Below are 115,343 nucleotides of genomic sequence, written 5' to 3' on the forward strand. Positions count from 1 at the left end.
CTATCAGGGTAATTAAATAACCAAGCAAATTGCAACCCTGTAACGTTGATGTTTAAGTCTGGATTTTGACCTTGTTCTTCTGGAGAAGCACCGACACCTAATGCTAATTGATTGTTGGTTGTGGGTGAGTCTGTTTCGTCGTTTAATGTGGCTGCGATCGCTGCTCCTGACATCTTGCTATGATGCGCCATAGTACCATGAGCCGCCATTGGATCTAAGCCACCCATTGAGTTATAAACTTCAAAACTGTAGACTCCAACGATGAGAATAATTACTGCTGGAATTGCTGTCCAGAGAATTTCTAAGGGTACATTACCATGAATTGGCGGCCCATCTGTCGGGTCGTTGGGACGTTTCCGAAATCTGAACAGGCTGTAAATTAAAACACATTGAACTATCAGAAATAAACCTGTAGCAATGGTCATCATCATATTAAATAAACCGTCTACCAAAGGTGCTTCTTCTGACACCGCTTCTGGCAGTAAGTTATGATTTTGACCATACCAAAGACTGACAAGGGTCAGTACAATTCCGGCAATGAGTGTAGTAATGTTACTTGGGATTTTCACGGCTAATTATAATTGCTTGCACTACTGCTTAGTTTGTTTGATTTGCTAGGAACCAAATTTGATTTGAGGTCGATCAAACAGTAAAACAGATCCGTCTTGATTGTAGACAAGCTATCACCTATTTCGCTATTTGGTCTTTTAACAAGATAATGCAAGATTCGATCGATGTGCAGAATCAAAAGGCAGATTTTTTTGGTAATTCTTCCCTAAGACTGATGCCATCATCCTGTTCCTAGAGTATCTAAAAAATTCATGAATTTTTTAGTTAATTTCAGCAACATATAGTATAGTTCTCCAAAAAATTCTCAAATAAATGCAGCTAGTTGAAAATCACGTTATTGATAAAAACCGCTGGCTATATAAACAACAAAATCATTGGTTCATTCTTTTTAAGAATCTTTTTTACTAAGCTAACTACCTAATTAGGAAACTAGAGAAATCTTTATAATCATATTATTTTTAGGTGAAGCTAACTTTTGTATGCCTGGTTACAAAGTAACTTAGCAACAGGTTGTAACTACTAGAAATATTTGTTCTCTGTTCAGGAGTTGCCTTTCCTCATAATGGAGCAACTTACCAAGGGTTGCCAATCAAAGTAAAACCTGACCAATAATAGGGGTGTGAGAAGTCAATTTTCCCTGATTGTCTCAGTTCGGGGGGTAAAGCAATTCCTGTAGGTCCTATACCTTCTAGTTCGTTATTATCTACTACTACTTCTCCTTTAATCATAGATACTTGAGCGCGTCTGAGTGCTTCGGCGCGAATGGGAGCAGTTTTTAATTGCTCATAAAATTCGGTCATTAATCCTAAAGTACCTTGATCGGATACATACCACAAACTTGCTAAAGCTGATTGAACTCCGGCTTGAATTGCTAATCCTGCAAAACCCAACTCTACCTGTTTGTCGCCTAAAGCTGTGCGACAAGCACTTAATACTAATAACTGGACAGGTGGATCGTTCCATTTAACGGTTCTTACTCGATCTAATCCTAATTTCTCATCCCAAAATTGAATGTAAGAATTGTTGGGATTTCCCGGTCTAAATTCGGCGTGGGTGGCGAGGTGAACGATTTCAAAATGACCAGTATTGCGTTGAGTGGTGAGATTATTTACGGTAAAAGCTTCGTTTAAAGAAATTTTTCCTGACCACAGTTGATTAGCAATTGTAGATAATTCGACTGGTACTGCTGGTAAGGGAGCTTGTTCTTTAAATGTTGAGGCTCCCATTGCTAATACTGTAGAGTTTTTCAAGTTATAAAATTGAGGGTTAGTTAAACTAAAACTAGGCATTAAGGAAACGCTATAACGTTCGACAATAAATCCTTTACCATCATGTAAAGCTGCTAATGGTAACGATCGCAAACCTGCATCGGGAATAAATATTAAGTTTTTAATTCCCCGTTCTTGCAATTTCCCTTCAATAGGAGCAATCAATAATTTGTAGAGTTCTTGTGCGGGAGCTAAGTAACTGGTGGTATCCAATTTTGAGCGATCGGTTACTTCCATTTGCAATTGTCTAGCCAAGGAAATTATTTGTTCTTTGGTAACATTAGCAATGGGAAAACGCACTGGTTCTCCTTCTGGTGTGATCAGGAATAACTCGACGCGATCGCTATCTTTTTCTTGACAATTTTCGGCTTGTAATTCACTATTTTGCACTCTAGTACCAGGATCGGGAGGACAGGTAACAAGTGCTTCTGCTCCCTGTTCTCCCCGTCCAAAAACTACATAAAAAATTGCCGATCTGATACCTGTTTCCTCTTGGTTCCGTCGCAGTTGAGCGCGAATTTCTTCCACAGTTTTAATGTTATTAGTAACTGTCAAACCTAAATAACTTGTAAATTCTTCGCTAAACTTTTCTTCTGTTACTCCTAATATAGGATCGATGGAAATAGGAGGAACTTGAGTGACGGGAATTGTAGGTAAATCAGAAATATTTTCTTGTTGTTGAATTACCTGTTTAATTTCAGTATCTATTCGATCGCCAGGATCGGCTTTAAAATTTTGAGTAATAATTTGAATGTTTCCTAAAGTATAGGAACCTGGAAAAGCTTGAGTAGGAGTAATAGTATCTGCTCCCGTTGTTAAAGCTCCCGCTGTTCCGTTTTTGCTAGCATTTCCCACGATAAAAGGTATTTTTAAAGAACCGCCTCCATGACGAATAATAATCGAACCATTTCCCGTTCCGCCAGCAGTAGAAATACTACTATTTACACCTTTGTTATCAATAAAAGTCGCGGTTGAACGGAATAAACTTTCTGTTGTAATGTCAACTTTACCACCAATTCCTTGACTTCCTCCTTGAGCGTTAATATACCCAACTTGGACATCATTTGGAGGGTCGATAAACACTGTTCCACCGTCACCAATGGTAGCACTAACATCGATGTTAGCTGTGGTAATGCGATCGCCAGATTTAACAGTTACCGTACCGCCTTTTTCTCCTCCTGTTGCAGTTAAATTCCCCGTAGTTACAACTTTTGGCGTACTCAGGGTTATAGTTCCCCCAATTCCTGTATTAGAATCATCTAAATTGCCAGTTTCAACAATACCATTTTGACTATTAGCTGAAATATTTCCGCCTTTTGCAGTTATATTGCTAGTGCGAATATCACCAGTTGTGCTTAATTCAACTCCGGCTCCACTGGTGGTAATATTTGCTTTTAAATTAACATTACCAGTTCCCGCATTTAACTGTAATTGTTGTGCTTGAATTGTCGAATTTGCTGTTAAATCTTTGGCGTTAGTAATTAAAATATTGCCAATTTCTTGACCATTACTACCAACAGCACCATTAAAGGTAACATTACCATTACCAGTTTCAGCAGACAAGGTTAAATTGTTAGCTTTCCCAACTTCGCTATCTACCGTATTACCAAAAGTAATATTGCCATTTCCCGTACTAAAAACAGCATTGTCTGTCAGAATTACTGGTGCATTAATAGACAATTCACTAACAGTATTGATCCCTTGAGAAACAAAGACATTGCTAGCACTACTAATATCTAATTTACTTAAAGGTGAGTTTTTGCCAACAACTGCATTAAAGCGAATGTTGCCGCTACCTGCGACTAAATTTAGCTGTTTAGCACCATCTAAGGAACCGTTAAAAGTAATATCACCTGCTCCCAAACCTGTATTAATGGTGATATCATTTCCTAACTGAATGGCTCTACCTAAAGTAATATTTTGGTTTTCTGCGGAAATATTAGCATTTAGATTTATTAGCGCACCATCTAAAGTAATTGACGCATTATCTTTAGCGCTGATTGCGCCATTAACGTTAATTGTGCCGCTTCCGGTGCGAATGGTGATTGGATCGTTAAATGTCACTTCTTTAACTGATACTAATCCTGTTCCATCTATACGTCCAATAACGATCGAACTAAAACCATTTTCTAAGTTAGCTAAAGTGCTAGCAGAGAGGTTAAACGCGCCAGGAATAGGATCTGCTATAGCAACCGTTTGATTAGCATCTGCTGGTTCTAAAATTAAATTACCACTACCAGTAGCTTTCCCTCCAAAAATTACTTCTCCTGCTCTTAAAGTGAGTGAGTTAGTACCAGAAAATAAGCCGGAATTGAATGCGATCGCACCTGTACCCGGATTAAATTTTGTCTCACCTATTAAAGTTACAAAACTATTAAACCTGATCTCATCATTAGTAGTATTAATACTTCCCGAAGTAAATACTTCCCCAATTCCTATTTGATTAAACGCACCATCTAAATTAATAACAAATTTCAGGTTTAAAGCGCCACTATTGTTAATAGTAAAACCACCATTATTAGTGGTAGTAATTGCACCATTTAAATTAAAAATATTACCATTTAAGTTAATACCTTGGGGGCTATTAGTATCTAAAACGCCTAAATTAGTCACTCCTGTTCCCGCTTTTTGGGTGATACTTGCTGCGGTTATTGATGTGCCATTAACATCAGTTGCACTTTCAATAATTAAATTCCCAATTCGCGTATTACTTCCCAGCGCACCGCCTAAATTAACTTTCCCTGTTCCGGCATTTAAAGTTAAATTTGCTCCCCCATCTACCGCACTATTAAAAGTAATATCTCCCATCCCTGCACCTGTATCTAAAGCAGTATCTCCCAGCAGAGTTACCGCACTTTTGAAACTGATTTCATCGTTGGTAGTCGTCAGTTTTCCTGCTAAAGAAACTGCACCTTCTCCTATTTGTTTAAATGCGCCGTCTAATTTAAAAATTGCCGCATCCAAAGTCAAAGGACTAGCATTACTAATCGTAAATCCCCCATTATTAGTAGTTGTGATACCCTTAAATACAAAACTATTCCCTGTGAGGTTTATTCCCGCTTCGCTATTTGTGTTTAAATCTCCTAATGTTGTCACCCCTGTTCCTGCTTTTTGGGTGATGCTTACTGCGGTTATTGATTTGGCATTAACATCAGTTGCACTTTCAATAATTAAATTCCCAATTCGCGTATTACTTCCCAGCGCACCGCCTAAATTAATCTTGCCTATTCCGGCATTTAGAGTTAAATTTTTTCCTCCATCTACGGTGTTGTTAAAAGTAATATCGCCAATCCCTGCACCTGTATCTAAAGCAGCATCTCCCAGCAGAGTTACCGCACTTTTGAAACTGATTTCATCGTTGGTAGTCGTCAGTTTTCCTGCTAAAGAAACTGCACCTTCTCCTATTTGTTTAAATGCGCCGTCTAATTTAAAAATTGCCGCATCCAAAGTCAAAGGACTGGCATTACTAATCGTAAATCCGCCATTGTTACTAGTTGTAACTGTACCATTGAATATAAAACTATTACCTGTGAGGTTGATTCCCGCTTCGCTATTTGTGTTTAAATCTCCTAATGTTGTCACCCCTGTTCCTGCTTTTTGGGTGATGCTTGCTGCGGTTATTGATTTGGCATTAACATCAGTTGCACTTGCAATAATTAAATTCCCAATTCGCGTATTACTTCCCAGCGCACCGCCTAAATTAACTTTCCCTGTTCCGGCATTTAAAGTTAAATTTGCTCCCCCATCTACCGCACTATTAAAAGTAATATCTCCCATCCCTGCACCTGTATCTAAAGCAGTATCTCCCAGCAGAGTTACCGCGCTTTTGAAACTGATTTCATCGTCGGTAGTCGTCAGTTTTCCTGCTAAAGAAACTGCACCTTCCCCTATTTGCTTAAATGCGCCATCTAATTTAAAAATTTCCGCATCCAAAGTCAAAGGACTAGCATTACTAATCGTAAATCCGCCATTGTTACTAGTTGTGACTTTACCATTGAATATAAAACTATTACCTGTGAGGTTGATTCCAGTTTCGCTATTGGTGTTTAAATTTGCTAAAGTTGTTACTCCAGTTCCCGCTTTTTGGGTGATGCTTGCTGCGGTTATTGATTTGGCAGTAACGTTTTTAGCACTATTAATAATGAAATCATTCAAAGGAATTGAACTTCCCACTGCACCATTTAAATTAATATCTCCCGTACCTGTTTCTAAAGTGAGTTTTTGATTACCATCAATTGTGCTGTCAACAGAAATATTACCACCAGCTTTTACATCTGTGCTGAGAGTGACATTTTTGCCTAATAAAACGCTGCCTTTAAGGTTAATATCCTGCTCAGTAGTGGTAATATCTGCGTTTAAATTAGTTTTTCCACTTAAAGTAATGGAAGCGTCATCTGTTCCCTTAATTGCACCATTGACGATAATTTGACCATTAGGAGATTGAATAGTTACTGGGTCGCTAAATGCGATCGCATTTGGTATACTAACTACACCACTACCCTGTTCAGCACCAATAATAATCGCAGCAAAACCTTCTGCAAAGACATTAAAATTAACTGTAGAAACATCTAAATTTTGGCTATCTGTGAAAGGTTGAAGCAGTAACTTACCCTTACCTTGAATAGAATTCGCTGCTCCCGTAAAACTAATTTTATCGCTAGTTAAACTAATATTTCCGGTATTTGATAAACCATTAGCATTAATTTTCCCAACCGTAACACCATTAGGTGCGCTTAAGCTAACATCGCCAGCAATACCACTTACAGAACTAGTGTCTAAATTTCCCGCCGAAGTGTCAATTAATCCAGCATTACTGGTGCCAAGAATATCGCCACCTTTACCAGCACCACCAGTTTTAGAAATAATATTTTTAGTAGTAATGTTACCATTAGCCTTGAGTGTAACTGCACCACCATTCCCTAAAGCAGAGTTAGAATTTAGAGAACCTTTGGTTGTAGTAATAGCACCATTACTGCTAGTAATACTAATAATTCCACTATCATTACTACTTTCTCGCGCACGGGAATTAATCGTCCCAGTGGTAATATCTCCTAAAGCTTTTAAAGTCACATTACCACCCTTACCATTGGCAGAGTCAGCATCCAAAATTCCCAAAGAAGTGTCAATTTTTCCTAATGAACTTATGAGGGTAATATCGCCGCCTTTGCCACTAACATCAGAATCAGCAGATAAAGTTTTAGTAGTAATGTTACCTTGTGCTTCAAAGCGAATTGCACCGCCATCACCAGCACTAGTAAAACCAGAACGTACATCGCCAGCAGTAGAATCAATTGCTCCTGTTTTACTAATTAAAGTAATGTCCCCTCCATTACCACCTGTGTTAGAAGTATATGACCAAACTTGAGAAACGGTGATATTACCATTAGCGTTGAGTGTAATTGGACTTCCATTTCCAGTAACAGATGTAGCATCTAAAGTGCCTAATTTAGTGTTAATTGCTCCATTAGTGCTAGTAATAGTAATTCCTTTCGGTGCGGTAATATTACCAGTATTAATATCTTGATTTCCTAGTAAAGTTACACTAGCATCATCTTTGCCAGCAATACTAAATCCTGTGGTTTTGATATTTCCTGCACCAACTGGAGATTGCAAAGTTACTGGATCATTAAAAGTTACATTCCCTTCAACATTAATAGCACCTGCGCTATTATTCCCTCCAATAATGATTTGCGAAAAACCATTTTGTATAGTGGCAAGTTCATTATCATTAAGATTCAATCTGGCATCTTCAATGGTGCCACCAACAGAAATACCTAGACTAGTAGTAAGCGGTTGTAATTGTAGGATATTCTTGCCAATTATTTGAGTAGTACCAATTAAATCAATTTCATCTGCGGTAAAAGTAACTTTACTAATATTTGTAGCGTTTGATTTAACAACACTGTCATTAATACTAATTCCGGCTGCATTATTAGTACCTGTACCCGTTAAGCTAATATCCCCAGTTTTAGTTACTTCTAATAAAGCTCCCTTATCAGTGCGAATTCCATTTTGTCCAGTTCCACTTCCACTTCCACCTTTACCAATGAAACTAATACCATTTGCTGAACGGATAATACTAGAATCAAAAATTCCTATTCCGTAATTGTCATCAGTTCCATTACCACCAATGCCATTAAAGGTTATCGTTCCTATTCCCTTTGTTTCTAATAACGTACCATTGCCATCAAATTGAACGCCTATATTTGAATTCCCAGTTCCATTACCACCTTTTCCAGAAACTTTAATATCACCATTGTTTGTGCTAATACTAGGACTTACACCACCATTTGGGCCAATTACTATTCCGGCATTGAAATTTATGCCACTTCCACCAGTACCATCTATAGTTATTCCGCCTGTCCCAGTTGCTTCTAATACTGCACCATTGAGATGTCGAACTCCAATGTTAGAATTACCTCTTCCATCGCCAGCAACACCTATCAGCTGAATATTTCCATCCTGTGAACTGACTTTAGAACCAACATCACTGATTATTATCCCACCATTGAAACCATCAGCATTTCCACCTTTGCCATTGATGGTAATATTTCCAGCTCCTATGGCTTTTACAACACCACTTTCAACAACTCGAACACCATTATTATCATTTCCTGTTCCATTTCCACCAGTACCTTTAATACTAATACTGCCATTATTGGCATTCACCAGAGAATTTACACCAGTTATATTTACTCCCGAATTGAAATCTTTTCCATTTCCACCAGTGCCATTGAGGTCAATTTTTCCAGTGCCAATGCTTTCTACCACGCCGCCGTTTTGAACATTAATACCACGATTTTCATTTCCGGTTCCATTTCCACCAGTGCCAGTAATAGTAAGATCACCATTATTGGCACTAACTTTAGAACCTGCACCAGTAATAAATACCCCAGTATTGTCATCTATTCCATTTCCACCCGTGCCATTGAGGTTAATTTTTCCAGTGCCAATGCTTTCTACCACGCCGCCGTTTTGAACATTAATACCAGAATTTTGATTTCCGGTTCCATTTCCACCAGTGCCAGTAATAGTAAGATCACCATTATTGGCACTAACTTTAGAACCTGCACCAGTAATAAATACCCCATTATTGTCATCTATTCCATTTCCACCCGTGCCATTGAGGTTAATTTTTCCAGTGCCAATGCTTTCTACCACACCGCCGTTTTGAAGCACAATACCATAATTTAGATTTCCGGTTCCATTTCCAGCTTTTCCAGTAATAGTAAGATCACCATTATTGGTACTAACTTTAGAACCTGCACCATTGATAATTACCCCAATATTTCCATCTATTCCATTTCCACCCGTGCCATTGAGGTTAATTTTTCCAGTGCCAGTACTTTCTACTACACCGCCCAAGTCAAGCACAATACCATAATTTAGATTTCCGGTTCCATTTCCACCACCAGTGCCAGTAATAGTAATATCACCATTGTTGGCACTAACTTTAGAACTTGCACCAGTAATAAATACCCCAGCATTGTCATTTATTCCATTTCCACCAGTACCATTGAGGGTAATTTGTCCAGCGCCAGTACTTTCTACTACAGCGCCGTCTTGAAGCACAATACCATAATTTTTATTTCCTTCTCCATTTCCACCAGTACCAGTACCAGTAATAGTAATAGCACCATTGTTGGCACTAATTTTAGAACCTGAACCGCTAATAAATACGCCTGAACTGGAATCTCTTCCATTTCCACCAGTGCCATTGAGAGTAATATTTCCGGCATCTTGAGTTTGCAGAGAACTGTTTAACAAAGAAATGCCATCATAACCAGTACCTTGTATGAGGTAACCAGTTCCTGTCAGCTGAATATTCCCACCTTGAGCATCAATAGTGCTGTTTTGCAGGCTAACGGCATCACTGAAAATGCCTGTGCCAGTTCCGGTGAAATTGCCTCCGCCTGTCTTAATTGTGGCATCTTTGATAACTAGCTCACCGCCAACGTTACCATCGACATTAGCACTAAGAGTTACTGCTCCTCCGTTAGTTGTAATATCCTTATTAACTCGAATATCGTTTTTAGCTTCGGCTGTAATTCCTACACCTTTGGCAGTAATATTAATGGGGGCATCAAAAGTAATGTCATTGGTGGCTTGCAGGGTGACATTAGTAGCGGCATCATTAATTAATGCTGCCTTAATAGTAGTTGGTTCTAGATCTGGGTCGCTAAAATTGTCTACTTGATTTAATTCACTAACAGTTCCCTTAGCCTCTTGAATTATTATATTATCTGGGTCAAGTAACAGCATTCCTGGATTGCCATTAGTTGCCAGGGTATTAACTTTTCCTTGAAAGTCTAAAAAGTCTTTTCCTGATACTTCTACAAAACCACCATTGCCGGAATTACTGCCACCTTTAGCGGTAATGCTGCCATAAAATCTGGTTGCTTTATCTGCCCAAACTATTACTTTTCCCCCATTTCCGCTAATCAAACTATCAGCAGAAATAGTTGCATCTTTACTGACGAAGGTGAGGGAAGCATTGGGCAATGTTCCTTTGCCTTGGTAATCTCCACCAATGCGGATATTGCCACCGCCATTAGTTCCCGATGCGTTAATGTTGGCATTAATTACGCCAACTTTGTTTGCCAAAATATTGATGTTACCGCCTGTTTGTCCGGCGACATTTATTTTACCGGATGCTATTGTTGTATTTCCGGTGGTGGGAATGCGAATTCCTGAGCCTGTTAATTCTACTGTACCATCTTGGTTAACAGTGACTCCGGTTGCGTTTTTGCCTGTGCCACCAGTTAACATTTGTGGTAGGCTGGCGATCGGTAACTTAAAATCATTAGGTTGAGTTAAATTATTCCCGATTGGTTGAACTTCTAAACTCAACAAAAATCCGGGTTGCGAAAGTCTGACTAAACTACTACCAGGAACGGCAGCAATGGTAATATTTCCTTGAGGTGCTGTTAAAGTTCCAGTGTTAATAACTGTTCCGGCTAATAAGTTTAAATCTTGACCTAATCCTACGGCTAAATCCCCGGAATTAATAATTGCTCCCGGTTGTTGCATGGTGAAAGCAAAGGCATTAGGATCGCCTACTAATGAGGCATAATTATTATTACCTGTAGCGTTAAACCAACTAGTACCGAAACCTATTCCATTAGCGGTAGTTGCGGTGAAAGCAGCGGGAACATTTAATCTAGCATTTTGCCCAAATACAATTCCTGAAGGATTCATTAAAAACAGGTTGGAATTTCCGCCTGTTACTTGAATTAAACCGTTTATATAAGAAATTTCTCCGCCGTTGATTCTAGCTAAAATATTCCTAATATTTGGTTGAGATAAAAAGTTGGCTATTTGTTGGTTGTTTAACCCAAATCTAGTAAAAGTATGGAATAAATTGGCACCATCGCTCGACCTTTGTCCGCCTGTAATGTCAAAGCGGTTTCCTTGGGGATTAACTATGGTATTTGTGCCGTCATTAGCGGGAACTATTGGTTGAGCAAATACGGGATTTACACCTAAAAAGGTCAGGGAAGACAGGAGAAATGAGGCGGCAAAAGTTTTTTCTATTTTCTTGCTAAAAGGAATGATGTTTGAGCGTTGATAAGTTAATTCTTCTTGGCGTTTTTGCGGTTTATTTATTAAAGTAAATAGGGGTTGAATTTGTCCATTTATTTGCTGGATTTGTAAATCTATGAAAAAGCGATCGCTCATTCCCCGCCTTTCTAGCGCTCTTCTCATGATTTTGTGCGAGTTATTAATTACTTCTAATTGCTTAGCAGAAGTAATACTTTCCTCATGATGACGATAATAATAAAGCGGTTTACTTAAATGCTTGACTTCCGCCACTTCTGATAATCTTACACACAAATCATAATCGGAAATATACTGAATTTCTTCGTCAATTCCTCCGGCTAATTCAAAAGCTGAACGGCGAATTAATCGAAAATGAAAAGTCATGAATTGCAGCAAAAGTTGCTCTTTTGAGTAAGGAACACTGCAACGCTTTCCATAACCGATAATTTCACCTGTTTTAGAAATATCTATATAATCTGTATAAACAAAACCTACTTCTGGATGAGCATCCAGTATTGCAGCTGTCTCTTCAATTGCTGTTGGTGCTAGCAAATCATCGCTATCTACCCACCCAAAATAAGTCCCGGTAATTTCTGCCATAGCTGCTTTTCTGGCGGGAGTTTCTCCGCGATGTTCGGCAGCTATTACTCTGATTCGGCGATCGTTTTTGGCATAATTTTGGGCAATTTCTACAGAATTATCCGTAGAACCATCGTCCCAAATTAATAACTCGAAGTCATGCTTAGTTTGTGCTAAAACACTTTCAATAGCAGCACTTAAATAATCTTCCCGGTTGTAGGTGATTATGACTAGAGAAATTGTGGCTGACATGGCAGTATTAATTATTCTGTAAATTTGTGAAAACTAATTACATTTAAGTTGCTCAAAACTTATGACGCAAGCAGTTATTTATTTCAAGAAGCAATGTATTTTCGCTGAATGATTTTTACTTACCAGCTTGGTAAAACGATTTTAACAACTAAACTAAAAAATTATTTTACCAGTTTACAGGAGTTAAGAAATTTTAACCTTTCTGGGGTGAAAGCTTTGCTAGAAGATACTCTACAGCGTTATGCACCAATTAAACATTTATTCCTGATTTTCCCCATTAACTTCTGTAGATTAAATATCTTGGTTGATAATCCTAAACTTCAGATCGATCGCATCACCAGTTAATCGCGATCGTTAAGTACTTTGTAGGGTGCGTCAGAACCTTAAAATTATTGTAACTCGCCTAAAATTATAATTTCTGACGCACCCTACAGAATATAACTAGGAACTTGCGTTACTTATCTTTTTTAACAGCAGAATTCTCTAAAAGTAAATTTTCTCGATCGTCATCAAAGGGATTATTAAAAAACGAGCCCGTTTGCGGTGGTAAATCAGGATCAAAAACAATTTCCGCGATACTTTTAATCACACCAGTGAGAGGAATTGCCAAAACTACTCCTAATAACCCACCAAATTTTGCTCCTAATAATAAAGCCATGAAAAGAATTACTGGCGAAAACCCAGTTAAACCTCCCATTAACCGAGGAGAAACTAAATTATCTTTAATTTGTTGAATTATAACTGAAGTTCCCAAAACTTGCAGTGCTAACCACCAATTAATAAACGCTACTATAATTACTACTGTACCAATTCCTAAAGTTGCACCTACAAAAGGAATCACTTCCATTAAGCCAATAAAAACGGCAAATAACAGAAAGAACGGTACTTTTAGTAACCAAAAAGCAAAAGTTAACATTACTGCCATAAATACGCCTAAAAGTAACTGACCTGAAATGAACTTTTGCAGATTTTTTTGTAGTGATTCAGTCAATACTTGGCTAACTATAGGTGATAAAAAGCTGGTGATTCCCCCCCAAACTCTTTCGCCATCAACTAGCATATAAAAGGAGATTACCACAATGAATATTAAGTCGAGAAACCAGTTAAATGTACCAACGACTAAACCTAAACCTTTACTGGCAATTACCTCAGCTTGAGCTTGGATTCTAGATAGTAATTGAGAAGCTAAAATTCGGACATCAAATGGCAAGTTATGATCGACACTCCAAACTTGAAAATTGTCGAGTTGCTGCCGTGCAGATTCTACCAAAGAAGGTAAATTCGTGACTAATTGTACTCCTTGGTTAAATACGGGTGGAACTACCGTAAGACCGATAAAAATAATGGCGACAATTGCGGTTAAATAAACTAAGGCTATGGCTAAAATTCTGGGTAAAAATCTTTGTAAAACTTTCACTGGGTAGTTAAACAAAAATGCAATCAGTGCAGCTGTAAGAAAAACACTGACTAATTCTCCGACATAACCAATTGTTACTAAAGTTGCCCAACTAGCTGCTAATACTAGCAGCCACGTTATCATAAACTTCTGTACAGGTGAGAGAATTGAATAGTCTTTGTTCATGGGTAGTTGTTTATTAAACTTTGGTAATTATATATTAACGATCGCGCTCGACAAACTGAATTACTCCCCATTGTCCATTAGTTAGCCATTGGGTATCCTGTTGCGGAAGTTGCTTCAATTGTTCGGTTGATAACCCTGTCGCTAATTCGGATTTTAAAGTGCGAAGTGCGACAAAAGGTGCAGGAAAGTAAGATGTAATACTTTGGTAAGGTGTGGTATATTCCCAGTGGCGATCGCCAACAGTCCGCCGATAATTAGCATCACCTTTAACTATAATTAAATTAGAATTGCTTAATTCCTGATCCAGTGATTCTGGCATTTCCCAAAAAGCTAATGGCGATGTCCAAAAGAAATTTTCTTGACATAGCAACCGCCCATTATCTAAATAATCTTTTAAGCGCCAACCTAATTCTTTAAGATTTAAGTCGGTTGCTTGAGTGAGAAATGCGATCGTATACAAAACATCTTTACTCATCGCATCGGAAACAAAAATCGGATGAGCTTTTAAATGTAAATACACTACCTCAGCAGCATGACTCGCTAACAGGTAATCTGCCAAACAAAGATCGCCAATTAACTCAAAACCTGCATTATCAACAATAAAATCAACTCTTAAATTCTGAAAATTAACAACTTTTTCCGCAATAATTGGTGTATCATCTACTAATATATAAGATTGTTCGCGAGTTGATTCAACGCGACTACTTCCACCTTCCATAATGGGCCATAAACTTAAATCTACTCGATTTCCCCACAAATCAGCAGATAAAAGTTGCCGGAAAGCACTTTTCTTAGTTTCGATATCTGTGGTGGAAGCGATCGCACTTTTCACAAATCCACTTAAAGCACCAATTGCATCGATCGTTGTTTCTAAACCCAAACGTTTTTGCTTCTCGTAAGGATCGACATTTTGCCAAGAACCTACCTGAAAATAAGTTGTTGCTTCTAAAATGCGTCGATAAAAATATGCCTCTACAAAATACCAAGGAACATCTAACCAATTACTGCCTTTGTATGGTTCAATATAACCCGTCCAAGCTGCCAAATCTGGAGCATCAGCATCTTGTAAATCCCGAATCTCACCATTAGGTATTTCTCCGATTAAAGCTGCTAAATTTTGCTCAATTGATGAAGGAAACTCATTTTCAGCAATTACTCGTTGGGCAATTTCTGGTAGCCGTACAGTAACCGTAAAATGAGCAAAAGAGCCAATTTCTGCACCCTTAATAGCAGTTGGGATTGGAAGAGAAGGTCTTAATTTCTGAATCTCATTCGATGCCATTGCAACCACACTCATCCGAATTTTGATTGTAGACTTTAGATTTTAGATTGATTCCCCAGATAAATCTACTTGCTCAAGCTTATGTCATCAATGGTAAGATAAAAGATCCTTGCTGCTAGAGGCTATTGCCAAAAGCGGCCTTGTTGTCCAAAAGGGGAGAACTATGAATAGCTACGAAACAATGTATATTTTGCGTCCTGATTTATTAGATGAGCAAGTAAATCAGGCGGTGGAAAAGTATCAGAATATGCTGCGAGATCAAGGTGCTCAAGATCTCACCGTTCAACTGCGTGGTAAACACCGTTTAGCCTACGAAATTAACAGACAACGCGATGGTATCTATGTGCAAATGAATTACCAAGCTAAAGGTAATGTCGTTGCTCCCCTAGAAAGAGCGATGCGCTTGAGTGAAGAAGTAATTCGTTACTTGACAATTAAGCTCGAAGAGGTTTCCACTAAAGCCAAAGCCGATGCGGAAGAAGAACCCGCAGAAGCTACTGCTTAAATTTTAATCTGTAGAGACGTTTCATGAAACGTCTCTACAGGTATGTTGTTGCGCTAAAGCGCTCTTATTTCAGGTATGTTGTTGCGCTAAAGCGCTCTTATTTCAGGTATGTTGTTGCGCTAAAGCGCTCTTATTTCTGCTCTCGATAAGAGCGCTTTAGCGCAACTACGTACCTGCAATTCAAGAATTTTAACTATAATCGGCTCAACTTATAATAAGCATGATAAAATGTCGCTTGCACGTACTATAACGGCAAGTTGGCAAAATCTTCGAGGAGTTGTGAGCCATTGTGAGCCAAATCGACACCCCCTTTCAATCCCTGCAATCAGAAGTTTCTCATCTCCGTGAGGAATTGCAGCTGCGAGATCAACTAGTTCAACAGTTGTCTCAAGAACTATTCCGGTTAGTCAAGGGAAATACGACTTTCCTACCCGCACCGGAATTGTCGCAACAGCATCAAGCTCAGATGCAGGCTATGCAAGAGCAACTGCAAGGGGTAGAACAACAAGTTAAGTTCTACCAAGAGCAGATTTCCGATCGCGATGCCGAAATCTATCACCTGCGTCAGTCTGTTCAAGAATTAACCGATCGTAGCCGAATGCTCGAACAAGTGGTACAAGAATTACCGCAAATTTATCGCCAGAAATTTACGGAACGCCTTGCACCCATTAAAGAAAAAGTGACAATGCTACAACGGGAAAATCGTCAGCTTCATGCAGAATTGCAAAGTCTAACTTATCGTTTGGCAATTAAAAGTCGGACTCCTAATGCAAGGCTTGATTTGCCTAGCTTTCCTAAAATGGGAGGTAGTAGAGTTAGTCTTCCTTTTAGTAATGCTTGAAGTTTGGCTCGTAGTTGATGGGGAGGTGAATGCTGCTGGCGAATTAGTGGCTGCATCTCCCGCAACTCAAAAAATGCTGGCGGCTTTGCAAAAAGCGATCGCACAATCCCCCACAACGATAAAAGTATTAGGAAAAAATCATCTAAATTCGCTAACCCTGCCAAAGGACGTGGTATTTTGTCCTTTAACTCTGGATCTCCCCAGTACTTTTAATTTTCCGCAACAAGCAATTTTTAAAGCTTGTCAAAATGTAGAGTTTTTCCGTTATTTAATTTCACAAAAATTTGGTTATAGTACAAGACCTGGTAACTTTTGGCTACCTGTAGTTTTAACACAGAAGGGGCCAATTTACGCAGAAGCGATCGGCACAGCCAGCGAAACTTCAGCAGCATTGTTAGAACAAGATTTATTACAACTTGAGTTAAATTACTATCAACCTGTGCATTTTTCTGATAAAATGCGCCAGCAAATTTATCAGATGGTATACAATGTACTGAAATTTCTCAACGCTTCACCAGCTACTTATTTAATTCAATTTGGATTTATCGACAAAGAAATTTGGTTCGATCGAGTTTTCCCCTTTCCCGCTGCACCTGCGATCGCCAGTATTAACACCCAAACCCCCGATCTATTCACCTGTCATTGGTACTGCTTAACCAATCAACCAATTATCGACCTCACCATCAAATCGAAAATCTAAAATCGATTGACACTGTTGTAGTAGCTAAGTCAAGATCAAGAGGAGTGTTAACCTTTGTTAAGGCTGTAGCAGATGTCATTAGAAGTAGTTTCCCTGGAGAATATCCAGGAACTTGCGGGTCAATACGGCTACTGGGCAGTATTTATCGGAATTTTATTAGAAAACTTGGGAATTCCGCTGCCTGGTGAAACGATTACCTTGGCGGGAGGGTTTTTAGCTGGTAGTGGTGAACTGAATTACTGGTTTGTTTTAGGTAGTGCGATCGCAGGCGCAGTTTTAGGCGGTAACTTTGGTTATTTGATAGGTAGATACGGCGGTTGGGCTTTGCTGTTAACCATTGGAAAAATTCTCCGCATTAAGGAAGAAAAACTGGTAGAACTCAAGCAGCAATTTAGCGAAAACGCAGGCAAAACCGTCTTTATTGGTAGATTCATTGCTTTATTGCGAATTTTCGCCAGCCCCTTAGCTGGAATAGTCGAAATGCCATATCTGAGATTTATGGCTTATAACATCGCTGGCGCAACAGTTTGGGGCGCAGTTATGGTAAGTCTGTCCTTTTTCGCCGGAAAAGTTGTACCCCTAGAACAACTAGTAGCTTGGGCAGCCCAATTTGCAGTCTTAGCATTATTAATAGTAGCTGCTTGGATTTTCGTTCCCTTCTGGTTGGAACTACGCCAAACCAAAGAATCATAAATCAATAACCGATAAAATACAGAGAGAGGAAAATATGCTTGCTCCTCTCTCTATTTTTTTGTTTTTTGCCCGTTTGTTCTCAGGACTTTAGTCCTTCTGTTTGACAACGACTAAAGTCGTCACAAGGAACTTAATATGAAACGTGCATCGATAAAAATCAATGGCTATCCCATAAAAAATTGATTTGTCTCTAGCTTAACAACATGAGACAATATGTGCAGGTAAGTAAAATTACCGGACTTTCAATAATTTTATAAAAACAACTTCGGTAAAACCAGCAAGACTGATAACTTGCTAGGCATTATTCGTGGGATTGCTGTTTATGCACATAAGCTAATTGGTAATCCCTACTAATGCTATTTTTATCGAATACCGAACTTTTAATAAGTAAAGTTGCCATCGTTTCTTAATAGGGAAACGATGAATTTTTGCTTCCTATAATAATGCGTAAAACCCGGAAATAAGTAATTTATATAAACTGGATAAAGTAATTTTGTATCAAAAAAATTATGGGGTTTCAATAAAAAAAAATAATTTTAGATTTATTTAACGTCGTGTTATACTAACTTCAACGCAAATTAAAAACCTAAAACAAAGGGGTTCACCGTAAAAACAAATAACGGATAAGTTAGGAAAAACGTCTAAAATATTTAGAGGCGATAAAATAAAATTTTTTCGTAACTTATATCAGCGGTATCTCTTTGTAAGAATCAACCCTGATCTTTAGCAAAAGAAGATATTATTTCTTCTGCTAGATTCTCACGACTTTAGACAAGTTTTTTGCCGATCGCTAAATAATTTTTTGCTGCTGGAGGATGTTATGGATCAGTTTTCTAGTCGAGTTTCTAGGCGTAAATTTTTACTAACTGCTGGTGCCACTGCTGCTAGTTCCCTTTTGCTTAAAGGTTGTTTAGGGAATCCTCCAGAACCTAATGCGAATAATGCAGCACCAACAAATGCAACTGGAAATACGGCAACAAATTCAACTGGAAATACAGCTGTTCCTGTAGCTAATACCAATCCCGGTGCCCCCGTAGAAACGACTACAGTTAAGCTGGGATACTTGCCAATTGTTGAATCTGCACCACTAATTATTGCTAAAGAAAAAGGGTTTTTTGCCCGTCATGGCTTGAGTAACGTAGAAGTATCTAAACAAGCCAACTGGGGTGCCGCTAGAGATAACGTAGAAATCGGATCTCAAGGCGGTGGGATTGATGGCGGACAGTGGCAAATGCCCATGCCTTATTTAATTAGCGAAGGTAAGATTACCAAAGGTAATGTCAAAATCCCAATGTACATTTTGTGTCAATTAAACACACAAGGAAATGGGATTGCGATCGCAGAACAACACAGAGGAAAAGGCGTTGACCTCAAGCTTTCTCAGGGCAAATCTTTAATGGGCGGCTTGAAATCTCAAGGTAAAACATTCACCGCTGCTTACACCTTTCCCCACGTAAACCAAGATTTTTGGATTCGCTACTGGCTGGCTGCTGGCGGTATTGATCCCGATGCAGACGTAAAACTATTAACAGTACCTGCCGCCCAAACAGTAGCAAACATGAAAACTGGCACAATGGATGCTTTTAGTACAGGCGATCCTTGGCCTTACAGAATTGTCGCTGATAAGATTGGTTTCTTAGCTGCTTTGACAGCGGAAATATGGAAAGGCCACCCCGAAGAATATTTAGCAATGAGAAAGGATTGGGTGGATAAACATCCTAATACTACCAAGGCAATCTTAAAAGCAGTTATGGAAGCCCAGCAATGGTGCGATGACTTTAATAACCGTCCAGAAATGGCGCGTATTCTGTCGGGACGGGAATACTTCAATGTTTCCGAACAAGTTCTTCTGGAACCATTCATGGGCAAATACACTCTTGGAGATGGTCGCACAATTGATGATAAATCAATGGCTTCTTTGTATTGGAAAGATGAGAAAGGTAACGTCTCTTATCCATACAAGAGTCATGACCTTTGGTTCTTAACAGAAAGTGTACGTTGGGGCTTTTTACCACCGGATACTTTAGATAATGCCAAAGCGATGATCGATAAAGTCAATCGTGAAGACCTTTGGAGAGAAGCAGCTAAGGAGTTGAACATTGCTGCTGCTGATATTCCCACCAGCACTTCTCGCGGTGTGGAAACATTTTTCGATGGTATTACCTTTGACCCAGAAAATCCCAAGGCTTACCTTCAAAGTCTGAAGATTAAAAAGGTCAGCATTTAGTTTTTGGTAATGGGTAATTGCGCCCATTACTACTTTTCCCACAAGTAACACTGGAAAGTTTTTCCACACAGTATAAGGAACCCTAGTACAATGACAACATTGCAAAGAAGAACCGTTCAAACGGCACAGAATCCCTGGATGGCGAAAATCGAAAAGATGTTGCCGGATATCATTCCGCCAGCGATCGCGCTCGCCATCCTGTTAGTAATTTGGCAACTCTTTTCTTTCCTTCCCGGTGTGACTCTTCCCGGCCCAATTAAAGTAGTTCAAGATACTTGGATCTTAATTTGGTGGCCGTTCTTCAGAAAAAGCGAAACAAACGTTGGGTTATTTTGGCAAATTTTAGCTAGTTTACAACGGGTAGCAATTGGTTACTTTTTCGCCGCAGTTGTGGGAATTGCTTTAGGCATTCTGGTTGGTACTAATCAAATGATGTCTAAAGCTTTAGACCCAATTTTCCAACTACTGCGTACAGTTCCACCTTTGGCTTGGGTACCTATTGCTTTGGCAGCATTACAAAAGAACGAACCCGCTGCATTGTTCGTAATTTTCATCACTGCGATTTGGCCGATTCTGATTAACACCGCAGTTGGTGTGCGCCAAATTCCCCAAGACTATAACAACGTTGCCAAAGTGTTGCAACTGAACAAGAAAAAGTACTTCTTCAAGATTTTGATTCCCTCTGCATTGCCTTACATCTTCACTGGGTTGAGAATTGCGATCGGTCTAGCTTGGTTAGCGATTATCGCGGCTGAAATCGTCATGTCTGGTGTTGCTGGTATCGGCTTCTTCATCTGGGATTCTTATCAAGCAAACAAAATCAGCGAAGTAATTTTGGCACTGGTTTATATCGGGATTGTTGGTTTACTACTAGACAAGTTAATGGCTTGGATTCAAACCAGAATTCTTCCCGAATAACAATTAGTTGAATGGTGCGTTACGCTACCGCTAACGCACCCTACTTACCAGTAACAACTAGCAAAATTTACCCAAATAACTACCATGTCTGTTTTCGTTGCTGTTGACAATATCGATAAGGTTTTTGACCTATCCAACGGCGGTCAATACCTAGCCCTGAAAGGTATAGACCTGCAAATTAAAAAAGGCGAATTCGTTTCTTTAATCGGACACTCCGGTTGCGGTAAATCTACCTTGTTAAACATGATTGCAGGTTTAGATTTACCCACTGAAGGAGTAGTAACTCTCGAAAGTAAAAGAATCACCAAACCAGGGCCCGATCGGATGGTGGTGTTTCAAAACTATTCGCTACTGCCTTGGTTAAATGTGCGAGAAAACATTGAATTGGCAGTAGATGAAGTAATGGCCGATCTGCCAAAAGGTGAGAGAAAATCGATCGTAGAAAAGCACATTGATATGGTAGGTTTGCGACCCCACGCAGACAAACAACCAGCGATGCTTTCTGGGGGACAAAAACAGCGGGTGGCGATCGCTCGCGCCCTAGCAATTCGTCCTAAACTATTATTATTAGATGAACCCTTTGGTGCCTTAGACGCATTAACCAGAGGCAACTTGCAAGAAAGATTGATGGAAATTTGCGACGAGTACAAAGTAACATCGGTGATGGTAACTCACGATGTTGACGAAGCTGTACTTTTGTCCGATCGCATTGTCATGTTAACCAATGGCCCTGGTTCCAAAATCGGGCAAATCTTAGATGTAGATATTCCCCGTCCCCGCAAACGGATGGAAGTAGTTAATCACCCGAATTATTACAGTTTACGGAGTGAAATGATCTACTTCCTGAACCGTCAAAAACAAGTGAAAAAGCGGCAAGCCAGCAAAGCCCAAATGCCTATTTCTCGCAACAATTTAGAAAAGGTAAATTTGGAAATTGGTTTTGTACCTTTAACAGCTTGTGCGCCATTAGCAGTAGCCAAAGAAAGAGGTTTCTTTGCTAAGTACGGTTTAGAAGACGTTAAGTTAATTCGGGAACCTAGCTGGCGTGGCATTGTAGATGATATGGTAGCCGGACAATTAGATGCTGCCCAAATGCCAGCGGGAATGCCTTTGTGGTTAACTTTAGGTGGTAATGGTGGGCAACCAGTGCCGATCGTTACTTCCCTAACAATGGCAAGAAATGGGAATGCAATTACCTTAGCCAAACGCTTTTACGAACAAGGAATTTACACCTTATCAGATCTGAAAAAATACCTGCAAAAATCCAAAGATCAACAGCACGTTTTTGGTATGGTGCATCCTTCGTCAATGCACAATTTGCTGTTGCGTTATTGGTTAGCAGCCGGAGGAATCGATCCTGATAAAGATGTGAGTTTAACTGTAATTCCTCCCGCCCAAATGGTATCCAATTTGCAATCAGGAAATATTGACGGATATTGTGTGGGTGAACCTTGGAATATTCGGGCGGCGGTAGAAGGAATTGGATTTTCGATCGCCACCGATTTAGAAATTTGGTTAGGACATCCTGGAAAAGTTTTGGGAGTTCGTGAAGATTGGGCGGCTGCATATCCTAGAACCCACATAGCATTAGTAACCGCACTTTTAGAAGCAGCACAATTCTGTTCTCAAGAACGTCACTTTGAAGAAGTGCGGCAAATTTTAACCAGACCTCAATACGTAGGAACCGACATTGAATATATTCAAATCGGCGATCCTAACGTGGCTGTTTGCAGTTTAGAACATCACCGAGAATACGCCCATCACCTATTTTTTGGCGAAGGCGTTAACCGTCCTAGCCGTACCGAACACCTATGGATGTTGACCCAAATGGCGCGTTGGGATAAAGTTCCATTCCCCAGAAATTGGTTAGAAATTATGGAACGTTTGTGTCGGGTTGATGTGTTTAGTATGGCAGCGCGGGAACTCGGTTTACTAGACTTTAGTTACTCTCGCGGAAAAATCGAATTATTTGATGGCATCACCTTCAATTCCGAAGATCCGCTGGCTTATCTTGCCCAGCAAAGAATCAAACGGGAATTCCGCATTGAAGAAGTTGTTTTGCCCGTTCCCGGTAAACTAAAAGTTGCTTAAAGACTGGGGGACTAGAGATTGGGGAGAAGGCAAAATATCTCTCCTTCTCTTCCTGGAGTGTCCTCTGTGGTTCAATAAAAAACCTCTTGCACAACTCAAATAACTTAGGAAAATGGCAACATTGAAAAACACCACAACTAAAGTCACGCAAACAGCCAAAAATTCTGTAGCTGGAAAATCAGCCAGAAAAGAGCAATTTTTAACTTTTGAAAGTGTCTCTAAAGCCTTCCCCACACCCAAGGGCCCTTATGTGGTCTTGGAAGATGTGAACCTGAACATCCAAGAGGGAGAATTTATCTGCGTCATCGGGCACTCAGGTTGCGGAAAATCCACATTATTAAACATGGTTTCCGGGTTTTCTCGACCCACGACTGGGGAAGTAAGATTACGATCGCAACAGATCACCAAACCAGGCCCAGACCGCATGGTAGTATTCCAAAACTATGCCTTGTTGCCTTGGTTAACTGCTTTTGAAAACATTTACTTAGCAGTTGATGCGGTTCACCCAGACAAACCTCAGTCCGAAAAAGAGGAAATAGTCAAATACAACTTAAATTTGGTCGGACTCACAGAAGCAGCTAACAAAAAACCGCAGCAACTTTCTGGGGGGATGAAACAGCGGATTTCGATCGCCCGTGCCCTATCCATTCGTCCACAAGTATTAATCCTAGACGAACCATTTGGGGCGTTAGACGCGATCACCAAAGAAGAGTTACAAGAAGAACTGCTGAAAATTTGGAACGATATGCGGATGACAGTGTTGATGATTACTCACGACATTGATGAAGCCTTATTTTTAGCCGATCGCTTGGTGATGATGACCAATGGCCCACGCGCCAATATCGGGGAAATCCTCAACATTCCTTTTTCCCGCCCGCGCGATCGTACCAGAATCATGGAAGACCCGGAATACTACAACCTCCGCAACTACGCCTTAGATTATCTGTTCCGACGTTTTGCCCACGATGATGAGTAATATCAGATTTCCTTATACCTGTGTGGTTTAAAACCTCCAGTGTATAACCGAGGTGGGCCTTCTCACCTCTTTCTTGTAAAAAGTAACGTTCAATGCTATACATATTTGCCTTTTTTTTTTAATATATAAATTCAAATCTATGATAACGATTCGTACTATCAATTAAATAAAATTAAAAAACTCTTAAATTCATAAGAAAATTTGATACATTGTTATCTAACAACTAGCTTGTTGCTCAACTGGCTAGGAATTGTTGGCACATTAATGGCTTCGGAAACACGCAAATATTAATCTGCCTGAAGGTGAAAACATGGATTGAGGTTACTCAAATCCATACCTTCGTTTACCCATAAATTTGCTGAATTGGAGGGGTAATCTTGATGTCTCAGTTCTTGCTACAAACTATTTGGATGGTGCCCTTATATCCCTTAGCTGGGATGATTTTAACAATTCCCTGGTCGCCGGGAATGATTCGCCGCACAGGGCCAAGACCATCCGGTTATCTTAACCTCATCACCACATTTTTGGCTTTTCTGCACGGATTATTTGCCCTACCAACTATTTGGAACCAAGCACCATATCAATTATTTATTCCCTGGCTGCAAGTAGCAAACTTAGACTTAACTTTGCCCTTGGAAATCTCCACCGTAACAGTAGGAGCTACAGTTGTAATCACGGGGTTAAACTTTCTAGCGCAAATTTTCGCTGTTGGTTATTTGGAGATGGACTGGGGGTGGGCGAGATTCTTTGCTTTAGTAGCATTTTTCGAGGCGGGAATGTGCAGTTTAGTATTGTGCAATTCCCTATTTTTCAGCTACGCCATCCTCGAACTTTTAACTCTTGGCACTTATTTACTCGTAGGATTTTGGTTTAACCAATCATTAGTAATCACAGGCGCAAGAGATGCGTTTTTAACCAAACGAGTAGGAGACTTATTCCTACTTATGGGAGTTTTAGCAATCTATCCCATTGCCCAAACTTGGAACTTTACCGATTTAGCAGAATGGGCATCAACCGCCCAAATTGACCCAAAACTCGCTGCATTATTGGGTTTAGCTTTAATTGCAGGGCCATTGGGCAAATGCGCTCAATTTCCTTTACACTTGTGGCTGGATGAAGCAATGGAAGGCCCACTACCAGCTACCATTTTGCGGAATTCCGTAGTTGTAGCCACTGGTGCTTGGGTATTAGTCAAACTTCAAGCTGTTTTAGCCCTCTCTCCAGTCACCGAGTCAGCAATGTTTATTGTCGGTGGCGCGACTGCCATTGGCGCTTCTTTAATATCTATTGCCCAAATAGATATTAAACGCGCTTTGTCTTACCTCGTCAGCGCCTACATGGGCATAGTTTTTATTGCTGTAGCCGCTGGAAAACCCCAAATTGCATTATTATTAACCTTCACTTATGCACTCGGCATGGCACTTTTGGTGATGGGTGTTGGTGGAGTAGTTTGGAACAATATCACTCAAGATTTGACAAAATACGGTGGTTTGTGGTCACGCCGACCAGTATCAGGATTTGCCTTTATTATTGGTGCAGTTGGGTTAATTGCCTTGCCACCATTAGGCGGTTTTTGGTCAATGCAACAATTAGTCGAACATCTGTGGGTATCATATCCATTTATGGCTGGATTAGTGTTAGCAGTTAACGCGATCGTTGCCTTTAGTTTGACTCGCACTTTCGGCTTAGTATTTGCTGGTGAAGTCAAACCAATGACTTACCGTTCTCCTGAAATTCATTGGCCGATGGCTTTGCCAATGGTAATTTTAAGTGGATTAAATCTTCACGTTCCACTGTTACTTTTGCAATGGCATCAGTTACCCAGTTTAGAAACTGGAAATCTAGCTGTGGCGTTAAGTTTGATTGTTTCGAGTATAGCTGGTTTCGCTTTGAGTGGCGTAATTTATCTCAACAACAGTTGGCAAAAACCAGTGCAGTTAAGTTGGCAACCTCTGCAAGATTTCTTTGCTTACGACCTGTACACTGCCAAACTTTATAAATTGACGATCGTCTTTGTAGTGGACTTAATTTCCCGTGTGATGTATGCGATCGATCGCTACTTAGTTGATGGATTAGTCAATCTCACCGGACTCGCCACAGTTTTTAGCGGACAAACACTCAAATACAACGTCTCTGGCAAAGGTCAGTTTTACCTCCTAAGCATCCTCTTGGGCGTTTCTTTACTAGTAATTTTGGTTAGCTGGCCTTTCTTATCCCAACTATTAATTGTCAGCAAATAGCGATCGGGATTTTATGGATTTACATTCTGGAACAGGATGAATCAATAAATCTGGTAAATCTGTAACTTCCGATCGAACTCTCTTCCTAACTCCAAACTCAAAACTTTCCCTGTCATCATGCTGAGTACTTTAATTTGGTTGCCTGTCATCGGTGCTGCTATTATCGGCGTTTTACCTCAAGAAAAGGCAGCACGTAACGCTCGAAATTTAGCGTTAATAGTAGCTAGCATCGTCTTCTTTTGGACTATTTTCATTTTGTCCAAATTCAGTATTAGTAATCCCGGTTTTCAATTAACCGAATATCTGCCTTGGATTGAAACTTTGGGGTTGTCCTATAATTTGGGTATCGATGGGATATCTTTACCTTTAATAGTTTTAAACGGTTTGCTGATTTGGATCGTTATTTTCAGCAGCGGTGAAAACATTGCCCGTCCCAAACTTTATTACTCTTTAATTCTGTTAGTAAGTGCTGGGTTGGCAGGTTCTTTCTTAGCACAGAATTTACTGCTGTTTGTGCTGTTCTACGAAGTTGAACTCATCCCTCTCTATTTGTTAATTGCGATTTGGGGTGGTTTAAAGCGGGAATATGCAGCGATTAAATTTTTGCTGTACACAGCAGTTTCAGGAATTCTGATTTTAGCTGCTTTTTTAGCTTTGGGTTGGTTAGCAGGAAGTACCATTAGAGGCAGTAGTCTCAACTTTGATTACGCCACAATTAAATCAACGATTTTGCCTTTGGGTTGGCAACTTCCTCTGTTAATTACTTTGTTAATCGGTTTTGGCATCAAAACTCCTTTAGTTCCTTTCCACACTTGGTTGCCTGATGCTTATGTAGAAGCTTCTCCACCAATAGCGATTCTTTTGGGTGGCGTTTTAGCGAAGTTGGGAACTTACGGTTTAGTGCGTTTTTGTTTGGGTTTATTCCCTGATGCTTGGGGAACAGTGGCTCCTAGTTTAGCAGTTTGGGCGACGGTAAGTGTGGTTTATGGGGCACTAACTGCGATCGCCCAAAAAGACATCAAAAGAATGGTAGCTTATAGCTCGATCGGACACATGGGTTATGTGCTCTTAGGACTCGCCCCAGCAACACCTATAGGAACTGTTGGCGCAGTTGCCCAAATGTTCAGTCACGGCGTTATTTTAGCTGCACTCTTCTACTTAGTTGGTGTAGTTGAAGCAAAAGTTGGAACTCGCGAACTCGATGTGCTCAACGGTTTAATGAACCCCATTCGCGGTTTACCTTTTACTAGTGCATTTCTAGTCGCAGCAGGAATGGCAAGTGCAGGAATTCCTGGTTTAGTGGGTTTCATTTCCGAATTCTTAGTTTTCCAAGGCGCTTATGCAACTTTTCCTATCCCAACTTTAATCTGTGTGGTAGGAACAATGTTGACTGGAGTTTACTTTGTAATTCTGTTGAACCGCACCTGTTTTGGCAAGTTGGATAATGCTACAGCTTATTATCCCAAAGTGTTATGGTCTGAACGAATTCCCGCTTTAATTTTAGTAGGTTTAACTTTCTTTTTAGGCGTGCAACCTACTTGGTTAATGCGTTGGACTGAACAAAGTAGTACCGCATTAGTAGCATCTGTGCAAGTTCATCCACAACAGCAAATAGCTAAAGTCATCGAACCTCTGGAAAAGTAAAGTTCGTTGTCAGCGCTGTCTTCGCTAAAGCGCTTACAACGAACCTAATTGAACCTCTGGAAAAGTAAAGTTCGTTGTCAGCACTTCAGTGCTCCAGCGAAGACAGCGCTTACAACGAACCTAGTTAATTAGAAGTAATTTAGCAGGAAAAAAAGATGGTACAAACTCCCATTAAACCTTCAACTAAACTGCCTCCTTCTCGACATAGATATGCTGATGTTGTACATCGTTTGGAAGCTGGCGGTGCAATGTTACCTGATTCGCCAGAAAATTTGATGCAAATTATCGGTATCTATAAAGCTTATGCTGTACCGATGGATTTTTATTGGCGAGATTTGCTTTATATTGGTGAGAAAGTTTTTGTCGATCCTCTGCCTGTTTTTAAGTACTTCTTGCCCCAAGAATATTTAGATTTGCATAATCATTATCAAGGTGATGATGCAGATTATCGGGTTTGGAGAAAGGGAGAAGCTACAGCACATCCTGAACTTTTAGAGTTTATGGATAAGGGAGAATTAAAGAAGAATTTTCCCCGAATTTTCCATCACCTGTGGCACGATCGCGTTAACATGGAATTCGCCGAAGAATGTATGCGTTCTATGCTTTGGCATCGTCTCGGTGGTGGGATGGATGTTTATTTGGATACCCCGGAATATAAGAAGGCAGCTGATGAGGCGATTAAGTCTTACTTTAAGGGTAATCCAGCAATGTTAACCCTGTATAAACTGTTCCCTGATTTGTTTTTGGAACAGTGTCGCCAAGCTTCTTATTATGCTAATCTGGGGTTATTCTGGGAAGTAATGGCTCCGGTGTTTTTTGAGATTAGCGATCGCTACGATGCAGGAGAAATTACCACCGTTCCCCAAGCAATGGATTTCCTGGTAAATTGTATCTTTATCGCTGCCGGAAGACCAATTTATCACCATGTAAAAATTCGCGATGAAGTGCATAAAATCATTCCCAAAGATTTGGGTTTAATGTGGTTATATGATGCTGCTTTACCTTACGTCGAAGCAGTTTTCTATCGCACTTCACCTTTCCGAGGCACCAAATCTTATAACGCCCAAGCAAAACAAATTCCCGAAAAGCAAGAAGATTTCCACTATGGAATTCTCTATGCTGATGTGTTTCCGGTAGGTACTGCGGGTATTCCTCCAACACAATTAATGCAGGATATGTTCCATTTCTTGCCACCATATCTGAAGGATTACTATCACAAACATTGCCGCAATGAAGATGATATGTTAATCCAATTGGGAATTAGTTTCCAACGTTCCATGTATGTGGTGACATCAGCAGTATTTAACGGTTTAAGAACTGCTTTGTTGTATCCATTAGACGATCCAAATCCGAAACATTTGATGGCAAATCGGAAGTTCTTTGAATCGCAACTCGATCGTTTCTTGCGCCCAGAAGCGAGAATCGGTAGCATTCAAAATCAAGAGTACAGATAACTTCTCCAAGTTCGTTGTAAACGCTAAAGCGTTCGAGCACTGAAGTGCTTACAACAAACCTTTTTTACCAGGTTCGTTGTAAACGCTAAAGCGTTCGAGCACTGAAGTGCTTACAACGAACCTTTTTTACCAGGTTCGTTGTAAACGCTAAAGCGTTCCAGCACTGAAGTGCTTACAACGAACCTTTTTTACCAGGTTCGTTGTAAACGCTTTAGCGTTTACAACGAACCTTTTTTACCAGGTTCGTTGTAAACGCTAAAGCGTTCCAGCACTGAAGTGCTTACAACGAACAGTACAATAGCTGTGAAAGTTGTTTTTACTCACAGCAAACAAACTGATGAACAAAATAATTTACCCAACTCTTGATTTATTTCTTTACCACCAAAGAGAAGGTTTAACAGAAAACGAAGCAGATATTAACACAAATCATGCTAATTTTTGGTCTAATTTACCCAAGAATTTAAAGGTTGAACTGAGTGAAGAAGCAAAGGCAGAAAATACAGATTATGTCAGATTGCTAGAATTTTCCGAAGTTGCCAAGAGACAAAAACAATTTTTCTTTACTGCTTCTTTGGGCGGATATGCGATCGAAGCTTCTTACTATCCAATTCGTTTAGATGATACTTATGCGCTATTATTTGATTGCTATATTAATGATAAAATCCAAGCTCAACCTATTACTTGTCTACAATATTTAAAAACTTTAGCTGATTATAAAACTGCTTCTTTAGGCACAACTTGGATAATTTCCGGTTACTTATCGCCATCTTCTAACCCTCAAGTTATCGCTCAAGAATTATACAAAGAATTTACTGGAAAAGAATGGCAAAACCCCCAAGAAGGTAAGTTTTTAGGTGCTAATGTTTTTGAAATTTGGCAACCTCCGCAAAAGTGGGAAGATATAGAAAAGGAAAATCATCATGTTTTGATTTTTCTCTATCCTAACTTGCAAACGATGGGGAAAACAGCTAGTTTTTATAAACTGTTGTTACAGCTTTTTTGTTACCGTAATAAAGTTATTTGGGCTTATTCAGAAAGCCGAAAATGTCACCAAGAATTGCAGAAATTGGTTACGGAAATTGCCAATACAAACCAGAAGATAGAAAATATTTCGGCATCAAGCGATTTACAGAAAATACTCCAATGTCAGCCAAAAATATATTTTAATTATTTAACTAAACTCAGTCAACTGGAAACATGGCAACAAATAATAAATAACAACTTAGCTTGTTACCAATTTTTCATAAACCAAATTAAAAAAGAATCTCAATCTATTACTGAAAGAGATGTCACGATCGGCAAAACCGATCTGGTAATTTTAGAAGATTTTATTAGAGTAGTAGAGCAAACCTATCAATTTAAAATAGCTAAAAATTACACCAATTATAGTTTAATAACTAAAGTTTTAGACAGCCAGGTTAACATAATTCAAGGCATGATAGATTTAGAGAGAAAACAGAGCGATCGCACTCTCACCAACACCATTATCATCGCCAGTACCGGATTAGCAGCAAGTAGCATTACCGCCTCTATTATCTCTCAAAAATTGCCATCTCCCACAGAAAAAAGTAAACCAATTTCTGTTGAACAAGCTTTTGGTTTAAGTGTTGGAATTGGGTTGGTTGGAGTAGCGATCGCTTATGTGATTCTCCGTCTATTCCGCAAAGTTTTGCTAAAGTAATAAAAACCATTAATTGTAGTCGGCAGCGTGGGGTAAATTGCCATAAATAAAAAACTTAAAAATTCGTAATGGACTTGCCACTGATATATCATCCTGATTACATTGCACCACTTCCAGAAGGACATCGTTTTCCCATGCCCAAATTTCGCCAACTTTACGAATTACTTTTAACAGATGGGACTGCTAAACCACAACAATTTCATACACCCAAACACCCTCCGTTAGAATGGATTGAATTAGTTCACACACCAGAATATGTGCAAGCTTACTGTGAAGGCACACTAGACAGCAAAGCCCAAAGGCGAATAGGATTACCTTGGAGTCCAGCCTTAGTTAATCGCACCTGCATTGCTGTAGGTGGCACCATATTGACAGCCCAATTAGCATTAACTCATGGTTTAGCCTGCAATACTGCGGGAGGAACACATCACGCCTTCCCCAATTATGGCTCTGGTTTTTGTATTTTTAACGATTTAGCCATAGCCGCCCGTGTTTTGCAAAACATGGGACTGATCCAAAAAGTTTTAATTGTAGACTTAGATGTACATCAAGGAGATGGTACCGCCTTAATTTTTCAGGAAGACAAAAGTGTTTTCACCTTTTCCATGCACTGTGAAGTGAATTTTCCCGGTACTAAGCAAAAAAGTGACCTTGATGTTCCCTTACCAGAGGGAATGGAAGATGACGCATATTTACAAACTCTTGCTAGTTACTTGCCCGATTTACTCAGCCAAGTGAAGCCAGATTTAGTACTATATGATGCAGGAGTCGATATTCATTTAGCCGATCGCTTAGGTAAATTAGCCCTCACAGATACGGGAATTTATCGTCGGGAAATGCAAGTTTTAACCACTTGTATCGCCAAAGGTTATCCCGTCGCTTGTGTCATCGGTGGCGGATATGCTGACGACCTCAAAAGTTTAGTTTATCGTCATTCTCTACTGCATCGTGCCGCCAGCGAAATCTACCATCAGTATCATCTTTAATGCCAGACTAATGACAGAGGAGCAATCCAGTTCCCTTGTCGCTAAACTTACGTTAGAGCAGGTGATTAGTGACCTGTAAAGGATAAACCGTGCTGCTATCCAAAGGTTTTGAAGTTGAAATGTACACTGGGACACCACAAGGAGATATTGTGGGTCTTTCCGATCGCATTGTGGCAGACTTAGACGGATTTGTAAAAGAACCGGACAGCCGCAACGTCGAATATACTACCGCGCCTTTATGGTGTTACGATCGCTTACTCTGTGCTTTAGTCCGTCCCAGACAGCGACTCAGAGCCTACCTGCAACGTTTAGGCGATTATACCTTAATTCCCGGCAGTACCTTATCCTTGGGCGGGAGCGATCGTTTTTGGCGTTCCGATCCGCGCAACCCCTACCATACTTACATAGAAAACACCTACGGCACCAAAGTCGTCACCGCCAGCATACACATTAATATTGGCATTCCTCAAACAGAATTACTCATGCGGGCAATTCGCCTCATCCGCATGGAAGCACCACTCTTTCTCGCCCTTAGCGCCTCATCCCCATTCCTCGAAGGTCAACCCACCGGATATCATTCTACCCGTTGGGGACTTTTCCCCAAAACACCCGCCCACGTTCCCATTTTTGCAAGTCACGCCCACTATATTCGTTGGACAGAAGAACAGTTAGCAGCAGGAACAATGCAAAACGTCCGTCACCTTTGGTCATCCATCCGTCCCAATGGTAACAACCGTCCGCACGACTTGAATCGTTTGGAATTGCGAATTTGTGATTTAGTAGTAGATCCCGTTGCCCTTTTAGCTATTACCGCCCTGTTAGAAGCCAGAATTTGGCAATTAATCCAAGATCCTACCCTCGATCCTTTGGAAAAAAGCCAACTTTCCCCCGAAGATTTAGTAACTCTCACCGATGCCAACGAAGCCGCTGCCGCTAAATCCAGTTTAGAAGCCCAACTCCGACATTGGTCAGATGGTCAACCAATTTTGGCACGAGATTGGATCGAACAACTTTACCAAGAAGTTTGGCCCTTCGCCAAACAGCGAGGCTTTAGCTGTTTCCTCTCCCCCTTGAAAAAAATCCTCCGCGAAGGTAACACCGCCCAAAAATGGTTAACTCAAATTGACCAAGGTTTAAATGCCCGCCAAGTGATTACCCAAGCTATCCAAACCACCCTAACTCAAGAACAAGAATTAGAAGACAAACTCTGCCAAGTCTTAGTCGCCTAGTCTCTTTGGGGAGATGGGGGGATGGGGGGATGGGGAGATGGGGGGATGGAAAGACTAAATTAAAACCCTCTGACTCAAAACTTTCCCTGTACCCAGTCCCTAGTCTCCAGTCCCAACTCAAAACTCAACACTCATAACTTAAAACTTTTCTCCCCCCATCCCCCCCACCTCCCCACCTCCCCACCTCCCCAAATCCCCCCCAAAACTATCAGAATATTTAATCAATCGCTCGACAATCTCTTTGATTAATAAAAACTATTAAATGAGACTAATTTGTTAGTAAAATTTAAAAAAGTAATGTTTACAGATTAGTGCGATCGCACAAGCATAAACTCCTCATGGTGAAATTGGTTTTGGTACACCCGCAAATTCCCCCCAATACAGGCAATATTGCCCGAACTTGTGCTGCTACAGCCACAGAACTGCATTTAGTCGGGCCTTTGGGGTTTGAAATTAGCGATCGTTACCTCAAAAGAGCAGGCTTAGATTACTGGCCCTTCGTAAAACTTCACTTTCACCAGTCCTGGGCAGAATTTTTTGACCGACATCAACAACTTGGTGGGCGATTAATCGGATTTACTACTTCAGGAAGATGCAGTTATCTGAAATTGCTGTATCAACCCGATGACTGGCTATTGTTCGGTAGCGAAACCACAGGACTACCACCAGACATCCTGGCAATCTGCACAGAAACAGTTTACATTCCCATGTCTGAACGCGGTGTCCGTAGCTTAAACCTCTCCGTAAGCGTAGCAGCTGGCTTATTTGAAGCTAGGCGACAACTTGGTTATCTAGACTAACTAAAACCACTGCTCACATCTGAGCTTACTAGCGCCGAATAAATATATACCTCAAGAAGCTGTTTGTCAATTAACTCTAAATAGGCATATATTCATCCCAATATCTCAGACGATCTCTTGGTGCGATCGAGCAAGCTGAAATATTCAAAGAGTTTAAAACTATATCCCGCTTATTGTTCAGGATAACAGATAAATTTTTAGCTATCAAATTAAATTCATTAGCTAGCATAAGAAATTTGTATTGATTCAGCCATTGCTAGTCAGAGATTAACCCATAGAGATTATTCATTGTTGCCAGATTACTGTACACAGAGGCGGAAGTTGTAGTAAATTTCTAGCTTAACTGTTCTAGTTTTAGGCAGCGATTTAGCCTAGCCTTGCTCAAATCAGCACAGAGTCTCAAACTCGAATGATGCAATTTAGGTGCTGAGTTTTGTTCTAAGGGTGCTATAAATCTATGAAGTACACAAAAAGCATCTACCGAAGAGCGATTTAGCCCTGGATAATTCCTGTAACTCTTTTTCAGGAAAGCTCGCCCAATAGCCTGTTAAAGCAATATCAATCATTCACCGAATCAGGGTTTATAATCAGCTAGTGCAAATTTATTAATTCTTGTAAACTTGTCTAAATTCAAAAACCAAGGTAGTCTTGCTTAAGCATCTTTACTGTCAGTGATCTGGATCAAAAGCAAATGTGATACCAATCACAGGTTTTGTAAAGTTGGACAAAGCATCCATCAGGGCAGTTAAACGCTAGTGAAAGTAGGAGGTCGTTTTTTGAAACGAGCATTGACGCAGAAGATTAATCCCATCCCTGCCTGTGCAGCAGATGACTGCTCAATGGTGGGATCTTTAAAGCCAATTCCACCAGAGGTAAACCGAAGAACCCGCACCTCTGCGGCTATGATTGGCTTAGCTATTTCAATGGGAGCGTCTAGTAGCGTCCTACTAACAGGTCAGGGAGACAGTGCAGTAGCCACTGAACCAGGAGCTAATTGGGCGGTATCAACTTTTACCACTGCTACGACCGAAACAATGGGTTCTCAAGAGGTTAAATCGGTCACAGTAGAAGCACCAGAGGCAAAACCGCTGGCAGAGCCAAACCAGGAATTACCAGCTAATGCTAGCTCATCCCTAAATCAGCACAGTGATGGAACCGAAAGCCAAAGTGCAACAATTGAGCAACCAGCAGAGGTTTCAGAAACACCTGACACCCAAACAGCTACAGCAAGTAGCGTCGATCAACTTTTAAAAGTCAAACAAGCGGTAGCACTCAATCGTTTGAAAGAGTCATCGAACCGCTTGAGAAATAGTCTGGCGGAGTGGAAGTCTGAGGAGTCTTCTGTTAATTTATCGGTGCGAGTGAGCGAACCTGCGGCACCAACTGTAGTTTCCAGGCAATTACAACCTATTCTAGAATCATCGCCAGAGGTAGAACCAGTTTCTCCCCAATGGCAAGCTCAGGTAGCAACAGTCAAGCCAGCAGTAGCAGTGCCACCCCAAACCAAGCGGGAGTTAGGGCAACAGCTACAGGTAGAAGAACCTACTGTTTCAGTAGTTTATCAAGTTAAACCAGGGGATACTATTGCAGCGATCGCAAGGAAATATGAAGTTTCCGTAGCCACCATAGCAAAAGCTAACCAACTGGATAACCCCCATCGCATCCGAGTTGCTCAGCAACTGAGGGTTCCCCAAAATACTTTTAGTGCCGTACCAATTAGCAACCAACAGTGGGATAGGAACTACTCAGAATTTCAGCCAGTTACACCCAAATTGGCAACTGAAACTCAATTAAATAACTCGGCACCAAACTTGCCAGTAGTTTCAGCCCTACTGCCTCAACAAACAGGTGAAAATGCACCAGCAGATGTGACAGCAGCCGCATTTCCACTCAGCCAACAAGGAACAGATGATATCCAAGGTTGGGATGTTTCCGCAAATGAGCCAGTAGTAGAAACTATTTCCGCTCCCCGAGCAGGAAACAAATTCCTTGCTGCTAGCAAGCCAACTGGTGCGACTAATCAAGACAATTTATCGGCTCAAACTCAAAATAATCAGTTTGTTCTAGCGGAAAATGTTACCAATCAAGAAGCTGACAATAGAACAAAACAGTATTCTAATCCCTATGTAGAGCGACTACGGGCGGAAATTCTCCAACTCCGGCAACATGGACGGCAGCAACCAGGTGCTAATCCGCCTGCAAATAATCCAGCTTGGAATGGCAGGACAGCAACACCACCAGCCACAAACACCAATAATTCAGCTGCTCAATTACGTGGCACAAACAACTACCCAGTAAATCCTGATTTCCGGCCTAATCAATATAACCAAGCTCTACAAGCCGAAATCCAAAGACGTGCTGAAGAAGCGCCTGCTAACTTACCTCGCACTTCTTACCAGATACCACCAACCCAATCCAGAAGACAACAAACGGTGGTCACAGCACCTTTAGGTGTAGACCAATATCAGCCTTATAACCAAGACTTACCAGGTCAGACTGTATCTCCCGATTTACCACCGCTAGAGAACCCCTATAATAACTATCCGGGTACTAACCAACAGATGACTGGATATATGTGGCCTGCAAGAGGAACACTCACCTCTGGTTATGGTTGGCGCTGGGGCAGAATGCACAGAGGGATTGATATTGCGGCTCCCACTGGTACACCGATTTTTGCTTCGGCTCCGGGAGTTGTGGTTTACGCTCGTTGGAATTCTGGTGGCTACGGCAATTTAGTACAGATTAGACACCCCGATGGTAGTCTGACTCGCTATGCTCACAACAGCCGCATTTTTGTACAGGAAGGGCAAATAGTTGAGCAAGGTCAATATATTGCTGCTATGGGTAGCACCGGACGTAGCACTGGCCCTCACAGCCACTTTGAAATCCATCCCGAAGGACGGGGAGCAGTCAACCCAATGGCTTTCTTACCTCGGAATTAACAGGGAACTCTCAATCAGGTAGTTTGGTCAATCAGTTTGTTACGCGATCGCCAACTACCTGATAAATTTAAAAAAACCTTGCAATTTCTGGAAAGAGTGTGTTATATTAATAAAGGTCGCAAAAACAAGGCTCAGTAGCTCAGTTGGTTAGAGCACGGGACTCATAAGCCTGGGGTCGTTGGTTCAAATCCGACCTGAGCCATTTCAAACGCTAAATAAATCAATAGTTTCAGCCAAACTACCTTCCTCTGCCTTTCACCTATCCCACCTATTTTGGCATGGTTTCACACCTGACCAACAACCCCGCTATTGACTTAGAAAACGGTCAAGTTAACTTAGATGTTTTAGCTAAACCATCACCAGTAATGGAGGTACTAAACATCAGACTATCAAGAGTTTCCCTTGGTACTGTACTTGCTGAGGTTGCTTCATCGGGCGATCGTTCTCCAGTTAACAACCCCGAAGTTAACCCTCAGTCTGCTAAGTCTTCCCAACCAGCAACAGCTAACCCTAGCGGCGGCGGTGCTACTATTTCTAGATAGTTTTCTTTATTGTGCTAGTTGACTACATTAGGTTAACTAGTATTACTTTTATCTAGTAGTCAGGAAATCTCAAATGATAAACACTGAAAAAAGATATCTTCAGAATCCGGCAATACGTCAATTATTAATAACAAAACAAGGAGAAAATAAGAATTTTGACCGTCAAGACCTGCGTGATGTTAACTTACAAGGAGCTAAACTAGCAGATGCTAGTTTCACTAATGCTGATCTCAGTAATGCAAACTTACAAGATGCGGATTTATCCAGAGCAAAACTAGTACAAACGCAGTTAGATAAAACTGATTTTACTGGCGCTACTCTTACTGGCGCATATATTGAAGATTGGGGAATTACGAGGGGAACTAAGTTCGACGGCGTAAGGTGTGAATACGTTTTTATGCGACTGCCTACTAAATATAATCCCGATCCATTTCGTAAACCTGATAATAATAAAGAAGTTTTTGCTGATGGGGAGTTTGGTGATTTTATTAAACCAATTGTTGATACTCTTGACCTCTACCACAACCAGGATGTTGACCCCCGTGCTATAGCAATTGCATTTAAGCAGTTAGCAGAAAATCATCCAGATGCAGAGTTAGAGATTGTGGCAATTGAAAAACGTGGCGCTGGTAATATCTCACTCCGGGCGGCAACTTCTCCAGGTGCAAACCGTTCGGAATTGAGTAGTGAATATTCTGCTAAATATAACGAAATTAAAGCATTAAATCAAGAATTAAAAGCTAGATTAGCTGAAAAAGATAGTCGAATTATCAGTTTACAAAATATGCTAGAAACTGCTTTACAGCGACCTAGCTTTTATGCAGAAAATTATCACAATCAAGGAGATACTATGTCAGATAATAGAGGCGATATTTACGCTCAAAGTGGTAACTTTGGCATCGGTCACATGAGTGGTGGCACAATCGAAGGAGGCGCTAAAGTTGCTGGTGTCATTAATGAAGCTGAACAACGAAACTTAGCCGAAACTGCGGCAGAGATACAGCAATTACTAGAACAGCTAGACAAATCTTACTCGACTGATACTACTGCTGGTAAAATGGCGATCACAACCGAAGCCATTAAGCAAATAGAAAGTAATCCAACCCTGTTGGCACGGATAATGAGTGCTTTAAAAGCAGGTGGTGTTGCTGCTTTAGATTCAGCACTTGACCATCCTGCTGCTAGTTTTGTGATAGCTGCTTTACAAGATTTACATGAAACGGGGAAGGCTGAACATTGATGTACTTTAGTATGCGATCGCTTTTTCAGGATTTAACAACTTTTCTGGAATAGATAATGGATGAAACGTAAGAGTTCCCACAGAGTTTTAACAATACTGGAACTACGAGATAGTTTAACTGGTATACATAACTAGTAAACCTGTGTTAAAATAAAGAGACAAGGCAAGGGATAAGATAAAAGACATTAACTATGGAAACCGAAGTTATTAACCAACGGGCAGAAGCGATCGATCGGACTGAGATAGAAGAAGATCAACACGCTGAGGCGATCGCTGCTTTAGTATTTCCCACTGAAATAGAACCACAGCTTAAACTGCAAAAATACAAATGCCCCGTATGCCGTCAGGCTATCCAGCAAGGTCAACGGCTAGAAACAGACACAACAGAAGAAGGGCATATCTTAGGCGTGTTACATGAAAGCTGCAAAGAAGCGGTTGACGTTTATCGGACGCTGGACAATAAAGCGGGTATCGCTAACTATCTGAAAAAGACAGAACCTACTGATAACTACCCCCCGGTTCAACTGGTAACTCTCAACGAATGGTTAGAGTCTGAAGGTTTAAACTTGGACAAGTCCGAAAAGCATCGGTTAGCGGCGGCGGTGTCCAAAAAGTATCAGGAAGAGACAGGTTTAAAACCTAGAACTGTTATTCGTACCATTGCATCTGGAAAGTTTGCTAACAAGGCAAAAGGCTATAGACCCGAACATTTAGACATCTTGAAAAAAGCTTATGCTGAAATAACCAGTTAACTAGTTTTTTGACAATAACTTATTAAAAAACCCTTGGATAGTTCCAGGGGTTTTATGTTGGGTATTTCTAGTTTGTAAACCAGTAGACTAGTTTGTATTATTGATAAGTCCAAGTATTAAAAACAATCTCAAACTCAAGCATTGACATATTATTACCCATGCGATCGGTTTCGGGAAAGTTAGCCCCCGCAAACTGGCACTCGTTCAGAATAAAAGTACCTGCTCCATCAATCGGTTTACCTTGTAAGTCAACTGTTACAGGTTGAATACTAACGTTAAAAGTTTCTCCCCCTTCTGCTACTTGCTTTCTATAAAACTCAATAAGAGCTTTATCTTTTGCCGGATCGAAAGGTTTAGATAAGGTCACATTTTCACGACTGGTAAAGCCTAAATGTTTGTAAGTAGTACCTGTAACCCCATCGTTATAGTCTACAGAGTCTCTACGTTCTCTGGGAGAGGTACATCTAGTAAAATAACCCTCTTGACCAGCCATTGTTACCAAATATTGCTTCTGGTAGGTCGGTTTTAAGTTGCTTGGCATTAATGTATAAACTTCTCTATTTACGTCATCACTAAGCTGTAGGTTTACTAAGAGTTTTACAGAGTAGTTTTAGGAAAGTTTTTTAAACTAGTGATACTTTACAGTAATGGATAAACCCAAATATTTAGCAGATGAAAAAGGGAATATTAATATAGTTTTGCCAGTATCCGGCGCTAACGTTAGCCTCAGACCTCCAAAAGGTAAAGACCTTGCTGCGATCGAAAAAGCATCAAAGACAGAAGACATAACCAATGTCGAGATCATGGCTTCTACCATTGCTCTTTTAGCCTCACCCAAGATGTCTAAAGATGAAGCTTTAGAGTTAGATGGAGAAGACTTAATAGAACTAGGGCAAGCGTTGAGCTTTTTTCGAGTTCTCGGTAGAAATAGCCAGTAAAACTAACGAAGTCTACTACACCTTAGAAGGTCGTAGGTTTACTCTATATGAACTGAAAAAATCCTTGATAGCGTCCTGTGGCGGTAAACTCACGTCAGCCTACCTCAAAATCTGGAAGCAACAGCTATGGCAGATCGTAGAAGTTATCGAGATAATAAATGAACTTCATGAGGAAGCTAACTCAACTGACGAAAATATAGAAGACTGGATAAAGTAACGTATACCGAACTTAATATACTGAGGCATCCCCTGATAAGCATTTTAACTTCTCAGGGTTATTTGTTAGGTTACTTTACAAAGCTGGTTAACTAGTATTATACAACAAATAGTTTACCAGTTAACTAGTTATGTTTACCATAAACCGTAATAGAATCGAAAACTCCGTCATCCTGTAGGAATTAAACACTATATGTAGTGTTTAATCTAAAAAACTAATCTATATATAGGTTTAGAAAATTTTAGTTAAGTTCTGTTACAATAGTTAAGTAATTAACTGTTTGCTGATGTAGTTTCAGGTTAAATGAAAATTTAAGTAATTTCTCTCATTTTAGATAAGTTAAACCTAATAAATAACATAAAGCTAAGAAAATGAATATCCCTAGCTCGGAGCGCGTTATATACGAAATTAATCCTCTAATTGAGGTTGCCTGCCAGTTAAGATTTCCAACTATCTTAAAGATAGGAGTTCAAGAACCAGCCGAATTTCAAGAAAAGATTAGGTTCAAATATCCTGTCTATGAAATAATTCAGAACCTACCCTTTTCTACTGAGCTTCAAAAAATTATCCAAAAATTTAATAATCCTGTGACTACAGATTTTATTTATCAGTTTACTTCAGAAGATCTAACCTGGAGAGTCCTTTTGTACAAAGATTTTATAGAACTGGCAACCCGGCAATATAAGAGATATGAAGAATTTAAGCAAAGATTACAAGATATATTAGAAGCTTTTGAGGATGTTTTTCAACCAGCCTTTTATTCACGAGTTAGCTTAAAATATCAAGATTTAATTATTCGTTCTCAGTTAGGGTTGGAGCAAGAAAGTTGGCAAGAGCTTATTAGGAGTGAAATTGCTCATGAGTTTCATATCAAAGAATTTTCTGGGTCTTTATCTAATTTTTTTAATGTTATTAAATTAGAGATTGATGGAGGTGAATTAATTTTTAAAAATGGTTTAGTTAATTTGGAAAATGAAGAAACAGATGAAGAGGAAGAAGGCTACTTATTGGAATCCGAATTTTTAACAGCAAACAATATACAAAGGGGAAGCGATGTTTGGAACTGCCTTGACAAATACAATCAATTATCTGGAAACCTTTTCCGTTGGAGTATTACCGAAAAACTTCACAAAGCCATGCGACCCCAACCCTTTTAAAATTAAATCAGAAAATGTTGTTAAACGTCATTACTCCAGCTATTCCTCAGTTTCAGGATCAACTTTTTCATCTCTAAATATTCAATTTACCAATTCTCGAATAGACGAAAAAAATCTGGTTTTTTTAAGCTATTGGATGCTGTTAAATACTCTGCCATCCGAAGTGATGGAAAGAGCATTAACACAATTAAATGATGTGATCCAAGATTACATAGACAAAGATTTGCAAAATCGAGTCTTTGTACCATCTAATGTATCTAATTATTCAGATGTTCCTAAAATTAATATTAACAAAGTTTTTTCGGTTCATAAAAGCTCTAAATCAGCTATTTTAAGAAAATTTGAGCAATTAACATCTAAATGGAAAGAAGAAACAGCTATATTTTCATCAATAAAGAAAAAAATAAATCATCCGGCTTATCAAGAAATTATTGCTATGGGAGAAGAAGTAATACCCCTGATTTTAGAAGAACTTAAAAGAGAACCGAGCCACTGGTTTTATGCTCTTAGCGTTATCACCAAGGTTGATCCAGTAAGTTCAGAAGATAGTTTTGAGCAAGCGGTTGAAGCGTGGTTGAATTGGGGTAAAAATCAAGGCTATATCAAGTAAAGCTCTCAATGGATTTAATAAAACTTGAACTTAAGTTTCCTAACTTAAGAAAAACCGGATACAAAAAAACCAGTGACCAAACTGCTCAATACAATTGTATTGCTTGGGTTGCTGGAGTTAAAGATCGTCCTTGGTGGCCTATCAATCAAAAACCCTATTATTGGCCTTTAGAACCGCGAATTGAATCCCTAGAATCATTCATAGAAGCTTTTAAAACTTTGGGATATGAAATCTGTGACAATGGCGATTTAGAAGTAGGCTATGAAAAAGTTGCAATCTACACAGATGAAGGGGAGCCAACCCACATGGCGCTACAATTAGATACAGGAGAATGGACAAGTAAATGTGGAGATTGGGAAGATATTACTCATACTTTAGAAGGATTGGAGGGCGATTTCTACGGTAAGGTTTCTATTTTCATGAGAAGGCTAAGACTAGAATCTAAGGGTATGTAAAAACCTTAGTATTTATACTCATAAAAAATATCTCTTAAGAATTTAGCAGGTTGACATATATAGTTAACTAGTAGTAGCATGAGAGCATAACCAAGGACACCAAGACATTAACTAAGGCTAGCTGATGGCTAACATTAATATAGTACCTGCTAAAGGTCAAGATCAACAGCAAGAAAGCTCTAATCAAAGGGTTATTATCGTTCAACAACCTACCCCCGAACCATCATCGGTTACAACTTGGGAGTATGTAGCAAAGATCGTTAATAGCGGTGCTTTTGCTGTTTTAGTTTCTTGGTGTGTAGTTGGTTTTCTTATTTGGAGAGGTGTTAAAGATGCGATCGCCAAACATTTAAGGTTAATGGAAACGTTAACTTTAACTACTAGAACGAACTCGCAAGTATTAGAAATTAATGCAGCATCATTAAGAAGGTTTTAGTCTTTCTAATGCCCGTCGTCTTACTTTTGGTGGTTTTTCTGGAAGGAGTAGCAAGAGTCGATCGACTTTTCCAGTCTGGTATCACCTCGTTTAAAGCTTCTTGCAAAATAGGTGTTTCTTCCTGAGTAAAACCATTAGCTTTCTTAAGCCATTTACCCCGGCTATCTGGACGGGTGATCACTCTGGGAGTGCTACCAGTTTTTTCTTTGTATAGTCTGGATAATAACAAAGCTAACTTGTGCTTTTCCGATCGTTCCAGTTCTAAACCCTTGCTTTCTAGCCATTCAGATAGAGTTATCATATCTTTTGCGGGTGTAATTTCTTCTACAGGGCTTAAGTCGTCTGCTAAGGCTAAGGCATATTGTGCGGGTTGAGCTAAAGCCGCAACTAAAAGCTTAAGTATTTGTTTTTTAGGTATTAAGTCCAAATAGTGAACCTCGTTACTGCTGTCCTTGGTTCGGCTTAACTGGTTTAAGACTACAAGCATTTAAAAATGTTCCCTCACTATGAAAGTTTTAATATATTTAGATATTACTCTACTTTTAGAAAACCTGTTATGTCAACCTGTACACCATACAAGGCATGAGTGAAAGGTGATGAGCCCGAAACTACATGAGAGCTTTCAAGCTAAAAGTCGAGTGAGACTATGACTGGTAACTGGTTAAGTTGAGTAACGTTGTACCTAACTCTATTCAGGAGGAAGTTCAACAAAGGCAAGCCAGAAGCGTTCAATTGACTGAACCACATCGACAAACTGTTCCAACTCAACAGGTTTGACCAGGTAACAATTGACACGGAGTTGATAGCTTTTCAAGATGTCAACTTCATCCGATGAAGTCGTTAGAACCACAACGGGGATAGTCATTAACTTCTCATCTGCTTTGATTTGGGCTAGTAGCTCTCGACCATTTTTCTTTGGCAAATTTAGATCTAGCAAGATGATGTCAGGACGGGGAGCGTTTGCATATTTTCCTGTTTTATAAAGAAAATCAGTTGCTTCTACTCCATCTCGAACGATATGCAATTCGTTCAAAAACTTACTTTCGCTTAACGTTTCCTGAATCAGAACTGCGTCGCTTCTAGAATCTTCTACTAGTAGAATTGTGAGTAATCTAGCGTGGATTGTCATCTTGACTCCTCTTAGAGATAGGGATGGTGAAAAAGAAGGTTGCACCCTCCCCCAGTTGAGACTCAACCCAAATTCGTCCTTCGTGCCGTTCAATTATCTTTTTACAAATTGCTAACCCCAAACCTGTGCCAGAATATTCATCACTGGTATGCAGACGTTGAAAGATAGTAAAAATGCGATCGCCATACTGGGGTGCAATCCCAATGCCATTATCCTGAATAGAAAACAGCCATTCTCCGACTGGTGTTGTCAAACCTGGAAAGCCGTCTTGATCGGAAGCTCTACTTGCTTCTACTGTAATAATTTTTGCCCTGATGTGAATCCTTGGCTCGGCTTCACTTCGGTACTTTAAGGAATTACCAATGAGATTTTGTAGTAGTTTTGCCATTTGGTTAGGGTCGGCTGTAATGGTTGGCAAAGAATCTGCGGTGATGATGGCTTTATTTTCGCCGATCGCCACCTGTAAATCTCTCTTCACCCGCTCCAATAGAGCATTAAAATCAACAGATTGCAGTTTCAATTCAGAACGACCTGCTCTGGAGTAAGCAAGCAAGTCTTTAATTAGTTGCTGCATCCGGGTTGCGCCATCCACAATAAACTCAATGTATGTATCGGCTTTGGCATCGAGTTGCCCTTGATACCGCTTTGCCAGCATTTGCGTAAAACTGGTAATTGCCCTTAACGGTTCCTGCAAGTCATGGGAAGCTACATAAGCAAACTGTTCTAGCTCCTGATTAGAGCGTTGTAACTCTTCTGCCAGTTTTCGCGCAGACTCTTCAGCCTGTTTTAGTTGGGTAACGTCTCGTCCGATCGTCATCACAGAAACGATGGAATTGTTGGCATCTCGTTCTGGAACGACTTTGACCTGGTAACTCCTGGGTTCATTCTGGATCATTATAGTGAATTCATCGCTCCGCATTTCGCCCGTGACAAACACACTCTCTAGGGAAGCTTCCCAGGAGCGAGTCAAATCTTCAGGGTGGCCCAATTCAGACGGCTTTTTACCCAAGTAAAACTCAGGGGGAAAGTTAGCGAGTCGGATTCTGGCTGGATTGATATAGAGATAGCGGTATTGGCGATCGTGCCGAGTAATCACATCAGGCGTATTCTCCACCAAAGTCCTGAATTCCCGCTCACTTTGTTGCAGCATTTCATTAGCTTCCCGCAGTTCCCTGGTACGCTCTTGTACTTGACGTTCTAACTCATCTCTTGCTGTCCGCAGTGCTTGAAGAGCTTGCTTGCGCTCGGTGATGTTCAGAAATGCGCCGATACTGCCTCTCGGCTGTCCGTATTCATCGAATAAGGGAGCAGCATATTCTAACAGCGTTACTATTGTGCCATTCTGCCAGACAACCTCGATTTCTAAATCTCGAACTTCTACTCCATGTTTTGCTGAGTATTGCAAAGGTAATTCTTCGGTTGCCATTTCCCGCCCATTCTGGTAAACCTTGAAGTTAGTAGGGCGTTCTTCTTCGGGCGCACTAAGAGACGCATTGATGGTGGGTGGGATACCCAACACCTCGGCAAAGGCTGGATTGACTCGAATGTGACGACATTCTCGATCTTCTGCAATGCCAATGCCGATCGGAATTACATCCAGCAGAGTTTGCAATTCAGTCACTTTCTGTTGGAGTTCCTGATTCAATTGCAGAATCGATGCCTCTGCCTGTTTGCGAACAGTGATATCTTCGGAAAATATAATAATGCCGCCAATCTCACCCGTTGCAGTATGCCAGGGACGAACTTCCCAGCGTGTCCATTGCTGCCTGCCATCTGCCCGTACAAATAAATCTTCATCACAGGTTTCGATCGCTCCAGCCAAACAGCGTTGATGAATCTGTCGCCAACGTTGTGGGATTTCGGGAAAGATTTCGTAGTGCGATCGACCAATTAGCAATTCCAACGAACCAAAATGATAGTCATCTGCCCAACGTTGGCTTGCGATCGCATAACGCATATCTCGATCGAACATAGCGATGCCAGCCGGGGCATATTGAGCAAATAAGCGCAGGAGAGATTCTCTTTCTTGCAGCGTGGCTTCAGTTTGTTTGCGATCGGTAATATCGGTGAAGACTCCAATGTAACCAACGGTTTCACCGTTAGCGTCCACTTCTGCGAGTGCCTGAATGTAGTACCAGATCGCGCTACCATTCAAATGGACAAGTCTGCCTTCATTTTGATAAAGTCCTCGTTGCTGAGAATTCTGGCTCCATTCCAGCCATGCGCCAACCAGACGATCGCGATCCTCCGGGTGCAAGGTTTCCACCCAACCCAAATCCATCGCTGATTCTACTGTCCTACCTGTCATCTGAGTCCAGTAGTTGTTGATATAAATACATTTATGATCGGCATCAAATCGAAAAATGACTACTGGCAAAGCATCTGCCAGCGTGGAAAACAGGCGTTCTCGTTCTCGTAATTCTGCTTCTGCGCGTTTGCGATCGGTAATCTCCTCACAAACAGTACTAATGCCGATGATGCGTTCGCTTCCCTTCCCGTCAGGCGTATCGCCATCCCTTAAAGGCAAAAAACTCTCTAACCAGGTTCTCTGTACCCCCGGTTGCGCCGGAGTTTCTCCAGTGATTTCCACATTTAGGAGAGGTTCTCCTGTTTCTAAGATTGGGCGTAACAGTCGTTCAGCAGTATCAGCCAAATCAGGTAGTAACTCCCGGATTGTCCGACCGATATGTGCCTCAACCGGAAGCCCATTCATGTCTGCCAATCGTTGATTAATTCGCACAAAGCGAAGTTCAGTATCCAAAACATTCAACCCAATCGGGGCAGAGTTGTAGATAGTTTCGATTTCCGCAAGTTGTCGCTGAATTTGGCTTTGCTGGTTCCGTAAGGCTACTTCTGCCTGTTTACGTTGAGAAATATCTCGTGCTGCCGAGACTCGCACGCTTCGCCCCTGATAAAGGCTCTGCTTACCAACCACCTCCAAGTCGATGAAAGTGCCATCCTTCTTGACACCAGTTACCTCATACGGTTGTTCGTATTGGCTTTCAATATGACGCAGAACTATTTCCAGAGATTCAGGGGTAAGAAAGTCAACGGCTGATTTACCAATCACTTCTTCTGGAGAATAGCCAAACATTCTGGCAAATCCTGGGTTTGCATTAATAATCTTGCCTTTTTCTTGAACGACAATACCTTCAAACATGGCATCTAACAGAGCGTGAAAACGCATCTCACTTTCCTGTAATGCCTGCTTTGCTTTTTGGCGTTCAGCTATTTCCCATTGAAGGGATTGATTAAGAGCGGTCAACTCTTCGATGGAAACTGCCAGAATTTTATTCAGCAGGTCTATCTGTTTTGAGAGTAAGGAGTTCTCGATATTTGCCATGATGCTATTTCTCGGAAGTGACAGGGGACTGGGGAGATGGGTTCGGTTAGAGGAGATGGGGGGATGGGGGGATGGGGAGATGGGTTCGGTTAGAGGAGATGGGGAGATGGGGAGGGCTAATTCATGTTCGGAGGAGAAAATAATTTGGTCGGGATTGAGATCTATTGAAGTCAGGCAACCAAAAGGAAGAATCATCAAGCATCTCTTTCCCCCCACCTCCTCTAACCGAACCCATCCCCCCATCTCCCTAGTCCCCAGTCCCCAGTCCCCTGCTCTTCTACGTTTTTTGACCAATCAGTTCTGCAATTGCACAAACCAAGGCATTTGGTTCGATCGGTTTAGCTAAATGCTGCTGATATCCTGATGCCAGAGCAGTTTGTCGATTTATTTCGCCTCCGTAGGCGGTGAGTGCGATCGCGGGTAGTGCTTCAGCAGATGCCAGCCGACGAACCTGCTGCAATAAACGATACCCATCCATATCCGGTAAGCCAATATCACTCACTAAAACATCAAAGGTAGTTTGGCGCAGGGTATTCAGGGCTACATTAGCAGAACCAACGGCAACCAGTTTTGCACCCGCTTCCTTTAATATCCAAGCTATCAGTTCTCGTGAATCATGCTCATCTTCAACCAGAAGTATCCTTGTTCCTTGTAAATCTGAGGTTTGGTTGCTAGTTGGTAAATGGGGGGTTACAGGTTGAGGTTCTAACAGTAACGGCAACCGAACGGTAAATGTAGCGCCTTGCCCCTCCCCAGGACTTTGGGCCGTAATGGTTCCACCATGAGCTTCCACCAGTTGTCGCACTAATGCCAGTCCCAATCCTAAACCACCAAATTGTCTGGTTGTAGAGCTATCCTCTTGACGAAATCGATCGAATACGAAAGGAAGAAAATCTGGCTTGATTCCTTTGCCAGTGTCCCTGACTGTAATTTGAGCATCATGATTGATTTGCTCTAGTTGAACCATAATCTTGCCGCCGTTAGGAGTAAATTTAACGGCATTTGTCAGTAAATTCCAGATCAGTTGTTGCAGCCGAACGATGTCACCTCTGACATAGCCCTGTTTTAGGTCAAATTTGGTTTCAATCTCCAGATTCTTAGCTTGGGCTGCCAGCCTCACTGTCTCGATCGCCGCTTGAATTGGTTCGCTCAACAACACTGGAGCCTGAGTTAGTGTGAGTTGCCCTCGAATCATTTGCGACACATCTAGCAGGTCTTCCACCAGTTGTGCTTGGCGTTGAGCATTCCGTTCGATCGTCTCTAAGGCAGTTTGAGTTTGCTCGACCGAAAATTGGCGAGTTCGGAGCAATTTCACCCATCCTAAAATCGGGTTAAGGGGAGTTCTCAGTTCATGGGACAGGGTTGCCAAAAACTCATCTTTCATCCGGTTGGCTGTTTGAGCTTGGGCAAAGGCGATTTCTGTTTCTCGTAGTTGAGTAATGTCACGAGCGATCGTTAACACTGTTTCGATCGAGCCATCTGCTCTAAACTCTGGAACTACATAAGTTTGGTAGGTTTTCCATTCTTCCTGATACTTCACTCGAAATTCATCAATTTCTATCTGTCCAGTTGTAAATACTCTCTCTAAAGCAGTTTCTAGAAACTGAATCATTTCTTGGGGATATCCCAGTTGAAATAATGTTTTCCCTGAGTAACTTGTGAGAATTTCCAGTTGGTTGGTACTAGCTGGATTAGTGTAGAGGCAGCAAAATTGGCGATCGTACCGAGCAATAATGTCAGGTGTATTTTCTACTAACGTCCTAAATTCTCTTTCCCGTTGTTGAAGAATCTCGTTGGTTGTAACTAATTCCTGGGTTTGGTCTTGAAGCTTTCTGAGAATTTGGGAGCGCTCGATCGCATATTCGATCGTTTTTACCAGCAATTCAGATGAAATCTGTCCTTTAACCAGATAGTCTTGCGCTCCCTGAGCAACTGCTTGTCGAGCCAAGTTTTTATCTTGCAGTCCAGTTAAAACTACGATGGGAATATGAGGAACGGCTCTATGAAGCTGAACAAGCGTGTCTAGCCCTTGAGAGTCGGGTAGGGATAAATCCAGAAGAACCACGTCAAACGTATTTTGCTGTAACTGTTCTAGGGCGACGTTAAGCCGTTTGCAATGGGATATCTGCCAAGCTTGTTCATCACTGTCTTGTAACAACTCCATCAATAGAACCATATCAGCAGGGTTGTCTTCCACAAGCAGAGCAGCAATCTCGTTACGAGCCATTAATTCCTCGATTACTTGCAGCCTTAGAGATAGTTAAATTCATACTAGCAACAGATGGCAAGCATTTAGGTGTGCAATACAACTAACTATAATTTTGAACCTACGTTGTTATAGTTAACTAAGTAGGTGCAAATAAATAAAGTAGATAATAGTTATATTCGGATGGGGCGGGCAGGATGCCCACCCCACAAGAAAGCTGTAACTCTTGTGGGGTGGGCATCCTGCCCGCCGAGAGTTTTCACGCACATTGAAAAAATTTTTTGAAAAATCTGTGATCCACATCACTTATATATTCGGAAAAGTTCCTCCAGTTTCATCTAACTTTTGGTCGAACAGAACCAATTTTCTCGAAATAGCTGTCTAAAGACTGATGAATAGGATTTCAATGTGCCTAAGCAAGATTCCACACCTTTAAAGTCATCTATATCTCAAATAGAAGCCACCTTACAAGCATAAGAATACTTATTCTCACACTGCTACTGTAGCAATTTCTTCGGGAGTGAGGTGAGAGTGTAATACTTGACCGTCGCGGAACCAAACTATGCGCTTGGTTTGTTTTGCTACGTCTGGTTCGTGAGTTACCATGACGACTGTAATCCCACTTTCATTTAATTCTGTAAAAATATCCATTACTTCTTGGGTAGTTTTAGAATCTAATGCGCCTGTGGGTTCGTCTGCTAATAATAATACTGGGCGGTTGACTATGGCGCGAGCGATCGCCACCCGCTGCTGCTGTCCCCCGGAAAGTTGATTAGGTCTATTATTCAGTCTTTTTGCTAATCCCACTTTCGTAAGTGCTTCTACCGCACGTTCTTTTCTTTCCCCTGCTGGAACACCTGCATAAACCATCGGTAACATGACATTTTCCATTGCAGTTAATTGGGGTAAAAGGTGGAATTGTTGAAACACAAACCCTAATTTTTGATTGCGAATTTTTGCTAATTCTGCATCAGGTAATTGGGAAACATCTACTCGATCTAAATAATAGCTGCCGGAAGAAGGGCGATCGAGACAACCGATAATATTCATTGCCGTCGATTTTCCCGATCCAGAAGCACCCATAATCGAGCAATATTCGCCTTCTTCAACTACTAAGTTAACTTTTCGTAGTGCTTGCACTTCTGTATCGCCACTACCGTAAACTTTGCTAATCTCTTCTAATCGAATAACTACTGGTTTAAGCATATTTTTGGGGATTGGGGATTAGGGACTGGGGACTGGGGACTGGGGGACAAAGGGACAAGGGGAAAAGGGCAATTAATAGAAGAGCAACTCTTCTTCCCAGTCCCCAACTTAAGCGCTTCTCAAAGCTACAATTGGATCGAGTTTGGCGGCGCGTTGTGCGGGAACGACACCGAAGAATAAACCGATACCGCCAGAAATTCCGACTGCTAGGACGATCGCCACTGGTGAAATTCCGGCTTTTAAAGGTGTTAAAGCGCCAACTAAAGTAACTCCACCAACACCAATTATAGTTCCGACAATTCCACCAGCAGCAGAGAGAATTATTGCTTCAATCATGAATTGAATTAGGATATCTTGCTGGGTGGCACCGATCGCTTTTCTTAACCCAATTTCTTGGGTTCTTTCTGTCACCGAAACTAGCATAATATTCATTACGCCAATTCCGCCGACGAACAGAGAAATTCCGGCGATCGCAGCTAACATTAAAGTTAAAGCGCCTGTAATTGTTCCCACAATTTGCAGCACATCTCTTTGAGTTCTGACTGTAAAATCATCTTCGGTGGTAATTTTATGGCGCAATCTTAACAAATTACTAATTTGAAATTGCGCCGCACCAATACTATTTGCATCCCGCGCCGAAACAGCAATAAAATCTACTTCCGTTCCGTAGGGAGAAGTTCTTCCTCTCAGGCGATTTGACATTGTAGTCAGAGGAATAAAAATTGTATCATCTTGGTTATTTCCTAAGAATGAACCTTTTTGTTCCATCACTCCAATTACTAAAAAGCTGAGATTTCTAATCCTAATTTTTTCACCAATCGGGTTTTGACTACCAAATAGTTTACCAACTACATCAGAACCGAGAATTGCAACTTGGTTGTTACTTTTCAAATCTTGCTCGCTAATAAACCTGCCTTTAGCTAAATCAAAACTGCGAACTGGTAAAAACTCTGGAGTAACACCAATAATTTGAGTGTTGGTATTCTTATTACTATAAACTACAGGTAGACGGCTTTGAATTTGTGGTGCTACGTCTGTAACAGAAGGTACTTGACTAGCGATCGCTTTCGCATCATCTAAGATCAAAGTTTTGGGAATATCCCGGTTTCTTTGAGCGTTTTGATTACCGGGAATAATAAACAAAACATTTGGGCCAAGGGATTCAAACTGTTCTGATGCTAACTTTTGAGCGCCTTGTCCAATTCCCACCATAGCAATTACTGAAGCATTACCAATGATAATGCCCAACATCGTTAAAGTGCTACGTAATTTATTTGCAACTAATGTAGTAGTTGCCATTTTCACGCTTTCTACAATGTCCATTTCACAAGTTAATTAAACAACGTGGTTCATAAAAATCTTTTTGCCGAATTATGTAGGGACACGGTGGACAATAAACGATCGTCTCTGCCAAAATTTTAATTATGCCGTGTCCCTACGGTTACGGTTTAATTTGTTTGCGGTCTTTGGGCAAATCAATATAAATTTGTTCGCCTTCTTTTAAACCTTCTAAAACTTGAGTTTTGTCTTGAATTGTGGAACCAATTGTTACCGGGCGAAAGACAGATTTGTGATTTTCACCTGGTAGTAAGACACCAGTTTTTCCATTTTCGGTAACGATCGCCACTGTAGGTACCATTAAAGCACCGCTAACTTGATTTCCCAGGAAAGTTAAATCCACATTCATTCCCGATCGCAACTCTTCTAAACCTGTAACTAATTCCACTCTCACTTGGAAAGAAGTAACATTTTGATCGACAATTGCTTCAGGAGCAATTAAGCGCACTTTTCCTTTAAAAACTCGCTCTGGATAAGCATCGGCGACAATTTCTACATCTTGTCCTTGTTTAATATTTCCGATATCTACTTCAGGAACTTTGGCGAGAATTTCTAAACCGCGTGCGATCGCAACTACCGAAGTTGAAGTTGCTGAAGCACTACTAGAAGCCGAAGTTGTTGGCGTAACAAAAGCCCCTACAGTAGCGTATCTTTGGGTAACAATTCCCTCAAAAGGAGCGCGGATAATCGTATCATTTAATTGCACTTGAATTTGTTGCACTCGCGCCTCAGCTTCTTTCACTCCTGCTGACGCTTGAGCAATATCTTCCGGGCGAGAACCTGCTATTAACAAATCTAAAGCTTTTTGTGCTTCTCTTACCGTCGCTTCTTTTTGAGCAATTACTTCTTGGCGAGTACCTTTTTGCAACATTTCCAAAGCTTCTTGTGCTTCTTGAACCGCTGCTTGACGTTGAGCAATTTCTGCTGGAGAAGTACCATTTTGTAATTGTACTAATCGCCGTTTTGCTTCTTCTAAATTCGCTGTGGCGCTACGATATTCGGAAATAACTTCTTGCAATCTATCCGCAGAAATTGCCCCTTGAGTTGCCAAACTTTGATTAGCTTTTAAACGTTGATTTGCTAAATCTAACCTAGCTTGGGCGGCTTGAACTTGGGCTTGAGTTTGGGCTATTTGTTGAGGATTACCAGTTTGCACCGCAGTTAATTGGGCTTTCGCTTGATCTAAGCGAAATCTCGCTTGGGCGATTTCTTCCGGGCGACTCCCGGCTCTGGCTTCTGCTAACTGGGCTTGGGCTTGTGATAATCTGGCTCTAGCTTGAGAAATCTCTTCCGGGCGATTTCCGGCGCGAATTTCTGCTAACTGAGCTTGGGCTTTTGCTAAGGCGGCTTTCGCTTGGGCTAGTTGCGCCTGAATGTCCGCGTTATCCATTCTGGCAATGATATCGCCTGCTTTTACTTTGTCGCCCTGTTCTACCATTAACTCAGCAATTCTTCCGGCAGTTTTCGGGCTGAGGTTAACGGTTTGGATTGGAACTACTGTACCGCTGGCAGTAATTCGTAGGGTGATTGTTTTGGCTTCCACTGGGACGGTTACTTGGGCTACATCGGTTTTCGGCGCTACCCTGTTCACCATGACATAAGTACCTGCTGAAGCACTTAATAGTCCAGCAGCAATTAATGCCGCAATCCAAGGGATTCGTTTGTCAGTTTTTTTGCCAATAATAGGAATTTGCATGATTTGAAATTATGTAATCGGGGAATTCTTCAGAAAATAAATATAAGCTCAGGGCGATCCCATAAGGCTTAAAAGTACCTTTTGTTAAAGGTTTTAGGCTTCATGTCGATCGTTAATTCTGGTCTTTTGTTAAGCATATCTGTATGTTTGAGTGAAAAATATACACTGGCGATCGGTTTACTTTACTATTCTTAATATTAACGAGTTTTGCCCGTCTAGCAGGATCGGTTTATGGGGTATTGCTTGGGCGATCGAATACAATTCCGGGTAGCGCATTGTTTGGCACCCTAGCAGTGTATATACATTAAAGACACCAGCAACTCAATTCAGGTTCAAATTTTATAACTCTGGTCAGACATTAAGAAAAGTTGGTTCCCTAGCCGAACTTGTCCGTAATAATGGAGTAAAGTATCGTTAAACTAAACTGACGACATCTTCTGACTTCGAGGCTGTACTGTGCCAACCAAACGCAAACCTTGGTTTCATCTTTTATTCATCTTCGGGATTTGGAGCGCGGCTGTACCAGCTTTTGGACAGGCGCTTGTTCCCCACGCGCTGCAACTGGACACCTCTGTGCTGGAGCAGCAAGGGTTGAGCTTAGCACAAGAAGCTACTCAGTTGGCTCAATTCCAACAATATGAATTAGCATTAACTCGCGCCCAACTAGCAACACAGCTTTCCCCCAAAAATTACCAAGCTTGGTTTCTGCTGGGTGGATTGTATGTGCAGAACAATCAGTTAGACAAAGCAATTGCGGCGCTCAAACAAGCTCAGTCTTTAAAGCCTGACGAAGCTGCCATTCTCTTTGCTATGGGTTCAGCATACTTTCAGCAGGAAAAATATGATGCGGCGATCGCGGCTTTAAAAGATGGCTTAAAAATTAAACCAAATTCTCCCGAAGCTTTATTTGATTTAGGAAATGCTTTTTACAAGTTAAGGCAATTTCCTCAAGCTTTGGACAGCTACCAAAAAGCTGTAAAAGCTGATGCTAAATTCTGGCCTGCAATTAACAACATTGGATTAGTTAAATATGAACAGGGTAATGTCGATGCCGCTATTGGGCAATGGCAAAGAGCTCTGACTATTGAAAAGGATGGTGTAGAACCTAAGCTAGCGATCGCAGTCGCCCTCTACAATAAAGGCGATCGGGAAAAAGCTTTAGCTTTAGGTGAAGCCGCTATTAAGAGTGACGATCGTTATGCCGATCTGGACTTTTTAAAGCAAAATCTTTGGGGCGATCGCTTAATTAGCGATACCCAAAAATTCCTTGCTACTCCTAGAATGCAAGCTACGATCGCTCAAGGTTCTGGGCCTCAATCCTCTGAACCTCAAAAAGCACCTCGCTAGAGGCAGCTTTGCAGGGTAGCTTCGCTGACGCTTTACGCTGGGACAAGAGGACTCTTGGGACAAGGGGACTCTTGGGACAAGGGGAATTTTACCTTCTGCCTGGGAGCCTTGAAGCCTTTCCCCTGCAAAAAAGCTTAACTTTACACTATAATTTGTTCGCTCGGTTTGAGTAAAGTTATTGCTGAATTGACATAAAAGTAGTACATAAGTACTATAAAACCTAAATTAGAATTACCCTCTTATGAATCAGACAGACAAAATAGTAATTAGTTGTTCGACATTTAAACTGGATAAATTGGAAACAGGAAAAAATAACTCAAATCCTCTCCCCTGCCCGCTGCTGGTTTGCTGCCCTAGAGAAGGAATGGTTCAGATAGGCTAGTGTAAGAGTGTCTGAGGTATTTATTAAGTTATGTTTTGAGAGTCTTTAGGCAGTAGAGCCATAATCTGATCTACGAATTCTTGATGATCGACCACTGGTTTAGAAATATAGCCATCGGCACCGCTTTGTTTGAGGAAGTTTTCCCGATCTCCCTCCATCGCGTGAACCGTTACCAAGATCACAGGCAATTTGGCAGTTTGAGGATCGGCCTTTAACATTTGGGTAATTTTAATCCCATCCACAGATTTACCTTGGTAACTGCTGTTCTGTAGAGAAACATCCATCAAAATTAAGTCAGCCTGACCAGTTTGGGCGATTTGCATTACTTCGTCTACATTTTCAGTCCCTTTAACTTCTAAACCACCCCGCTTAGTCAGAATCTTCGAGAAAACGCGGAGGTTAATTGGATCGTCTTCAACTATTAGAACAGTTTTCATTTTGGTTTCCTTTTCCCTAAATTCAGAATAAGACAGTATTGGCTATGCCGTTTGATACTACTGTGAAAATTGTTAATGGAGCACCCATCGATTATTTTTTCGTCATCATTAAGGAACATTGACTCATGGCAAAACAGTTAAACATACTCTCTTCAGGACAGATTATCACTACGGCTCTGCATACAGAGATGCAAAGGTCTTATCTTGAATATGCCATGAGTGTGATTGTCGGTCGAGCGCTACCAGATGTGCGAGATGGGTTAAAACCTGTACATCGACGCATCTTGTATGCGATGCACGAGTTGGGATTAACACCCGATCGACCTTACCGGAAATGTGCCCGTGTGGTAGGAGACGTTTTAGGTAAGTATCACCCTCACGGCGACCAAGCAGTTTATGATGCTTTGGTGCGAATGGTGCAGGATTTCTCCTGTCGTTATCCGTTGTTGGCAGGTCATGGAAATTTTGGTTCGGTAGATAATGACCCCCCAGCAGCGATGCGTTACACTGAAACACGCCTTGCACCAATTAGTCATGAGGCGATGTTGAGTGAAATTGGCGAAGCTACGGTTGATTTTATCCCTAATTTTGACAATTCCCAACAAGAACCTGTAGTTTTACCTGCTCAATTACCTATTCTATTACTTAACGGCTGCGCTGGGATTGCGGTGGGGATGGCGACTAATGTCCCACCACATAATTTAGGCGAGTTGGTAGATGGGTTAATTGCCTTAATTGATGATGCTAATCTCTCTGATGATAAGTTGCTGACGTTAATTCCGGGGCCTGATTTTCCCACTGGGGGCGAAATTGTGGGAATGGAGGGAACTCGCGAGGCTTATACTACTGGAAAGGGTACGATTACGGTGCGGGGAATTGCCAATATTGAGGAAATTCAAATTGGTAAAGGTCGTCAGCGCCAGAGGGGAACTACGCGCAGTGCGATCGTAGTGACTGAGTTACCTTTCCAAGTCAATAAGGCAGCTTGGATTGAAAAGATTGCTGAGTTAGTTAATCAGGGTAAAATTGAGGGGATTGCGGATATTCGGGATGAGAGCGATCGCGAAGGAATGCGCGTAGTAATCGAACTAAAACGCGATACTAACCCGCAAGAAGTTTTGGAACATTTATATAAACAAACGGCGCTGGCGACTAATTTTGGTGCCATTTTGTTAGCTTTGGTGGAAGGACAACCGAGACAGTTAACTTTGCGGGAAATTTTACAAGAGTTTCTCAGTTTCCGGGAACAAACTCTGACAAGACAATATAGGTATGAATTAGAACAAACGGAAAGACGTTTGCATTTAGTTGAAGGTTTAATTGCAGCTTTAGAAAATTTAGATGCGATTATTGAAATTCTGCGAAATGCGCCTGATGGATCGACGGCAAAAGTTACTTTTCAAAGTCGGTTTAATTTTAGCGATCGCCAATCTGATGCTATTTTAGCCATGCCTTTGCGTCGGTTAACTGGGTTAGAACGTCAACAATTACAACAGGAATTAAACGAACTTACGGAAAGGATTCAAAATTTACAGCGGTTGTTGAGCGATCGAAATGAATTACTCAAAGCTTTGAAAAAAGATTTGCGTTCTTTGAAAAAGAAATACTCCGATCCTCGACGCACTCGCATTTACAATCCCAAAGTCACTGCAACCGCAACCAAGAAAACTCCTGAAAAGGAAGATAAAACTCCTAGAGAACGCCGCCGAGATAAACCAAAAACCGAAGAGGCGGAAGGACAACTTTCTTTATTCACTCCCCTAACTTCTAGCACTCCTGAAGAAGCAAATTTAGAAATTACTTACAAAGGTTATATCAGGAGATTGTCCAAAAATGGCAGTAAAAATTTGAAATCTTCCGATGATGTAGTTGTAAAAACTTTCTCCACAACTACGGAAGCAGATTTAATTGTGGTTACAGGTAGCGGTAAAGCTTTCCCGGTGAAAGTTGGGGAAATCCCGCCGACTTCTGGACAAGCAAAAGGGACACCGTTAGTTAGTTTGTTACCGCAAGCGAAGGAAGTTCCCGAAACTTTGGCAGGATATTTTATTGCGCCTTCAGCAGAAGATTCGAGTAGTGTAGTTGTGGTGAGTCAGCAAGGAAGAATTAAGCGGTTAGTCAGTTCTGAATTTGCTAATTTAAGTCGTCGAGGTTTAACAGTTTTAAAACTGAAGGAAGATGACGCATTGTTGTTTGCTTTGCCGACAAATGAACGCGAAGAAATCGCTTTAGCAACCACTGGCGGACGCATTTTGCGCTTCTTACTCAACGAACAACAATTACCTGTAATGAGTCGCGGTGCTGGAGGTTTACAAGCATTAAGATTAGGTCGAAATGAAAAATTAATTAGTGCTGTTAGCCTCAATCAAGATGATAATTTGTTGCTAGTAACTCATTTAGGTTATGCCAAGCGATTACCAATTAGTGCGATTCGTTTAGCTAATTTAGGTGATATTGGTACGCAAGCTTTACAATATACTAGCAAATCAGATGCTTTAATTGGCATGATTGGAGTTATTCCCGAAACTAAAGCATTGCTGTTAACTGATACACAAAAAATGGTGAATTTAGCTGTGGAACGAATTCGTTTTTGGGGTAAGGATGGAACTGGCGATCGCATTAATAAACTCAAGGAAGAGGAGAAAGTTATAGATTTAGTAATAGTTGAGGGATGATGCGTATTCTGGCAATTGGTGATATTCATGGTTGTGCGATCGCCTTCGATCGTCTTCTTTCTTTAGTACAAATACAGCCAGAAGATCGAATCATTACTTTGGGTGATTATGTCGATCATGGCTTAGATTCAAAAGGAGTAATCGATCGATTAATTACTCTTTATGAAACGGGACAACTGGTAGCTTTACGCGGAAATCATGAGCAAATGATGCTTAATTCTCGTCACGATGGGAAAATATCGGGATGGTTGCAAATGGGTGGAAAGGCGACTCTATCTTCTTACTCAAGTTCTGAACAACTTAATTTGCTGGATATTCCTGATAGTCATTGGGATTTTTTAGCAAATAAATGTGTAAATTGGTATGAAACAGATAACCATTTATTCGTCCACGCTGATGCCGATCCGAATTTGCCATTAGCTGAACAACCTGAAATTATCCTATTTTGGGGATTAAGCGATCGTCCTTTGCCACACTTTTCTGGTAAAACTATTATTTACGGACACCAAAGTTTAGAAAGTGGTTTACCCTTGAATCTCGGTTATGCTATTTGCATTGATACTTTAGCTTATGAAACAGGTTGGTTAACTTGTTTAGATGTGGAAAGTGGTACAGTTTGGCAAGCAAATCAAATTGGTGAAACCCGCGAATTTTCAATTAATCAAATCACTTGAAAAGTAAGTTATAGGAATAAATTATGGCACAAGTTGTTTTAGAAAATGTCTATAAAAGCTTTTCCGAAACTAAAGGAATTACTGAATCGGAAGGGGAAAAAAAAGAAAATTCTCTCTCATCTACTCCCGTGTTACGCCGAATTAATTTGACGGTGGAAGACGGAGAGTTTATGGTATTGGTTGGCCCTTCTGGTTGTGGTAAAAGTACGTTATTGCGGCTAATTGCGGGATTGGAAGAATTAACCGGGGGGAATATTTGGGTGGGAGAAAGATTGGTGAACGATCTACCACCAAAAGAACGCGATATCGCAATGGTATTTCAAAATTACGCTCTCTATCCTCACATGACTGTTTATGATAATATCGCTTTTGGTTTGCGGCGAATGAACCGTAGCACAGGCATCTTGCCTGTAAATCCAGGGGAGAAATTTTCCCGATTTAAGGAAGATTTTTTAGTTAGAATAACTAAGTCTTTTCCGAAAGGTTTCCGTTACCTCTCAGCACGAGAGAAAGCTGTTCAGAAGCAAGTAAAAAATGTGGCGCAATTATTACAAATTGAGTCGCTTTTGTCGCGGTTGCCAAAACAACTTTCTGGGGGACAAAAACAACGGGTAGCATTGGGACGTGCGATCGCCAGAAATCCCCAAGTCTTTTTAATGGATGAACCTTTATCAAATTTAGATGCGAAATTAAGAGCGGAAACTCGCGCCCAAATTGTAAAATTACAAAGACAATTGGGAACTACTACTATTTATGTGACTCACGATCAAACTGAAGCGATGACTATGGGCGATCGCATTGCGGTAATGAATCAAGGTCAATTACAACAATTAGCGAAACCTTTAGAATTATACAACAGTCCCGCTAATATGTTTGTAGCGCAATTTATTGGTTCGCCACCAATGAATTTTATTCCCGTACAATTCCAAGCACCGCTGTTAATTATTCATCCCCAATTTCGTTTAACTTTACCCGAAGTTTGGGAATCTGCTTTGCGAAAGTACGATCGGCAATCCCTAATTTTAGGCATTCGTCCCGAACATTTTAGTTTAAGCGTTCCCGCACCAGAAAATTTACAAGTTGAAGTAGATTTAGTCGAAGCATTGGGAAATGAAACTTATTTATCAGTTCATTTGCTGGGTGTAACTAACCCAAATTTGACTTTACAAGTGCGAGTTCCACCGGAAAAACAAGTAAGTATAGGTGACAAAATATCGTTAGCGTTAGAAAGTAAAAAAATTCATTTATTTGACCCGGAGACAAACTTAGCAATATTTCCCATAAATTAATAAAATTTAAACTTTCTTGTGCAAAAGTAAAGAAATACTTTTATTGCATAACTTTTCTCAATGCTAATTGAAAATATTTCCTAAATATTGTAGTTTATAAATAGAAACAATAGAAATAAAGTAACTTAGACAATGACTTTATCAGAATTGAAACCGGGAAGTTTGGCGATCGTAGAAAGCGTACAACTTAGCCGTCACGGACAAGGATTAGCTAAACGCTTAGAAGCAATGGGAATTGTTCCTAATAGACCAATTAGAGTTTTACGGCAAGCTTGGTTCGGTGGTCCTTTGCATATTCGAGTCGGTTCTACCACCGAAATAGCTATTAGAAGAACCGAAGCCAAAATGGTATTAATTCAAACAATGGAAGATAAAAATTAAGCTGATAATTATTAAGTCGAGCTATCAATAAATTATTAAATTTATGCAGGGGAATTTATGAACTGTCATTCAGGTGCTACTGCTGTAAAAACCGCTAAAGCAGTAAAAAGAGTTGCGCTGATTGGAATGCCCAATACTGGAAAATCAACTTTATTTAATCGGTTGACAGGTGCAACAGCTTTTGTGGGAAATTGGCCTGGAGTGACGGTAGATTTATTACAAGCTAATGTCAATATTAATAACGAAACTGTAGAGTTTGTTGATTTACCAGGAATTTACGACCTCAACGGTTTTTCTGAGGATGAAAAAGTAGTTCAGCACTTTTTAGAAAACTTTGGCGTTGATTTAGTTATTGTCATTTTAAATGCTGCCCAAATTGACAGACAAATTCGTTTGGCTTTGCAAATAAAAGCTTTAGGGTTGCCAGCAATTATCATCCTGAATATGGCAGATGAAGCCAAGCATTATGGCGTAGAAATTCAGGTAAATGAGTTATCAAAACGCTTAGAATTACCAGTTTTTCTGATGAGTGCGAAATATGGCAGAGGATACGAAAGGGCGTATCGAGAAATTTGTCAACAATTAACAGAAAGCGTTACTACTAATAAAATTGATAATTTGAAAACTTGCTTATCTGAACAGGCGGATATTTCTGTTGAACAGATGGAAAATATTCTCACAGGTGCAGTACAAATGCCTTCGCAGATGGCGGTTAATATTACTCACCAGATCGATCGCATTTTGCTGCACCCAATCTTAGGTTTACCTTTGTTCTTCTTGGGAATGTTCGTGGTGTTTTGGGTAGTGTGGAATGTGGGATTACCTTCCCAAGACATCATGGATCAAATCACAGGTTGGTTACAAACTAATGCCATTGAACCATTAGTGAGTCCCTTACCTAAATTAGCACAAGATTTTATTATTAATGGACTTTGGGGCGGATTAGCAACTGTCGCTTCTTTTGTGCCATTACTTGTGTTGTTTTTCATGATTATGGCAGTTTTAGAAGATAGCGGTTATTTATCTCGTTCTGCCTATTTAATGGATGCTTTCATGGCAAAATTAGGGCTAGATGGGCGCAGTTTTGTCATGCAAATGATGGGATTTGGCTGCAATGTTCCAGCTTTAATGGGAACCAGAGTCATGCGTTCAAAAGCGCTACGACTATTAACAATGTTAGTAATTCCCTTTGCTTTGTGTGCCGCCAGATTGCAAGTTTTCGTATTTATTATTGCCATAGTTATTCCTAATGGTAACGGTGCTTTAGTATTATTTTCTTTGTATCTTCTGAGTTTTGTGGCTGCGATCGTCACCGCTGCACTTTTTCAAGGAGTATTCAAAAATGAAGAACCTTTTGTATTAGAATTACCTCCTTATCGAGTACCAACTTTAAAGCACGTCATTCTTAGAGGTTGGGGAGAAGTAAAACAGTTTGTAACTAGGGCTTCTAGTTTTATTACTTTAGGTTGTGTTGCTGTTTGGGTAGTGACAAATTTACCTCCAGGCGCAACAGGATTAAATACAATTGGTGGACAAATTGGGCAATTTTTGAGTCCACTTATGCACCCAATTGGCATCGATCCTTATTTAACTTTAGCTTTATTATTTGGCGTAATTGCTAAAGAAGTTGTGGTAGGTTCTTTAGCGGTAATTTACGGATTAGGTGCTGATGCAGTCACTAACCAAATTGCGGGAACAGTCACATTTATTCAAGCCTATAGCTTCTGTATTTTCTGTTTACTTTACACTCCTTGCTTAACCACAACAGTGACATTATTTAATGAAGCTAAATCCTGGAAATTTACTTTATTTGCTTTAGCTTATTCCTTTGGTTTAGCTTGGTTTGCTAGTTTTATATTTTATCAAAGTGCTTTAGCTTTAGGCTGGAGATAATCGGATTTGGATTTTCGGTTTTATGAAGAACCACAAAATCTATAGAGGAAATTATAAAACTCTCGAAATAGCGGGCATTTTCGTTGAACTTCATCACAATTAATTTCCCGTATTAGTTCAGGGGTATGTGTTCCTTTAGAAAAGCGTGGTTTGTTGCGATCGATCTCACTCAAAATGCTTGACTCAATTAACGCCTCTGATAGTTTTTCTTGACAACAATCTCTTTCCGAGTCATACTCACTAAATGATTCTGGCTGATCAAAAGGTATATTTTTTTGTGTACTCAGCCACCAACGCATACGTTCATGTCGTTTGTTACCTCGAAAATCGATATGTTTAGCAATTGAATTATCCCAATCTGCAATAATCCAAGCTTCCAGTTCCGGTGCAGCAAAACCAACAAATTTTTCTATGTCAGTACATCCTGGTATTGTTGCTATCTCTTCCAATATTTTTTGTTTTTGTATTTGGGAATCGCGGCAATCCAAATCATCAAAAACTAAAATTAGGTCGCATTTATTTGGTTCGTTTCTTAATGCAATAGGTAATTCCTCCTTTATTTGTTCTATCAAACTTTTGCCTGTTTTTCCATAGCTCGTTTTTTTATTGGATTTAGGGCCTGGTTTTTGACGAATTGGTGTTTTTATGTAAAATTCACACCCACGGAAATTATTCCTCAAAAATGGAATTAATCCTCTAACTTCAGCTTCACCGCCTCCAGCAAAAACCCATACTACCACGGCCATCCTCCCACAGTGGGATCGCCAACACGGTATAAATCACCTAATTGCCATCCCTGTTCGAGTTTTTCATTTAGCATTTCCCTAGAAAGATGTTTTATAGAAAAATGCGTTTGATCTTTTGAACAAAAACACATAACATTCTCTAACCGATCGGTAAAATGATCCAACAAATCAGGACTATGAGTAGTGATAATTATCTGAGTTCTTGTAGCAGCTTTTTTAATCCATTCAGCCAAAATTGGCATCCAAGAAACGTGCAATCCTAATTCAGGTTCATCTATCACTAATAATGAAGGCAGAAGCGGAGAATGTAATATAGTTGCCCAACACAACATTCTCACAGTTCCATCGGACATTTCATTAAGATAGAACGGTTCATTTATACCTTCAAAATACCATTCTACAGCGAGAGATAAGCGACCAGTACGCCCTGGCCTGACGCGACGAGTTTTTGGTAAAATTGACTTCATCGCTAAATTAAGGCTTTCCTCAAAGTCAATATTTTGGTTTAAGTTATCGATAACTAAAGCTAAGTTATATCCTGATGGTGATAAGTAAATATCACTTGGGCCTAGTTTAGGCTCTGCCGTTCTAATTTGATTTAAATCCATATTATTAGCATTGTAAAACTGCCATTTTGAAATAAATTCACTCAGTTGTCTTCTAATTCTGTAAAATGGCGTATTTTCAGGGGCTGATTGACTATTTTCAAGCAGTACCGGAATAGTGGATAGTCCCAACGAGTTCGTAGGTATATTATCTAGAGACTCGAAATGAGTTGCGATTTGACCAGGTTTATCGTAAACAGATACGACTCCTTGACCTAATTCTCTTTCATGCAATTTATAGTAATAAAAAGGTGGTCTAATTCTTCTTGTAGGAGAACCATTATATATAGAACTATCATATAAATCTTCCCCACTATATAAATATTCTTCAGAAATACTAGCTCTCCCTTTTTGTTGCTCGGTATAAAGTTTTAATTCAAGAATTACGCTATCTCGTTGAGGATTATTAGTTTGGGAAATTTGCGAAAAACAGTAATAAAATTCAACTAATGCTGGACTTGCGACATTGCTATCTAATATTCTATTTCCACCTATTTTAGAAACTGCATCTTCAAAACTACTAACACCCCTGTTTTCATCGGGAATAGTTGTCAAACAATCTTTTATAAATTTCAAACAGCTAATAAAATTGCTCTTACCAGACCCGTTTGAGCCTATAAAAATATTGAGATTGTTTAGATAAACCTCTTCATCCAAACAAAGATTTTTATAATTTTTTGCGGCAAGGAAGCGAAGCTGTGGTTGATTCATAATATTTTAATTAAATCTGTATTTTTAAATTTTACAACTGATCATCTTTCTTTGGTGCTATAAAATCTGACCGCAAAGCAAAAAGGTTGATAACGAGCATTTTAGCTACCATTATCAACCTTTTTTTTATTAGTTAAGTAATAGATAGTGGTAATTTCCCATTACCAACTACCTACTACCCACTACCACCTTACTTAGTTTCCGAAAATTCAGCGTCGATTACATCATCGCCACCGCCGGAAGTTCCGGTAGAACTATCGCCACCAGGAGCAGCACCAGTACCGTCGCCACTAGGAGCAGCACCACCAGCTTGCTGATAGATATTGCTACCGATGCTGTACAGAGTTTGTTGTACTTCTGGCATCAATTTCTTGATTTGTTCGTCGTCTTCTTTCGCAACTGCATCTTTCAAGTCTTTAATTAAACCTTCCAGTTTAGACTTGTCAGCAGCGGGTACTTTGTCACCCAATTCTCCAAGTTGTTTTTCAGCTTGGTATGCTAAAGAATCGGCTTGGTTTTTGCGATCGATCTTCTCACGACGTTCCTTATCAGCAGAAGCATTTTGTTCAGCTTGTTTCACCATCTTTTCTACTTCATCTTTCGGTAAAGTAGAAGCGCCAGTGATGCTGATCGATTGAGCTTTACCAGTACCTTTATCCTTCGCAGTTACGTTCAAGATACCGTTAGCATCGATGTCGAAAATAACTTCGATTTGGGGAACACCACGAGGCGCTGGCGGAATACCATCTAAGCGGAAAGTACCCAGACTCTTGTTGTCGTTGGACATTTCCCGTTCCCCTTGGAGAACGTGAATTTCTACGTTAGTTTGTCCATCAACCGCAGTGGAGAACACTTCCGACTTCTTGGTAGGAATAGTAGTGTTGCGAGTGATAATCTTGGTCATTACACCACCAAGAGTTTCCACACCCAGAGACAGCGGAGTTACGTCTAGCAACAAGATACCGGAAGCACCAGCATCGCCTGAAAGTACACCAGCTTGAATCGCTGCACCAACTGCTACTACTTCATCAGGGTTAACGCTTTGGTTAGGTTCTTTACCCAACAACCGTCTCACCACTTCTTGCACAGCGGGGATACGAGTAGAACCACCAACTAGCACTACTTCATCGATCGCAGATTTGTCAATCTTGGCATCGCGAATTGCAGTTTCTACTGGAATGCGGCTGCGATCGATCAAATCAGAGCAAAGTTCCTCAAATTTCGCCCGTGTTAACGTCATTTCTAAGTGTTTCGGGCCATCTTGAGTCGCAGTGATGAAAGGCAGGTTGATTTCCGCTTGAGTCACGCTGGACAATTCAATTTTCGCCTTTTCTGCTGCTTCTGTCAGACGTTGCAAAGCTTGCTTGTCTTTGCGAAGATCGATACCTTCATCTTTGCGGAATGCTTCCGCTAAATAATCAACGATTTTCTTGTCGAAGTCGTCGCCACCCAGGTGAGTATCACCAGAAGTCGCCAACACTTCAAACACACCATCGCCAATTTCTAGGATGGAAACGTCGAAAGTACCACCACCCAAGTCAAATACCAGAATGGTTTCGTTAGCTTTCTTATCCAAACCGTAAGCTAAGGATGCAGCGGTAGGTTCGTTGATGATCCGCAGAACTTCAATCCCTGCAATCTTACCAGCGTCTTTAGTCGCTTGACGTTGGGAGTCGTTAAAGTAAGCAGGTACGGTAATTACAGCTTGAGTAACTGTTTCACCCAGATATTTGCTAGCGTCATCTACCAGCTTGCGAAGAACTTGTGCGGAGATTTCTTCGGGTGCAAACTGTTTGCCTTGTGCAGGACAATCTAATTTAACGTTTCCGTTGCCATCGCGCAGGACTTTATAGGAAACTTCTGTAGCTTCGTGAGTAATTTCTTCAAATTTACGTCCAATAAAGCGCTTCACGGAATAGAACGTATTTTCTGGGTTCATTACCGCTTGGCGCTTGGCGATTTGTCCGACTAAGCGATCGCCATTTTTAGCATAAGCTACAACCGAAGGTGTAGTCCGAAAACCCTCTGCGTTGGCGATGACTGTGGGTTTACCACCTTCCATTACAGCCACACAGGAGTTAGTCGTACCTAAGTCAATTCCAACAACTTTTGCCATAAGAGTGTTCGGTTTCCAATCTAACTACAAAATTTACTAGGCTCGATTGATTAGTTAAATCGAGAGCAAGACAGCACTGCTAACTGCACCAACCGAGCCCTTTCACCAACTTTGTTCAACTTGTATATTGTTCTGCACAACACAGAACTCTTTTCTATACTCAGCGGCGATCGGGGTGATTATGAAGGCGAGGTTTCCGAACCTTTAAAGGACGGTTGCCTTTCGGGAGGTTTTTTCGTAGCTGCTTGGTGCTGCCACTAATCAATACTTTAAGCAATTCCACCCATTCCGCGATTGGTGCGAACCGTAATTAAATAGTTGTATTTGCCGTCTTTTTGCAGAAAGGCTCCAGGGCTCCAAGGCAGAAGGCTCCAAGGGAAGAAAGGCAGAATAATTATCTAAAATTTAGCGAATTTTACTAAAGTGGGTAAGAAAAAAGACATTCAGCAAGTGGAAGCAGTTGCCAGAGAGTTCAATATGAATGAATCAGAAAGAAGAGATTTTGGAGATTTTATCGAAGAAGAAAAAGCCGCAGGCAATGTAGGAACCAAAAATGAACGTGGTGATTTTACTTACCAAGAATTACAACAGAAAGCGCGTGAATTTTTAGGTATAATTTAGCTAGTTACAATTAGAATTATGACTCCTAATTTAGTTCGTGAAGTAACCAAATTAACAGATATAAGGGAAATAGCAGAGATTACAATGAAGGTTTTTTTGCAAATCTGCTGGAAAGCAACCCTAACTTATGGAGATGAATTAAGCCTTCATATTGGCGCGAAGATTCCTTACTCACAAAAATCGATGGCTGGTAAAGAAAAAGGTGAGTGGATAGTAGGTACGAGAGGAACTCCTTGGCAACTTAAATCAGAAGGGGAAACGATCGCTAATTCTGAAGAAGATGCGGAAAATATTAGAGAGAAAATTAGAGCGATCGAGAACAATCATATTAGTTGGTTTGTCCCTACTCCAGAGTTAGGTTTTAATATGGGTTTTTCTAATGGATATGAATTGATACTTATCCCAGAAATTGAAGATGATTCTGGTTTACCATATTGGGAAATGTTTACTCCCGAAGCTATGGTTCTCAAAGTTGGGCCAAATGCTATATGGTCTTATACTTCAGTTTTGCATACAAGTGTAAGTAGTTAAATCTGCTATTACAGTTCAACTTCCTCTGATTTGATTGCTCGAATATAATTATTCTTCAGTCTATCATGCGACCTAAACGCGATTTAGTTTGACTCTTCAAAAAGAGACGAAAAGTTACGACGACCACTCACAACTCGCAAAATCTCAATACCATCACTCAGGACTCTGTAAAAAACAATATAACCTTCAAGGGACAATCCGCGAAGGTCTGGACGAATTTGTGCGTAGCTTTTCCCGCTATTTGGGAAAGCAACAAGTTGTTGACACTTGCGGTTAAATTCCCGGAAAAATCGCTCCCCTGCTTCTAGATTGTTTTCCGCAAAATAGTCAGCGATCGCGCTAAGATCTTCGCTAGCGAGAATGTTGATAACGTAGCGGCTCATTTTTGTGTCTGACGTGCTTGTTGGAACCGTTCTAGAACTTGGCTGACAAAAGTTTCGCCGTCAATGGGTGGTGTTTGATCTGAAACTGAGATTGCGGCATCAATTTTTTCTCGCACATCTTCAGTCCAGGCGGTATCGGCGCGATCGTATTCATCCAACAATCGCAAGGCAATTTCTAGGATTTCTTGAGCCGATCGGTATTTCCCAGCTTGCAGCTTACTTTGAATAAAACGTTCTTGTTCAGCAGTGAGACTGATACTCATTTAAATACAAAAACTTTCTAGAAGTCGTCTCTATCATATCTCAAGAAGAAAGCAGGGCGTTAACATTCCCAAAATTCAGGCGTTGTAAAATGCTTTAAATCTGGCGGCATTTTCCTTATTTTGAGTAACTCAATATAATAAAATCATGGACTTATACAGCTAGTCTTACTACTTTAATAACTTTTTTCCAGATGTACAACAGGTGTTGGCATTTGCAGAACTTATCTTATCCTTTAGATAGCAGTAAGACCCTTTAATACCAGGCGCATCACTACGCTTGTCATATGTGTACGCAACACAACTTGTATTTTTTTCACATCTCTTTGAACATTCATCAGCATTTTCTACTGGGAAGTTAGCAAGATCACCACCATAAAAGTCTGTATCTTCCAACCTAGTCATTTCTACACGCTTAAATGAATTGGCAAAAGGGTTACGGTCTCCCATTGCTATTAGGAGAAGAGCAAGTCCCAATAAAATTGCTATCCCGCGCAAATATGGGTTTGAAATCTTTGTTGTTACCTCAGCACCAAGCATCTTAAAATTGCCCCCCACGATGCCAATAAAAATCAAAACTGCTCCAACAACTAATAAGGTCTGCTCCATAATATACCTCAATAAAAATTTGCACCCTTGTTAAGAGCACTTTATTTCATTATTTGGTAGGCGTTTGAGCCAATTAACTGCAAATTTTACATTGCTATTCAACAACTGAAAAGCCCAAAAAGTTGGAAAAAGTTGGATCTTTCTCAAAGTTTGAAATGCCAACCGGAAAAAAAAGTTGCAAAAAGTGGGAAAAAGTTGGTTATAGTAACCATAGTTACTCAATCTATCCACCTATGGACATTCCTCAATTATTGCAATTTGTTGATGAAGCTGTCTATGCCAAAACAAACAAACATTTAAATGACTTGCAACGGAGGATTATCACAGGGATACTAAATGGTCAAAAGTATGCTGATGTTTCTGAAACTTATGGTTATAGCGCCCAGCACGTTAAAAAATCCAGCCACGAACTTTTGCAAATGTTATCTGAGGTCTTAGGAGAAAAAGTTAATAAAAGTAATCTTGAATCTGTGTTAGAACGGCAAATAAATGTAAATATAACTTTTGGTAATAAAAACACTCGCAATAAAAACGCTGTAAATATAGGCTCCATCAAAAGTTGCCCTGTTCCCTCGATTCCCATTTCAGAAAAAAGTGATTGTGAAACTACTAATTTTCAGCAACAAACCCAGAATCAAACTAAGATTGAAACAATAGAGAAATTACGTAATTTTGGCTTAAGCGACGAGCAAATTGCAGAAGCGTTAGACATACCTTTGGATGTAGTTAATCAGATTGACTTGGATGAGTGAATCTGCCAATATTTCAACTAAATTACTTATTTTATTCATCTTCAACGACACGCTGTTCATACTCGGAAATAATGTTCGTAATTTCATCTGCTGCAATATCTACTTGTTCAGATTTGGTATAAATAGTCAGCAGAACTATACCTTTTGCTGTTTTGACATAATAAATCAGACGATAACCACCACTTTTACCCTTTTGAATGTCGCTATTTCTGACTCTCAGTTTAAAGACTTCATAACCAATCCCAGATATTTTATCTCCTGGCAATTCCCCCTGTTCAAGTTGTTCGATTACGGGTTGTATATCGTTACGAATACTGCGATATTTTTTGGCAAGGTTGCGTAAATTACGCTTGAATGTTGGTGCAAATTCAACTTGAATAAAAGGTAGATCAGACATCATCAATACCTTCCCAAAGTTGGGCGACTGGAATAGTTTGTCCGGTCATTGCTTCCTGCCAAGCTTGACGGAAATCTGCTAAAATTTCTTCTTTGGATCGATCGTCCTCATTTATTTCTTCTGCTTCAGGAATTAGGACAATTACTTCAACGCGACTATTTTTATCTGTGATAATAGGGCGATCTAAAGTAATTTGCCCCTCTTCATTGATAGTAGCCATAACTTTAATTGCTTTCATTGCTCCTCCAAATCAGTTTTCAGGTATGAATATGAATAATTTATTCATTATATTTTGGATCTGACACGCTGGCTGAAACCGTTCTAGAACTTGGCTGACAAAAGTTTCGCCTATAGCATCTACTATCTGGGCTTACCAAGTAACTCTTAATCTATTCTTAATTTGATTATGCTATCTAAATGCGATCGCATGGAAGCCCATCAATTGAAAAAAACTCCGCAATTAAGGGCTTTACGCTCTTGGTAGCTGACTGTAGGGTGCGTTAATGCAACATGACGCACCATTCCTGTTATAATCCGGTTTTGTGCAAAAGTAGAGCAAGAGATCGATCGCCAAAAGTAAACTTAACAAGCAAATCTTTCATTGCCTAGTTTGTCCCACTCTTGAACACACCAACCAAACTGATAATTAAGCTAGAAATAGTATATTTACTTAGCCATTAATTCCCCAAACTGACGGGAATTATAACAGAAACAACTAAAAAACTGCTGAATGTCAGTGATAAATTCATCGAATTTTATATAGAGTCGCTGCTTGTTCTGCTGGATTGTTAGCTGCTACAGTATCATTAACGTTAGCTAGCCAAGCTCAAGCAATTACCTTCTCTGGCAGTTCCTCTGGTGAATGGGGATTGCCTGCTAATCCTTCTGGAAGTACTGTTATTTCAAGTCAAAATGGTGGGACAAACAATCGTCTTTCTTGGGGGCGGATAGATTCATGTGGGGGGGGTTGTACACCATTCAATAATTACGTTCAATATGACAATGTAAGTTTTAACGCCGAAGTAGATACTCTGTTTAATATCGGCAATTTCAGTTACCGCAATGGCTCTACCTGGGATGCTTTCAATGGTGACTTTCCTCTAAACTTATCTCTATCTTTGACCAATCCTTTCAGCAGTAGCAGGGATTTTAACTTCTTGTTCAATATCTTTAACACGCCGAATGTTACTGGCAATGCGGTTCTGGATGGTGACAGGCTACGTTTTTCTACTGCTGGGCTCTCCAATGAAACTTTTAACTACGATGGTGTAGATTATACTCTGGAGTTAGTTGGTTTTTCTTCGGATGGTGGTCGGACGATCGTCAGTGAGTTTAACTCTCCAGAAGGTTCTATTGCTACAGCATCCTTGTACGGTAAAATTACAGCTTTTACGCCACCAACACAGCAAAGTGTTCCTGAGCCTGGAACTATAATTGCTCTGTCTGCGTTAGGTATTTACTCTGTTTTCCGTTATCGGACTCAGAAAGCTCATTAAGTTAGAGCTTGACTAATCATCAGTTTTCATCAATGTCAACTAAGATGCACCGTATCTTTCCTGGGAAAGTACGGCTATTTTTTTATTGCTATTGGTTTAAATTGGGATAATTACGTAGGACTTGCCAACTTCAAAGCTGACCAAATTAATTTTACAAATTGACTACATACTTTCCCGGAAAAATTTGGTTAAAATTCTCAGTATAATTTCAGATTAATTCCTATATAATCAGTGAATACTCTCAAAAATATTCCGGCTTTTAGCCCACAATAAATTCTCATTTAAAAAGGGGAATAATACCAATCATTTATTTAAAAATCAACTGTATAAATGTATATTTCATAGAAAAATTACAAGTGTTTATTGTGAGTGATAAAGCTGGAAACTCTTAATACAGAAGAGTTTTATGCGAATTATGATTCCTTTATAAACGTCAATACTTAATCTGCTGTATATTTTTTCAATAAAGATTAGCTGAAAAGGATGACACTGCTTGTAGGGGTATGGCAATCTGTTTTTAGTGATGAATTCAGATGAGTGCAACGCTACCACAATAAGAAAGTTTTAAAAATATTGATGGGTAGTTTCTACCAATACAAAAGTTATCACGCATCGGCCTTCTAGATTATCACCACTGTCAACCTTTACTCGTTTGGAGAAATTGAAAAAATGGCTATTTCAACTATGATGAAAAAGTTATCTATGGCTACCGCAGGTGCAGCAGTTGTTGCTTTGGGAGTAGTTGGTTCAGCTCAGGCTGCTACTTTTAGGGAATCTGGTGATGCAGGTCAGACTTTAGATACTGCCCAAAATGTTGGTGGAGGAATTACGCAGATTCTTGGTAATTATCAAAATAGTAACGCCGATCTTTTTAGCTTCTTGTGGAACGGTGGGGCATTTTCTGCTACAGCAAGTGCATCCTTTGACACTCAGCTATTTTTGTTTAATTCTGAAGGGCGAGGTGTAATTGCTAACGATGACGATATTTCTATTGGAGGTGGATCTCGGATTGCAACAACATTGTCACAAGGTCTATATTATCTAGGTATTTCAGGATATAATAACGACCCGGTTTCCAGAGGAGGAAGCATCTTCACAGATAATTGGTCTGGTGTGCAAACACCCACAGGATCAGGAGGTGCTTCTCCCCTGAGCGGCTGGACTGGTGGTGGAAGCAACGGCTCTTATCAGATAAATATTTCTGAGACGGCGAGTGTTCCTGAACCTGCTTCTACTTTAGGCTTGTTGGTGTTAGGTAGTCTAGGTGCAGGTTCGATGCTCAAGCGCAAACAGCAACAGAAAGCAACAGTAAAGGCATAATCCAATAACCTAAACCAATTCATCATCAGAAGGTTTAGGCTAACAGTTGCAACAAACCTGTCAAACTAATTAAAGTAGAATCCGTGTTTTCCCTGGAGAAAGCGCGGCTATTTTTTTATGGGGATGATTTGGTTGGGGTGTTTTTTGGGGCGATCCTCCTTCCCTGGATCTTCCCGATCGCGAACTTTGATGTGGTCAGTACGGAAATATACGGTGGCAAAATCTATGACTGCACTAAAACATTTATCAACAATTGTTGTAGGAACCGCAGTTTTTTTTGGTTCATCAAATATAGCTGAAGCAGGGTCGTTTTATGTTTCCACCAGTAGGGGACAAGTGGGAACTGTAGATCAATCTACGGGAGTGTTTACCCAGATTGGAAACGGCACAGGCCCCGCATTCACTGATATAGCTTTATCTAATGAAGGAAATCTTTTCGGTGTCACTGACAATAATTTATACAGTATCGAGAAAAATTCTGGGGTATCTTCTAACATCGGTTCCCTTGGGTTTTTTATGAATGGTTTAGGATTTAATACTAGTAACGAACTCTACGGGACTGGCGATTCAGGTTTCTATAAAATTAATCTGGCTACGGGTGCTGCATCTCTGGTGGCTAGTATCGCAGGTTTCAATAGCAGTGGTGATTTAGTTTACGATCGGCAAGCTAACAGATTTTTAGCTACATCAGGCGAACAGGGTAGCGATAGTTTATGGTCGATCGATCTCAACGGTGCTGCTACCAAGATTGGTAAGATTGGTTTCTTAGAAGTCTATGGCTTGGCTTTTGATGACGAAGGAAGTTTATTCGGCTATACATCTGACCGAAAACAAATAGCGATCGATTTAACCACAGGAACAGGTACTTTAAAACAAAACGTGACTGGACTAAACTCTCTGATCTGGGGTGCCGCTTCCCTACCATCATCGGGCCCAAAAACTTCGGTTCCAGAACCCAGTTCGGTGTTAAGTTTGCTAGGAATTGCTGGCTTGGTAGCGTCTCGCTGAAGCAGCGGCAAAAGGCAAAGCTAGGTTAATTCAACAGACACATCTAATATCTAAATCAGACAAATATCCATAAAGATGTCGTGTTTACCCAGAGGTAGACACGACTGATTTTTTTAGCCAGGATCGATCGCGTTCAGTGGTACGCTAAAGAATGGCATTGCTAAATGTTAAGACAATTCCCTTATTGAGATAGGCGCAAGCATGGTAGCCACCACAGAAAAGACAAATAGCGGGCGGATTACCCAAATTATTGGTCCCGTTGTAGACGTTGAGTTCCCCAGCGGTAAAATGCCGCAAATTTACAACGCCTTGAAAATCGAAGGCAAGAACGAAGCAGGACAAGATGTGTCCGTAACTTGCGAAGTACAACAGTTGTTGGGCGACAACCAAGTACGCGCTGTTTCCATGAGTACTACCGACGGTTTAATTCGTGGTATGGAAGCAGTAGATACTGGCGCTCCCATCAGTGTACCCGTTGGTGCTGGTACTCTGGGTCGCATTTTCAACGTATTGGGCGAACCTGTAGACAACTTAGGCCCTGTAAATACTACAGAAACTTCTCCTATTCACCGGGAAGCACCCAAGCTGGTTGACTTAGAAACCTCTCCTTCGGTTTTTGAAACTGGCATCAAAGTTGTAGACTTGTTAGCACCTTATCGTCGGGGTGGCAAAATTGGTCTGTTCGGTGGTGCAGGTGTAGGCAAAACCGTAATTATTCAAGAACTGATTAACAACATCGCTAAAGCTCATGGTGGTGTGTCAGTGTTTGGTGGTGTGGGCGAACGCACCCGTGAAGGTAACGACCTTTACAATGAATTCAAAGAATCTGGCGTTATTAACGAAAAAAATATCGGCGAGTCTAAGGTAGCGCTGGTATATGGTCAGATGAACGAGCCACCAGGAGCTAGAATGCGGGTGGGCTTGAGCGCTCTGACTATGGCAGAATACTTCCGGGATGTGAACAAGCAAGACGTGCTACTGTTCATTGATAATATCTTCCGGTTTGTGCAAGCTGGTTCGGAAGTGTCGGCACTTTTGGGACGGATGCCTTCTGCGGTAGGATATCAGCCAACTCTGGCAACGGAAATGGGTGAGTTGCAAGAACGCATCACTTCTACTAAGGAAGGTTCGATTACTTCGATTCAAGCGGTTTACGTACCAGCAGACGACTTAACCGATCCCGCACCTGCAACTACCTTTGCTCACTTGGACGCGACTACGGTATTATCTCGTGGTTTGGCATCTAAGGGGATTTATCCGGCTGTAGATCCGCTGGATTCTACTTCTACTATGTTGCAACCTAGTGTTGTCGGTCAAGAGCATTACACAACTGCTCGTGCCGTGCAATCAACTCTACAACGTTACAAGGAATTGCAAGATATTATTGCGATTCTAGGTTTGGATGAGTTGTCTGAAGATGACCGTTTGACTGTAGCACGGGCACGCAAGATTGAGCGTTTCTTGTCTCAACCCTTCTTTGTGGCAGAAGTGTTTACTGGTTCTCCTGGTAAGTATGTGAAGTTGGAAGATACCATTAAGGGTTTCCAACGCATTCTTTCTGGTGAGTTGGATGAGTTACCGGAGCAAGCTTTCTACATGGTTGGTACCATCGAAGAAGCGATCGCAAAAGGCGAAAAACTCAAAGCTAAGTAATTAGGATCTAGGGCAGGGAAAAATTATCTCTGCCCCGATCGGCAAAATCGAAATTCTAAAATCTAAAATCGCAAATCGAAATGACTTTAAAAGTTCGTGTGATTGCACCAGATAAAACTGTCTGGGATTCTGAAGCTGACGAAATTATTCTGCCGAGCACTACTGGACAAATCGGTATTTTAAGTGGTCACGCTCCACTTTTGACAGCTTTGGATACGGGAGTAATGCGTGTGCGCCCGGATAAAAACTGGGTGGCGATCGCTCTGATGGGCGGTTTTGCCGAAGTGGAAAATGATGAGGTGACGATTTTGGTTAATGGCGCAGAACGCAGCGATTCTATCGATCTAGAAAAAGCTCGGACTGCCTACAACCAAGCTCAAGAACGCTTTAATCAAGTACAAAATAGCGAAAATCGTCAGGAAAAAATTCAGGCTACCCAAGCTTTGAAAAAAGCTCGCGCTCGTTTTCAAGCTGCTGGTGGTATGGTTCAAGTTTAAACTTAAATCAAACCGGGTAGGGTGTGTCAGAGGATCGTAGCGATCGCCAAAGTCTGACGCACCCTATAAACTAACTATAAATAAAATCTCAATCTACCGCTTTAATCTTGATACTAAGATCGAGGAAAAATATCGCTTTTATCGGAAAAGTTTTGGTGATTTAGCTGAGTGGAATTCATTAGATGGTGGTCACAAAGAGGCTAAATTAATTGATATTGCCAATTCCAATAATCCAACTGCTAAAACCATTTTTCGTTTAATACAAAATTGTGTTGTTTATCAATGTCTGAGCTATGGAATAAGAATGTTATTGGAGGCAGACCTAGTAGATGATTCGTTTACATATTATTGCCGAAGGTCAAACAGAAGAAGAATTTGTTAACTCTATTTTGGCAGAACATTTAGCAAATTTTGATATAGTAACTGATGTTCATTGTATTAAGTTGGTGCAAATAAATAAAGTGATAATAGTTAGATGAGGATGGTGCGGGCAGGATGCCAGCACCACAAGAGTTATAGCTTTTTTGTGGGGCTGGCATCCTGCCTGCCTTACTTAAGTTTTGTTAGTACTTTTGCTAGTTCTTTATTTAAAATTTCATATCCTTTTTCATTTAAGTGTAAAGTGTCTTTGTAGTAATTATTTTTCTGGGTTTGATTTAAAAGCGAATAGCTATCAAAAATTATCACGTTCGGCGCTGGCAAAGAAGATATGTAAGAGTTTACCTCGACAACAGCCCGATCGATATCTGAAGACCAAAATGGTTTTCTCACCAGTGGTATTTCTCCTGACGGAATGATAGTTGTCAGGATAACTGTAGCACCTAAAGAACGCGATCGCTTGACAATCTCCTGAATGTTTGCTTTACAATTGGCAACTATGGTGGAATGGCGATCGGGAAACAACGGAATTGTTTTTAAATCGTTAATCCCAACTTGAACAAGTATAATTTGCGGACGCAAGGGTACAACTTGTTTTTCAAAACGTCCCAATACTTGAGTAGAAGTTTGACCGGAAATCCCCCCATTTATAGCGGAAAAACCCTTTATTTCTGTGGGTAATGTCCATTCTTGCGCTCGCGAATCACCAAAAAATATTACTTTTGTTTGAGAATCATTACTCGCATCAACTTCTCTAGAATTGCTTTTAATATATTCCAAACCTAGCGGATCTAAGGTAGTTTGATTTAGTAGTAAGTAATAATGTCTCGCTGCTATAAACAAAATTATATTGAGCGCCACTGATGCAATCAAAGCACTTACAGATAAGAGCAAGACTAAATGAAAAAATTTGGGGGATTTTTGCATAATCTATAGTAACTTCAAGGAAAATTAAGCTGGTGTTTTTCCAGTGTAGTATTCATTTCATTATAATGATAATACTTGCTCGTCTGGCGGACTTCTGGATCTCATCAAAGGAGAGAAATCGATGGAAAGTAAAGCACCACCAACCGCACCAGTACAACGGCGAACTCTGTTCAATATTTCTGATGAAATCAGTGAGTTAAGCAGTTTACTTGATGAGATAGAAGATGATGATGTGGAAAGCGAACAGTTAATTACTAGTTGGTTGGAAAATTTGGGGTCAGAACGCGATCGCAAATTAGACAACTACGCCGCTTTAATTGCGGAATTGGAAGCCAAAGCAGAAGTGAGGAAAAAAGAAGCCCAAAGATTAGCCAAATTAGCTGCTAGTGATGAAAAAAAAGCGGCTATGCTCAAAGAAAGACTTAAATGGTTTTTTGAAGTCAATAAATTAAAAACAGTGGAAACTGCGCGTTATAAATTATCTTTAACCAAAAGTGGTGGTAAACAACCTTTAATTTTAGATGATGCTATTTCTCCAACTGATTTACCGCAAAAATTTCAAAAAATCCACGTCGAAGCAGATAAAATGGCAATTAGAGCCGCTTTAGAAGCAGGAGAGGAATTAGATTTTGCTCATTTAGGCGATCGGAGTTCCAGTCTGAGAATCCGATAATCTACCCATACTTTTTCATATTTCCTTGTCTGTCAAAAAAACTGACTATCTTGCATATAACGCCTGGTTGGCTCAACTTCTCCTCCTTTCAAAGGAGTGGAAACTTTCAGCGGATCAGCTTGTACTGCTACTAATGCTTGACGCACAGCTGTAGTAATTTGCTCTTTCAGTTTAGTTTTCGCCCGTTCTTGTTGCCAATGCCAACCCTCTTCACTGGTAGCGTATAATGCAGGCAACCGATTTAGGGCATAAGCTACAACTTGTATTGGATCGATATATTTGAGCATCTTTGGTGGTAACTGTTGTAACTGATGCTCCACTTCCTGTACTACCATTGGTTCAATCGCATTACGATAAACCAAGCTCTTACTTGTGATTCTTTTCATCGGAAAACACTTAAATTAGGAAATGCTCAACAGAGTAACGTGAGAATTTTGATGTGCAATCAAACTTTACACAACTAACACCCTGACACCCCTAATCTAAAAATTCATCGGGGCTTTTAACTAAGTCAATCTATCAAAATTTCTTGGCTCGCATCTTAACCTATTTTTCCGACACCAGTCAATTCTCTATCAACAAATTTTTATATTAATTATTATCTAGACAGAGAGTAGTCATAATATCTTTAGATTGAAACAAACAGTTTTTCATGAAATGTTAAACAACTATTGTTGCAAAAATCGGTTGCCCATCTTCTACCGCAATAAGTATTTTTTTTCCCCAGTGCGATGATTACCTTCTAAATTATCCGAAGCAATATCCAAGTTGCCACGCCTTTTTAAGGGAGTTGTCACTTTCAAAGGATCTTTTTGCACAGCAGCAAAACCTTGACGTACTGCCATGATAATCTGGTTTTTCAGTTCAGTTCTTGCTTTAAGCTGCTGCCTACGCCATCCCTCCTCGCTAGTAGCATACAGTGAAGGCAGACGATTTAGTGCATAAGCAACCACTTGCGCTGGATTGATGTATTTGGCAAGATGGGGTGGCAGTTTCTCTATTTTTCGTTCCACCTCTTCTATTACTATTGCTTCCAAAACATTAATGTAAGTTAATGATTGATTCCGTGAGGTTGACGAGACTGTTTTCCTCCCGAACAGCTGTTCAGGCTTCTGAGATACCGATCTGTAATTGTCTGAGTTAAACGTCTTCATACAGTAACTATTCTCCAATTACTCAGCAGCAGTATTTTTACTTAAAGTGATACTTACGTATTACTTCTGATCTTAGCTTATTGATTTTATTTGTACCCGTACTTATGCCAACTAATTTTAATATAACTAGAGAATTTGCAGATTTCTCTTAATACGAAAAATCCTCTAGCCTTCAGGGAAAAGTCTGATTGGCTTTTCCGAAAACAGAAAATTAGATCGGTTTTTTTTCTGTTAGCACATCATTATTTTTAAAACTAAAATCCTACAACTAACATAGTTGCCTTGCTCAGTAACTCATCAATTTGAGATATGAGAACCGTTAGGGTGTGACGGGGGTCTTCTAGGGGAAGACAGATAAATGTTATTTTATAGCCAATTGGCAAGAGGTTAGAAGCTAATGGCGCAATTGGAAAACCAAAGGCAAACTCAGGGTGAAGACAACCCGCAAACCGCAGAAGAATTTCTGAGGGTGTTGACAGAGCAACTGCAAGACATTAAACAAAGTCTATTACAGGAGTTGCAGCAGGAAGTCCAGAAGCTACAAAGTGAGAGGTCTAGCTTAAATACTGAGATGGAGCAGATGCGATCGGACTATCAACAGCAGACCGCACAACAGCGAGTTTGGACGCAGCAGCTGGCTCAGATATTGGCTACTGGGCTGCAAGAAGAGTTAAGACAACAGCAACTTAATTTTTTAGCAGCTAATGCTTCCGGGTCAAGTGACAACCAAGACGAAAACTCTTACCAGCTACTTGCTGCCCTAAATTCTACGTTAAGTTCCACTTTAAGGGCTCTACAACAAGAGATCGACAGTTATCAAAGTAACTTCTCCCAACAGTTAGGTCGGATGCAAACCTTAGAACAGCAAGGGGAAGCTATTTTAGAGGCCCTAGTAACTCGCATTCGGCTGCAACTTCAGGAAACCTACCGACCAGAGAGAACTTCTTCTGTACCCAGAGTTACACCTGGTCGTCGTTCAACGGCTTTGCCCGGTCGTAGTAGTCAGCAACAGCAACCACCCGCAGTTGACCCAGCACCAACTGCCCCAGCTACTCCTACGACACCATCTCCCCAAGCGACAAATTTTAAATTAGGAGTGGTTTTAGTTTTAATTTCTTCTTTGATGTTTTCCTTACAAAACATCGTTGTCAGGGTGCTATTAAGGGAGCAAAATATCTTTGGCTTATTTAAAGTTGGTGGGTTTATTACTCCAAGCCCTGGTAACTCTTTATTCATTTTGTTGTTGCGAATGATCCTAGTCGCGCCCATCATGGCTTTTGTCGTCGCACCATTGTTTTATAACAATACATGGCGAGATATCAAACATCTGGGGCAGAAAAGTCAGTTTGGTAGACTCTTAAGCGTGATTGTGAGTGGTTTTTTTCTGTTCCTATCCCAATTTTTTATCTATATTGCTTTAGGAAATATCCCCACAGGAGTAGCAACAACAATTTTCTTTGTTTATCCGACAATTACCATTTTGCTGTCTTGGCTTATCTTCCGCGACAAACCAACATTTTTACTAGTTTTGGCAACAATTTCTATTTACATAGGAGGTTTCCTCACTATTCCTAGCTTCACCGCCGGGGCGAAAGGTAATGTTGGTTTGGGAGTAACAACAGCTATTTGTTCTGGTCTGGTTTTTGCCGTGTACATTGTGTTGATTAAAGTCAGTCGGATGCACCCAATTCCCTTTAGTGTGGTTAACTTTACCACAATTTTGTTTTTATCTGCGAGCGTCCTCCCATTTTTTGGATATCAAGTTAAGCCGACGATGTGGACTAGCTTATTAATTGGTACCTTAGTGTTAGCTACTACCACCCTTTCTGGTTATCTGTTCACCAACATGGGTGTCCCGTTGATCGGCCCTGCTTTAGCTTCCGTAGTTAGTGCTAGTGGCCCTGCTTTAACAACCATCTTAGCTTTCTTGATTATCCAAGAAAATTTGCAACTTTACCAAATTCTTGGTGTGATCTTAGTAACAGTTTGGGTAATTGGTATTAGTGCCCAAAATTTAAAGCCCAAAAATCCCCCAACTCAACCTGCTGCAAATAAGTAAACTTGCAAAAATTTGAACTTTTACTATTAAGGACTGAGTGTTAATTCACTCAGTCCTTAACTTTTCAAATGTCGAGCGAGTTAATCTTCCCTATACAGCAGGTGCAGGGATGTTAGGCACGAGCAATCAATTGAGCATTTCAATCGATAATTAAATTCCTGCGCCTAACGCACCCTACAGACTGAACGGAGAGGGAGGGATTCGAACCCTCGTTGAAGTTGCCCCCAAACAGCATTTCCAGTGCTGCGCCTTCAACCACTCGGCCACCTCTCCAAGGCTGTGCTTTGGTTTTTTTTCGCACCTAATTCACAAGCTTGTCTATCTTAGCATAAATTACAAAGAGAGTCTATCCCTCCGAGCGGTTTTTTTGTGAAGAGCAATTCTTCTCTGGCTCAATTTAAGATAGATTATGTCGCTCAAATGTTTGCAATGTCTCGCTTATATAAAATTCGGATTCACGATCGCCAACAGAACACCTATCATACCATCGAAGTTCCAGACGATCGCTACATCCTCCACAGCGCCGAAAACCAAGGTGTAGAATTACCATTCTCCTGTCGCAATGGCGCTTGTACCACTTGCGCGGTACGGGTGATTAAAGGCGACATCTATCAACCAGAAGCAATGGGACTATCCCTAGAATTACAGAAACAAGGTTACGCTCTCTTATGTGTGAGTTATGCTCGTTCTGACTTAGAAGTGGAAACACAAGATGAGGACGAAGTTTACGAACTCCAATTTGGTCGGTATTTTGGAAAAGGTAAAGTTAAAGTCGGTTTGCCTTTGGATGAAGACTAACACTGCCTATTTCTTTAGCCTGGTGACTGTTTGCTGTTTACTACTCTTGGGGGGTTGCCAGTCCAATAGTACTCCCCAAGGAGTAACATTGAAAGTAGAACGGATTGTCAGCGGACAAACCTTAGAAGTAATCGATCCGCAAAAACAAACTGATTCAGCTTTACGGGTGCAACTGATTGGCGTATCAGCACCAGACTTACGCCAAAGACCTTGGGGAGAAACCGCTAGAGATAGATTACAGGAAATGATTGGCGACAAACCTGTATTGCTGGAATCTGACTTGGAACCAAAAGACCAATTCGATCGACAATTAGCATATATCTGGCAAGATGGTAAGCTATTGAATGAAGAATTACTCAGAGAAGGTTGGGCTTTATTTCGACCCCGATCGCTTAACCGTAAGTACGATCAGCGCCTAGAACGCGCTCAAGAGTACGCTAGAGTCATGGGATTAGGCATTTGGAGTCCAGATCAAGCCTTGCGTCTACCTCCAGAACAATTTCGGCAACAGTACAGATAATTAACGACTCAAAATTCCCTTGATTTCCTGACGATCGGAAGCCGAACCTGCATTAATCAGCACAGGCAAAAGTTTTTGCTCAAAACTACTTGCCCATTAGCGGGTTGATAGGGGATACTTCTATCCAAGGTTGTATATTTTTCTTAATAATTATCGAGTCCTAACTTCACTTAAATTAAAGATGAGTTCTCCAACCCCAGAACAGCTACAAACCTTTCTCGATATTGCCACAGAAGCCGCTCTTGCTGCGGGTGCCCTCTTACAATCCTATTTTGGTAACTTAGAAACAGTAGAAGAAAAAGGTCGTCCGGGAGACTTATTAACAGCCGCAGATAAAGCAGCCGAAGCCGTAATTTTGGAAATTTTACATCGCCACTTTCCTGACCACGCAATTTTAGCAGAAGAATCAGGACAGTTAGGAGAACAAGAAAACAAGTATTTATGGGCGATCGATCCTTTGGATGGGACAACTAACTTTGCCCATCAATATCCCTTTTTCTCCTCATCAATTGGACTTTTAATTGCAGGAATTCCTCAAGTAGGCGCAATTTTTGATCCTTTTCATAATGAACTATTTCGTGCCGCCAAAGGTTTAGGAGCAACTCGCAACCGTCGTCCCATCAGAGTTTCACAAACATCAGAACTAAGTAAAAGTTTATTAGTAACAGGTTTTGCTTACGATCGCCAGCAGACAAATGACAACAATTACGCCGAATTTTGTCACCTGACCCATATTACCCAAGGCGTGCGCCGTAGTGGATCGGCTTCCCTAGATTTGGCTCATGTAGCTTGTGGACGCTTAGATGGATACTGGGAAAGAGGTCTTTCTCCTTGGGATATTACCGCTGGGATAGTACTAGTAGAAGAAGCCGGAGGCAAAGTAACTGCTTATGATGGCAGTCCTTTACAGATAAATTCAGGAAGAATTTTAGCAACAAACGGTTGTATTCACAACAGTCTAATCACCGAACTTATGCAAGTGCATCCCTTGTCAGATTGGGGAAAACACTTAACAACAAATGTTTAATTTACACCTAATAAAAATAACATCAGAGATATTACATCCTTTGATGTTACGAAGTACACTAGATGTATAGAACAAAATTCTGGAACAGTAAATTATGGCACTTAATATTGAACAAGGATTATTCAAGTTTGACTGCACAGACCATCACGCAGTTTTAGGCGTACCATTGGATGCTACAGCTAACGAAGTCAGAAAAAGATATCTAAAAATTTCCCGTCGCCTGCATCCAGACAGCTGCACAGCTGACAGCGAAGCCAGCAAACAACAAGCCAGTCAGTTCTTCGCTAAATTAGTCAGTCCAGCTTATCAACAACTGTTTAACGATCAAAGTCGTGCCGAACATAACGTACTGCTAACCCGGATGGGAAAACGCCTAGTCCAAGAAAGAGAAAAAATAGACCTGCAAAGTGAACTAGCCAAACAGCTATACAAATCCACTAACTTGGAACATGAGTATAAAAGTGCATTGAATAAACTAATTGAAAAACAATATGAATCAATAGACCAAATTCTGCAAAATACAGCCCAAATCAGTGAATTGAATTTAGTTTACTTAGTACGGAAGTCTAGCCAAGGTCAAAATGCCAGTAAGCCTGCGGAAGTTACTAAAGTAGCAACTCCTGCTGTCACCACACCAGCAAAAACTAACCCAGCCGCAGCCACACCAGGTAAAGTACCCCCAACCCCAGTAGCGGAAAAGAAACCTGCTAAAGTAGAACCTTCTCCTGCCGAAACCTACTGCCGTCGTGCTCAAGAGTATATCGAAAAGAACTATCCCGCCAAAGCGATCTTAGAATTGAGAGATGCGATGAAGATGGAGCCGAAAAGTAGTCGCGTTCATGCTTTAATGGCAATGGCTTACTTAAATCAAGAGCAGTTGAAAATGGCGAAAATTCATTTAGAAAGCGCCTTACAATTTAATCCCGAAGAGCCAACAGCAATAGAAGTGAAAAAACGCATCGATTTAATCGAGAAACGTACTGGTGTGCGTACAGCAGCAGCAACTAAAAAGCCTGAAACAAAGGCTAGCGGCGGTTTATTTGGTTTGTTTGGTGGGAAGAAGAAGTAATGGTACATCAACCACCTGCGGGGGCAAGGGATTTATTGCCCCTCGACGTTACTCAAAAACAATGGATTGAAAACCGCTTACAGCAGGTTTATCATCGTTGCGGGTATCATCGGATTATTACCTCCACAATAGAGCGGTTGGATACTTTAATGGCAGGTGGTGCCATCAACCGCTCCACAGTATTACAATTGCAAGCGGGAACCGAAGAAGAAAGTTTGGGACTGCGCCCGGAATTAACTGCTAGTATTGCCAGAACAGCAGTTACTCGCATGGCAGGAGTCAGTTATCCCCAGCGACTCTATTACAACGCTAATGTTTTTAGAAGGGCAGAGAAAGGTAGCTACAGCGGACAGCAAGAATTCTACCAAGCGGGAGTAGAATTAATTGGCGCAGGCGGGTTGCTGGCAGATGGGGAAATTTTACTGTTGCTGGCAGAATGTTTGTTTCAGTTAGGGTTGAGTGGTTGGCATTTGGTATTGGGTGAGGCAGGACTTACTCGTAGTTTGTTGGCACCTTTTCCGGGTAAGTTGCAGGAGAAAGTCAGACGAGCGATCGCACATCTCGATCGTGTAACCTTAGAAAATCTCCCCCTATCTGATGAGCTCAAAGAACACGCCCTGATGTTACTCGACTTACGGGGAAAACCAGCTGATGTCCTGCAAAAAGTCGCCAACTTAAAACTAGACCCTGCTGGAGAAGAAGCACTTAATAACCTTAAATCCCTAATAGACTTACTAGAACAAGGTTTGCCTAACTTAGCTGGACAAACAAACCTTACTTGCCAAGTCACACTCGACTTGAGCTTAATTCAAACATTCAACTATTACACAGGCATAGTATTTGAAGTCGTCGGCGAAACAGATACCGGAAAACATATTTTGGGACAAGGAGGACGTTACGATCGACTTTTAACCCTCTACCATCCCCAAGGAAACAGCGTTCCCGGTATTGGTTTTTCCTTAAATATTGAAGAGTTATACCAAGTTTTACTCCCCACCGGACAGTTACCCGCAGAAACACCCACTAGCGAATACTTAGTCGTTGCCCAAACACCCGCAGCTTTTGCCTCTGCTTTCGCTTACGCCCACAGTTTGCGCTCCTCAGCCGAATTAGTCAGAGTAGAATTAGACTTAGGAGGACGTGACGCAGAAGAAATTCGGGAATATGCCCGCCGTCGCTGCATCCCCAAAATTGCTTGGGTAAAAGAGTCCGGTTCCCCAACTCTAGAAACACTCTAACCCAAAAAGCATTACAATTCTTAATTGTTAGTTTAACCAAAAACTGCTAAACAAACTCGTCTGTCGAATTTACAAGAGAGAGAATGCCACACACAATTGTTACGAATACCTGCGAAGGCGTTGCTGACTGCGTAGACGCTTGTCCCGTAGCTTGCATCCATGAAGGCCCAGGCAAAAACGCCAAAGGCACAGATTGGTATTGGATAGACTTTACCACCTGCATTGATTGTGGTATCTGCCTGCAAGTATGCCCAGTAGAAGGTGCCATTGTTCCCGAAGAACGCCCAGAACTACAAAAAACACCGTAAGTTTGGGGACTCTTGACTCTTGACTAGGGATTAGGGACTGGGATTCCTTACAAATCCTGCATTTTCCGAATTAATTAGGTTTACCAATCAAAATAAGTACCTGAAAGCCAAAATCTCTAACAGGTCAATCCAAAATCTAAAATCTAAAATCTAAAATCGAATGAGTAACCCATTATTAGAAGTAGAAAATGTCTACGCAGGATATGTCAAAGACCTAGACATCCTGCAAGGAGTCAACTTTAAAATATACCCCGGCGAATTAGTCGCAGTCATCGGACCCAATGGTGCCGGAAAATCTACATTAGCCAAAACTATTTTTGGGTTACTCACTCCCCACCAAGGAAAAATTACCTTTAAAGGCGAAAACATTGGCGGGTTAAAATCAGATCAAATTGTGCAACGGGGAATGTGTTATGTACCCCAAATTGCTAATGTTTTCCCTACTTTAACAGTCGAAGAAAATTTGGAAATGGGGGCTTTTATTCGCAATGACTCCCTGCAACCATTAAAAGATAAAATTTACGCAACTTTCCCCGCTTTAGCTGACCGTCGCCGCCAACGGGCGGGAACTCTTTCCGGGGGACAAAGGCAAATGTTGGCAATGGGTAGGGCTTTAATGTTACAACCCAGTTTGCTGTTATTAGATGAACCTTCGGCGGCTTTGTCTCCCATTTTGGTTAATAATGTTTTTGAGCAAATTCGCCAAATTAATAGCGGCGGAACTGCGATCGTCCTCGTAGAACAAAACGCCCGCAAAGCTTTGGAAATGGCACATCGCGGTTATGTCTTGGAGGCAGGACGCGATCGCTTCACAGGCCCCGGCTCCGATCTCTTAAATGACCCCAAAGTAGGCGAACTTTATCTCGGTGTTAAAACTGTTCATTAAAGTTTTGTTAATTTTTTGTGACGACCCAATTTTGTTACTGGGGATACACCTTTGGTTTGCGCTAGGTGGTATATTTTAGAATAATGGGATGGTTGTAATTTTTTTATTTTGGCAAATCTCCGATTATATGAGAATCAAAACCTAATATAATAATATCAGGAAACAGCCCAAAAACAACATAAATTTTGCCAATTTAATGATTAAAATTCCTGCCGAACATCTACAAACGATTTGCACCCACGCCGAAAGAACTTATCCCGAAGAATGTTGCGGGATCGTATTAGGAAAAATAGGAGATGGAGAGAAAACAGTAGTGGAAGTTTGGGAGACACTAAACGCTTGGGAAGAAGAGAAATGGGCAGAGTTTCCGGCGAGTGGAGGAGTTAGGGGGAAAGAGAGGACATTTGCGATCGCACCACTAGACATCATCAAAGCACAAAAGGCAGCACGCGATCGACAATTGCAGATTGTAGGATTTTACCATTCGCACCCAGACCATCGGGCGATTCCTTCGGAAATGGATCGTGCGATCGCTTGGGCAGTGTACTCTTATATAATAGTCTCCGTGTCAAAAGGGAAAGCTCATGAAGTGAGAAGTTGGTGTTTAGACGAAGCGCATCAGTTTCAGGAAGAGGAACTTTTCACCAACGTTTAAGACAAAATGTAAAAACCACGAAGACACGGTAGCGCAGCGATTCGCGATAGCGAATTAGGACACGAAGGATACTTTTTTGATAAGATCTTAGATCTGCTTTTTGCTATAAAGATTGCCATGCTCAATCCTAATTTGGATCAAGTCCAATTATCCAAAGAAGAATACGAAAGATATTCCCGACACCTGATTTTACCGGAGGTAGGGCTAGAAGGGCAAAAACGCCTAAAAGCTGCCAGCGTCCTCTGCATCGGGACAGGTGGACTAGGTTCCCCATTACTGTTGTACCTAGCAGCAGCGGGAATTGGCAGACTGGGAATAGTTGACTTTGATATAGTCGATAGTTCCAACTTACAACGCCAAGTCATTCACGGCACCTCTTGGGTAGGAAAACCCAAAATTGAATCCGCCAAAAACCGGATTTTAGAAATTAACCCCAACTGTCAGGTTGATTTATACGAAACTCGCATTAGCGCCGAAAATGCCCTAGACATCGTTAAACCTTACGACATTGTGGTGGATGGAACAGATAACTTCCCCACCCGCTATTTAGTTAACGATGCTTGTGTATTGTTGGATAAACCAAACGTTTACGGTTCCATCTTCCGCTTTGAAGGACAAGCTACCGTATTTAACTATGAAGGTGGCCCAAACTACCGTGATTTGTACCCCGAACCCCCACCGCCAGGAATGGTTCCCTCCTGTGCAGAAGGCGGCGTTTTAGGGATTTTACCCGGAATTATTGGCGTAATTCAAGCCACAGAAACTATCAAAATTATCATCGGCAAAGGTACAACCTTAAATGGAAGATTGTTGCTGTTCAACGCATTGGAAATGAAATTCCGCGAGTTGAAACTGCGCCCAAATCCGATTCGTCCAGTAATTGAAAAACTGATAGACTACGAACAATTCTGCGGGATTACCCAAGCTAAAGCAGAGGAGGCGAAACAGCAGATGGAAATGTCAGAAATGACTGTCAAAGAATTAAAGCAACTGCTAGATAGTGGTGCTGATGACTTCGTTTTGATTGATGTTCGCAACCCCAATGAATACGATATCGCTAAAATTCCTGGTTCAGTTTTAGTGCCTTTGCCAGAAATTGAAAGTGGTCCCGGTGTGGAGAAAGTGAAAGAATTACTCAACGGTCATCGCTTAATAGCTCATTGTAAAATGGGTGGGCGATCGGCAAAAGCTTTGGGTATTTTGAAAGCAGCTGGAATCGAAGGCACTAACGTCAAAGGCGGCATCACCGCTTGGAGTCGCGAAGTCGATCGTTCCGTTCCTGAATATTAATAGGGGACTGGGGACTAGGAAAGATTTGAGTTGTAGGGGCGGGTTTAGTAAGTAACTTTTCTTTTTCACAGACAACCTTTCAACAAAACCCGCCCTTACAAAGTTTTTTTGCTTCCCTGTTTCCCCGCTTCCCTGCCCTCTACCTCTCAGAAAGAATTTAAAGTTTTATGACAAATTCCTTTCGGTGTTAACTTCTGCGGGAATAAGGGAATATTAGAAATAGGGAAGACAAGTGACAGTTCTTCTGCCCGGTCTTCCCCCAGGGATGAAATGATTTCGGGATAGCTGAGTATATTAAAGTCTATATTTCTTCATATTCTGCTGTAGGAATGCCTCTGTGCCTACAGCAGAATTATTGTTTTTAACCCACATCTTGCATCATTATCCAGGTAACAAATTTTATCGTTATTATACAGACACAACTTTTGCTAAAAATCCTTTATATCAAGGTTTTTCAGGCAAAAATTATAGATAATTTTTCTTAACTACTAAACTAATCTTTCTTTAGGTGCAAGTATTGTTATTGCTGTAGCTGCTAGACTGCCACCTTAGTTATAGATGAAGCAGTTGTTTAGTTATAATAAACCTCCTGTTCTGTCAAGGTCACTAAGGCTGGAAATTTTAGATAACATAGTATTAGTAACTTTACTAGTATCCGCCAAAAGAAGCAGATGCGTAAACATACCTATATCTTTGAGTGTAGCGATCGCCTGAATAAGTAAATACCATTAACTGTGGTGCAAAAAAACGCATTTTGTCATAAGTAAACATACATAAAAATGTATGGGGATCAATTTAAATCATATCATATTAAGAGATTTTACGTAAAGGATCAGAAAATTTTAAATTATCCTAAAGATAGATGGATTCCATAATTGGACTCTTTAAACTATAAAAGTAATCAAATTCTCAGGTGTTGATCGAGCGGTGAGCAAACAAGGAGAGGAAATTGTTCCTATTAAACAAATCTCCCTTTGAGATAGTTAAAGGTAATAAAAACCAGGTATAAAAATACACTTTTGTTAATAGGTAAAATAGTCCTTTCCTAGAACAGTCAACTAAGAATTTGCAGCAATTTTTAAAAAAGTTTATCTAGGCGGTGAGTTAAGTTATGAAGCGACCAATGAGCAACTAATTTAGCAAGAAGATCACAAAGAATGGTCGGTTTCATTTACTCAATTTCATTTCATCCAGTTTATTTATCCAGCGATTTAATTTACAAAATTTTTGAAGAGAGGCAAATACAATGAATAACCGCAGTAACTCTTGTCCATTTTGTGGCAGTTCACTGCTGCGTCACATTCGCCATCAAGGTATTTATTGGTTTTGCAGCAGTTGTCATCAAGAAGTGCCTTCTCTGACTTCAATGGTGATGTCCCGTCGTGATAAAGTAGGACAGCAGTCACGTCCGCTCACGGCAGTGGGTTCCTAAAGTTTTGCTAGGTGCGGTACTTTACGGTCAAGAAGATTTACGTTTGGAATCAGTAGCAGATCCGATCGCTGATTCTGAGGAGATAATTATTCAAGTGGGAGTAGCAACCACCTGCGGTACCGACTTGAAAGTATGGCGCAGGGGTGGTCATGCTAAAATGTTGCGACCACCGACGCTATTCGGTCATGAAGCAGCAGGTAGAATTGTGGCGATCGGCAAAGATGTCCAAGGTTGGCAAATAGGCGATCGCGTAGTCGCCAACAACTCCGCTCCCTGCATGAATTGTTTCTTTTGTCAACGTCAAGAATATTCCCTTTGCCCGAATTTAACTTGGAATAATGGCACATTTGCCGAATATTTAAAGATTCCAGCACAAATAGTTAAACATAATTTATTACCAATTCCAGATGATTTACCCGATGCGTTAGCATCAATGACCGAACCTCTAGCTTGTGTATTGCATGGAGTGGCAAGGTCGAATATTAAACAAGGCGATCGCGTGGTAGTAATTGGAGATGGTGCGATCGGTTTAATGTTCGTCAGCGTCATTAGTCATTGGTCATTTGTCATTGGTGATATATCATCAGTCGAAAAGAAAGTTGAAGTAATGCTTTTTGGTGGGAACGATCGCAGATTGGAAATAGGCAAAAAATTAGGGGCAACTCAAACATTTAATCATCATCACATAACTGATATTCCCACAGTAGTTAAAGAACTAACAGAAGGATGGGGTGCGGATGTGGTGATTGAAGCTACAGGAGTTCCGGCAGTTTGGGAAAGTGCGATCGCTTGCGCTCGTCCCGGTGCTACCGTTAACCTATTCGGAGGTTGTCCGCGAGATACTACCATCACCGTGAATACAGAACAACTGCATTACAGCGAATTAACTATAAAAGGCGTTTTTCACAACACACCCAAATATGTGAGGGAAGCACTTGCACTCTTAGCAAGTCGCACCATACCCTTTGAACTACTCATTAGCGAACATCGTCCCCTCAAAGATTTAGAACAGGTGTTTCAAGATATGAAAAATCGTAAATCAATTAAAGTAGCAATGTTGCCGAATATGGCATCCTAGAGGCAAATCAAAAATCTATTTTGTGCTGACTTATGAAAGCTAAGGGTTTGTTAATGTTAGGGTTGGGAATAGCGATCGCCCTTTTTTGCGATCGGGCAAACGCCTTACCAGGACAGACAACAGCAGAAGTTGCCGCTTGGATCAAAGGAAATCCCACCCTAAGTCCCTATAGCGGACAAACACTACTAGTACACAGAACCGATACACCCGCCCAAAGATTCACCTTTGAAGCTTCCGTATTAGCACCAGGTTTAGCAACACCACCAGGAGATCCCGGCATTGTTCGCACCGAAAGAATCAACCTGTTTGACATGATTAACGGTGTCACCCCCAACCGTCTCCAAGAATCACTACGCATCATCTACGGGTTAGAGATTTACCAAGATTTCCAACAAGCGCGAGTAATTTACTCTTACCCAAATCCCGCAATGGTACAACAAGCACGCACCTTAACTTTACCCTTACAAGAAGCACTCAAAGGCGAACTAAGATTAGGATCGCGTTTTGCCTACTGGGTAGAATTTCCCCAACCCCAAGACGGTAAACCAATCATGGGCAAAATCACCATCTTACTCAAGAGTGACTTAGACAAACTAGAAGCACAACTCCGCAACCGTTAAGGGGAGATGGGGAGATGGGGGGATGGGGGGATGGGGGGAAAATAATTTAACTAACTACCTCTTCAACTCTTCTTTCCCGTTCCCTGTTCCCTGTTCCCTGTTGCCTTCTGCCTTAACTTTGCCAAGTACCGGAAAAAATACTTCTGACAGCGGCATCAATCCGGTTTAAATCTTCATTGAGCAAAAAAGGCCACTCAACCCCGGCACGAAGTCCCTTTTCGTACAGGCGACGACTCTCAAAACTCAGCAAATGCAAGGCATTCACTAATTCTTTGTCCAAATTGGTCTCATCCTTTAAAGCATCGAAAACCATTTTCAACGCTAATAATATAGATGTCTGCTGTCCTGGTACTGGTGACTTCTCCTGACTCAAGCGCATCAGAAAGTCGTCAGGATTTCGCTGGGTTTCCAGGGCAGTTCCCTGATTAATGAGGAAATTTCGGGCTGTTTTGTAATCCATTTTCTCGCTATTCCTTTCTGCCCAAATTTTACCCCCTGAGTGAGAGGGTTTATACTCATTCACCTTTAAAAATGGTTATAAGTTGGTTGTGAACGCTTGAGCGTTCTAGCACTCAAGTGCTGACAACAAACAAAAGAAAAGTTGGTTGTGAACGCTTGAGCGTTCTAGCACTCAAGTGCTGACAACAAACAAAAGAAAAGTTGGTTGTGAACGCTTGAGCGTTCTAGCACTCAAGTGCTGACAACAAACAAAAGAAAAGTTGGTTGTGAACGCTTGAGCGTTCTAGCACTCAAGTGCTGACAACAAACAAAAGAAAAGTTGGTTGTGAACGCTTGAGCGTTCTAGCACTCAAGTGCTGACAACAAACAAAAGAAAAGTTGGTTGTGAACGCTTGAGCGTTCTAGCACTCAAGTGCTGACAACAAACAAAAGAAAAGTTGGTTGTGAACGCTTGAGCGTTCTAGCACTCAAGTGCTGACAACAAACAAAAGAAAAGTTGGTTGTGAACGCTTGAGCGTTCTAGCACTCAAGTGCTCACAACGAACCTAAAATAATTTGTTGATTGCGGAACATTTGCCAAAATCAGTAAGTCAAATAAAACAAATAGATGAGATGTAAATGAAATAGTTAATGGTGTATTTCTCATGAAATTTAAATTCTTGACGCAAATTTTTCTATCTACTCTCGCTTTATCTAGCACTTTTGCTATAACAAATCCGGTAAAAGCTCAACAAACAGTACCAGCAGAAAGATTGCCAGCAGAAAGATATCCCGAAGAAAGTGTCACGCCCGATCGACAAACTGATTTAACAACTACCTTTGAATGTGTTACTGAAGGTAGAAGTTATGCCACAGTTGCCCGCAGAGGAGAAAGAGTTACTTCACCAATCCTTCTTTGGAGAACTTTCGAGTTTGGTAGTCAATATACTCCCGAAAATCGTTGTCGCCTGGTGTCCGATCGCTTAACCAGAGCAGTTGGTGAAAATGGCGGAAGATTAACTAATTTAGAACTAACAACTGGTAGAGTGAATAATTTACCCGTCATTTGTTACACCAATGGTGGGCAATCTGCTTGTAATTCCAGAAATTTACTCCTAACTTTGGATAGTCGCAATGCCAGCAACCCTAATGCAGCTTTGGATAATTTACTAAACTTTGGTGTTAGCGGTTCTGGTGCGCCAGTGGTTTCTTTTGCTCCTTCTTCAGGAATTAATCGTCGTCCATCTTCAACTCCAAAACGAGTTAGTTTGGAAAGAATTGTTAATGAAGCTTTTGAGGACAAATATGGCGACGCTCAAACACCTGTTGTGCGCCCACAACCGCCCGTTTCTCGCCCTCGACCTGGAAATAATGGTATTTAGGAATTGGTAATAGGTTGTGAGATTTCTACCACCAACAAACCTGGGAGGTTTTACACTTCCCAGGTTGGTCATTTTTTGGTATCTTAAAAATGTTATTTAGGGAATTAAACGCTTGTGGTGTGGTTGTTATTCTGGCTGTTTTCTCATCAATCTTTAGCTGTCAACTTGGGTGCGATCGCTTTTCTACCAACACCGTTAGTATCAGGAAATCCAGCCTATCTGGAAAATAAAAGCCATACTAAGTTTTCCCAAAACTTAGCAGTAAATAATGTTTCTATACCGGAAGTTGCTAGGCAAGTAACTGTGAGAATTTTCTCTAATTCCAGTGCTGGTTCTGGGGTAATTATTAGCCGCAAAGGACAAGTTTACACAGTCCTTACTTGCGATCATGTACTAAATGAAAAATCTAGTAATAATTATACAATTTTAACTTCAGATGGGCGTACTTATCCGGCTCAAAAGTTAACTTACCCTGAGTTTGGAGATGATGATTTAGCGATAGTACAATTTACTAGCCCGCAAATTTACCAAGTAGCAGAAATGCGAAATTCTGATGCTTTAGTAATGGGAGAAGCGGTATATGCGGCGGGTTTTCCTAATTGGTATTGGATTAATCCGAAAGCAATAGAAAGCACCCGTGATTGGGGAACTAGGGCTTTTCGGTTAACTAAAGGAACTTTGGAAATGATTTCCGATCGCTCGCTCCCCAGAGGTTATCAATTAGGCTACACTAACGAAGTAGAAAATGGCATGAGTGGTGGGCCAGTTTTAGATCAAAATGGGCGATTAATTGGCATTAATGGCAGATTGAAATTTCCCCCCCAAGGGATTGCTGTTTACAGATTTGCCGATGGTACAATGCCATCAGCAGCAGTTTTTCAAAGAATGGAATCCTTGAGTTGGGCAATCCCAATTGGTACTTTCCAGCGATTATTCAGGTAAGATTTTAAGATAATGGCAAGTAGCGTATTTGTCCTGACCATTCACCGTCATAGCTACATTCTGCTAATAGTAAAATGTCAGCAATGACGCGATCGCTATTCACCTCAACGCTAACAGCAAAGATTCCCGGCATCGCTAATCCGGCAGCAACTCTTTGATTAGCAAATTCAGTAATGGTTGTGACATCATGAGTCAAGAGAATTCTTCCCTCTTGACTAGCCCACTCTAGCAGTTTATCATCGTCTTTTACCGAAAAATTAATATCTTTAATCCAGAGAATATCTAATTCTGGTTGACGATTTTGTAACTCTTTAATGATGTGGTAATTAAAATTTTCGTCAGCGACAAATCGCAGCATATTCGATCATGAACTCCGACGTGCTAAAAGGCGATCGCGCACACCCTGATCGGCAAAATTAGCTTCATTTAGTTCACGAATTTCCCTAGCTTGTTCTTGCCGTTCTTGTAGATAAGCATCAACATAAGGGCGATGTCGTAAATAAAACACTATTGTCGCATACACATCAACTAATTGCAAAGATGGATATTGCGATGCAATTTCTAAGGCAGTTTTTCCTTGATTAAAAGTAACGACAATTGTGTCAAGAGTTACTCGCGTTCCTTTAACTCGCACTACTCGATCGTCACCAATTTCCAGGGGAACAGGTTCATCGGGGAAGGAAATAGACATAGTATTTAACTTAGAGGGTTTAGTTTTTAGAGTATACTTGCACTTAAGGTTATGGCTGTGATTTGACTCACAAGTAAAAATTAATGTGAGATTAGCAAAATATTGAATTGACGATCGGATTTTACCTAGTGAATCAGACATTAATATAGCACAGGTTAGCAGTGAAATTTTGGCGGCCTATTTACCAAGGAAAGAAAAGTGTTGTTGTGGTTAACTAGATGAATTGAAAATTACCATAGTTAGGTAAGTTTTATTCACGGGTAAATAATAGTAAAAGTAGTTCCTTTTCCCGGAATTGAATTAGTAGTAATTAACCCTCCTAGTTTATTCAATTCTGTACGAATTATGTCCTTGTTGGTCAAATTTGAACGGACGATCTCTGACGATTTCCAGATATTTTCCTAACTTATGGGCGGTTTTTTCAATGCTTTTGATATTTAGCACTTCTGCCCCAACTTTAAGTGACGCGACAGCACGCAGTATTTGATTTAGCGATTCCGCGTCTTTCGCCACTTGCAAATTTAGCAAACCTTTTTCAATTACATAAAGGTGGTCTTTGGCATTTTCGATAAACTCTTTGATGAATTCTTGTCGATCGTCTAGCTGCATAGTAAATTTTAATGCTGCAAAACCTTAAGAGATGTACATAATTTTACACTATTGTTGAATAAACAAAATTACTGTTTGCATCAACCCGACAATAAAACCTAAAATTCCGCCTAAATTGACGATCGCTTGCAATTCACTCCTCACAATTCCCTGAATAGCTAACTCTAAATCTTTGGGAGAAGTTGCTTGCACTCGTTGAATAATTACTTGGTCAATATTTAGAATCGGAATAATTTGTTCCACAATATTTTCTAAATCTCGCTCTAAGTAACGTTCTAAAACTAAAGCTAATTCCTTACTTACAACTGTCAAAGAAGAGTTGACAACGGGGGAATTTCGCAATCGATTTAAGATAATATGAGTAGTGCCTTCCCAGTTGATCGAATCACTTAAACCTTCCATTAATTCTACACCACGTTCTTGCACGTAACTGCGAATACTTTCGCGCATAGTTTTACGTAGTTGGCGCACTGTGGAAATAGGGAGATTTTGCAAAGATATATTTTGTAACCATTCTTGCAAGCGTTGTCTAACTGCAAAAGATTGAGTTAATTCAGATAACCTCTGATTTGCTTCTTCTTTTTCATCCAGACAATAAGTTCGCAAACGACTTAAAGTGTTTTTTAACCCGAATAAATTGGCAACTACCCAATAAGTTCCACTAGTTTCGCCGCGAAACTTTTCATCTATTAGTTGGATGTTGCGATCGGTCAGAAAATCAATTATCGCCACCCGCAATACTTCGGGAGGCAAAACTACCTGTAAAAGCCAATCAGCTAATTGATTTGCTTGTTGTTCGCTGAGTCTGAATTCTAATAAAATTTGGTCAAATATTTGATTTAATTGGGGTTCTAAAAAATCTTCCCGACGCGCTAAAACTTTTAGTAATCTGGGTAAAGATTGACCTAGTAAATCTCGCAGGATTCCGGCAATTACTTTCACAGTTTTATCTTCTTTATCTGCTGATTGCAGTTGATCTAAGGCTAACCGCAACAACCAGAGAATTACCCCTTGAACTCGTTCCGTTTCTAACAGACGGCGCGCTAACTTTTGTAATTCTTCGGGGGTTAATAGTGACCCCATGATCGTATCAGAAACTCGCTTTGCCAAGCGTTCCTGATTGGCGGGAATTAAACCTGGTGTAAAAGGTAACTTTCTCTTACCTATATATTTAGCTCTATAGGGACGAAACAGCATTTTAATGGCTATATCGTTGGTGAAATAGCCAATGATTGCACCAAGTATGGGAGGACTAATATAAAGCCAGAAATTAGAGAGATTCAACTGGGTGGTAATTGGTAATTGGTAGTTGGTAATTGGGGAGTTGGTGCAAAGTATGAGTTTTGACTGACTAGCCAACACCCCATTACTTTTATTTTATTTTGTAATTCGTAAAACTCCCATGATCCCACCAGCTATCTGATAATGAGTAGCATTGGTAAATCCGGCTTGATGAGCTAGGTTTACTTGCTGCTGACCTTGGGGAAATTTGTCTAAACTGGGGCTAATATAGGCGTATTCTTCAGTTAAGCCGAAGTGTTCAGCAGCAGTAACTACCACATTTTTAAGATACCACTGCTGGAAGTTTTGCATTACGGGATTATAAGGACGATGAAAGTCGAGAATTGCGGCAGTGGCTCCGGGTTTGAAAACGCGGTATAATTCACGCAGACATTGGGGAATGTCGGTGACGTTACGCAAACCATATCCCATTGTGGCGCAGTCAAAATGATTGTCGGGAAAGGGAAGTTGCAGAACATCTGCTTCTACCCAGTCGATCGCCAATGGTGGATAATGATTTTGGGTGCGTTGTTTGGCGATCGCTAACAATCCCGCAGAAAAGTCTACCCCAAACACTTGACCAGTATTTCCCACCTGACGCGCTAAAATCTGACTGAGATCGCCACTACCACAACACAAGTCGATACAAGTGTCGCCAGTTTTAGCTTGACTCCATTTCACCGTCATCAGTTTCCAAACTCGATGTTGTCCCAGACTTAACCAATCGTTGAGATTGTCGTAAACTGGAGCAATATTGTTGAAGATGGTTTGAATTTCACTCTTTCGATCGGTCATCATTAGGCAGCTTTGGTACTGGTGAGAACTAGTGCAACTTGTTGAGCACAAAGATGAATTAGTTTAATTTCATCTTCTCGCAGTTGGCAAGGACTTTTCCATTGCAAGGATAAAACTGCCATGACACGATCTCGGTAAATAATCGGCACTATAATATGTGCTTGAATACCGGATGCGGCGTAATGACTGACTTCTGACAAGTTAGCATCGGCGGGGACGTTTACCGATCCTTGTAATTGTTTGTTAGCGATCGCATCTTTAACTAATGGATCTTCTGCTAACCAATTTTCGCTCGGACTATCGGCACTGTAAATACCTTGAGCCGAATTTAAAGAATTGTTTTCTACTAGTTGCAAAATACAACCATCTGCGGCAAAATTTTCCCCAAAGGCGATCGCGATCGGTTCTAAAGTTTCTTCCACTTTTGTCGCTGCTTGGGCTACTTGAACTATAGTGGAAAGCAAAGCCATTTGTGCATTAGCACGACGCAGTTCTTCTGTCCGTTGTTTGAGTAATTCGTAAGTCTCGGTAGCACGTTGCACTACACCTTTGAGTTCTAAAGGGTCCCAAGGCTTAGTAATATATTTATATACTTGTCCAGAATTGATTGCATCTACCAAGTCTTCTATATCAGTGAATCCGGTGAGGATAATTCTTACAGTATCAGGAAATTGAGGAACAGTTTTACTTAAGAATTCTGTCCCTTTCATTTCTGGCATTCTTTGATCGGAGATAATAACAGCGACTTCGCCTTCAGTTGCTAATACTTCCAATGCCTGAATCCCACTTTCTGCTTTCAGGACTTGAAAATCTCGTCGGAAGGTACGATAAAGTAAATCCAAATTATCTGGTTCATCGTCTACAACCAACATTTTGGCTTTTTTACGTCTTTCTGAACTCATAAGTTGACGAAGTATACTTTCTAATTCTGGAACGGCATTTTCCATAAGACTTGAATCTAATTTTGGCAGTTAATGTAAAATTCGCGATCGCATATCTCTGAATCGTAACAATTTTTGCAGTTAAACTAAGCGATCGTTCAAGGAAGTTCAGAATTTTTTAATTAACTGGCTCTGTTCTAAACTGGAATTTTAGCAAGTAGGGGCGAGTTTAGGAGATAATCTCATTACAGTAGAAGTATTAACCACAAAACCCGCCCCTACATTTACCATTTGTCATTATGACCGATCTCTCTTCAGATACTCCCAATCCTATCTCCCAACCAACTGATGTCGATGTCGATGGTTTGCTGCTGAGTCTCCGCCGCAAGCAAGGTTCTTGGGTAGAGTGGGGACAAGCTTGCCAAACTCTGCAAAAAGCAGGTTTAAGTTCCCAAAAAATCTTTGAGGAAACTGGTTTTGAACCGATTCACCAAAATCAGGTGATTGTAGCGGCTCAAGTATACCTTAGCATGGTGAATGCTGGTGTGTCGGAGCAGGTGCGATCGCATTACGAAAAAATCGGCAGCGACTCTTTGTACGAGTTTCGCATCCTCACCCAACCGGAAAGAGCAGCAGCAGCTACGTTTATGTTAACTCATGGGTTGAATTCTGAAGATGCCAAAGAAGTGGCAAAGGCGATGAAGGATTTTTCCCGCTTAAGAGTTCCGCCTACTGGGTTTAGCAATAATGCTGGTGATGCGGTAGCTTACCATTATTGGAGGTTAGCACGTCAACAGTCGGATTTACAAGAGCGATCGCGTTTGATTGCTAAAGGGTTAAGATTTGCTCAAACTGATAGTGCTAGGCAACAAGTAGAAAAGTTGCTAATTGATTTTAGCGTTACTCCCAAACGTCCGGCTCCGATTTTACCTTTTTACAGGTTGGAACTAGAAGAACAAATGCCTCGCTTGTTACCTATTGTCGGGAAAATGCCTGTGTCAGTGGCGGATTTAAAAGCGGTGCCTTTGGTTGAGGAAACAGGCCCTTTCCGCATGGTACAATTTTCCGGTCAAGGTGCTTGGGTAGCAGTTCCCGGTTGGCAAGTTTTGTTGAAGGCGGAAGATCCTGTGGCGCTTTTGTGCGATCGATCTTTGCTTCCTAATCAAGATCCTAATTTTAAGGAAGAGGTTTTGGTGGTGATCGATCGAAGTCAACGAGAATGGGACGATTCTAGTTATTTCGTCTTTGCACAAGGGGAAGATTTACAATTTCAATGGTTTGATGAGTCGCCAGAAGAAACTTTACTCGGTAAGCTGATTCTTATTTTGAATCCGAAGCGCATTTTAGATGAGGATTTGACTAAGGATGTTTGGCAAATTGATGAGTAGTTGTTTGTCATTGGTTATTTGTCATTTGTCTTTAGACTTCTGATAAATGTTCCTTTAGTACGCAGATGAATGCAGATGAACGCAGATGAACGCAGATGGTATATATAAGTTATCTGTTTTTGTCTGAGTTCTTTTTTTTTACCACAGATGAACACAGATGGTATATAGAGGTTATCGACTTTTGCCGTTAAAAGTTGATTTATACTCCCTCAGCATTTTCTAAGATTGTTCCTTCAATGTTCGCCCCTTCAAAAGTACTAATCCGAAGATCGGCGTTAGTAAAATCGGCACAATATAAGCAGACATACTCGAAGCTAACGCCATCACAATTAGCGCAACTAAAATTAGCAAAACTTAAATCAGAATGCGAGAAATCAACGTAACTTACATTAGCATCCCGAAAATTAGCATTTCTCAAAACAGCATATCTGATACAACTATACCCGCCAGGAGCGTTACCAAGTCCATTACTGCTATATTTCCCCGGATAGTTACTCATTTCAGGGGTTTGTTTGAATTTGGAAGAAAGACTTCTTTTGTAATTCCCGCTGAGATCGGCACCACTAAAGTTAACTTCACTGAGATCGGCGCGATCGAAATTAATTTCAGTTAAGATAGCACCACTGAGATCGACTCCATGAAGATCGACTCCAGCAAAATCTCTCTCCCCGTTAGCATATCGTTCTAACAATTCTTCAGCAGTCATTTTCCAAGACATAATTCAGCATTTATTAATTACACTTGTACTTTTGATATGGTACGCCGATTCGGTAATAAGTGGCTGCATCTTTGGTGCAGTTAGTTTGTGGGGAAATGGCTAATTTTTCTGGGTAGTTGTTTCTTTTTAATCCAGGTGCAACTACCCACAAGTTTAAAGGAAGTTTCGGCGCTTTGGGTAATTTAGCGAGACTTTCCCAAACACTCTGATAACCGGAAGTTGCTGATAAAAAGGCGAATTTCGGACAAGTTTCACCGTTATTTTGACAAAGTTTTGGCTGAAATTTGTCGATTCCTAATGCAAAACTTAGTCCTAATGCTATATCTTGTGTGTCTTTATATGCCATTACCACCATTAAAGGAATTGATGGTTCTTGCAGCATATTTTTTGCTACTCTTTGCGGATTATAAGGTTTTTCAAAGGCTAATCCGTTGACTACGAAAATACAACTAATTAATCCAGCTAATATTACGTAATTTATGGTCGATCGCCTTTTCTCCCCATCTCTCGCCACTAAACTAGCAGCTAATAATGCACAAAAACTCGGATAATAAACAAAATTATAACGCGGTACAACTGTAATATCTTTGCCTAAAATGTAAATAATAGCAAAGAATTCTAACAGCACAAAAATCGTAAAGCTTCCTAATGTTAAAGTCGCTAAATGTGTCTGCGGATTTCGCCAAAGTTGTTTGATTCCTTGAACTACTTGCCATCCGAACCAAATCCCAAAAATTAACATTAATATTCCCGCCGGAATAGCAACCCAAAGCGGTTGACTTTCTACTGGCAAAATTATTACCATTAATAGCCAACCTAGCAAAGTTTGAGCAAAAGGAATAATATGTTCTGGTTGGCGTATCCAGTCAGTTTCAGGACGGTTAGAATGTCCTAAAAATATGGGTAGCCAAGGTAAAAAGATAAGGAAAGGTAAAAGAGAAAAACTGGCAGAAATTAATAAATACTTGGCTTTTGCTTTAGTTTGAAAAACTAATACTATAAGTGTAGCAATTTCAGCAATAATGACTAAAATAAAAAAGTAGTGAACGTAAAGACCAATGCTATTAATTATTGCCCAACTTAGCCAAATTAATAACCGTCTTTGTTGTTTAAAAATATCTTGTTGAATTTGAATTAAGGTGATTAATGAAAGAGTAATTAAAAATAGTGGTAAAGTGTAATGTCTTGCTTCTTGGGAAAGGTAAACGGCGAAGGGAGAAACCGCCATTACAGCTGCACCAAATAAACCCGCAGTTTTGCTAAAGGCAATGCGATTGAGGTAATATATGGATACGATCGCACCAACCCCAAACAACGCCGGAAGCGATCGCAAAACCCAAACTAAACTATGTTTAACTGGACTATTTAAACCCGTCTCTACCCAAGCGTGCATTAAACAAAAAAACACAGGTGGATGAGTAGAATATTTAATGATATTTTGCGCTATTGCTGGACAATTAGTACCAGGATTTAATGTGAAAATTTCCCGAAAACTGGTTAAGGGTAACAAAACATCTAAAGGAATATTTTCGTAGGTTTTTCCCAGGCTAAATAAAGCGGTAATTACTTCATCTAGCCATAAGGATTTTAGTTCTAAATTCCAGAATCTTAAACTTGTTCCGGCGATGAGGGCGATCGCTAAACCCAGATAATGTCGAGAAAATTTCATTCCTTTACCTTGGCAAAATCGAAGGCGGTAAAGGTTTTCTCAGAAAAGTAGCAACTTCCTGCAATAACCACTCTTTTTCCAAAGGAGTTAAACCACTACCAAAACGATGAATCCGAACTCCTTCAATTAAAGCACAAGCTGTTGTTGTTTGCGGAGTTTTGTCTTTCCACTTCGCAATTAACTCATCTTCTGGACGAACAAAAGTATTTAGTTCTACCCTCTCAATATGCTTAGTTTTCCCTTGAATTTGATAGAACAAACCGAGAAAAGACCATTTTATTTTAAAGTTTTGGCGGTCAATTTCCAACTGTGTGCGCCCCAGTAATTTAAAAATAGTATCTTTCAGTTTGTTTAACCCAAACATCAACATAATAATCGAAAACAAGGGGAAAATCCAGAAGAATAAGCTAATAAAAGTGAAATGGTAGAAAGAAAACAGAAAATATGCTGCAATTAGCGACATCGAAGCCGTAATAAAATTATAAAAATCCCAGTATCCCCAACCTAGTCGCGGAATTTGCACAACTAACTTTCTTTCATTTTTAGTAAAGGTAATTCGACTACCAATGGGACGTTGACGTTTTGGTACGAGTACTCCTTGTCCTAGTAGTACACTTAAAGCTTCTTTAGCAGATAAAAATCGATCTTCTACTGCTGGTTCTAACAGTTTTTCTAACCAATCACCTAATTCTGTGGAAATTGTTGTTTGGGAACGAAAGTTAATTTTTAATTGCCGAGTCGGAAATTCTGAAGGCGATTTATGCGTCATTAAATATAACAAAGTTGCCCCTAAACCATACAAATCTGTAGCCGGATAACCTTGTCCGCGAAACTGTTCTGGTGCCATATAACCATAAGTGCCAACTACTGTACTTCCACCACTAAATGTGGTTTGGTAAGTGGTTTTTACTGCACCAAAATCTACTAAAAATATGCCTCCATCTTTACTCCGAATAATGTTTTGTGGTTTCAGATCGCGGTGAATAACTGGTGGTGTAAGTCCGTGTAAATAGGTGAGAATATCTAAAAGTTGGCTGGCTAATTGGCGAATTTCACTTTCTGTAGCGTGCCATCCGCTTTGAACTAAAGAATAAAGCGATCGCCCTTCTACCAATTCTTGCACTAAATAAAAGCTGTGATTGTTTGCCGTTTCTACCTGAAAATAATCTAAATATTTCGGTAAACAAGGATGGTTTAAATTGGACAAAACTCGCGCTTCTCTTTCAAAAAGTTCTACCGCTTTCCAGTCTCCTGCACGATTGAGAGATAGCGCTTTAATTGCTACCCTACTTTGGGTTGGCAAATCTTGGGCTTCGTAGGTTGTCCCCATTCCACCTTGTCCCAGGATATTCACAATCTGGTAACGTTGAGCGATAATTTCTTCTGGCTGGTGCAGCAGTTCCATAGATTTGTTTTGCTGAGGAGTTGTAAACGATTTTAATATCTCCGTCAATGGTAGAGTCACGTTATAAAATTTTACATTCATTAACCATTGACTTATAAAGAATTATGTGCTATTTGCTAGATGCAATGAAAAAACACAAAATTTTTCTGATAACATTCCCAATTTTAAGAAAGTTTCCTCAAAACTGCTAATGTAACTTCAACTGAGATCGAGTTCATTTCGTTTTGTGGTTAAAATTGATGAGTTAAAAAGAAGTAAAAAGTTACTTATTTGACGATAATTGAACTAAAATTTGGTGTAATAGTCTAATAGCAGAGAACGTCAACTATTAGCCGGAAAAGTTAGTCTTTAATATTAATTTTGCCTGAATGAACCCCAATATAGAACTAGCGCTACAAAAAATTAGAAATAGCCTGCGATCGGGACAAAGACAAATGGCAGACTGGCGATCGGGCCCTTTAGCGGTGTCAGCAGTTCCAGGTGCGGGAAAATCGACGGGAATGGCTGGTGCAGCGGCGATCGCGATCGCCCGTCACCAACTCCACAACCGCAAGCAATTAGTAGTTGTGACTTTCACCCGTTCCGCAGCCGCTAATATTAAAGCCAAAATCCGCGAATATTTACGGGAAAAATTATCTATACCCCAAACAGGTTTTGTAGTTCAAACTTTACATGGTTTAGCGTTAAATATTGCTACCCGTTATCCAGATTTATCCGGTTTAAATTTAGATAATCTCACAGTAGTTAATGCTAATCAAAGCCATCGTTTAATTCGCGCCGCAGTGGAAAAGTGGATTATTGATTATCCCCGACAGTTTCAAGTTTTATTAGAAGGTATACAATTTGATGGCGAAGAAACGGAAAGATTGCGCCGTCAGTCTGTGTTAAGAACGGAAGTTTTACCTGAGTTGGCGAAAACGGTAATTCATGAGGCGAAAAGTTCGGGTTATTTACCGGAAAAACTCTGGGAAATTAGCGAGAAATCAACTGATGGATATGGAATTTTGGCGATCGCAGCCCGACTCTACCAAAATTACCAAGATTTACTCAAATCTCGTGACTTTATCGACTACGATGAAATGATTTTATCAGCTTTAAGAGTTTTGGACAATCCCAGCGCCAGGAGAACTTTACAAAGTCAAGTATTTGCTGTTTTTGAAGATGAAGCCCAAGATTCTTCGCCTTTACAAACCAAACTTTTAGAAATTCTCTCCACAGATCCAAATAATCCCGAAGCACCACCAAATTTAGTCCGAGTTGGCGACCCAAATCAAGCGATTAATTCCACTTTTACCCCCGCAGATCCAATTTATTTTCGCCGTTTTTGCAATGATTGTGAAACCAAAAATTTATTAGCAACAATGGATCGGGCGGGTCGCAGTAGTCAAGTAATTATTAATGCGGCTAACTTCGTTTTAAGCTGGGTAAATAACTCGAAATTAGCGGGAACAGAACAACCTTTTCGCCCGCAAATGATTCTACCTGTGGATATAAACGATCCGCAACCTGATGCTAATCCTACCCCAGTTGGTCGAGGTGTAGAAATTTATCTTCCTAAAGATACTTACCAAAGTGTCAAGTTAATAGGTCAAAGAATTATTGAACTTTTTGCCGAATTTCCTCATGAACGTCGATCGGCAGCAGTGTTAGTAAGAACTAACGACCAAGGGCGATTTGTGCATCAACAATTAAAGCAAGAATTTGGCAGTCAAATCGAGATTTATGAAGTGGCAGAACGCGATCGACATTCTCACGTTCCCGCTGAAGTTTTATTTATGCTGCAATTTCTCGATCGCCCCCATTCCCCCGACTACTTAAAATCCGCCTTAGAAGTATTAGTCACCAGACAATTAATTCCCCCCCAAGATTTGAACGCCCTTGCTAGTTTACCAGAACAATTTCTCTATCCCAGTCCTCTCGATCCACCCCAATCAGAAGATGTCATAAAAGCCAGTAGTTTTTGTCGCAAATTACTCCGCGCCAGATTAGAATTACCCATTTTTCAAATGATTACTTTTTTGGCATTAGCATTAAATTACGACCAAACAGAACTAGCCACGGCTGACAAATTAGCCGAAAGAATAGCCAGACAAATCGCTGGTTCTCTGTCCATGAATAACATCCTCAATGCTTTAAGTGAAATTGTCAGTTCCGAAAGATTTGAACCAGTAGATACCGAAGCCAACGAAAGCCAATATACTCAACCGGGAAGATTAACAATAATCACAATGCACAAAGCCAAAGGGTTAGATTGGGATTATGTATTTCTGCCATTTTTACACGCAAATATGATTCCCGGAAACTTGCGAGTACCCGCCCCAGCGCAATTTTTAGGCAATTTTACATTAGCAGAAGTCGCCCGTGCCCAAATTCGCGCCAGCCTACATAATGAAGAAGCAGAATTACCAGAAATCATGGATGCTTGGGAACAAGCAGGGTATTTAAAAACAGCTGAAGAATGTCGTCTTTTATATGTAGCAATGACGAGAGCAAAACGATTATTATGGATGTCAGCTGCTCAAAAAGCACCTTTTATTTGGAGTAAACCGGAAAATTTACAAGATCAACTACCTTGCCCGATTTTGCCAGCTTTAATGAGTAAATTTCCCCGATCGGTAATAGGACTTACGCACTCAGATCCCCCAACCCCCTTACCAAGGGGGCTTTCTTAAATTCCCCCCTTGGTAAGGGGGGCTAGGGGGGATCGGGATTTCAGGCAAAGAGTGCGTAAGTCCTAAGTAATTTCTTGATCGATGATTTCCAATTAATTAATAGTTAAATCTAATTATTCAGTAAACAAGCTCGGATTTACATAAAAAAAATCTGCAATTTTTTTAGCTTGTTCTGGAGTCATTTTAGCTTGTCCTTGCACAATCTCATCAACCGCAGTTGTTGAACCTAACACAGCTTGTAAATCAGTTAGGCTTTTACCAGACTCTTCTAAAAGAAACAAAAGCATCGATCGCGGATTATTCGGCTGATTAAGCTGATAATATTCTTGTTCAAACTTTTCAATCAAAGTAACTAAAAGCTGATATAATTCATCTTCTTCAGGAGTCCGTTTTCGGTGCATTAAATCTTCGACAATAGCTAAAGCTTTCTCATTCTCTGCCTCAGTTTTTATGACTCTAGGAAGATAAGTAATTAGTAATTGTTTGTAATTCTCAGGATTAAAAGTAAGGGTCATTTTTCCATTGTTCCTCATCATACCCAGCATGGGTTAAGACATATAGAAATATTACATTTAGCAATTAATCAACCAAATTATGAGAAAATAAACAGGCAAAAGAAAAGTATCTTACCTTCCTTTTGCCTGAAACAGCTTTAGCCTTTCTTTGTCTATATTCTTTGTAGCATCTGAGCCAAACACTCAACTTCATCCAATTGGATCATCCAACTGGTTAATTTTGCAGCAACATCTCATTAGTAATTTTACAAGCCCGGTAAAACAGAAAATTGATAGTTGTTTGGGAAGGTGCTTTAAGAACACTTGACTCATACACAGAGAGTAAAAACTTAATTTCCTCCCTAGCAATCTGTCTCAACTGTGGCGAAAGTTCAGCAGCTAAAAAAGTGTAAGAGTCTACTGCTTCGGCTAACAAATCTAAAATTTCTTCTGGGGTAGCATCTTGATATTGCAACTCTCGTTCGGCTAAAACCCCTTGTAACTGGAAATTATCACCTGTTTCAGTCACGATTTTTGAATCGAGCAAATTTGTAATCATTTCAGGTAATTTGTTGACTCACGTTCAACTCCTTACTTTTAAATTAAAACTTGCTCTGGAAATAAGCCTCATGCTATAGATTCACCTAGTTGGGTGATTGACTAACAGCTTAAAAATTTTCTTGAATGGTTTTCAGGAATGCTTCCGAGTTGGCGATCGCACCAAACACACCACCCTGCATGGTAATCATTTTCAACGCCGCTAAATAATTGCCGTAGTCGGTTGCTCCGGTACAATCAGATAAGAGCAAGCATTCATATCCGCGATCGTTCGCTTCCCTCATCGTAGTATGCACGCAAACATCAGTAGTAATGCCAGTTAAAACAATATTTTGAATCCCTTTTTTTCTCAGCAATAAATCCAAATCTGTAGCGTAAAAACTGCCTTTACCTGGTTTATCAATAATCGTTTCTCCAGGTATTGGTGCAAGTTCGGGAATAATTTCCCATCCCGCCTCACCTCTAACTAATATTTTCCCACAAGGGCCACGATCGCCAATTCCTGCACCAATTTGACGACTCCGCCATTGCTTATTTTCAGGTAAATCAGATAGATCGCTTCGATGTCCTTCGCGAGTGTGCATGATGTGGAAATTCTTGGCGCGAAGTACTTCTAAAACTTTCTTAATTGGTGCGATTGGTGCTCTAGTTAAAGATAAATCGTAACCCATTTTATCCACATAACCACCAATACCACAGAAATCAGTTTGCATATCAATTACTAGCAAAACCGTATTTTCTGGACGTAAATCCCCATTGAAAGGAAAAGGATAAGGTTCAGATTCTACAAAACATCCCATATTTAGCACAAATTAATCATCAATTAAGATGTACAAGATTATCATCACATTGTTGGTATCAAAAACCACCTTTTCCCAAGTAAATTAATGTAATGGCAAAGCAATTACAAACTCTACTCCCTTTCCGGCTACAGAATTACAAGTTAATTGACCTCCATGTTTTTCTACTACAATTTGATGACTAATAGATAACCCTAAACCAGTGCCTTTCCCCAAGGGTTTAGTAGTAAATAAAGGCTCAAAAAGATGAGCTTGGGCTTCTGGTAACATTCCAGGGCCATTATCATGAATCCGAATCAGTATTTGCTGTTCTTTTTCATTAGCTTCTGTGCTGATAATAATCCTACTGGGATTTCGTTCTAATTCTGCGTAAGAGTAAGCTTGACTATACTCATCAAAAGCATCAATGGCATTAGAAAGCAGATTCATAAACACCTGATTTAGTTGTCCAGCATAGCATTCTACTAAGGGCAAGTTCCCGTAGTCTTTGATAATGTCGATCGCCGGACGATTTTCATTAGCTTTGAGGCGATGCTTCAAAATCATTAACGTACTATCAATTCCTTCATGAATATTCACTGCTACTTTGGCACTAGTATCCGCTCGCGAAAAAATCCTTAAAGAAACGCTTATTTGATTAATTCTGTCAGTTCCAGTTTGCATAGAAGCTACTAAACTTGGTAAGTCTTCCACCAGAAAATCCAAATCAATTTCTTCAGCATGAGTTTCGATTTCCGCACCGGGATCGGGATATTTTTGTTGGTAAAGATGTAAGTGTTCTAGCAAATCTTCGATATATTTTTCTGCATGAGTCAGATTAACGGCAATAAAGTTAATCGGATTATTAATTTCGTGAGCCACCCCAGCAACTAATTGCCCAAGAGTAGACATTTTTTCTTTTTGTACTAGTTGCACTTGCGCTTTTTGCAAATCATACATGGCTTGAGTCAGTTCAGCCGTGCGTTCTTCTACCCGTTTCTCTAATTCCTCTGTCAGCTTTTGTAATCTAACTTCGACGGCAATTCTGTCTTTAATTTCTTGTTTGAGAAGTTGATTTTGCTTGGCTAATGATTGGGTTAATTTGCGAATTTTTAAATGTATTTTAACCCGCGCTAATACTTCTTCTTGGCGAAAAGGTTTGGTGATATAATCTACTGCCCCTAAATTCATGCCTTTCACTTTATCTACAGGGTCAGAAAGAGCAGTCATAAAAATAATCGGAACTTCACTTGTTAAAGGGTTAGATTTGAGTCTTTGGCAAATTTCAAATCCGTCAAGTCCCGGCATCAACACATCTAATAAAATTAGATCTGGCAATTCCTCTGTTACTTTGGAAATAGCTGTTTCACCATCTCTGGCGATCCAAACGGTAAATCCCGATTCTTGCAATAAGTCGGAAAGTAACATTATGTTAGTCGGACTATCATCAATGATTAAGATCACTTCTTTTTCGGGGGATTCAGGCGACATACATTGGCTTCCTGTATTCACTAATGCACTCTATAAGTTTTTAGTACCCATTTTTTCTTTAGCATTAATCATTACCTCTAGCTCTAGGTGGAAAGTTGTTACTAATCTTAATGAATTTACTTTATGTTAGATTTTTTGATCGAGACGAGTGGCTTGTTCTAAGGCTGCTTTTTCCTTGGCTCGATGAACATAGCGCTGTAATTTGGTTGTATCCCAACCAGTAAGAATGGACAAATTCTGTAAATCTATTCCTCTGAGTAGCATATCGACGCACCAGGTTTGTTGAGCTTGCTCAATGTTAGGAATTTGTCCGTCTGGGGTGAGTAAATCTGCTGTTAATGCAAGCCATTTCTTTTGTAACTCTATTTCCGAAAGTGGATTGCCATTTTCATTAAGAAATAAGGCTGATTGGCGATCTTTGCGACTTTTTAACCATTGGGTTAGGGGATTACGCTGATAGGAACCGTAGCGCTTGCCCATAATCCATTGATTGAGGGGAACTTGGCGAATATGTTCTTGTGTGATTTGTAAAAGTTGCTGATGAGTGTCTTTGATATAGTGCGATCGCTCTAACCTTACCACTTCTGCTGCACTCAATCCCGCCCCAAACAAAACATACATTAAAGCATAATCTTGCAACCCAACTTTTTTAGCACGTTGCAGAATTGAATGCACCAAAGTAGCAGGTAAATCACTCACTTTCTCAACAGAAACTATGGGAGATTGAGGTGCTTGTGAAACTGCGCCATGTAAAAACAATGTCACCAAATTCTCTAAGAAATCCTCCCGATTTTGCCAAAGTTCATGGAACTCGCTGGTAAACTCAATTACCGCATATCCTAACAACATTCCATTGAGCAAACTTGCCAATTTTTCTGCTGGTAAATGAGTCTGCAATTGTCCAGAATTAATCACCGTAGCGAAATATTCCGCAACATAGCGATTCGCTTGCGTAAATCCTTGACCTAACGCTTCCCGGTTTTGGGAGGGATACTGTCCCGATTCTCCCACAACCGATCGCACTACCTCTGGAATTCCCTCCAATGCTTGCAAACAAGCCGTAGCATAATCCTTAAGAGCTTGATAAATACTGCTAGTCTGACTTGCTTGTTGAACTAAATTTTGCCCCAAATTAGTAAATATGCCAGCCTCTTCAATTACTGCTAACAACAAACCATGTTTATTCCCAAACTGGCGGAATATCGTCACTTCATTCACATCCGCCAATTCTGCAATCTGCTTAGTTGTAGTCTCCGTTACACCCTGAACAGCAAATAATTCCAGTGCTGCATGAACTAAACGCTGTCGAGTCGAATTTCTTTGAGCCGCCATGAGTAAAATGTAAGTATCACTTGCAAAAAATACAAATCGTTGCTAGGCTTATCACTGTAAGTATCACTTGCATTCTCTGCTCCTACTGTAACTACTTTCTTAGCAAATGTAAGTTTTAGTTAGCGTACATGGGGTTGAGCGAACCAGTTGTGTCTTGTATGGCACTGGTTCATTTTTGGCGTGTTAAAAAAGGAAATTTATGACCTTGGATTCGATAAAAACTGCCCCAGAAAATGGGGAGTCTTTAAAATTAAGTTGGCCGAGTGTGGTGTTTTTTGGTGTGATTCATGCGATCGCTCTTTCCGCGCCTTGGTTCTTCTCGTGGTCTGCATTAGGAGTAACAATATTTCTCCACTGGTTATTTGGCAGCATTGGGATTTGTTTAGGGTATCACCGCCTGTTAACTCACCGCAGTTTGCAAGTGCCTAAGCCTGTAGAATATGCGATCGCTCTCATTGGCGCACTCGCATTGCAAGGCGGGCCAATCTTTTGGGTAGCCGGACATCGGCAGCATCACCTCCACACCGAAGATGTAGACAAAGACCCTTACTCTGCTCGTCGTGGGTTCTGGTGGAGCCATATGCTGTGGATATTTTACCCACGTCAAGAATTTTTTGACTACGAATACTATAAACAGTTTGCACCTGACTTAGTAAAAGATCCTTTTTACCGCCATTTAAATAATAATTTTCTACTACTTCAGATCCCCGTAGGGATTCTGCTATATATTCTAGGCGGTTGGCCTTTTGTCATTTACGGAGTATTTGTCCGCGCCGTCATCCTCTGGCATAGCACTTGGTTAATTAACTCTGCCACCCACATGGCAGGATATCGCACATTTGAATCCAACGACAACTCTGGAAACCTGTGGTGGGCAGCCATCCTTACATACGGCGAAGGTTGGCACAACAACCACCACGCCTACCCCAACGTCGCCAAAACCGGATGGAAATGGTGGGAACTTGATATGACTTGGTGGGCAATTCAATTTCTGCAAATGGTAGGATTAGCCCGAAAAGTAATTATGCCACCCGAAACCGCAATAGAGTAACAAGGGGATAAGGGGACAAGGGGACAAGGGGACAAGGGGACAAGGGGACAAGGGGACAAGGGGAGTTCCTTAGTTTACATCAACAACTCTCCCTACCTCCCCACCTCCCCACCTCCCTACCTCCCCACCTCCCTACCTCCCCACCTCCCCACCTCCCCACCTCCCCACCTCCCTACCTCCCCACCTCTTCATTTTTAAGTTCTGTTTAACTTCCGTATTTTCCCTAGTCCTGTGCTAGTCTATATGAAAGGATTATTTTCGGTGGTCAATCGTTTTATGTTAATAAGCGTTTCTCCGAATCTAAGTCTCTTCAATGTTTGGTTCTGGAGAATCTAGGTTATGTCAATTTATGTCGGCAATCTATCCTACCAAGTTACACAGGATGATCTGACTCACGTATTTGCAGAATACGGCACAGTTAAGCGTGTTCAGTTGCCAACAGACCGCGAAACAGGTCGCTTACGCGGATTTGGCTTTGTTGAAATGGGAACAGAAGCAGAAGAAACCGCTGCGATCGAAGCCTTAGATGGAGCCGAATGGATGGGTCGTGACCTGAAAGTTAACAAAGCAAGACCTCGTGAAGAACGCGGTAATGGCGGCGGCGGTAATAGAAGTGGTGGCGGCGGCGGTTGGGGAAACAATCGCGGTGGTGGTAATCGCCGTAGTTTCTAAGCCCTGCACTGAAGATTAAAATTTTCTAATCTTTGAGGGTAGGTGCTTTTACCTACCCTCAAAATTTTGCTAGTTTGCCCAAATAGTCAAAAAGGAAGATCGGATGGCTCAAGTAATTATTGGTGAAAATGAAGGGATTGAGTCAGGATTACGTCGATTCAAGCGCAAAGTTTCTCAAGCAGGAATTTTTCCTGATATGAAAAAGAATCGTCACTTTGAAACACCCCTAGAGAAACGCAAGCGCAAAGCAATAGCCAACAGTAAGCAGGGAAAAAGGCGTTCTCGTCGTTAATTTTCTAGCCTGATTCTTGCCAAAGGGCAATTCCTCCTAATATCCCAGAAACGTTGGGAACAATTTTCACGTTTGCTGGGAGTTCAAAGGTAATTTTATCGGTGTTGCCACCACCAATATAAAGGTAGTCGTAATTAAAAGCGTGCTCTAAAGAAGCGATCGCTTTTTCTAAACGACTATTCCATTTTTTCTTGCCAATTTCATCTAAAGCAACACGACCTAATTGTTGTTCGTATGTTTCACCTTTGCGAAAACAATGGTGTCCCAGTTCCAAGTTTGGCACCAATTTACCATTTAAAAACAAAGCTGAACCAAAACCCGTACCTAAAGTAATGACTAATTCTACTCCTTGACCTGAAATTGCCCCTAAACCTTGAATATCTGCATCGTTAGCTACGCGCACAGGTTTTGCCAATTTTTCAGATAGGGTAGTTCCTAAATCAAAGTTAATCCAATCCGGGTCAAGGTTAGCAGCAGTACCAATCACACCTTTTCGCACAACTCCGGGAAATCCTACAGATACGCGATCGAATTTACCTTGATTAGCGGCTAATTGAGCGATCGCTTCAATTATCGGTTCTGGTTTAGCTGGTTGCGGTGTCTCCACACGGCTGCGTTCAGTCATTGGTGTACCATCTGAATT

The 115,343-nt window shown here is 40.6% G+C and carries 103 protein-coding genes and 2 tRNA genes (2 of these 105 running past the window's edge); 62 read left to right on the forward strand and 43 right to left on the reverse strand.

The window, feature by feature from the left end; all coding sequences use genetic code 11:
• Positions 1 to 569: the 5' portion of a cytochrome c oxidase subunit II gene (locus ACE1CI_RS11625; RefSeq protein WP_413266550.1), read on the reverse strand. 412 nt of this gene lie to the left of the window's left edge; only the first 569 of its 981 coding nucleotides appear in the window; its start codon is at positions 567 to 569; its stop codon lies beyond the left edge, outside the window.
• Between the two features lie 573 nt (positions 570 to 1,142).
• Positions 1,143 to 12,209, reverse strand: coding sequence for a CHAT domain-containing protein (locus ACE1CI_RS11630; protein ID WP_496615416.1), 11,067 nt, complete (start codon positions 12,207 to 12,209; stop codon positions 1,143 to 1,145).
• A 108-nt stretch (positions 12,210 to 12,317) separates the two neighbouring features.
• Between ACE1CI_RS11630 and ACE1CI_RS11635 the strand changes: the two genes are divergently transcribed.
• Entirely contained in the window at positions 12,318 to 12,554 is a 237-nt protein-coding gene (locus ACE1CI_RS11635; protein ID WP_413261734.1) for a hypothetical protein, read from the forward strand.
• 109 nt (positions 12,555 to 12,663) lie between these two features.
• Here the strand turns inward: ACE1CI_RS11635 and ACE1CI_RS11640 are convergent, their stop codons facing one another.
• Positions 12,664 to 13,791 carry an AI-2E family transporter gene (locus ACE1CI_RS11640; RefSeq protein ID WP_413261735.1) on the reverse strand — a complete coding sequence of 376 codons (1,128 nt, stop codon included), beginning with the start codon at positions 13,789 to 13,791 and terminating at the stop codon, positions 12,664 to 12,666.
• 34 nt (positions 13,792 to 13,825) lie between these two features.
• Positions 13,826 to 15,073: a damage-control phosphatase ARMT1 family protein gene (locus ACE1CI_RS11645; RefSeq protein ID WP_413261736.1), complete on the reverse strand. Its 1,248-nt coding sequence runs from the start codon at positions 15,071 to 15,073 to the stop codon at positions 13,826 to 13,828.
• 163 nt (positions 15,074 to 15,236) lie between these two features.
• Here ACE1CI_RS11645 and rpsF point away from each other — a divergent pair, with 163 nt between their 5' ends.
• The 15 genes from rpsF to ACE1CI_RS11720 all read left to right on the forward strand — a co-directional run bounded on the left by rpsF (position 15,237) and on the right by ACE1CI_RS11720 (position 34,058).
• Positions 15,237 to 15,578 (forward strand): 30S ribosomal protein S6, encoded by a 342-nt coding sequence (rpsF, locus tag ACE1CI_RS11650; RefSeq protein ID WP_413261737.1) that lies wholly within the window; start codon positions 15,237 to 15,239, stop codon positions 15,576 to 15,578.
• A 289-nt stretch (positions 15,579 to 15,867) separates the two neighbouring features.
• Positions 15,868 to 16,419 carry an Npun_F5560 family protein gene (locus ACE1CI_RS11655; RefSeq protein WP_413261738.1) on the forward strand — a complete coding sequence of 184 codons (552 nt, stop codon included), beginning with the start codon at positions 15,868 to 15,870 and terminating at the stop codon, positions 16,417 to 16,419.
• Positions 16,412 to 17,119: a hypothetical protein gene (locus ACE1CI_RS11660; protein ID WP_413261739.1), complete on the forward strand. Its 708-nt coding sequence runs from the start codon at positions 16,412 to 16,414 to the stop codon at positions 17,117 to 17,119. The genes ACE1CI_RS11655 and ACE1CI_RS11660 overlap by 8 nt, the downstream gene beginning before the upstream one ends.
• Positions 17,120 to 17,191: 72 nt before the next feature.
• Positions 17,192 to 17,812 carry a DedA family protein gene (locus tag ACE1CI_RS11665; RefSeq protein WP_413261740.1) on the forward strand — a complete coding sequence of 207 codons (621 nt, stop codon included), beginning with the start codon at positions 17,192 to 17,194 and terminating at the stop codon, positions 17,810 to 17,812.
• 820 nt (positions 17,813 to 18,632) lie between these two features.
• The gene (locus ACE1CI_RS11670) at positions 18,633 to 20,039 is read left to right on the forward strand and encodes a CmpA/NrtA family ABC transporter substrate-binding protein (protein ID WP_413261741.1); all 1,407 of its coding nucleotides are present in this window, start codon (positions 18,633 to 18,635) and stop codon (positions 20,037 to 20,039) included.
• A gap of 90 nt (positions 20,040 to 20,129) precedes the next feature.
• Positions 20,130 to 20,957, forward strand: a complete 828-nt coding sequence (gene ntrB / locus ACE1CI_RS11675; RefSeq protein WP_413261742.1) for a nitrate ABC transporter permease — start codon at positions 20,130 to 20,132, stop codon at positions 20,955 to 20,957.
• Between the two features lie 84 nt (positions 20,958 to 21,041).
• A complete protein-coding gene (locus ACE1CI_RS11680) occupies positions 21,042 to 23,048 on the forward strand; it encodes an ABC transporter ATP-binding/substrate-binding protein (protein ID WP_413261743.1) in 2,007 nt (668 codons plus the stop codon).
• A gap of 112 nt (positions 23,049 to 23,160) precedes the next feature.
• Entirely contained in the window at positions 23,161 to 24,024 is an 864-nt protein-coding gene (locus ACE1CI_RS11685) for a nitrate ABC transporter ATP-binding protein (protein WP_413261744.1), read from the forward strand.
• Between the two features lie 380 nt (positions 24,025 to 24,404).
• Positions 24,405 to 26,264, forward strand: coding sequence for an NAD(P)H-quinone oxidoreductase subunit F (locus ACE1CI_RS11690; RefSeq protein WP_413261745.1), 1,860 nt, complete (start codon positions 24,405 to 24,407; stop codon positions 26,262 to 26,264).
• Between the two features lie 117 nt (positions 26,265 to 26,381).
• On the forward strand, positions 26,382 to 27,908 hold the full coding sequence (locus ACE1CI_RS11695) for an NADH-quinone oxidoreductase subunit M (protein ID WP_413261746.1): 1,527 nt from the start codon (positions 26,382 to 26,384) through the stop codon (positions 27,906 to 27,908).
• A 155-nt stretch (positions 27,909 to 28,063) separates the two neighbouring features.
• On the forward strand, positions 28,064 to 29,362 hold the full coding sequence (locus ACE1CI_RS11700) for a CO2 hydration protein (RefSeq protein WP_413261747.1): 1,299 nt from the start codon (positions 28,064 to 28,066) through the stop codon (positions 29,360 to 29,362).
• Positions 29,363 to 29,699: 337 nt separating this feature from the next.
• Entirely contained in the window at positions 29,700 to 31,043 is a 1,344-nt protein-coding gene (locus ACE1CI_RS11705; RefSeq protein ID WP_413261748.1) for a hypothetical protein, read from the forward strand.
• A gap of 68 nt (positions 31,044 to 31,111) precedes the next feature.
• The gene (locus ACE1CI_RS11710) at positions 31,112 to 32,029 is read left to right on the forward strand and encodes a histone deacetylase family protein (protein ID WP_413261749.1); all 918 of its coding nucleotides are present in this window, start codon (positions 31,112 to 31,114) and stop codon (positions 32,027 to 32,029) included.
• An 89-nt stretch (positions 32,030 to 32,118) separates the two neighbouring features.
• Positions 32,119 to 33,258, forward strand: coding sequence for a glutamate--cysteine ligase (gene gshA, locus ACE1CI_RS11715; RefSeq protein ID WP_413261750.1), 1,140 nt, complete (start codon positions 32,119 to 32,121; stop codon positions 33,256 to 33,258).
• A 338-nt stretch (positions 33,259 to 33,596) separates the two neighbouring features.
• Positions 33,597 to 34,058, forward strand: a complete 462-nt coding sequence (locus ACE1CI_RS11720) for a tRNA (cytidine(34)-2'-O)-methyltransferase (RefSeq protein ID WP_413261751.1) — start codon at positions 33,597 to 33,599, stop codon at positions 34,056 to 34,058.
• A gap of 76 nt (positions 34,059 to 34,134) precedes the next feature.
• Here the strand turns inward: ACE1CI_RS11720 and ACE1CI_RS11725 are convergent, their stop codons facing one another.
• Entirely contained in the window at positions 34,135 to 34,287 is a 153-nt protein-coding gene (locus tag ACE1CI_RS11725) for a hypothetical protein (protein ID WP_413261752.1), read from the reverse strand.
• Between the two features lie 547 nt (positions 34,288 to 34,834).
• Here ACE1CI_RS11725 and ACE1CI_RS11730 point away from each other — a divergent pair.
• The 5 genes from ACE1CI_RS11730 (at position 34,835) to ACE1CI_RS11750 (ending at position 39,534) form a co-directional block, all read left to right on the forward strand.
• Positions 34,835 to 37,000, forward strand: coding sequence for a peptidoglycan DD-metalloendopeptidase family protein (locus ACE1CI_RS11730; protein ID WP_413261753.1), 2,166 nt, complete (start codon positions 34,835 to 34,837; stop codon positions 36,998 to 37,000).
• Between the two features lie 128 nt (positions 37,001 to 37,128).
• Positions 37,129 to 37,202, forward strand: a tRNA-Met gene (locus tag ACE1CI_RS11735).
• 76 nt (positions 37,203 to 37,278) lie between these two features.
• Positions 37,279 to 37,542, forward strand: a complete 264-nt coding sequence (locus tag ACE1CI_RS11740) for a hypothetical protein (protein ID WP_413261754.1) — start codon at positions 37,279 to 37,281, stop codon at positions 37,540 to 37,542.
• Between the two features lie 73 nt (positions 37,543 to 37,615).
• The gene (locus ACE1CI_RS11745) at positions 37,616 to 38,782 is read left to right on the forward strand and encodes a pentapeptide repeat-containing protein (RefSeq protein ID WP_413261755.1); all 1,167 of its coding nucleotides are present in this window, start codon (positions 37,616 to 37,618) and stop codon (positions 38,780 to 38,782) included.
• A gap of 191 nt (positions 38,783 to 38,973) precedes the next feature.
• On the forward strand, positions 38,974 to 39,534 hold the full coding sequence (locus ACE1CI_RS11750; protein WP_496615417.1) for a hypothetical protein: 561 nt from the start codon (positions 38,974 to 38,976) through the stop codon (positions 39,532 to 39,534).
• Positions 39,535 to 39,631: 97 nt separating this feature from the next.
• On the opposite strand, the gene ACE1CI_RS11755 is transcribed toward ACE1CI_RS11750, so the two are convergent.
• On the reverse strand, positions 39,632 to 40,075 hold the full coding sequence (locus ACE1CI_RS11755) for a hypothetical protein (RefSeq protein WP_413261757.1): 444 nt from the start codon (positions 40,073 to 40,075) through the stop codon (positions 39,632 to 39,634).
• Between the two features lie 106 nt (positions 40,076 to 40,181).
• Here ACE1CI_RS11755 and ACE1CI_RS11760 point away from each other — a divergent pair, with 106 nt between their 5' ends.
• The 5 genes from ACE1CI_RS11760 (at position 40,182) to ACE1CI_RS11780 (ending at position 43,347) form a co-directional block, all read left to right on the forward strand.
• Positions 40,182 to 40,472, forward strand: a complete 291-nt coding sequence (locus ACE1CI_RS11760; protein WP_413261758.1) for a hypothetical protein — start codon at positions 40,182 to 40,184, stop codon at positions 40,470 to 40,472.
• A gap of 588 nt (positions 40,473 to 41,060) precedes the next feature.
• Positions 41,061 to 41,846 (forward strand): TIGR04255 family protein, encoded by a 786-nt coding sequence (locus ACE1CI_RS11765; protein ID WP_413261759.1) that lies wholly within the window; start codon positions 41,061 to 41,063, stop codon positions 41,844 to 41,846.
• A 166-nt stretch (positions 41,847 to 42,012) separates the two neighbouring features.
• The gene (locus ACE1CI_RS11770) at positions 42,013 to 42,456 is read left to right on the forward strand and encodes a hypothetical protein (RefSeq protein ID WP_496615418.1); all 444 of its coding nucleotides are present in this window, start codon (positions 42,013 to 42,015) and stop codon (positions 42,454 to 42,456) included.
• A gap of 8 nt (positions 42,457 to 42,464) precedes the next feature.
• Positions 42,465 to 42,911 (forward strand): DUF7689 domain-containing protein, encoded by a 447-nt coding sequence (locus ACE1CI_RS11775; RefSeq protein WP_413261761.1) that lies wholly within the window; start codon positions 42,465 to 42,467, stop codon positions 42,909 to 42,911.
• Positions 42,912 to 43,035: 124 nt separating this feature from the next.
• On the forward strand, positions 43,036 to 43,347 hold the full coding sequence (locus ACE1CI_RS11780) for a hypothetical protein (RefSeq protein ID WP_496615419.1): 312 nt from the start codon (positions 43,036 to 43,038) through the stop codon (positions 43,345 to 43,347).
• Here the strand turns inward: ACE1CI_RS11780 and ACE1CI_RS11785 are convergent.
• The 7 genes from ACE1CI_RS11785 to ACE1CI_RS11815 form a co-directional block, all read right to left on the reverse strand.
• Positions 43,319 to 43,774, reverse strand: a complete 456-nt coding sequence (locus tag ACE1CI_RS11785) for a hypothetical protein (protein ID WP_496615420.1) — start codon at positions 43,772 to 43,774, stop codon at positions 43,319 to 43,321. The two genes, ACE1CI_RS11780 and ACE1CI_RS11785, sit on opposite strands and share 29 nt — an antisense overlap.
• Positions 43,775 to 44,035: 261 nt before the next feature.
• Positions 44,036 to 44,476 (reverse strand): response regulator, encoded by a 441-nt coding sequence (locus ACE1CI_RS11790; protein ID WP_413261764.1) that lies wholly within the window; start codon positions 44,474 to 44,476, stop codon positions 44,036 to 44,038.
• Entirely contained in the window at positions 44,460 to 47,819 is a 3,360-nt protein-coding gene (locus tag ACE1CI_RS11795) for a PAS domain-containing sensor histidine kinase (protein WP_413261765.1), read from the reverse strand. Before ACE1CI_RS11795 ends, ACE1CI_RS11790 begins: the two co-directional genes overlap by 17 nt.
• Positions 47,820 to 48,096: 277 nt before the next feature.
• Positions 48,097 to 50,046, reverse strand: a complete 1,950-nt coding sequence (locus ACE1CI_RS11800) for a hybrid sensor histidine kinase/response regulator (protein WP_413261766.1) — start codon at positions 50,044 to 50,046, stop codon at positions 48,097 to 48,099.
• Between the two features lie 468 nt (positions 50,047 to 50,514).
• Positions 50,515 to 51,231: an ABC transporter ATP-binding protein gene (locus tag ACE1CI_RS11805; RefSeq protein WP_413261767.1), complete on the reverse strand. Its 717-nt coding sequence runs from the start codon at positions 51,229 to 51,231 to the stop codon at positions 50,515 to 50,517.
• 108 nt (positions 51,232 to 51,339) lie between these two features.
• On the reverse strand, positions 51,340 to 52,554 hold the full coding sequence (locus ACE1CI_RS11810; RefSeq protein WP_413261768.1) for an ABC transporter permease: 1,215 nt from the start codon (positions 52,552 to 52,554) through the stop codon (positions 51,340 to 51,342).
• A 118-nt stretch (positions 52,555 to 52,672) separates the two neighbouring features.
• On the reverse strand, positions 52,673 to 54,265 hold the full coding sequence (locus ACE1CI_RS11815) for an efflux RND transporter periplasmic adaptor subunit (RefSeq protein WP_413261769.1): 1,593 nt from the start codon (positions 54,263 to 54,265) through the stop codon (positions 52,673 to 52,675).
• A 456-nt stretch (positions 54,266 to 54,721) separates the two neighbouring features.
• Between ACE1CI_RS11815 and ACE1CI_RS11820 the strand changes: the two genes are divergently transcribed.
• Positions 54,722 to 55,612, forward strand: coding sequence for a tetratricopeptide repeat protein (locus tag ACE1CI_RS11820; protein WP_413261770.1), 891 nt, complete (start codon positions 54,722 to 54,724; stop codon positions 55,610 to 55,612).
• A gap of 405 nt (positions 55,613 to 56,017) precedes the next feature.
• On the opposite strand, the gene ACE1CI_RS11825 is transcribed toward ACE1CI_RS11820, so the two are convergent.
• On the reverse strand, positions 56,018 to 56,431 hold the full coding sequence (locus ACE1CI_RS11825) for a response regulator (protein WP_496615421.1): 414 nt from the start codon (positions 56,429 to 56,431) through the stop codon (positions 56,018 to 56,020).
• Between the two features lie 125 nt (positions 56,432 to 56,556).
• On the opposite strand from ACE1CI_RS11825, the gene ACE1CI_RS11830 reads away from it, so the two are divergent.
• From ACE1CI_RS11830 to feoB, 5 genes are all read left to right on the forward strand, one after another.
• Positions 56,557 to 59,106, forward strand: coding sequence for a DNA gyrase/topoisomerase IV subunit A (locus tag ACE1CI_RS11830; protein WP_413261772.1), 2,550 nt, complete (start codon positions 56,557 to 56,559; stop codon positions 59,104 to 59,106).
• Positions 59,106 to 59,780 carry a metallophosphoesterase family protein gene (locus ACE1CI_RS11835; RefSeq protein ID WP_459563988.1) on the forward strand — a complete coding sequence of 225 codons (675 nt, stop codon included), beginning with the start codon at positions 59,106 to 59,108 and terminating at the stop codon, positions 59,778 to 59,780. The genes ACE1CI_RS11830 and ACE1CI_RS11835 overlap by 1 nt, the downstream gene beginning before the upstream one ends.
• Positions 59,781 to 59,803: 23 nt before the next feature.
• The gene (locus ACE1CI_RS11840; protein WP_413261774.1) at positions 59,804 to 61,069 is read left to right on the forward strand and encodes an ABC transporter ATP-binding protein; all 1,266 of its coding nucleotides are present in this window, start codon (positions 59,804 to 59,806) and stop codon (positions 61,067 to 61,069) included.
• Between the two features lie 132 nt (positions 61,070 to 61,201).
• The gene (locus tag ACE1CI_RS11845) at positions 61,202 to 61,450 is read left to right on the forward strand and encodes a FeoA family protein (protein ID WP_413261775.1); all 249 of its coding nucleotides are present in this window, start codon (positions 61,202 to 61,204) and stop codon (positions 61,448 to 61,450) included.
• Between the two features lie 57 nt (positions 61,451 to 61,507).
• A complete protein-coding gene (gene feoB, locus ACE1CI_RS11850; RefSeq protein WP_413261776.1) occupies positions 61,508 to 63,343 on the forward strand; it encodes a ferrous iron transport protein B in 1,836 nt (611 codons plus the stop codon).
• Positions 63,344 to 63,363: 20 nt separating this feature from the next.
• On the opposite strand, the gene ACE1CI_RS11855 is transcribed toward feoB, so the two are convergent.
• The 3 genes from ACE1CI_RS11855 to dnaK form a co-directional block, all read right to left on the reverse strand.
• The gene (locus ACE1CI_RS11855; protein ID WP_496615422.1) at positions 63,364 to 64,089 is read right to left on the reverse strand and encodes a DUF4276 family protein; all 726 of its coding nucleotides are present in this window, start codon (positions 64,087 to 64,089) and stop codon (positions 63,364 to 63,366) included.
• Positions 64,077 to 65,405: an AAA family ATPase gene (locus ACE1CI_RS11860; RefSeq protein ID WP_413261778.1), complete on the reverse strand. Its 1,329-nt coding sequence runs from the start codon at positions 65,403 to 65,405 to the stop codon at positions 64,077 to 64,079. The genes ACE1CI_RS11855 and ACE1CI_RS11860 overlap by 13 nt, the downstream gene beginning before the upstream one ends.
• 190 nt (positions 65,406 to 65,595) lie before the next feature.
• Complete coding sequence (dnaK, locus tag ACE1CI_RS11865) at positions 65,596 to 67,521, reverse strand: molecular chaperone DnaK (protein ID WP_413261779.1); 1,926 nt, start codon at positions 67,519 to 67,521, stop codon at positions 65,596 to 65,598.
• A 423-nt stretch (positions 67,522 to 67,944) separates the two neighbouring features.
• Here dnaK and ACE1CI_RS11870 point away from each other — a divergent pair, with 423 nt between their 5' ends.
• Together ACE1CI_RS11870 and ACE1CI_RS11875 are read left to right on the forward strand one after the other, a co-directional pair.
• Entirely contained in the window at positions 67,945 to 68,142 is a 198-nt protein-coding gene (locus tag ACE1CI_RS11870) for a hypothetical protein (protein WP_413261780.1), read from the forward strand.
• Positions 68,143 to 68,160: 18 nt separating this feature from the next.
• Positions 68,161 to 68,673, forward strand: a complete 513-nt coding sequence (locus ACE1CI_RS11875; RefSeq protein WP_413261781.1) for a hypothetical protein — start codon at positions 68,161 to 68,163, stop codon at positions 68,671 to 68,673.
• A gap of 83 nt (positions 68,674 to 68,756) precedes the next feature.
• Here ACE1CI_RS11875 and ACE1CI_RS11880 read toward each other — a convergent pair whose 3' ends face one another.
• The 3 genes from ACE1CI_RS11880 to ACE1CI_RS11890 form a co-directional block, all read right to left on the reverse strand.
• Positions 68,757 to 69,056, reverse strand: coding sequence for a type II toxin-antitoxin system RelE/ParE family toxin (locus ACE1CI_RS11880; RefSeq protein WP_413261782.1), 300 nt, complete (start codon positions 69,054 to 69,056; stop codon positions 68,757 to 68,759).
• Positions 69,053 to 69,319, reverse strand: a complete 267-nt coding sequence (locus ACE1CI_RS11885) for a ribbon-helix-helix domain-containing protein (RefSeq protein ID WP_413256851.1) — start codon at positions 69,317 to 69,319, stop codon at positions 69,053 to 69,055. The genes ACE1CI_RS11880 and ACE1CI_RS11885 overlap by 4 nt, the downstream gene beginning before the upstream one ends.
• A 168-nt stretch (positions 69,320 to 69,487) precedes the next feature.
• On the reverse strand, positions 69,488 to 69,925 hold the full coding sequence (locus ACE1CI_RS11890; protein WP_413261783.1) for a PAN/Apple domain-containing protein: 438 nt from the start codon (positions 69,923 to 69,925) through the stop codon (positions 69,488 to 69,490).
• A 233-nt stretch (positions 69,926 to 70,158) separates the two neighbouring features.
• On the opposite strand from ACE1CI_RS11890, the gene ACE1CI_RS11895 reads away from it, so the two are divergent.
• On the forward strand, positions 70,159 to 70,677 hold the full coding sequence (locus tag ACE1CI_RS11895; protein ID WP_413261810.1) for a helix-turn-helix domain-containing protein: 519 nt from the start codon (positions 70,159 to 70,161) through the stop codon (positions 70,675 to 70,677).
• A gap of 31 nt (positions 70,678 to 70,708) precedes the next feature.
• On the opposite strand, the gene ACE1CI_RS11900 is transcribed toward ACE1CI_RS11895, so the two are convergent.
• Entirely contained in the window at positions 70,709 to 71,074 is a 366-nt protein-coding gene (locus ACE1CI_RS11900; protein ID WP_459563989.1) for a type II toxin-antitoxin system RelE/ParE family toxin, read from the reverse strand.
• The gene (locus ACE1CI_RS11905; RefSeq protein ID WP_413261785.1) at positions 71,067 to 71,312 is read right to left on the reverse strand and encodes a type II toxin-antitoxin system RelN family antitoxin; all 246 of its coding nucleotides are present in this window, start codon (positions 71,310 to 71,312) and stop codon (positions 71,067 to 71,069) included. Before ACE1CI_RS11905 ends, ACE1CI_RS11900 begins: the two co-directional genes overlap by 8 nt.
• A gap of 547 nt (positions 71,313 to 71,859) precedes the next feature.
• Between ACE1CI_RS11905 and ACE1CI_RS11910 the strand changes: the two genes are divergently transcribed.
• From ACE1CI_RS11910 to ACE1CI_RS11935, 6 genes are all read left to right on the forward strand, one after another.
• The gene (locus tag ACE1CI_RS11910) at positions 71,860 to 72,570 is read left to right on the forward strand and encodes a choice-of-anchor K domain-containing protein (RefSeq protein WP_413261786.1); all 711 of its coding nucleotides are present in this window, start codon (positions 71,860 to 71,862) and stop codon (positions 72,568 to 72,570) included.
• Between the two features lie 669 nt (positions 72,571 to 73,239).
• Positions 73,240 to 73,890 carry a DVUA0089 family protein gene (locus tag ACE1CI_RS11915; RefSeq protein ID WP_413261787.1) on the forward strand — a complete coding sequence of 217 codons (651 nt, stop codon included), beginning with the start codon at positions 73,240 to 73,242 and terminating at the stop codon, positions 73,888 to 73,890.
• 225 nt (positions 73,891 to 74,115) lie between these two features.
• Positions 74,116 to 74,898: an NHL repeat-containing protein gene (locus ACE1CI_RS11920; protein ID WP_496615423.1), complete on the forward strand. Its 783-nt coding sequence runs from the start codon at positions 74,116 to 74,118 to the stop codon at positions 74,896 to 74,898.
• Between the two features lie 201 nt (positions 74,899 to 75,099).
• The gene (gene atpD, locus ACE1CI_RS11925) at positions 75,100 to 76,551 is read left to right on the forward strand and encodes a F0F1 ATP synthase subunit beta (RefSeq protein WP_413261789.1); all 1,452 of its coding nucleotides are present in this window, start codon (positions 75,100 to 75,102) and stop codon (positions 76,549 to 76,551) included.
• Between the two features lie 80 nt (positions 76,552 to 76,631).
• A complete protein-coding gene (gene atpC / locus ACE1CI_RS11930; RefSeq protein WP_413261790.1) occupies positions 76,632 to 77,048 on the forward strand; it encodes an ATP synthase F1 subunit epsilon in 417 nt (138 codons plus the stop codon).
• 329 nt (positions 77,049 to 77,377) lie between these two features.
• Positions 77,378 to 77,527 carry a hypothetical protein gene (locus ACE1CI_RS11935; protein WP_413261791.1) on the forward strand — a complete coding sequence of 50 codons (150 nt, stop codon included), beginning with the start codon at positions 77,378 to 77,380 and terminating at the stop codon, positions 77,525 to 77,527.
• 70 nt (positions 77,528 to 77,597) lie between these two features.
• Here the strand turns inward: ACE1CI_RS11935 and ACE1CI_RS11940 are convergent, their stop codons facing one another.
• Positions 77,598 to 78,320 (reverse strand): SGNH/GDSL hydrolase family protein, encoded by a 723-nt coding sequence (locus ACE1CI_RS11940; protein WP_413261792.1) that lies wholly within the window; start codon positions 78,318 to 78,320, stop codon positions 77,598 to 77,600.
• Positions 78,321 to 78,474: 154 nt separating this feature from the next.
• Here ACE1CI_RS11940 and ACE1CI_RS11945 point away from each other — a divergent pair, with 154 nt between their 5' ends.
• A complete protein-coding gene (locus ACE1CI_RS11945) occupies positions 78,475 to 79,026 on the forward strand; it encodes a siphovirus Gp157 family protein (protein ID WP_413261793.1) in 552 nt (183 codons plus the stop codon).
• A gap of 32 nt (positions 79,027 to 79,058) precedes the next feature.
• On the opposite strand, the gene ACE1CI_RS11950 is transcribed toward ACE1CI_RS11945, so the two are convergent.
• Together ACE1CI_RS11950 and ACE1CI_RS11955 are read right to left on the reverse strand one after the other, a co-directional pair.
• On the reverse strand, positions 79,059 to 79,412 hold the full coding sequence (locus tag ACE1CI_RS11950; RefSeq protein ID WP_413261794.1) for a late competence development ComFB family protein: 354 nt from the start codon (positions 79,410 to 79,412) through the stop codon (positions 79,059 to 79,061).
• Between the two features lie 312 nt (positions 79,413 to 79,724).
• Complete coding sequence (locus ACE1CI_RS11955) at positions 79,725 to 80,063, reverse strand: late competence development ComFB family protein (RefSeq protein WP_496615424.1); 339 nt, start codon at positions 80,061 to 80,063, stop codon at positions 79,725 to 79,727.
• Positions 80,064 to 80,577: 514 nt separating this feature from the next.
• On the opposite strand from ACE1CI_RS11955, the gene ACE1CI_RS11960 reads away from it, so the two are divergent.
• Positions 80,578 to 82,239: an EamA family transporter gene (locus tag ACE1CI_RS11960; protein ID WP_496615425.1), complete on the forward strand. Its 1,662-nt coding sequence runs from the start codon at positions 80,578 to 80,580 to the stop codon at positions 82,237 to 82,239.
• Between the two features lie 186 nt (positions 82,240 to 82,425).
• Here the strand turns inward: ACE1CI_RS11960 and ACE1CI_RS11965 are convergent.
• A tRNA-Ser gene (locus tag ACE1CI_RS11965) sits at positions 82,426 to 82,512 on the reverse strand.
• Positions 82,513 to 82,668: 156 nt separating this feature from the next.
• Between ACE1CI_RS11965 and ACE1CI_RS11970 the strand changes: the two genes are divergently transcribed.
• The 9 genes from ACE1CI_RS11970 to moeB all read left to right on the forward strand — a co-directional run bounded on the left by ACE1CI_RS11970 (position 82,669) and on the right by moeB (position 90,030).
• A complete protein-coding gene (locus ACE1CI_RS11970) occupies positions 82,669 to 83,037 on the forward strand; it encodes a 2Fe-2S iron-sulfur cluster-binding protein (protein ID WP_413261811.1) in 369 nt (122 codons plus the stop codon).
• Positions 83,027 to 83,557, forward strand: a complete 531-nt coding sequence (locus ACE1CI_RS11975) for a thermonuclease family protein (RefSeq protein WP_496615426.1) — start codon at positions 83,027 to 83,029, stop codon at positions 83,555 to 83,557. Before ACE1CI_RS11970 ends, ACE1CI_RS11975 begins: the two co-directional genes overlap by 11 nt.
• Positions 83,558 to 83,738: 181 nt before the next feature.
• Positions 83,739 to 84,584, forward strand: a complete 846-nt coding sequence (locus tag ACE1CI_RS11980) for an inositol monophosphatase family protein (RefSeq protein WP_413261798.1) — start codon at positions 83,739 to 83,741, stop codon at positions 84,582 to 84,584.
• A gap of 94 nt (positions 84,585 to 84,678) precedes the next feature.
• Positions 84,679 to 85,653, forward strand: a complete 975-nt coding sequence (locus tag ACE1CI_RS11985; protein WP_413261799.1) for a DnaJ domain-containing protein — start codon at positions 84,679 to 84,681, stop codon at positions 85,651 to 85,653.
• Positions 85,653 to 86,891 (forward strand): ATP phosphoribosyltransferase regulatory subunit, encoded by a 1,239-nt coding sequence (locus ACE1CI_RS11990; RefSeq protein ID WP_413261800.1) that lies wholly within the window; start codon positions 85,653 to 85,655, stop codon positions 86,889 to 86,891. The genes ACE1CI_RS11985 and ACE1CI_RS11990 overlap by 1 nt, the downstream gene beginning before the upstream one ends.
• Before the next feature lie 83 nt (positions 86,892 to 86,974).
• Entirely contained in the window at positions 86,975 to 87,199 is a 225-nt protein-coding gene (locus ACE1CI_RS11995) for a ferredoxin family protein (RefSeq protein ID WP_413261801.1), read from the forward strand.
• Positions 87,200 to 87,359: 160 nt separating this feature from the next.
• Positions 87,360 to 88,085, forward strand: a complete 726-nt coding sequence (locus ACE1CI_RS12000) for an ABC transporter ATP-binding protein (RefSeq protein ID WP_413261802.1) — start codon at positions 87,360 to 87,362, stop codon at positions 88,083 to 88,085.
• Between the two features lie 196 nt (positions 88,086 to 88,281).
• Positions 88,282 to 88,740 (forward strand): M67 family metallopeptidase, encoded by a 459-nt coding sequence (locus tag ACE1CI_RS12005; protein ID WP_413261803.1) that lies wholly within the window; start codon positions 88,282 to 88,284, stop codon positions 88,738 to 88,740.
• 117 nt (positions 88,741 to 88,857) lie between these two features.
• Positions 88,858 to 90,030 (forward strand): molybdopterin-synthase adenylyltransferase MoeB, encoded by a 1,173-nt coding sequence (gene moeB, locus ACE1CI_RS12010; protein ID WP_413261804.1) that lies wholly within the window; start codon positions 88,858 to 88,860, stop codon positions 90,028 to 90,030.
• Between the two features lie 648 nt (positions 90,031 to 90,678).
• Here moeB and ACE1CI_RS12015 read toward each other — a convergent pair.
• Entirely contained in the window at positions 90,679 to 90,801 is a 123-nt protein-coding gene (locus ACE1CI_RS12015; protein ID WP_413261805.1) for a hypothetical protein, read from the reverse strand.
• Between the two features lie 475 nt (positions 90,802 to 91,276).
• On the opposite strand from ACE1CI_RS12015, the gene ACE1CI_RS12020 reads away from it, so the two are divergent.
• The 3 genes from ACE1CI_RS12020 to ACE1CI_RS12030 are packed head-to-tail and all read left to right on the forward strand — an operon-like array spanning position 91,277 to position 93,160.
• Entirely contained in the window at positions 91,277 to 91,462 is a 186-nt protein-coding gene (locus tag ACE1CI_RS12020) for a hypothetical protein (RefSeq protein WP_413261806.1), read from the forward strand.
• 4 nt (positions 91,463 to 91,466) lie between these two features.
• Positions 91,467 to 92,540, forward strand: a complete 1,074-nt coding sequence (locus ACE1CI_RS12025) for a zinc-dependent alcohol dehydrogenase (protein ID WP_413261807.1) — start codon at positions 91,467 to 91,469, stop codon at positions 92,538 to 92,540.
• A 32-nt stretch (positions 92,541 to 92,572) separates the two neighbouring features.
• Positions 92,573 to 93,160: a hypothetical protein gene (locus ACE1CI_RS12030; protein ID WP_413261808.1), complete on the forward strand. Its 588-nt coding sequence runs from the start codon at positions 92,573 to 92,575 to the stop codon at positions 93,158 to 93,160.
• Positions 93,161 to 93,272: 112 nt separating this feature from the next.
• Here the strand turns inward: ACE1CI_RS12030 and ACE1CI_RS12035 are convergent, their stop codons facing one another.
• Positions 93,273 to 93,620, reverse strand: coding sequence for a Dethiobiotin synthetase (locus ACE1CI_RS12035; RefSeq protein WP_413261809.1), 348 nt, complete (start codon positions 93,618 to 93,620; stop codon positions 93,273 to 93,275).
• 643 nt (positions 93,621 to 94,263) lie between these two features.
• On the opposite strand from ACE1CI_RS12035, the gene ACE1CI_RS12040 reads away from it, so the two are divergent.
• Together ACE1CI_RS12040 and ACE1CI_RS12045 are read left to right on the forward strand one after the other, a co-directional pair.
• A complete protein-coding gene (locus ACE1CI_RS12040) occupies positions 94,264 to 94,980 on the forward strand; it encodes a COP23 domain-containing protein (protein WP_413266497.1) in 717 nt (238 codons plus the stop codon).
• A 114-nt stretch (positions 94,981 to 95,094) separates the two neighbouring features.
• Positions 95,095 to 95,922, forward strand: coding sequence for a S1 family peptidase (locus tag ACE1CI_RS12045; protein ID WP_413266496.1), 828 nt, complete (start codon positions 95,095 to 95,097; stop codon positions 95,920 to 95,922).
• Positions 95,923 to 95,926: 4 nt separating this feature from the next.
• On the opposite strand, the gene ACE1CI_RS12050 is transcribed toward ACE1CI_RS12045, so the two are convergent.
• From ACE1CI_RS12050 to ACE1CI_RS12075, 6 genes are all read right to left on the reverse strand, one after another.
• Entirely contained in the window at positions 95,927 to 96,280 is a 354-nt protein-coding gene (locus ACE1CI_RS12050) for a DUF5615 family PIN-like protein (protein WP_413266495.1), read from the reverse strand.
• A gap of 6 nt (positions 96,281 to 96,286) precedes the next feature.
• Entirely contained in the window at positions 96,287 to 96,613 is a 327-nt protein-coding gene (locus ACE1CI_RS12055) for a DUF433 domain-containing protein (protein WP_413266494.1), read from the reverse strand.
• A 324-nt stretch (positions 96,614 to 96,937) separates the two neighbouring features.
• The gene (locus ACE1CI_RS12060; RefSeq protein ID WP_413266493.1) at positions 96,938 to 97,222 is read right to left on the reverse strand and encodes a hypothetical protein; all 285 of its coding nucleotides are present in this window, start codon (positions 97,220 to 97,222) and stop codon (positions 96,938 to 96,940) included.
• 48 nt (positions 97,223 to 97,270) lie between these two features.
• Positions 97,271 to 98,506: a DUF445 domain-containing protein gene (locus ACE1CI_RS12065; protein WP_413266499.1), complete on the reverse strand. Its 1,236-nt coding sequence runs from the start codon at positions 98,504 to 98,506 to the stop codon at positions 97,271 to 97,273.
• Positions 98,507 to 98,599: 93 nt separating this feature from the next.
• Complete coding sequence (gene ubiE / locus ACE1CI_RS12070; RefSeq protein WP_413266498.1) at positions 98,600 to 99,298, reverse strand: bifunctional demethylmenaquinone methyltransferase/2-methoxy-6-polyprenyl-1,4-benzoquinol methylase UbiE; 699 nt, start codon at positions 99,296 to 99,298, stop codon at positions 98,600 to 98,602.
• 2 nt (positions 99,299 to 99,300) lie between these two features.
• Positions 99,301 to 100,245, reverse strand: coding sequence for a response regulator (locus tag ACE1CI_RS12075; RefSeq protein ID WP_413266492.1), 945 nt, complete (start codon positions 100,243 to 100,245; stop codon positions 99,301 to 99,303).
• Positions 100,246 to 100,478: 233 nt separating this feature from the next.
• Between ACE1CI_RS12075 and ACE1CI_RS12080 the strand changes: the two genes are divergently transcribed.
• A complete protein-coding gene (locus tag ACE1CI_RS12080; RefSeq protein ID WP_413266491.1) occupies positions 100,479 to 101,567 on the forward strand; it encodes a RuBisCO accumulation factor 1 in 1,089 nt (362 codons plus the stop codon).
• A gap of 199 nt (positions 101,568 to 101,766) precedes the next feature.
• On the opposite strand, the gene ACE1CI_RS12085 is transcribed toward ACE1CI_RS12080, so the two are convergent.
• From ACE1CI_RS12085 to ACE1CI_RS12095, 3 genes are read right to left on the reverse strand one after another with little or no spacing between them, the layout of a single operon-like run.
• Positions 101,767 to 102,285 carry a pentapeptide repeat-containing protein gene (locus ACE1CI_RS12085; RefSeq protein WP_413266490.1) on the reverse strand — a complete coding sequence of 173 codons (519 nt, stop codon included), beginning with the start codon at positions 102,283 to 102,285 and terminating at the stop codon, positions 101,767 to 101,769.
• A gap of 13 nt (positions 102,286 to 102,298) precedes the next feature.
• Positions 102,299 to 103,954, reverse strand: coding sequence for a glycosyltransferase family 39 protein (locus tag ACE1CI_RS12090; protein ID WP_413266489.1), 1,656 nt, complete (start codon positions 103,952 to 103,954; stop codon positions 102,299 to 102,301).
• A 4-nt stretch (positions 103,955 to 103,958) separates the two neighbouring features.
• On the reverse strand, positions 103,959 to 105,359 hold the full coding sequence (locus ACE1CI_RS12095; protein ID WP_413266488.1) for a serine/threonine protein kinase: 1,401 nt from the start codon (positions 105,357 to 105,359) through the stop codon (positions 103,959 to 103,961).
• A gap of 368 nt (positions 105,360 to 105,727) precedes the next feature.
• Between ACE1CI_RS12095 and ACE1CI_RS12100 the strand changes: the two genes are divergently transcribed.
• The gene (locus ACE1CI_RS12100; RefSeq protein ID WP_413266487.1) at positions 105,728 to 108,031 is read left to right on the forward strand and encodes an ATP-dependent helicase; all 2,304 of its coding nucleotides are present in this window, start codon (positions 105,728 to 105,730) and stop codon (positions 108,029 to 108,031) included.
• A 113-nt stretch (positions 108,032 to 108,144) separates the two neighbouring features.
• On the opposite strand, the gene ACE1CI_RS12105 is transcribed toward ACE1CI_RS12100, so the two are convergent.
• The 5 genes from ACE1CI_RS12105 to ACE1CI_RS12125 form a co-directional block, all read right to left on the reverse strand.
• Positions 108,145 to 108,546, reverse strand: a complete 402-nt coding sequence (locus ACE1CI_RS12105; RefSeq protein ID WP_413266486.1) for a helix-turn-helix domain-containing protein — start codon at positions 108,544 to 108,546, stop codon at positions 108,145 to 108,147.
• A gap of 214 nt (positions 108,547 to 108,760) precedes the next feature.
• Complete coding sequence (locus ACE1CI_RS12110) at positions 108,761 to 109,084, reverse strand: hypothetical protein (RefSeq protein ID WP_413266485.1); 324 nt, start codon at positions 109,082 to 109,084, stop codon at positions 108,761 to 108,763.
• Positions 109,085 to 109,193: 109 nt separating this feature from the next.
• Positions 109,194 to 109,883: a biuret amidohydrolase gene (gene biuH, locus ACE1CI_RS12115; protein WP_413266484.1), complete on the reverse strand. Its 690-nt coding sequence runs from the start codon at positions 109,881 to 109,883 to the stop codon at positions 109,194 to 109,196.
• An 84-nt stretch (positions 109,884 to 109,967) separates the two neighbouring features.
• Complete coding sequence (locus ACE1CI_RS12120) at positions 109,968 to 111,353, reverse strand: hybrid sensor histidine kinase/response regulator (RefSeq protein WP_413266483.1); 1,386 nt, start codon at positions 111,351 to 111,353, stop codon at positions 109,968 to 109,970.
• Between the two features lie 126 nt (positions 111,354 to 111,479).
• Complete coding sequence (locus ACE1CI_RS12125) at positions 111,480 to 112,685, reverse strand: TetR family transcriptional regulator (protein WP_413266482.1); 1,206 nt, start codon at positions 112,683 to 112,685, stop codon at positions 111,480 to 111,482.
• Positions 112,686 to 112,884: 199 nt separating this feature from the next.
• On the opposite strand from ACE1CI_RS12125, the gene ACE1CI_RS12130 reads away from it, so the two are divergent.
• From ACE1CI_RS12130 to rpsU, 3 genes are all read left to right on the forward strand, one after another.
• Positions 112,885 to 113,736 (forward strand): fatty acid desaturase, encoded by an 852-nt coding sequence (locus ACE1CI_RS12130; protein WP_496615427.1) that lies wholly within the window; start codon positions 112,885 to 112,887, stop codon positions 113,734 to 113,736.
• A 339-nt stretch (positions 113,737 to 114,075) separates the two neighbouring features.
• On the forward strand, positions 114,076 to 114,408 hold the full coding sequence (gene rbp, locus ACE1CI_RS12135; RefSeq protein WP_413266480.1) for an RNA-binding regulator: 333 nt from the start codon (positions 114,076 to 114,078) through the stop codon (positions 114,406 to 114,408).
• Positions 114,409 to 114,511: 103 nt separating this feature from the next.
• Positions 114,512 to 114,700: a 30S ribosomal protein S21 gene (gene rpsU, locus ACE1CI_RS12140; RefSeq protein ID WP_073594016.1), complete on the forward strand. Its 189-nt coding sequence runs from the start codon at positions 114,512 to 114,514 to the stop codon at positions 114,698 to 114,700.
• Between the two features lie 4 nt (positions 114,701 to 114,704).
• On the opposite strand, the gene ACE1CI_RS12145 is transcribed toward rpsU, so the two are convergent.
• Positions 114,705 to 115,343: the 3' portion of an ROK family protein gene (locus tag ACE1CI_RS12145; protein WP_413266479.1), read on the reverse strand. It continues 75 nt past the right edge of the window; the window shows 639 of its 714 coding nt (coding positions 76–714); its start codon lies off the right edge, out of view; it ends in the stop codon at positions 114,705 to 114,707.

Origin of the sequence: Floridaenema flaviceps BLCC-F50 (assembly GCF_041929275.2) — a bacterium.
Taxonomy (GTDB): Bacteria; Cyanobacteriota; Cyanobacteriia; order Cyanobacteriales; family Aerosakkonemataceae; genus Floridanema; species Floridanema flaviceps.

Bases quoted from the DNA above. Each gene is read 5' to 3' on its own strand.
- ACE1CI_RS11985 (WP_413261799.1), top strand. From the start codon at position 84,679: ATGGCACTTAATATTGAACAAGGATTATTCAAGTTTGACTGCACAGAC.
- ACE1CI_RS12015 (WP_413261805.1), bottom strand. From the start codon at position 90,801: ATGTTTACTTATGACAAAATGCGTTTTTTTGCACCACAGTTAATGGTA.
- ACE1CI_RS12085 (WP_413266490.1), bottom strand. From the start codon at position 102,285: ATGTCTTGGAAAATGACTGCTGAAGAATTGTTAGAACGATATGCTAAC.
- ACE1CI_RS11875 (WP_413261781.1), top strand. From the start codon at position 68,161: ATGACTCCTAATTTAGTTCGTGAAGTAACCAAATTAACAGATATAAGG.
- ACE1CI_RS12000 (WP_413261802.1), top strand. From the start codon at position 87,360: ATGAGTAACCCATTATTAGAAGTAGAAAATGTCTACGCAGGATATGTC.
- ACE1CI_RS11990 (WP_413261800.1), top strand. From the start codon at position 85,653: ATGGTACATCAACCACCTGCGGGGGCAAGGGATTTATTGCCCCTCGAC.
- ACE1CI_RS11640 (WP_413261735.1), bottom strand. From the start codon at position 13,791: ATGAACAAAGACTATTCAATTCTCTCACCTGTACAGAAGTTTATGATA.
- ACE1CI_RS11900 (WP_459563989.1), bottom strand. From the start codon at position 71,074: ATGTCTGATCTACCTTTTATTCAAGTTGAATTTGCACCAACATTCAAG.
- ACE1CI_RS11950 (WP_413261794.1), bottom strand. From the start codon at position 79,412: ATGAAAAGAATCACAAGTAAGAGCTTGGTTTATCGTAATGCGATTGAA.
- ACE1CI_RS11880 (WP_413261782.1), bottom strand. From the start codon at position 69,056: ATGAGCCGCTACGTTATCAACATTCTCGCTAGCGAAGATCTTAGCGCG.
- ACE1CI_RS12120 (WP_413266483.1), bottom strand. From the start codon at position 111,353: ATGTCGCCTGAATCCCCCGAAAAAGAAGTGATCTTAATCATTGATGAT.
- ACE1CI_RS11770 (WP_496615418.1), top strand. From the start codon at position 42,013: ATGGAAAGAGCATTAACACAATTAAATGATGTGATCCAAGATTACATA.
- ubiE (WP_413266498.1), bottom strand. From the start codon at position 99,298: ATGACCGATCGAAAGAGTGAAATTCAAACCATCTTCAACAATATTGCT.
- ACE1CI_RS11945 (WP_413261793.1), top strand. From the start codon at position 78,475: ATGGAAAGTAAAGCACCACCAACCGCACCAGTACAACGGCGAACTCTG.
- ACE1CI_RS11765 (WP_413261759.1), top strand. From the start codon at position 41,061: ATGAATATCCCTAGCTCGGAGCGCGTTATATACGAAATTAATCCTCTA.
- ACE1CI_RS11810 (WP_413261768.1), bottom strand. From the start codon at position 52,554: ATGGACATTGTAGAAAGCGTGAAAATGGCAACTACTACATTAGTTGCA.
- ACE1CI_RS11750 (WP_496615417.1), top strand. From the start codon at position 38,974: ATGGAAACCGAAGTTATTAACCAACGGGCAGAAGCGATCGATCGGACT.
- ACE1CI_RS12095 (WP_413266488.1), bottom strand. From the start codon at position 105,359: ATGGAACTGCTGCACCAGCCAGAAGAAATTATCGCTCAACGTTACCAG.
- ACE1CI_RS11980 (WP_413261798.1), top strand. From the start codon at position 83,739: ATGAGTTCTCCAACCCCAGAACAGCTACAAACCTTTCTCGATATTGCC.
- ACE1CI_RS11845 (WP_413261775.1), top strand. From the start codon at position 61,202: ATGACTTTATCAGAATTGAAACCGGGAAGTTTGGCGATCGTAGAAAGC.
- ACE1CI_RS12040 (WP_413266497.1), top strand. From the start codon at position 94,264: ATGAAATTTAAATTCTTGACGCAAATTTTTCTATCTACTCTCGCTTTA.
- atpD (WP_413261789.1), top strand. From the start codon at position 75,100: ATGGTAGCCACCACAGAAAAGACAAATAGCGGGCGGATTACCCAAATT.
- ACE1CI_RS11705 (WP_413261748.1), top strand. From the start codon at position 29,700: ATGAACAAAATAATTTACCCAACTCTTGATTTATTTCTTTACCACCAA.
- ACE1CI_RS11795 (WP_413261765.1), bottom strand. From the start codon at position 47,819: ATGGCAAATATCGAGAACTCCTTACTCTCAAAACAGATAGACCTGCTG.
- ACE1CI_RS11835 (WP_459563988.1), top strand. From the start codon at position 59,106: ATGCGTATTCTGGCAATTGGTGATATTCATGGTTGTGCGATCGCCTTC.
- ACE1CI_RS11825 (WP_496615421.1), bottom strand. From the start codon at position 56,431: ATGAAAACTGTTCTAATAGTTGAAGACGATCCAATTAACCTCCGCGTT.
- ACE1CI_RS11755 (WP_413261757.1), bottom strand. From the start codon at position 40,075: ATGCCAAGCAACTTAAAACCGACCTACCAGAAGCAATATTTGGTAACA.
- ACE1CI_RS12110 (WP_413266485.1), bottom strand. From the start codon at position 109,084: ATGATTACAAATTTGCTCGATTCAAAAATCGTGACTGAAACAGGTGAT.
- dnaK (WP_413261779.1), bottom strand. From the start codon at position 67,521: ATGGCAAAAGTTGTTGGAATTGACTTAGGTACGACTAACTCCTGTGTG.
- ACE1CI_RS11775 (WP_413261761.1), top strand. From the start codon at position 42,465: ATGGATTTAATAAAACTTGAACTTAAGTTTCCTAACTTAAGAAAAACC.
- ACE1CI_RS11665 (WP_413261740.1), top strand. From the start codon at position 17,192: ATGTCATTAGAAGTAGTTTCCCTGGAGAATATCCAGGAACTTGCGGGT.
- ACE1CI_RS11635 (WP_413261734.1), top strand. From the start codon at position 12,318: ATGATTTTTACTTACCAGCTTGGTAAAACGATTTTAACAACTAAACTA.
- ACE1CI_RS11745 (WP_413261755.1), top strand. From the start codon at position 37,616: ATGATAAACACTGAAAAAAGATATCTTCAGAATCCGGCAATACGTCAA.
- ACE1CI_RS11670 (WP_413261741.1), top strand. From the start codon at position 18,633: ATGGATCAGTTTTCTAGTCGAGTTTCTAGGCGTAAATTTTTACTAACT.
- ACE1CI_RS11710 (WP_413261749.1), top strand. From the start codon at position 31,112: ATGGACTTGCCACTGATATATCATCCTGATTACATTGCACCACTTCCA.
- rpsF (WP_413261737.1), top strand. From the start codon at position 15,237: ATGAATAGCTACGAAACAATGTATATTTTGCGTCCTGATTTATTAGAT.
- rbp (WP_413266480.1), top strand. From the start codon at position 114,076: ATGTCAATTTATGTCGGCAATCTATCCTACCAAGTTACACAGGATGAT.
- ACE1CI_RS12075 (WP_413266492.1), bottom strand. From the start codon at position 100,245: ATGGAAAATGCCGTTCCAGAATTAGAAAGTATACTTCGTCAACTTATG.
- ACE1CI_RS11970 (WP_413261811.1), top strand. From the start codon at position 82,669: ATGTCTCGCTTATATAAAATTCGGATTCACGATCGCCAACAGAACACC.
- ACE1CI_RS12035 (WP_413261809.1), bottom strand. From the start codon at position 93,620: ATGGATTACAAAACAGCCCGAAATTTCCTCATTAATCAGGGAACTGCC.
- ACE1CI_RS11680 (WP_413261743.1), top strand. From the start codon at position 21,042: ATGTCTGTTTTCGTTGCTGTTGACAATATCGATAAGGTTTTTGACCTA.
- ACE1CI_RS11815 (WP_413261769.1), bottom strand. From the start codon at position 54,265: ATGCAAATTCCTATTATTGGCAAAAAAACTGACAAACGAATCCCTTGG.
- ACE1CI_RS11790 (WP_413261764.1), bottom strand. From the start codon at position 44,476: ATGACAATCCACGCTAGATTACTCACAATTCTACTAGTAGAAGATTCT.
- ACE1CI_RS11840 (WP_413261774.1), top strand. From the start codon at position 59,804: ATGGCACAAGTTGTTTTAGAAAATGTCTATAAAAGCTTTTCCGAAACT.
- ACE1CI_RS11700 (WP_413261747.1), top strand. From the start codon at position 28,064: ATGGTACAAACTCCCATTAAACCTTCAACTAAACTGCCTCCTTCTCGA.
- ACE1CI_RS11975 (WP_496615426.1), top strand. From the start codon at position 83,027: ATGAAGACTAACACTGCCTATTTCTTTAGCCTGGTGACTGTTTGCTGT.
- ACE1CI_RS11725 (WP_413261752.1), bottom strand. From the start codon at position 34,287: ATGCTAGCTAATGAATTTAATTTGATAGCTAAAAATTTATCTGTTATC.
- ACE1CI_RS11860 (WP_413261778.1), bottom strand. From the start codon at position 65,405: ATGAATCAACCACAGCTTCGCTTCCTTGCCGCAAAAAATTATAAAAAT.
- moeB (WP_413261804.1), top strand. From the start codon at position 88,858: ATGCTCAATCCTAATTTGGATCAAGTCCAATTATCCAAAGAAGAATAC.
- ACE1CI_RS11855 (WP_496615422.1), bottom strand. From the start codon at position 64,089: ATGGCCGTGGTAGTATGGGTTTTTGCTGGAGGCGGTGAAGCTGAAGTT.
- ACE1CI_RS12005 (WP_413261803.1), top strand. From the start codon at position 88,282: ATGATTAAAATTCCTGCCGAACATCTACAAACGATTTGCACCCACGCC.
- ACE1CI_RS12130 (WP_496615427.1), top strand. From the start codon at position 112,885: ATGACCTTGGATTCGATAAAAACTGCCCCAGAAAATGGGGAGTCTTTA.
- ACE1CI_RS12050 (WP_413266495.1), bottom strand. From the start codon at position 96,280: ATGCTGCGATTTGTCGCTGACGAAAATTTTAATTACCACATCATTAAA.
- ACE1CI_RS11885 (WP_413256851.1), bottom strand. From the start codon at position 69,319: ATGAGTATCAGTCTCACTGCTGAACAAGAACGTTTTATTCAAAGTAAG.
- ACE1CI_RS11780 (WP_496615419.1), top strand. From the start codon at position 43,036: ATGGCTAACATTAATATAGTACCTGCTAAAGGTCAAGATCAACAGCAA.
- ACE1CI_RS11960 (WP_496615425.1), top strand. From the start codon at position 80,578: ATGGCGCAATTGGAAAACCAAAGGCAAACTCAGGGTGAAGACAACCCG.
- ACE1CI_RS11760 (WP_413261758.1), top strand. From the start codon at position 40,182: ATGGATAAACCCAAATATTTAGCAGATGAAAAAGGGAATATTAATATA.
- ACE1CI_RS12125 (WP_413266482.1), bottom strand. From the start codon at position 112,685: ATGGCGGCTCAAAGAAATTCGACTCGACAGCGTTTAGTTCATGCAGCA.
- ACE1CI_RS11630 (WP_496615416.1), bottom strand. From the start codon at position 12,209: ATGTCAGCCACAATTTCTCTAGTCATAATCACCTACAACCGGGAAGAT.
- ACE1CI_RS11645 (WP_413261736.1), bottom strand. From the start codon at position 15,073: ATGGCATCGAATGAGATTCAGAAATTAAGACCTTCTCTTCCAATCCCA.
- ACE1CI_RS12060 (WP_413266493.1), bottom strand. From the start codon at position 97,222: ATGCAGCTAGACGATCGACAAGAATTCATCAAAGAGTTTATCGAAAAT.
- ACE1CI_RS12055 (WP_413266494.1), bottom strand. From the start codon at position 96,613: ATGTCTATTTCCTTCCCCGATGAACCTGTTCCCCTGGAAATTGGTGAC.
- ACE1CI_RS12105 (WP_413266486.1), bottom strand. From the start codon at position 108,546: ATGACCCTTACTTTTAATCCTGAGAATTACAAACAATTACTAATTACT.
- ACE1CI_RS12030 (WP_413261808.1), top strand. From the start codon at position 92,573: ATGAAAGCTAAGGGTTTGTTAATGTTAGGGTTGGGAATAGCGATCGCC.
- atpC (WP_413261790.1), top strand. From the start codon at position 76,632: ATGACTTTAAAAGTTCGTGTGATTGCACCAGATAAAACTGTCTGGGAT.
- ACE1CI_RS11800 (WP_413261766.1), bottom strand. From the start codon at position 50,046: ATGGCTCGTAACGAGATTGCTGCTCTGCTTGTGGAAGACAACCCTGCT.
- ACE1CI_RS11690 (WP_413261745.1), top strand. From the start codon at position 24,405: ATGTCTCAGTTCTTGCTACAAACTATTTGGATGGTGCCCTTATATCCC.
- ACE1CI_RS11720 (WP_413261751.1), top strand. From the start codon at position 33,597: ATGGTGAAATTGGTTTTGGTACACCCGCAAATTCCCCCCAATACAGGC.
- ACE1CI_RS11995 (WP_413261801.1), top strand. From the start codon at position 86,975: ATGCCACACACAATTGTTACGAATACCTGCGAAGGCGTTGCTGACTGC.
- ACE1CI_RS12020 (WP_413261806.1), top strand. From the start codon at position 91,277: ATGAATAACCGCAGTAACTCTTGTCCATTTTGTGGCAGTTCACTGCTG.
- ACE1CI_RS11660 (WP_413261739.1), top strand. From the start codon at position 16,412: ATGCTTGAAGTTTGGCTCGTAGTTGATGGGGAGGTGAATGCTGCTGGC.
- ACE1CI_RS11830 (WP_413261772.1), top strand. From the start codon at position 56,557: ATGGCAAAACAGTTAAACATACTCTCTTCAGGACAGATTATCACTACG.
- ACE1CI_RS11685 (WP_413261744.1), top strand. From the start codon at position 23,161: ATGGCAACATTGAAAAACACCACAACTAAAGTCACGCAAACAGCCAAA.
- ACE1CI_RS11915 (WP_413261787.1), top strand. From the start codon at position 73,240: ATGGCTATTTCAACTATGATGAAAAAGTTATCTATGGCTACCGCAGGT.
- ACE1CI_RS11935 (WP_413261791.1), top strand. From the start codon at position 77,378: ATGATTCGTTTACATATTATTGCCGAAGGTCAAACAGAAGAAGAATTT.
- ACE1CI_RS11905 (WP_413261785.1), bottom strand. From the start codon at position 71,312: ATGAAAGCAATTAAAGTTATGGCTACTATCAATGAAGAGGGGCAAATT.
- ACE1CI_RS11805 (WP_413261767.1), bottom strand. From the start codon at position 51,231: ATGCTTAAACCAGTAGTTATTCGATTAGAAGAGATTAGCAAAGTTTAC.
- ACE1CI_RS11695 (WP_413261746.1), top strand. From the start codon at position 26,382: ATGCTGAGTACTTTAATTTGGTTGCCTGTCATCGGTGCTGCTATTATC.
- ACE1CI_RS12090 (WP_413266489.1), bottom strand. From the start codon at position 103,954: ATGAAATTTTCTCGACATTATCTGGGTTTAGCGATCGCCCTCATCGCC.
- ACE1CI_RS12100 (WP_413266487.1), top strand. From the start codon at position 105,728: ATGAACCCCAATATAGAACTAGCGCTACAAAAAATTAGAAATAGCCTG.
- ACE1CI_RS11895 (WP_413261810.1), top strand. From the start codon at position 70,159: ATGGACATTCCTCAATTATTGCAATTTGTTGATGAAGCTGTCTATGCC.
- ntrB (WP_413261742.1), top strand. From the start codon at position 20,130: ATGACAACATTGCAAAGAAGAACCGTTCAAACGGCACAGAATCCCTGG.
- feoB (WP_413261776.1), top strand. From the start codon at position 61,508: ATGAACTGTCATTCAGGTGCTACTGCTGTAAAAACCGCTAAAGCAGTA.
- ACE1CI_RS11920 (WP_496615423.1), top strand. From the start codon at position 74,116: ATGACTGCACTAAAACATTTATCAACAATTGTTGTAGGAACCGCAGTT.
- ACE1CI_RS12080 (WP_413266491.1), top strand. From the start codon at position 100,479: ATGACCGATCTCTCTTCAGATACTCCCAATCCTATCTCCCAACCAACT.
- biuH (WP_413266484.1), bottom strand. From the start codon at position 109,883: ATGGGATGTTTTGTAGAATCTGAACCTTATCCTTTTCCTTTCAATGGG.
- rpsU (WP_073594016.1), top strand. From the start codon at position 114,512: ATGGCTCAAGTAATTATTGGTGAAAATGAAGGGATTGAGTCAGGATTA.
- ACE1CI_RS11740 (WP_413261754.1), top strand. From the start codon at position 37,279: ATGGTTTCACACCTGACCAACAACCCCGCTATTGACTTAGAAAACGGT.
- ACE1CI_RS11890 (WP_413261783.1), bottom strand. From the start codon at position 69,925: ATGGAGCAGACCTTATTAGTTGTTGGAGCAGTTTTGATTTTTATTGGC.